Below are 114963 nucleotides of genomic sequence, written 5' to 3' on the forward strand. Positions count from 1 at the left end.
AGCCACAAACGAACCCGAGCCCGGACCCGAGTAGATCCGCGCCGAATTGAACTCCGGCGGAAACGCCCCAAAATCCAACATCTTTGACTCCTTAACCCGTCGCGGCCGCGTTGGCCGCCTCAGTCACCGCGTACGACCCGGAGCTGGTGCTCAGGGCATTGACAAACATTTCGTGGATCGCCGCCGTCGAAGCGCTGACGGCCTGGTACATCGGCGCGTGTGCAGCGAACTGCGTTGCCGTCAGTGCCGACACTTCGTCCGTGGCGGCCGGCACCGCCCCCGTCGGGGCCAACGCGGCGCCTGCCGAAGCCGCCGGCTGCGTGGTCACAAAGGACATCTAGATCCCTTCCCTTCCGTGGGCCCGGCAACATCGCGGGAATAACTTGTCAATGGGCTGGCGTTCATGTGGCTCTCCGTTATCCGGCCGATGGTGGGCGGGTCAACACGCTGTAGCGGAATCCGTATTTGTTGACGTAGCCGGCGGCGGCGCCGCGCCGACCCATGCCCCCCACCGGCATCCCCCGCAGCAGGCCATTGGCCGGCGAACCGTGCGTCCCTGACGCGGCGGCTTGGACGGGCGCGGCTTCCAGGTCGGATACCGTGGCCGGGCTGACCGCCGAGGTCAGCGTCGCCCAGTGCTGCGGAACCGAGAGCATCCCCACCCGGGCGGCCTGCCCGGCTCCCGCGGAGACTGCGCCCACGTTGCCCACGCCGCCGAGGTTGCTCAGACCCAGGCTGGCAAACTGCGGAGTCGGGTACCATGCACCACCGGCACCCGCCGTGCTACCACCGGGACCGAAGGTCAACTGCTGGGCGATCGACGACGCAAACTGCGCCATACCGTTCGAGAAGTAACCCAGACCGGTCATGCGCTTGAAGATCGTGTCGTACAAGGTGGGGTTCAACCCCAGAAAGTTGTTGGTCGGGGTCGGCAGCCCGGATTGCGTGACGTTCTGCAGTGCGTTCGTCAGCCAGGTGAACGGTCCCGGATCCGACGCATTCGTCGCCGCCGCGGGTGCCTGTGCCGCTTGAGTTGTGCTGAGCGACAAGGCTTGTGGCGACGCTAGCTGTGAGGTCGCGTTGGCGGTGGTCTGTGCGGTGTTGCCCGCCGGTTCGGCGACCGCCTGAGTGACCGCGGCGGCCTGGTTGGAACCCGCTTCCGGATTCGTGGTGTTGGGCGGCGCTGTGACCGGAGGCAGCACCGACGCGGTCGCCGACGATGCGGCGTAAGCGGTCATCGCGGCGGCGTCTTGTGCCCACATCTGCATGTACTGCGCCTCGGTGGCCGCGATCGCCGGGGTGTTCTGCCCGAAGAAGTTCGTCGCGACCAGGTTCGCCAGCAGCACTCGATTGGCCGCGATCACCGGTGGCGGCACCGTCATCGCGAACGCCGCCTCAAAAGCCGCCGCGGCGGCCCGGCCCTGCCCGGCCGTCTCCTCGGCCTGGGTGGCCATCGCGTGCAGCCAGCTTACGTACGGGGTGATCGCCGAAACCATCGACATCGATGCCGGTCCCACCCATGGCCCGCTGGCGAGCTCGGTGACCACCGAGCTGTAGCCGCTGGCCGCGACCCCCAATTCGGCCGCAATCTCGTCCCAGGCGGCGGCTGCGGCCATCATTGGGCCCGACCCCGGGCCCGCGTACATGCGACCGGAATTGATTTCGGGCGGTAACGCCGCGAAGTCAAACACCGTGTCCTCCTCAGTCGGCCGGAAACGCGATCTCGGCTGTCACATAGGAATCAGTGGTGGCCATGGTCACGGCCTTGTAGACAGCGCCACCGGGGGCCGCTGCGCCCACGGGAGTCACCAGCGGAGCGTTTTCGCCCCGCAACCCCGTCAGCCGGGCCGGCGTACGCATGTTGACCAGTCGGCTGTGTCCGCAAACGTGGTCTGCCACCGCGCTTCTCGGACGTCTGCTCAGTACCGGCATGCACCTTCCGCCTCGGCTAATCTCCCACTATCAGCAACCGAGCGACAGCTCGCGTGTGCCCGAACTGCCGCCCGGCACTGAGATTAGTTCGTTACGAGGCAAACACCGACACCCAAAGCCGCCTGTTCTTCAATGGCCAGCCACTGTTCATCCCGGGTCGGCGGGAGTTCATAATCGACCACGAATTGTTTACTAAGCGTTTGCTTTCCGCCCGCTGCGTAGCGCCGACTTGTGCCGTCACTCCTCGTCGAGAATCAACGCCATTTCGGGACAGGACGCGACACCTTCGCGGGTCAATTGCTCGTCCTCGGGCCGGACCTCATGCTCCGTGAGGATCGAATAGCCCGACTCGTCGATGGGGAAGAGATCTGGGTCGACGGCATAGCACTGGGCGTGGCCCACACATTTCGACTGTTCCAGACGAACCCTCACGAGGCCTCCTCCCTAGGCGGCCCGGCACGGCCGCCGGCGGCTTCGCAATCAGACGGGCTGGCAGTTCACGGGTCGGTATCCAGACTAGTCGGTCAGTAAAGTGTCGAGCATGTTCGCCAATGGCTTGCCCGGACCGGATACGCCCCGGACTGGGCTGGGCGGGCGGACCGTCTTCGGTTGGCGCGCATGCAATATTGATGTGCCGTCCCGTGTTGATATCGCGGTCCAACAGGTATCCGGAGACCGAAGCGAATGAGCGAAGGCCAACAGGGCTCGTTCTACCTACCCCGGCTTGATTTCGCGACGCTACCGATGACCGTTGACCGGGGCCTCGGGTGGAAGACACTGCGCGATGCCGGACCGGTCGTATTCATGAACGGCCATTACTACATAACCCGGCGCGAAGATGTGCTGGCCGCACTGCGTAACACCAAGGTCTTCTCGTCGACGGTGCTGCAGCCTCCCGGCCACCCATTGCCGGTGCTGCCATTGGCTTTTGATCCGCCGCAACACACCCGCTACCGCCAAATCCTGCAGCCGTACTTCAGCCCGCACGCATTGAGCAAGTCGCGGCCGGTGCTGGTGCGCCACGCCGGTGACATGATCGCGGCGCTGGCCGTTCGCGGCGAGTGCGAAGTGATGGCGGACTTCGCCAACCTGTACCCGTTCCAGGTGTTTATGGACCTCTACGGTCTGCCACTAGAAGATCGTGATCGTCTCATCGACTGGAAAGACGCCGTCGTCAACGACAAGCCGTTCATAACCCGGGCCGACATCGAGAAGTCCGAGCAGCTGCTGGCGTATTTGGCCGAAGCCATCGCCCAGCGCCGGCAGAACCCGGGTTCGGACATGTTGTCGCAAGTGATGACCGGCAAGGGTGACTTCACCGACGTCGAACTGCTGGGCATGAGTCACCTGCTGATCCTGGCCGGCCTGGACACGGTGACCGCGGCCATCGGATTCTCGTTGTACGAATTGGCGCGCCGACCGCAGCTGCGCAAGCAGCTGCGCGACAACCCGAAGCAGATCCGGGTTTTCATCGAGGAGATCGTCCGACTCGAACCGTCGGCGCCGGTGGCGCCACGGATAACGACGGAATTCGTGGAGGTCGGCGGCATGACGCTGCCGCCGGGCACCTCGGTGCGGCTGTGCATGGCAGCGGTCAACCGCGACGACAGCGACCCAATGTCCACCAACGAACTCAACATGGACGGAAAAGTCCACCGGCACTGGGGGTTTGGCGGCGGGCCGCACCGCTGCCTGGGTTCTCATCTGGCGCGCATCGAACTGACGGTGGTCGTCGCGGAATGGCTGACCCAAATTCCGGATTTCGAACTGCCCGAGGACTACTCCCCCGCGATCAATTACCCATCAAAGAGTTTCGCGCTCAAGGAGTTGCCGCTGCGCTGGGCCGCGATCTCGCGGTAACCCGGTCAGCCCAGCGCAACGGCACTGCCTTACTTGCGTAATTCGGTCGCCGCAACCTGAACGAACACACCGGTGTCCTCGGCCATCAGCAGGCCTCGACCACGGGGCAGTGGTCCGCCCTTCATCTTGCCGCGGATGAATCCCTCGTCGGGATCGGCGTCCATCACCAGCAGCGGTGCGTTCGCCTGCGCCAGTGCCCGCAGCATCGGGTCGCTGCCGGCCGAAGACCAGCCACCGAACGTGCGTGTGACGATCACGTGCAGGCCGACATCGGCGGCCCGGGTCACCCAGGGCGCGGCCTTGTGCAGCGGCGAGTCGAATCCCGCCGGCAGCTGCTGGATGTCGTCGACGATCAAGAAGATCTCCGGTCCGCTCCACCAGTTCCGCGACAGCAACTCCGCGGCGGACAAACCGGGCGGCGGCTCGCGCCCGGCCAGGACCGCGGCCAGTTCGCCCATCATCGCCTGCACACCATCGAGGTTGTAGGCGAACTTCTCCACGTAGTCGGAGCCAAGCGTGGTCAGGAGCTGACGACGCGGGTCCACAAGCCACACCTGGGCCGAAGGCTGCCCCGCCGGCGGTGGCGGCGCGCTGGTCGCCCCCGGCGCGTACAACCGCCCGATCTCGGACATGATCGTGGCCAGTGTCGTGGTACGCCCACATTCGCGACGGCCGGTCACCATCAGATGCGCGTTCTCGGCGAAATTGAGATAGACCGGTGAGAGATCCAATTCGGAGATGGCCCAAGCGATTCCGCCCGCGCCGACGCCCTGGCGGGTGTCGCGTGCCGCCAGCTCACGCAACTGCTCCACGCCGAACCGCGCCGGCAGCCGGCGTACCGGCGGCGCCTGACCGCTCGTGAGACGGCTGACGGCGTCGATGATGCTGTCGGATTCGAACACATGGTCAGGCGTGTTGGCCAGCGCGGGCCGAGCCACCAAGGTGTGCAGACCGGCCTGCGGGTCGGAGTCGAGTCGAACGTAGTTGACCGCGACCATGCCGCGGCCCGGCTTGACCGGAACGTCCTTGGCGAACCGGGAACGCACCAGTTTGGCGTCTTCCACGGCCGCGAGTCGCAGCTCGACCCGGGAGCCGAAACCGCTGCGCACCGGTGGCCGCAGCTCCGATTCCCGGTCGGCGGTGACCACCACGTGGACCCCGAATGAGGGACCCTGATTGATGATCAGGTTGACCTGCTCGATCAGCACCTCGTTCTCTTCGGCCAGCGCCCGGTAGTTGTCCACCACCAGGTAGACGTCGCCGAATCCATCGTTGGGGACGGAGCCCTGCTCGCCGCCGAACTTGCGGCGCCGGAAGACCTCCATCGAGGCGATTCCGTACTCGAGGAAGGTGCGCTTGCGGTCGCGGACCAGCGCCAGCAGCTCGGCCACGGTTCGGCGGACACCGTACGGGTCGGTCGGACCGGCCACCTCACCCACGTGCGGCAGCCGGGCGACCGTGGTCAGCGCGGTGCTGCTGTAGGCCAGGCAGTAGAACTGGACCTGCTCGGGAGTGTGGGTCAGGGCCGCCGAACAGATCAGGGTTTGCAGCGCGGTGGTTTTGCCGGATCCACCGGCACCAAGAATCAGCACGTTGGCACCGGGCCCCGACGTGTCGACCGTCCACGGCGGCTGGTCGTGCTTGAAGGGACGGTCGATGATCCCGATCGGGAAGACGAGATCCCGGGCGGTGCCATAGTCCTGCTGCCAGGGGTGGCCGAGGAACCGGTTCACCAGTTCGTCAATGGCGACGGGCTGGTTCAGCGGCGGCTGCCAAAGCCGGTAGGGCTCGAACTCGATCTTGCGCAGCTGATCGATGATGACCGTACCGACCTTGGGCGTCCGGATCCCTTCGGAGTCGTCGTCGACCCCCTCGACCCCGAGCATCTCGCCGTCGGCGGGGACGGCGGGAGGGGGGACGACGTCTGGTCCCCCGACGCTGACTTCCAGCGGGGTGAATGACGTGGTGAACAATTGCGGGCGGATGTAGTCGATGCTGTGCACCAGCGCCGGCGCCTCGTCTCCGTCGTCGGTGAGGCCGCGCGGAAAGTAGTCCCGCCACAGGAATTCGGCCTGGAACCGGGTGATGTCCTCCAGGCTGCGGCGGAAGTAGCCCAGACCGGCTTGAGCGGGCAGGTTCACCGCGTTCGGCACACCGGCCGCCTGCGCCGCACCCGCGGTACGCGCCTTGAGCACCAACCGATAACCCATGTTCTCCATGAGCTTTTCGGCACGGCTTTCGATGGTCTGCGACGCCATCATCAGGTGGATCCAGTACGCACGGCCCTGACGTCCGATCGAGTCGAGGACATCTACCGCGGTAGGCATGATGCGGAACCATTCATAGAACTCGTCGATCACGACCACGAGCATCGGCAGCGGTGCCATGTCCTGGCCTCGCGCCCGCATCCGGCTGCGAACCGAGTTGTATTCCTTGGCGTCGTCGACACCGGCGCTGTCGCAGATTGCCTTGCGACGGGCGATCTCGCCCCACAGCGCGTCCAGGAAGCGCTCCATCAACGCCTGGTCTTCTTCCAGGTCGGTGATGATCCGGGAGACATGTGGCACCCCGGCGAACGGCTTTACCGCCGATCCACCCTTGAGGTCGGCCAGCACGAACTGCAGCTCTTCGGGCGGGTGGCTGAGCATCAGCGATTCGATCACCGTCCGCACCAGGGTCGACTTACCCGAGCCCGTCGTACCCGACATCACGCCGTGCGGACCGTCACCGCCTTCGTCCAGCGACTTCATGTCCAAGAACAGCAGCTCGCCGTTGTCGGAGCGAACACCGAACGGCGCCCGCAACCGCGACCTGCCCATCGAGTCGTTGCGGCTACCCCACAGCGTCTCGAAGTCGATGTGGCCCGGATCGTCAATTCCGTAGTAGGACATGATGTCCCGCGCGCCGATGTGCGCCACCCGCTGGCCGATCTCCTCGTATGCCTCGGCAAGCCGCCAGCGCGCCATCTTCTGCGCGAATTCTTCGGCCTCGCCGGTGCCGATGTGGTCGGTGAGGGCGAAGAACCAGGGCTTCTCGTCGATGACCATCCAGGTGTCACGGTCGCGGGGCAGCGCCTCGATGACACCTTTCTCGTCGAACCGCAGCGTGCGCTCCGGGACCGCGGTCCACATCGCCGAGCCGGTGAGGTCGAAGAACGTCACCCCGTCGACGCCTTCGCCGCTGATCACGTATTCCCATTGCGGATCAACGACATCGGCGATGATCACGGTGTGCGGGGTGGGGGTCTGGGTCGACGAACTGGCGTGCCGGGGCGTGAAAGAGCCACGGCCGGCGAACAATTCGGCTTGCTCGGCGGCGAACTCGCGCACCGAGCTGTAGACCATCCGCGCGTTGCCCGCGGCGTCCTGGCGGCGCGGGTCACCGAAGTGCGGCAGCCACTTCACCCAGTCCCACTCGTCCAGGTTCGAACTGACCACGATCATGCGCATGTGGTCGGGCCCATGCGAGAACGCCAGCTGGCAGATGATGGCCCGCATCAGTCCCACCGCCTGCTCGCGATCTCCGGCCAGCGAGTACCAGGGCTCGACCAGCACCGAGATCATCTTCGGCAGGTTGTAGACGACGCTTTGATAGCGACCGAATTCCTGAAGTGCCTTGCCGGTCACCGGCTCGAGCTCGATGTCGGTCGGCATGTTCTGGGGCTCGCCCCAGGTCACCTCGGGACGCGTCATGCCGACGCCGACGCGGACCACGCCGAAGTTCAAATCCTTGCCGTCGGGCTTGCGTTCCCACATCCGCGACGATCCGACCGCGGCAGCCAGGGTGGTGGGCGCCGGGTGGAACCACCGGTAGTTGGCGTCCATGCTGTCGGCCGACTCGTGGGCGGTTTCCCGCAGCATGTCCAGCATCAGCATGAACTGGGCGCGCATCGAGTCCAGCTTGGGCCGGCTCATCTGCTGCTGGCCGCCGAACCGGCCGCCGAACATCATCATCGCGACGCCACCGATCATGAAGATCGGGAAAATGGCACCCGCGCCCCCGAACACATGCGAGCCGCTGGCGAACGTCATGCCGACCATGCCGATCAGCAGACCGACCACCAGGACGCCGACCACGACCAGCCACCAGGGCTTGCCTTCCGGCGGCGGGATGCTCAGCGGCGTCGGAAGGACGATGTTCTCCGGCTTGATTACCGGAGGCTTCTCCGGCGTCGGCCGTGCAAATCCACGTTTCACTTCGGTACCGCCAACTCTCCTGGGGACATATCCATCGGTAGCGTGTCGTGCTGCACCAGCGCATCCGCTCGCGACAACGTCGGTCCTTGCGGGAGCAGCCGCAGCGCCACCCACGGCGCCAACCCCGGTTTTGTCTTCAGGCCCAACGCTTCTCGTGCCTCGCGGGTGTCGTCGACGCCGAAGCGGGCACCCGCATCGGTGACCCACCACAGCGATTCGGTTGTCTTGGCGCCGGGGTCGTTGCCGGTGACGGCCACGAAGTTCGCATAATCGGGTCCGAAGAAGACCTGGTCCGCTTCGCGCCCCGTGGTGTCCGCCTTGACCAGCGACACCACCTTGCTGACGTCCTTCGAGGCCACCGGAATGGTCGCGCCGGAGATCACCTGGACGCGGGCGCGGTTTTCACCGGAGGTCTTCTGCCACCACCAGCAGGTCGCCGGGTTCTCGCGGATGTCCATCACATTCAGGGGCGCGTCCGGGTACGACGACAGATCCAGCTTATTGACCACCGGCATCTTCGCCAGTGCGGATGGTTCGACGGTAACCGGCTTGGTGTTGCCCGGTCCGGCGTTCTGCAGGATCTGGGCCACCAGCGGCGGCAGCGTCTGCACACCGTCGGCCAACACCAAGGAATACTGTTGCGGCCCACTGATTTGCGGGGTGACGATCACCGTGCCGATCGGGCCGGGCGCATTCGGGAACGACGCCCCGGCGCCGGCATTCTGGATCTGCGGCACCGTCAGTTCCGGACCCACCGGCAACGCGTCGTACAGGGCGCGGCTCATCGGCTTCGCCATGCTGACCTGCTCCGGGGTGAGGCCGAGCGGCAGCAGCACCGATCGGTTCGACCCGTCGATGCGCGAGCGGCGTCCGTCCCGGATCACCCAGGCGTCTCCGCCGTAGTTCAGCACCACCGCGTCCGACCCGGTCAGCACCCGCCGGTGGTTGCTCAGATCGGGGTTGCCGTCGATCACCGTCACCGTCACACCCGACGGTGCCCCGGCGCCGGTCGAGTTCGCCACGGTGTCGCACACCAGCCACGACGACGCGGCCGGGCTGGTCGGGTGGAAGCTCGACGGTGCGCCCGGGATGCCCACCATCGGACCGCGCGGCAGGGCGGCGATCTGGTTGGACTTGACCAGGTGCGGGTTATCGGGACGACCGGTGATGAGGCGGGCCGACGCCAAGTTCAGGGCCGGGTACAACTTCTCGCCGACGCGGACGTAGAGCGCGCCCGAGTCGCGGTCGGCGATGATCGGCGACTCGTTGATCTGGCCGGCCGGGCTGATGAAGGAATAGAGCAGCGCGCCCAGGCAGATCACCAGCGCGGCCGAGATCGATGCCACCACGGCCAGGTTCTGGCGCCGGCCGGGCTCGACCTCCATGCGGACGCGCCACCGGGTCAGCGCCATCGCGGTTCGCCGGGCAAGGAACTGGTAGCCGGTTACCTGGGTCCGCGTCGACAACCCGAGGCCGTACCCCGACCCGCGCTGCCCGCGACTCTCTTCCGCCACTTAATTCACTCCGGTCTGCCGATGTGTCTGGATATCGTCCTGATGAACTGATCCAGCGCGAATTACATGACAACGTTAAGGCACCTGCACGTACCTCGCCACGCGGCGCGAAAGCCGTTCGCTCCTACATCTGTTTATGCACCGAATCCGGCCGCCGCACACCATGCCGGGCCCGCCACGAGGGCGGCGGCGATCTGCGCCACTGAGCTGGCAGTTTCTTTCCCCCCGGGTGAGCGCACCGGATCCTTTTCGCCTCCTCGGAAGCATCGTAGTGGCCGCACGGCCTTTCGTCCTGTCGAGCGCAACGAGCCGTTGGCGAAGAGCAGACAGAAATGAATCCCAGGCCACCGCCCAGCAAAGATTGCGCCAACGCTCGCCGGGTCCGAATCGCCGGCCCACGAATCCTGGCAGCAAGATGGCGGTATGACTGAACTCGCGCCGTCGCTGATCGAGCTCGCCCGCAGATACGGCATCGCGACGGACTACGAGGACTGGACAGGCCGGCGGGTGCGGGTTTCCGATGCCACGTTGAAGGCCGTGTTGAGTTCGCTCGGCGTCGCGGCCGACACCGAGCAGGAGCGTAACGTCGCGCTGACCGCGAAGTTGCGGTCGCACTGGGCACGCCGGCTGCCGGCTACCATCGTCGGGCGTACCGGCGAGCCGATCCGGTTCTGGGCGCACGTCACCCACGGCGATCCCGCCGAGGTGTGGTTGCAGCTCGAAGACGGCACCGTGCGCACCGGCGTCGAACAGGTCGACAACTTCACCCCGCCCTTCGACTTGGACGGCCGCTGGGTCGGCGAGGCCAGCTTCCTGCTGCCCTCCGGCCTGCCGCTGGGCTATCACCGGGTACACCTGCGCTCCGGCGACGCCGAGGCCAGCACCGCGCTGATCGTGACGCCGGACTGGCTCGGGCTACCGGAGCGGCTCGGCGCCCGGCGCGCGTGGGGCCTGGCCGCCCAGCTTTACAGCGTGCGGTCACGACAGTCCTGGGGTGTCGGCGATCTGACCGACCTGACCGACCTGGCGGTGTGGTCGGCAGCGCGCCACGGTGCTGACTATCTTTTGGTCAATCCCTTGCACGCGGCGGCCCCGACCAAGCCGATGGAGCCTTCGCCGTACCTGCCGACATCGCGGCGCTTCGTCAACCCGCTTTATCTTCGCGTCGAGGCGATTCCCGAATTCGCTGACCTGGGCAAGCGCAGCCGGGTCCGCCGGCTGCGCTCCGAGGTTCAGCAGCTCGCGGGTCGTGTCGATGCCATCGACCGCGACAGCTCATGGGTGGCGAAGCGGGCGGCACTCAAGCTGCTGCACCAAGAACCGCGGTCGGCGGGACGGGAGCTGTCCTACGCCGCGTTCCGCGACCGGGAGGGCCGCGCGCTGGACGACTTCGCCACCTGGTGCGCGCTGGCCGAAAAGTATGGCACCGACTGGCATTGTTGGCCCGAGGCCCTACAGCACCCGGATGCGTCCGGGGTCGCGGACTTCGTCAAAAAGCATTCGGACACAGTCGATTTCCACCGTTGGCTGCAATGGCAACTCGACGAGCAACTTGCTGCGGCGCAGTCGCAGGCGATCCGGGCCGGTATGTCGTTGGGCATCATGCATGACCTGGCCGTCGGGGTGCATCCCAATGGCGCCGACGCCTGGGCGCTGCAGGACGTGATGGCGCTGGGCGTGACCGCGGGCGCGCCGCCGGACGAGTTCAATCAACTCGGCCAGGACTGGTCCCAGCCGCCGTGGCGCCCAGATCGGTTGGACGAGCACGAGTATCGGCCCTTTCGTGCGCTCATCCGTGCGGTGCTGCGGCATGCCGGTGGGGTGCGCATCGACCACATCATCGGGTTGTTCCGGCTCTGGTGGATCCCGCGAGGCAATCCACCCACCGAAGGCACTTACGTTCGGTACGACCACGAGGCCATGATCGGCATCGTCGCGCTGGAAGCGCACCGGGCCGGCGCGGTCATCGTCGGCGAGGATCTCGGCACGGTCGAGCCGTGGGTGCGTGACTATTTGTTGTTGCGGGGGTTGCTGGGCACCTCGATCCTCTGGTTCGAGTTGGACCGCGACGGTAACGGCGGCCCACTGCCGGCCGAGCGCTGGCGCGAATACTGCCTATCCTCGGTCACCACCCACGATCTGCCTCCCACCGCCGGCTATCTGGCGGGTGACCATGTGCGGCTACGCGATTCGCTGGATCTACTGACCCGTCCCGTTGAAGAGGAGCTCGAGTCCGACCGCACCGAGCTGGCGGCGTGGATGGCCGAGCTGCGCCGCGTCGGATTGCTCGAGGACGGCGACGAAGAACCCGAGCGGGTCGTGGTGGCCCTCTACCGCTACCTGGGCAGGACGCCGTCACGGTTGCTGGGCGTGGCGCTGACCGACGCCGTCGGTGACCGCCGAACCCAGAATCAGCCCGGCACCACCGACGAATACCCGAACTGGCGGGTGCCGCTGACCGGCCCCGACGGACGCGCGGTGCTGCTCGAGGACGTGTTCACCGATCGCCGCACCGCCACACTCGCCGAAGCCGTGCGTGGCGCGATCGCGCCCGTCGCCGCCGAAAGCGCGGCCCGCTAGTCGTCCCGGCTCGGGCCTTGTTAGCTTCGAAAACCATGAAGGTCTCAGTCGTGGCCCCGGTCGGCGACGGTGTCACCGCGGACCCCGACTGGATGGTGGCCTTCGCCCGTCACCTCGAAGCTTGCGGGTTCGAATCGATCGTCGCTGTCGAGCACACCGTGTTGCTCACCCGCTACGACAGTGTGTACCCCTACGACAATTCGGGACGCGTCGGCTTGGCGCCGGACTGCCCGATCCCGGATCCGCTTGACCTGCTTGCATTTCTGGCCGGACACACGACCCGTCTGGGGCTGGCCACCGGCGTGCTGGTCCTGCCCAACCACCACCCCGTGGTGCTGGCCAAGCGGGCCGCCACCGTCGACGCCCTGTCGGGCGGCAGACTTCGCTTGTGTGTGGGTGTGGGCTGGCTGAAGGAGGAGCTGGCCGCCTGCGATGTGGACTTCGAGAGCCGGGGTCGCCGAGCGGACGAGCAGCTGGCCGTGATGCGGGAATTGTGGGCGCAGAGACCTGAGGGGGCGTCCTTCACAGGCGAATTCTTCAAATTTGAGAACGTCATGTGCTACCCGAAACCGGCGGAGCGCCTTCAGATTCACATCGGCGGGCACAGCCGAGCCGCCGCACGCCGTGCAGGACGCCTTGGCGACGGCTTCCAGCCACTGGGGGTGAGCGGGCCCCGGCTCGCGTCGCTGATCGCACTCATGCGCGACGAGGCATCTTCGGCGGACCGGGATCCGACGGCGCTCGAGGTGTCACTGGGCCACTCGGTCACCAAGATCGATGCCGAGCGCGCGGCAACCCTTCTCGATCAGGGCGCCGACCGACTGGTGCTGGCCATGCCGCCAACCACCGATATCGAGCACGCGAAGGACCTGTTGTCGGCGTGTGCGCAACGGCTGTCCTTGACCTCATGACGCTTTCGCCCGAACAACGGGTCGCGCTGGGCGATCTGGTGCACCGGTACGCCGCCTACGTCGATGACCATGAATTCACCGCTGTCGCAGGGCTTTTCACTGCCGAGGCCGAGCTGGTGGTGCCGGCCCCGCCGGCCGATCTGCGGCCAACCCAGTCCCATCGCGGTCGGCAGTCCATCACCGCCGCGGTCGCCACCGTCGCCGCGGTCACCCGCACCGAGCACGCGATCATCGGCGAGGTGTACGACGCGGCCGCGCGTCCGGGTACCGCCCACGGGCGGATCGCGGCCATCGCGCACCACTGGAACGAGCGCGACGGCGAGTTGGTGGACGTGGCCTGGCACCTGCGCTACGACGACGAATATCTGTTGACCGACGCGGGCTGGCGGATCAGCCGCCGGGTGTTGACGGTCAACGCGATCGAGACCCGCCCGGTGCGTCGCCTGTTGCCTCGCGACACCACTTAGCCGCGACTGCCAGGAGTTTGTGACAAAATCCACAGCGATCGGCAAGGAACCGAGTTTGCGGCGGCATTCGGGCGATCTGGAGGCAGTTGCGGCCATGGCCATCCGCGCTTCGCCAAGTCCTGCCCGCTGGCAACTGTTGCCGGCGAACACTCGGCCAAATCGGGGTGCGCCACGGCCCTTTTTTCCAACCTTGTTTGGATTTATTCAGGTGTTTTCGTGTATTTTCGAGCCCGTGACGCAGGCCGAAAGCAAGCAGGTTGATCCGGAGGGGAATGGCTCAGTCTCGACGTTGGCGGTCGGCACGCCGCTGACGTCCGACCCGGACTACCGCAGCGAGATACACACCGCCGAAGACACCATCGACGTGGAGCATTACGGCGGCGGCTTCGATCTCACCAGGCGGGCTACCGCCCCGAAGCTGCGCGTGGGCCGGGACCGCTGGTTCAACCTGCTGTGGTTGATCCCCATCGGCTTTGCCGTGCTGATCGCCGGCATCGCGGTAGGCAAAGGCCTGCACAACGTGCCGGCGGTGCAGTCGTTCATCCACCGCTATCCCGGGTCGGACAGTGCCGGCATCCCCCCCGGCCTGCCGGCGTGGATCGGCTGGACGCACTTCTTCAACCTGTTCATGATGATGTTCATCATCAGGACGGGGATCCAGATTCTCTGCGACCATCCCCGGCTTTACTTCAGCCGCAACGCCACCCCCGGCAAGGACGAGTGGCTGCGGGTGGGACCGCCGGTCCCGGATGACGAACTGTGGACCGCCAACGCCGACACCGTCGCCCTGCCCCCGCAGCTGGGGTTGCCCGGCTTCCGGCACTCCATCGGGTTGGCCCGGTGGTGGCATCTGGGTGTCGACGTGTTGTGGCTGGTCAATGGGGCAGTCTTCTACGTGCTGTTGTTCGCCACCGGTCAATGGCGCCACATCGTGCCGATGAGCTGGGATGTCTTTCCCAACGCGGCGTCGGTGGCCATTCAGTACCTGTCGCTGGACTGGCCAACCGACAATGGCTGGGTCGCGTACAACGGCCTGCAGCTGTTGTCCTACTTCACCACCGTCTTCATCGCCGCCCCGGCCGCGCTGATCACCGGCCTCGGCATGTCGCCGGCGCTCTCACAGCGCGTGCACTGGCTGAGCAAACGCCTGAGCATTCAGCACGCGCGTTCCCTGCATTTCGTGGTGCTGGTGTACTTCCTCTTCTTCATCCTGGTGCACGTGACGATGGTTCTGACGACCGAGGCCCTGCGGAATCTCAACCACATGTTCGCCGCCCGCGACGACAACAGCTGGATCGGTTTCGGGATCTTCGCCGCGGCCATGGTGCTGACCGCGATCGCATGGGTTTGGGCCACCCCGTTCACCATCAAGCACCCCCGAGTCGTCCAGCGGGTCGGCTACGCCCTCGTGGGGCCGTTCCAGCGAGTGCTCGAGCGGCTCGACCCCAAGCCCGGCGCCTTCACCGAAAAGGACATCTCGCCGCACCACTGGCGCAATGGCCGCCTGCCCGAGACCGTCGAATACAAGGAACTCGAGCGTGACGACTTCAAGGACTGGCGGCTGAAGGTCTACGGGCTGGTCGAGCATCCGATGGAGTTCTCGCTCGAGGACTTGATGGCGCTGCCCTACCACGAGCAGATCAGTCAGCACTTCTGCATCCAGGCGTGGTCCGGCGTCGCCAAATGGGGTGGCGTACAGATGAAAACGATCATGGACATCGTCAAACCGCTGCCCGAGGCGAAATGGGCGGTCTTCTATTCGATGGGTTTGGGGGCGACGGGGGGCATCTACTACAACGCCCATCACATCGGCCAGATGGACCACCACATGACGATGCTGGCCTACAACATGAACGACCGGCAGCTCCCCTACATGCACGGCAGGCCGCTGCGGCTGCGCAACGAATTGCAGCACGGCTTCAAATTGGTGAAGTGGATCAAAGGCATCGAATTCGTCGCCGACTACCACGACATCGGCAGCGGTTATGGCGGCTACAGCGAAGACCACAAGTACTTCGGGCGCCACCAAACACTCTGAGCCGCGGCCGCACGCCACCTCCGCCAAGTCGTTTGTCCGAAAGGCGATTTGGGTAGCTCTGACACATCGGTGAAACGTATGTGACAGCGGAGGAGAGGCCCATGAGGCACAGTCCTCACGATCGGACCGCTGAACGGTCAAGGCATCAATCGGCAGCGGCAGCGCGAAAGCCCGGGCTCCTCGTGGTCGCGGTCGCCGCGCTCGCGTTCGCGGTCTGCGTGACCAATTTCGCCCTTGGCGAGGCCGGCGCGGGTGTTGTTTCCGCCATCATTTCCATGCTCGCGTTCGGGGCCGGCCTGTCCTGGCTTGCGATGGACGGCAGGCGAATCCGCGATGCCGAGCGGGGTTGGGTGCTTCGTCGACCGGTTCGATGACGCGGCAGGAACTATCGCAGGGCCGCGAGGTTGTTGACGGACTTCTGCACATCGGAGCGCAGCACCCTGGCGACCAATCCCCCGACCGGTCCACTGAGTAACCCGCCACCGAGATCGGCGGTGAGGTGAAACGTCGATCCGGGATGATCGTCGGTCACCGTCATGGCCACGGTGAGGCGAATACCGCCGCGTCCGCGTCCCTGCAGCTCAATCGCTTTGGGCTCATCGTATTTGGTGACCTTCCAGTGGATGACGTTGCGGAAGCCCTTGACCTTGACGCACGACGAGACACAGGTTCCCTTCTCGATCGTGTCGGGCACCGGCCCCCGCCATCCGGCGAAAATGGTCATCCACTCGCCGAACCGATCCAGGTCGGACGCCAACTTCCATGCGGCTTCCGGTTCCACCTGCGACGACACCGAGACATCCACGCGAGCCAAAATCTTCCTCCTGGCGATCAGAAACGCCGCCACCGGGCGCACCGGCGACACGCACAACCTTGGCTGGGTACCCCGACACCGTCGCGCGTATTCCTGGACGGGTCCACTCAGGGCCAGGCCTGCTCCAGCTGGTGGGAGACATCGATGATCTGCGCTGCCTGGGACGCAGGCGCGTCGATCTCGGCGGCGACATAGTGCGCGATGAATCTCCGGATCTCGCCGTCGACACCGGCCAGGATCCGCAGCACCTCGCCGCGAATGGACTTGGACGAGACATTGACGGTGATATCGGAAGGCCGCGGTTTGGCGACGTCGACGATCAGCAACAGCGGTTCGGCCGCGCGCGCGGTCGCGCGCAATTGAATGTCCCCGGAGACCACAAAACGCTGCTTGTCGAGCCACAGGTCGACCAGCAGGTCGATCGAGAGCGGGATGTGGATGACGAAGGTGATGCTGTCGCCCAGCCGACGCGTGACCCGGGGCTCCTGGATCTTGACGTTGGCACTGACTTTGGCGATTCGGCCGGGCCCCTGCGCAATCGGCTCCATGGCGAACTCGCTTCCGGCGATGTCGGCAAACGCGGCGGCTACCCGCTCCGGAGTGACCGCTATCTCGAAGAACCTGCGGCCAAACTCTTCGTAGGTGACATAATCGTGATTCGTCATAGGCTTATACCGTCTCATGTCGCCTGCCGGAACGGTCGCTGATCTGCCCGCGTCGCACGAATCCCGCGGCAGATCCCGTCTCCTCGGAGCAGCAAACCCGATCGATGCCCGGCGGGCGATCTGCGGCGATGCGGGGGCGGTGTGAAGCGCATCACAGGAGAGGCGCTTCGATTCGATGTGCCGGGCGGTCGCCTGCAAGGCTTGACGGTGGAGGTGTTTTCAGCTCATGCCCGAGGAAGTAACTGAACAAAGCGCGGGCCTGGCGGGGGTGCTCATCTGGCTCGGTGGCGGACATCGGCGCGAGCTGAGTGAGCGGCACGAACGGTCAACCCACGCCGTCGCCGGCGCGGTCGCGTTGTTGGGGGCGGTGCTGGCCTGGCTGATCGCGACCCTGGCGATCGGCGGGTCGGTTCGCTGGCCGCTGCCGGCCATCGTGCCGCTCACCCTCGTCTTCGGCCTGCTCGTCGGCGCCGTCACCCGCGGCACCATCCCGGGACCCGAACGGGGCCGCTCCGGTGTGGCGGGACGCGCCGCGGTGGCGGCGACGGTGGGCGTCGTCGTCGGTGAACTCGCGGCAATGGTCATTCTTTCCAGCTCGATCGACCATCGTCTCGACCAACGAGCGTTGCGCAACGCCGAATCGGTCCCCGCTGTCGCGCAGGCATCCGCGTCCCTGCAGCAATCCAGGACTGCCCGCTCCGAGCTCGACGGCGCGGTCGCGCAGGCCCGTGACCGCCAGGACAAGGCCCTGGTCGTCGCCCGCTGCGAGTACCACCCCACGCCTGGTTGCCCACAAACCCAAATCACCGGTGATCCCGGGGCCGGGCCGGAAACACGCACGGCCAACCAGCTTCTCGCCGATGCGCAGCACGAATTGGACACCGCGCTGGCGATGCGGGACAGCCGCGCGCCAGCCCTGGACGCCGCGATTTCGCGAGAGGAGCTAGCGCTGCGCGACGCGCGGGACGGTGTCGTGGCGGATGCGGGCCGCGGCCTGGGTGCACGCTGGGTCGCGTTGAACGACCTCACTTCCGCCGATGCCGGGGCAATGACCCTGCGGCTGGTGACGCTCGCGCTGTGCGTGCTGCTCTACCTGACGCCCCTGATCCTAAGTTTGTGGCGCGGTGAGACAACCCACGATCGCCGGGCCACTTCCCGCGCCGAGCGCGAACGCGCCGAACTCGACGCGGACACCGCCATCGCGCTCAAGCGCGCCGAGGTGCGCCGCGAGGCCGAAATCCTCTGGGCCGAGCACCAATTGACGCAGGCGCGACTCGCCGTCGAGGCGCAGATCGAGATCGACCGCGAGCGACAACGCCGCCGGGTTTCCGACGCTTTGGACGCTGCGGCGCACGCGCGGTCGCACCGAGCCCTCGAGCCGGACGACGATGACGTGTATCTGCCGATCGCCGCCGAAGCCGAGGCGGCCAGCCGGGCGATCACCCAACTGCCCGCCCCGGACGCGGCCGCAGGACCCGCCGTCGCCCAGAACCCCGATGTTCCGGAGAACCTGCCCGCTCCCCTGTCGCCGGCCGGCAAAGTCGAACCTCACGAGGAACAGAATGCCCCGTTGATCCCGTCGATCCCGGACGCCACCAAGGCGGCGGCCCGCTGGATTCGGCCGCTGGTACCGCCGTTCGTGGCGAAGGTGATCGACACGACCACTTCGCCACTGCGCAGCGCCCGCCAGGTGTTCGAAGGCATCCTCGAAGAAAGCGAAGAGATCACGTTCACGCTCAAGCGCACCCGCAAGGTGGCGGTCAACTCCGAGGCCTCGGACACCCAGCTGTCTGGGCAACCCCCGCACGCCGAAACCGATTCGCCACCAAGCGAGTTCGTCACCTCGTCGCGTCAAGAGCCCGGCCGTCGAGCACGCCGACAGGTGACGGGTCGCCATACCCAGTCGTCCTTGCCGCGCTGGTCCGGGGACGATGGGGGCCGGTTGTCGGTGGAATCCGCGGACGGCGGCCCTCGGCATGCGCTGACGAAGCGCGACGGGCCGCCCGAACTGGATGCGCCCGACGGCCCGCCTCAGCTGCCGCCGCCGAAATAGCTGCCGCCGTTCGAAATCGAACCGGGTCGATGGTGTTGTAGTTGGTGGCGGCCGGGTTTACCCCTCGAAAGCTCGGCCGCCCCAACGCCTTGGCGCACCCTCAGCAGGTCAGAGCGCGGGAGTTGAACAGTGACCCCCACTCGTCGCGGGCCGCAGACTGCGCGTCGACGAAGCTGGGGGTCTTCTCGCCGTCGCCCGCCAGGTGGACCAGTGCCCACGCCATGGCGAATACCGGTACTTTGTGCCGTATCGCGGCGCTGTGCAATTCGTCGAAAGCGGCGTCGGAAGGACACCGGCGAAGGCCGATGAGAATGCCCCGCGCGGTGTCGAGAATGCGACCGGAATTCGGGCCGCATGAAGTTTGGGCGGGGACCCAGTCCGTCGTCATGCTAAGTGATACCTCCTGCTGCGCCCTCGCGAAACCGCTACCCGAACAGCGGCAGGAATCCGTGCGCTTCGTCGCCGCCGCAATCCCAAAAAGGCGCCCTGTGCAATGATTTGCGGATCCTTTGAGTTATGCCAGTCTGTCACTGACATTGATACGCGGCTGTGACCGTTTCGGGATCTGCTGCTCATCAACGACTCCCGCAGCCCGACTGGCCCGTGTTGGACCTCGCAGCTGCCGAATTACCTTGCCAAAGCAAGTATTTCGTCGAAGCCACCGACCACGGCGTCATGGAAAACGTCGTAGTCGGGAATCGCAGCGGTGTCGATGTTCAAACCGACCCCACAAGTATCGACGTAGGTGAGCAGTGTGACATTGACTGCCGCACCGATGGTGGGGCCGAACGCGTATTGCGCGCATACCGCGGCACCGCCGAGGAACACCGGCACGGGGACGCCCGGCACATCGCTGGCCACGAAATCCACGTGGCGCAGCACCGAGCCGATGTACCACCGCGGAGCCAGGTTGAGTACCCCCGCGATCAATTGCGTGTATGGCAGCGATCTTTCCTTGCGTACCGCTGCGGTGCGCTGGCGTATCGCCTTGATCCGCTTGTCCGGATCGGGCTCGCCGACGGGAATGTCGAAGCGCATCAGCGTGATCCGGTTCCCGCCGATGTGGTCGTCTTTGGTCCGCAGACTGATCGGCATCGTGATGTGCAAGTCACCCACCGCCACGCCGTGTTTCTCGTGGTAGATGCGTAGGCCGCCCGCGACCCCGGCGACGAAGGCGTCGTTCAGCGCCCCACCGCAACGGTGCGCCGCTTCCCGAAGCGGCCGCTTCGGGATCTGGTGCACCCCGAGGCGACGGATCAGGCCGCGATCCGTCGTCAAGCATGACCCGGGTCGGTTTATCGGCCGGACGGTCCGGTAGACCGATGCCGCGGTGGTGGCCGCGGACCTGATGGTTGCGACGGGACGCCGAACGCCGTCGTACATGACCCGCGGCACCCGGGTGGCCATGCCCGTCAGGGCGGTGTTGAGCAAGCCGGTGTCGTAGCGCACGGCATCGCGGTAGCCGCTCAGCGGCGAGGACGCCGTGGCCTGTGGCTCGGGGGGCATGGGTTCAAGGGGGTAAATATGCTCCGAGAGATCGAACAGGTGCATTGCGATCTGGATTCCGCCGACCCCGTCGGTGAGCGCGTGATGAAATTTGCAGATCACGGCCGCTCCACCGTTTTCCAGACCGTCGATGAACGTGGTTTCCCATAACGCGCGTGCCCGATCGAAATCCTGCATCTCGGCCACTCGCGCCACTTCCAGCACGTCGTCGAGAGTTCCGGCGCCGGAAATGGTTTCCTTCCGCAGGTGGTAATCCAGCTCGAAATCCCGGTAATGCTCCCACCGCGGCGGAGCCGGCGGAGGTGACTGCACCACCCGCTGCCTGAACATGGGCAGTTTGCGGCTGATCAGGTCGAACCGCTTACGCACTTCGTCCCAGTCCGGAGTTCGGTCCAGGAGTACGACGCTGACCACGGTCGACCGCAGCCGAGGGTCACTCTCCATCGCCCAGGTGAACGCGTCGCTCGCGCGCATGAATGCAGCCATATCAGTGCTCCTTGCACTGAAGGTACGACAGCGCGCGCTCTAGGTCACCCGGTTACCGGCAGGTGATGACTTTGGTCCTCACAGATTGCGCCTTTCGTCGACTCCCGGCTCCCCGTTTTCGGGGGTCGCCCTACAGAATCGCTTCGCTCTCCTTCGCCTTGGCGATGTCGTCCCAGTCGATGTCGAGTTCCAGCAGGATCTCTTCGGTGTGCTGCCCATGCTCCGGGGCGCGTGCCGGCGCCGGTGGCGTCTCGTTGAATTGTACTGGTGCGGCAACGATCCGGTATTTCTCGCCGTGGTCGTCTACGTTGGTGACCACATATCCGTTGGGTTCGACTTGCGGGTCGTTGAGGGTTTCCCGCGGCGTCGCCAGTGCACCCCACACGCCCGGCTCGTCCTTGAGCACCGCCTGCCAATGTGCGAGGCCGTGGCGCGCGAAAGTATTCGCCAGCAGCTCGGTCGCCACTGTCGCATTGGCGATCAAGTTGCCCGATGGGACGAATCGTTCATCGTCGGCGAGTTCCGCCAGGCCGATGCGCCGGCAGAAGCCCGCCCAGAATTTGTCGGGCTGTAGGAACACCAGCTGGATCCATCTGCCATCTTTCGTCTTGTACCGGTTGACGAGCGGATTGATGGCCAGGCCGGGCGGTGCGCCCGGGATCCCCTCGATATCAAAGAAATCGGCGGCTGAAATCGACGGCGCTATCGACCACATCGCCTGCGCCAGCAGCGAAGAGTCGACAATGGCCGGTTCGCCGGTGCGTTCCCGGTGAAACAACGCGGCGCAAACCCCGCCGGCCAGCGTTGCCCCGCCCTGTAAGTCACCGAAGCCGGGCCCCTGGACCGCGGGCGTCTCACTGCCGAATGGCGTCAAGGTGTAGGCGACCCCACCGCGCGCAAGATACGTCGCGGCGTCGAATCCGCCGCGATCGCGATCGGGGCCCCGGACGCCCAGGCCGGTGCCGCGCGCGATGATGATCTTCGGATTGAACGAGCGGATCTCCTCGACGGTCAGTCGGGCCCGGTCGAGTGCGCCCGGTAGCCAATTGGTCAAGAACACATCCGCACTGGCCAACAGCCGCCCGAACAGCTCGCGACCCGTTTCCGACTTGATGTCGATGGCGATGCTGCGCTTGCCGCGGTTGCCCAGCTCGAGAATGAAGTCGGCATCCGGCCGGGCCGCTTGCCGGGTGAAGCCCCCGACCACCAACGCGCGGCCCGGATCGCCCGCGCTGACGCCCTCCACCTTGATGACGTCGGCACCCCAGTCCGACAGGGCGGCACCGGCAGAGGGCACATAGGTCCACGACGCCAATTCGACAACCCGCACACCGTTAAGCACTCCGCCGTGCACTCCGGACATCGCCATCTCCCTCGCCGCGCCCATTCCTTGCTATTTTAGATATTCTAGCTAGTCTTGGGCGTAGTGATAGCCCATCTGCAGGTCAGCGCAGGTTTCGTGGAAGAGATGCGATGGAGCCGACCGAAGGTCTCGTTTGCCCACCCGCCGCGATGGCCGCATGCAGCAATCCGGCGCGGAAGGCTCAGAACCGATTTATTTCCGCTGCAACATCGGGCTGCCGCAGCGAATGCCGTTGGGCCCCAATGGTCGTGATGTAGGCACACGGACGAAGGACGGGCGATGGGCAGGGTAACGGGCAAGGTGGCCGTGATCAGCGGCGCCGCGCGCGGTCAGGGCCGCTCGCACGCGCGAATGCTGGCCGCCGAGGGTGCGGACATCATCGCCGTAGACCTCTGCACGGACATCGACACCAATGAGTATCCGCTGGCCCGCGCCGAGGACTTGGACGAAACGGCGCGGCTGGTGGAAAAGGAGGGGCAGCGCGCGCACACCGCGATCGCCGATGTTCGCGACCGCGTCGCACTGTCCGCGGCCATCGACGAGGGCGTCGCCGAATTCGGCCACCTCGACGTCGTGATTGCCAACGCCGGCATCTGCCCACTCACCGCGGGCCTGCCACCGAAGGCTTTCGCCGACGCGGTGGACGTTGACCTCATCGGCGTGCTCAACCTGGTCCATGCCAGCCTCAAACACCTGGAGGCCGGCGCGTCGATCGTCGTGATCGGTTCCAACGCCGCCTTCATGTCGTCGATGAACACCACCGGCATCGACGGCGGCCCCGGCGGAGCGGGCTACGCCTTCGCGAAACTGGCTGCCGCGCACTACGTCAACGACTTTGCCCTGGCACTAGCCCCGTTCTCCATCCGGATGAACGCGGTGCATCCGACGAACGTCAACACCGACATGTTGCACAGCGCGCCGATGTACCGGGCCTTCCGGCCCGACCTGAAGGAGCCGACCCGCGAGGACGCCGAACCCATCTTCCCGTTCGTCCAGGCGATGCCTATCCCCTACGTCGAGCCCGAGGACATCAGCGAGGCGGTGCTGTTCCTCGCATCCGACGCCGCGCGATATATCACCGGTCAGCAACTCCGGGTCGACGGCGGCGGTTTTCTCAAGGTCAAGCCATGGTCGGGCGCGTGACGGCAGCGACACCAATCGGGTTGCACCACAACGGGACTACGCGATGACTGCCGACCGCTTGATGCAACGGCGCCTGTACGAACTCATGGTGCTGATGAAGGCAGCCGACGACCGGCTGTCCAAGGGCATCGGCACCGGCGAGTTCATGTGCGTGTACTGGCCGTCATGCGGTCAGGAGGCGATCGCGGCCGCGATGGGCGTCGCGCTGCGGCCCGAAGATCAGCTCGTGACCACCTACCGTGGACTGCACGACCTCATCGGCAACGGAGTGCCGCTCGAAGAGATCTACGGCGAGATGATGGGCCGAACGGTCGGTGCAAGCCGAGGCAAGGGCGGCACCATGCACATCGCCAAACGCGAGGCCGTCGTGATGCTTTCGACCGGCATCGTCGGCGCCGGTGAGCACGTCGAGGCGGGGACGCCGATTTATGTGATCGCGACGGAGAAGGCGGAACAGGAAATCGAAGCGCGAGCGTCCGGCACCGTCAGCTGGACGGGCCAGGTCGGGACCACCTACGTCATCGGAGCCGAAATCGGCGTCATCACGTCATAACGAGGAGAGGTAAACCCCATGGATCTCAACGAGACCCGCGAGAGAATCATCTACCAAAAAGACGGTCCCATCGCGAAAATCACGCTCAACTGGCCGGAGAAGGCCAATGCTCAGGACCAGAAACTGGCCGAGGAGGTCGACGCGGCGCTGCTGGACGCCGACCGCGACTACGACATCAAAGTGCTGGTCCTCAAGGCCAACGGGAAGGGCTTCTGCTCTGGACACGCCATCGGCAACAACGCCGTCGACTATCCGGCGTTTGTCGAAGGTGCCATGAAGATGGGTCACCCGTGGAAACCGCAGAGCGACCTGTTCGTCAAGCCGACACTGAATCTGTGGGAGTTCGCCAAGCCCACCATCGCGCAGGTGCACGGATACTGCGTCGGCGGCGGCACCCACATGGGTCTGACCACCGACATCGTGATCGCCTCCGAGGATGCCTATTTCTCCTACCCGCCGCTACAGGGCTTCGGCATGCCATCGGGCGAATGTTCGATCGAGCCATGGGTTTTCATGAACTGGCGGCGTGCCGCCTACTACTTGTTCCTCGCCGAGGTCATCGACGCCAAGAAAGCACTCGAGGTCGGTCTGGTCAACGAGGTCGTGCCGCGTGACCAACTCGACGACCGGGTCGACGCCATCGCCCGGCACATCGCCCAGGCTCCGATGACGACACTGCTGGCGACCAAGGCCAACCTGAAGCGGGCCTGGGAACTGATGGGCATGCGGGTGCACTGGCAGAGCTCCAATGACCTGGTTGCCCTTGCCTCGATCAGCAAGGACGTGCAAGAACTCATCCAGACCGTGTTCAAGGACAAGGTACTGCCCTCCGAGCAGGCCCGCCGGCAGGCCGCGGCAGCCGCCCAGACCGACGGCGCCGCAACGACTTAGGATCGCTGGTGAACATCGCCGATCACGCGATCACAGCCGCAGAGTCGCCGGCCCTGGTCACCGACGTCGGCACGATCTCGTTCGGCGACCTGTATGCACGCAGCCAACGGGTGGCCGCCGTATTGCACGACGCGGGACTGCGCCGCGGTGACGGTGTGGCGCTGGTCCTGCCGAACCGGCCCGAATTCTTCGAAATCACCTGGGGCGCACAGCTTTCTGGGCTCTACTACACCGCGGTCAACACCCATTTCATTCCGGACGAGGCCAGCTACGTCATCGACGACTCGGACGCCAAGGCCGTCTTCGTCGATGCCTCGATGCCCGAATTGGCCGCGCACATCCGCGACGTCAACGCGACATTGGTCGCCAATTTCTCGGTCGGCGGTCCCCTGCCGGGCTGGCTATCCTATGAAGACGAACTGGCGGCGGCGGGCGACGCCCCACCGCTGTCGGACGGATCAGAGATGCTCTATTCGTCCGGCACCACGGGACGGCCCAAGGCGGTGCGGCGACCTCTTCCCGCCGACGGCAACGGGTCCTGGGCGCAGTCGGTGCTCGAGATGGCGCTGGTTCATAAATACGGGATGAGCTCGTCGAGCGTGTACCTGTCCCCCGCGCCGCTGTATCACGCCGCGGGAGTGAACTACACCATGGCGGCCCACCGCGTGGGCGCCGCGTCGATCCTCGTGCGCAAGTTCGACGCCGAGGCGGTACTGCGTCTGATCGAGGCCCACCGCGTGACCCACGCGCAGTTCGTACCGACGATGTTCGTGCGCATGCTCAAGTTGCCGGCAGCGGTCCGGGAGAGCTACGACGTGTCCAGCTTGCGCTGCGTCATTCACGCGGCCGCACCGTGCCCGGTCGATGTCAAGCACCGGATGATGGAGTGGTTCGGACCCATCATTCACGAATACTACGGCGGTACCGAGGGATTCGCGGGGACCACGATCGGGCCGCAGGAGTGGCTCGCGCATCCCGGTTCGGTGGGGATTCCGATGTCAGCGGTGCACGTGATCGGTGAAGACGGGCGGGAACTTCCCGTCGGCGAGTCCGGCGAGCTCTATTTCGAGGGTGGGCCCGACTTCGAATACTTCAAGGATCCCGCCAAGACCGCATCGGTGTACAACGACCGCGGGTGGCGGTCGCTCGGCGACATGGGCTATGTCGACTCAGACGGGTTTTTGTATCTGACCGACCGGTCGACCTTCATGATCGTCTCCGGCGGGGTCAACATCTACCCGCAAGAGGTGGAGAACCTGCTCGTCATGCATCCGAAGCTGGTCGACGCGGCGGTATTCGGGATCCCCAACGACGAATTCGGCGAAGAGGTCAAGGCCGTCGTGCAGCCGGCCAACGGCGTGGTGGCCGGGCCCGAGCTCGAGACCGAACTCATTGAATACTGCCGGGCTCACCTGGCCGGTTATAAATGCCCGCGCACCGTCGAGTTCGACTCCCTGCCGCGCGACCCGAACGGAAAGCTGTACAAGAAACGCATCCGCGACCGCTACTGGCAAGGGCGAGTATCGCGGATCTTGTGATGTGACACGAGGGATGACGAGATGGCGGTAGGAATGGGCAACGAGATTTCCGACGCGCAAGCCCCGCGGCGGGCGGAGGTGAATTGGACGCCGCTAGCGGTGCCCTGGGCGGTCCAGACTGCCGACCGAATCCCTAAGCAGCGCTACTACGATCCGGAGTTCTATGCGCTGGAGGCTCAGATGTTCTGGCCGCGGGTGTGGCAGATGGCCTGCCGGCTCGAGGAGATTCCCAAACCCGGCGATTTCGTCGAATACGAAATCCTGGACCAGTCGGTCATCGTCGTCCGGGTAGACAATCGCAGCGTGCGGGCCTACCACAACGCCTGCCGCCATCGCGGCGTCAAACTGGTGGAAGGCCAAGGGAATCGGCGCACCTTCGTGTGCCCGTTTCACGGCTGGTGTTGGGGCATCGATGGTCGCAACACGTTCGTCCTGCGACCCGAAGCGTTCGCGGAAGAGAACCTGGCCGCCGATGACCTGGAGCTGGTGTCCGTGCGCTGTGAGCTTTGGGGCGGCTGCGCGTGGATCAACTTCGACGGCGACGCACCACCGTTGCGTGACTGGATGGAGCCGTTCGCGTCGATTTACGATGCGTGGCAGGTGGACTCGCTGCGTGTTGAGTGGTGGCAGTCGTGCCGGCTGCCGGTGAACTGGAAGTTGGCGACTGCGGCGTTCATGGAGGGCTACCACGTCCCGCAGACCCATCCTCAGCTGCTGCCGTCCGCGCAGACCGCCGAGCCCACCGCGGCGATACATCCGGTCGTCGCGAGCAGCCTGTACTTCATGCGCACGCTCGGCGACGGCATGGGCGGTATGACGCACGAGAACGACATCCGCATCGCCGAGGGCTTGCAGAACATCGAGTTGCCGGCCGATCCGGCCGCGGCGATGGCGCGGTGGCGCAGCGCCCTCAACGATGCCGTCGTCAACTGGCACCGTGCCCGCGGCAGTGGCATCCCAGATCTCAACGACCTGGTCCGCCGCGGGATAACCGATGCGATCGGATTCGCCTTCCCGCATCACTTCATCCTGCCGACGTATAGCAGTGCATCCTCGTATCGCATCCGACCGCTAGGGCCCGAGGAGACGCTGTTCGAGATCTGGTCTCTCACCCGGTATCCGGCGGATGCGTCGGCGGGCAAACCCATCCCTCCGCAGCCCATGGCGCCCGATGATCCGCGCTGGCCGCCAATCCCCGCCCAGGATTTCTCCAACCTGCCGAGACAGCAGAAAGGCCTGCACTCCAAGGGCTTTGAATTCATGCGGTTGTCGGACCAGATCGAAGGCCTGATCTCGAACTTCGAACGGGTCATCGACGGTTTCTTGGCCGGCTTACCGTACGCCACCCTGCTGCCCGCCATCCAGAAGACCAACACCACCATCGATGTACCGATCGCCGATCTCGGCTTCGGCTCGGAGGAGCCATGACTGTGCGGTGGGACCACTCGGCGGACCTGGTCATCGCGGGCAGCGGCGGGGGCGGCATGGTCGCCGGCCTGGCCGCACTGGACTGCGGGCTCGAGCCGCTGATCATCGAGAAACAGTCGCTGGTCGGCGGCTCGACGGGGCTTTCGGGCGGCATCATCTGGCTGCCGAACAACCCGTTGATGCGTGCCACCGGCATCGTGGACTCGCACGAGGACGGCCTGGCCTATCTCGCCGATGTGGTCGGCGATATCGGTGCGCCGTCTTCCCCCGAACGACGCGAGATGTTCCTGACCGCTGGCTTCGAGATGATCAACTTCCTCACCCGCAAGGGGGTCGAACTGATCCGGTGCGCGGGATGGAGCGACTACTACCCGAACCACAAGGGCGGCAACGCGTCCGGCCGCGCCGTCGAGGGAATCCCGTTTGACGCGGCGAAGCTCGGGACCTGGAGCGACAAGGTGCAGCCGCCACTGGCCAAGAACTACGGATATGTGGTGCTCACCAACGAGTTACGGTCGGTCCAGTATTTCAACCGCGCGCCGCGGGCCTTCGCCGTCGCGGCGCGGGTATTCCTGCGAACCGCGTCGGCGCGGGCCCGGCGACGTCAGATCCTTACCAACGGCGCATCGCTTATCGGGCAGATGCTCAAGGCGCTGATCGAGCTCAGCGACGGAAATCCCCCGCTGTGGACCGATGCCGCGATGGCCGATCTGGTCGTCGACGGCGGCCGAGTGGTCGGCGTTCGCATCGTTCGCGACGGGAGACCGTTGAATGTCCAGGCCCGCAAGGGAGTGCTGCTGGCCGCGGGCGGCTTTGGCCACAACAAGGAAATGCGCCGCCGGTACAGCGGTGACCAGCCCAACGAGGGGAAGTGGTCGATCGCCAACGCCGGCGACACCGGTGAGGTGCTCGAGGCGGCGATGCGGCTGGGCGCCAAGACCGACCTGCTGGACGAGGCTTGGTGGCTGCCTTCGGTTTTCATCGCCAACGGCGGCGCTGTCGCCGCCTCCCTCGGCTCCGGGCGCCAGCGACCGGGCGCCATCTATGTCGACTCGACCGGTCGAAGGTTCTGCAACGAGTCCAACTCCTACGTCGAAGTCGGCAAGGCCATGTATGCGAACAAGGCCGTACCGTGCTGGATGATCTTCGACGAAGGATATGTGCGCAGGTACGTCACCAGCGCCAATGTGTTGAAGCGCAACCAGCCGCTACCCCCCGAGCTGATCGAGTCCGGTGCCGTCAAGCGGGCGGCGACGATCCCCGACCTGGCCCGCGAGATCGACCTTCCCGCCGACGAACTGGCGAGCGCGGTGCATCGATTCAACCAATTCGCGGCCAAGGGCCTCGATCCCGACTTCGGCCGCGGTCAGTCGGCCTACAACGACTGCCTGGGCGACCCCGGGTACCGACCCAACGCCGCCATCGGCCCGCTCGACGCCGCACCGTACTACGCCACCAGGGTGCTCCCCGCCGATGTCGGAACATGTGGTGGCGTTGTCACCGATGAGCACGCCCAGGTTCTCGACGAACAGGATCGGGTGATCGAGGGCTTGTATGCGACCGGCAACACCACGGCGACGGTGATGGGGCGAACGTATCCGGGCGCCGGGGCGAGCATCGCCAGCTCCATGGTGTTCGGTTACGTCGCAGCGCGCCATGCGGCGGGACGCAAGATCGCAGGCGAGATGGCCCGCTAGGCGGGCACTGTCGAGCGTGAAAGGTGTTTCACGTTGGCGGGCAATCCTTCTCGTCGCGGTCGACGAATTCACGCGGCTTCATGCCCGACTGCATCAGCTCGGCCCGCCTCGCCTGCACATCGGACGCGGCACCAACCATGTTGGTCAGGATGTGGCTGACTTGAAGGTGCACCCGCATGCCCATCAATTCCCACGCGCGCTTCACGTTGTTCTTGACCGCCATCAATGTGGTCAGCGGAATTTGGGCGATCGTGCGCGCCATCTGCTCCACGGTGTCCTCGAGGGCGTCGCGTGGAACCACCCGGTTGAGCAGCCCCCACTCGAGGGCCTGCTGCGCGGACAGGGTCGGGGCCAGCAGCAGCCAGTCCATGGTGCGATGCCAGTTCATGAGCAGCCACGGCTCGATCATCGTGTGCCCGCCGGGTTCGCCGAGGCTTTGGGCAAGTGGCATCTGGAAATACGCGTCCTCGGAGGCGACACAGAAGTCGGTCAGCAAGCCGAGATAGATCCCGCCACCCACGCAATATCCATGGATTTGCGAGATGGTCGGCTTGGGGAATTCCCACAGATACAGCGTCGGCCACAAAAACAAATCAGCGGTGCCTTTGTAAAGGTCCTCGAACGTGTCCCCGAAGTCCGGATACGGGTTTTCGTCCGGGCCCCAGCGCGCGACATGGCCGCCGCAGAATCCCTTACCGTTCGCCTTGAGAATGACGACCTTGATGTCCTTGTCGCGGTCGGCCTCGTGCAGGCACTCGTCGACCTCGCTGACCAAGACGGCATCCTTGGTGTTGGCCTTGTCCACCCGGTTCAGAACGATCCGCGCAATCGGCGGTTCGCGCTCATAGATGACCGCGTTCAGGACACGCCGCTCCATCCTGGTGACACTACCGGACACCGCCATTCCCCGAATTCGCTTTTGCGGTTGCGCAATGGTGGCAGGAGGAGTGAAGTGTATGGAGGCGCCGGACCATTACGAATAGGGCTGCGATGACTACTCCGTCGGACCGAGCGGCACGGCTGGACCTGGTGGCCAGGCTGCAATCCTCCTATCCCGAACTCCCGGACGCTCCCACGCCGGATCTCATTGACCACGAACGCTTCAACGCCTACGTCAAGACTCCCCACGACGTCGGCGGCGAGCCGGACGCTCCCATCGAATTCGAGAACAAGCAGTATGAGATTTGGGAGCACAACACCTACGTCATGTGTGAGGTGCTCGGCTGGCGTGGGATCTGGTTGTCCGAGGAACGACGGCGGATGGGCAATGTGGACCTGGGCCGCACCATCTATCTCGGCCTTCCCTACTACGGACGGTGGTTGCTGGCGGTCGCGCGCGTCCTCGCCGAAAAACATCACATCGGCCTGAGCGAATTGGCCGAACGCATGTCCGAGGTCAAGGCCCGCTACGCGGGAGGCCTGCACGGAAAACCCTTGGAAGCCAGGCCCAAGTCCGAAGGCGACCCCGCCGCCGTCACTCGCAACCGGCACCACCGACACGCCGTCGGCAAGGGCGACCCACAGGTGTACGCCGGACAGGCCGGCCCGCCGAAGTTCAACGTCGGCGACAAGGTCGTGGTGCGCGAGCTGCCGGTGTTGCTCTACACCCGCACGCAGGAGTACGTGCGCGGGGCGACCGGCGAGATCGCGGTCGTTTCATACGAAAGCCCCGCCGCCGAGGATGAGACCTGGGACGGGGCGGATCAGCCACCCGAATGGTTCTACATCGTTCGCTTCAACCTCTCCGAGTTATGGCATGGCTACGCCGGACCGGACAACGACACATTGCAGACCGAGATCCCCGAACGATGGCTCGAATCAGCCGAATAGCGCCCGAAAGGACCTCCGCATGACCGCCCACGAGCACGAGCACGATCACGAGCGCACCGCCGCGCCCGTGGTGGACGAGATCACCGACTTCGAGGTTCTCGAGATCGCGCTTCGCGAATTGTGCATCGAGAAGGGCATTTTCACCGCAGAAGATCATCGCCGCTTCACCGAGTTCGCGGAGCAGATCGGCCCAACTCCCGCGGCGCGCCTGGTGGCTAAGGCTTGGCTCGATCCGGCTTTCAAGGACTTGGTGCGCGCCGATGCGCTCGCCGCCAGCAAGGAGGTCGGCGTCGACTGGCTGGAACCGACCGGTTTTGGAACCCCGAGTGACTTCACCGCCCTGCACGTGCTGGAAGACACCCCGACGCTGCATCACGTGATCGTCTGCACGCTGTGCTCGTGCTACCCGCGCCCGATTCTGGGCAATTCGCCGGAGTGGTATCGCACGCCCAACTATCGGCGCCGCATCGTGCGCTGGCCGCGCCAAGTGCTCGCGGAATTCGGCCTTATCCTCCCGGAAGACGTCGAGATCCGGGTGGAAGATTCCAACCAGAAGCATCGGTTCATGGTGATGCCCGTCCGTCCGGACGGAACGGAGGACTGGACCGAAGACCAACTCGTCGAAATCATCACGCGCGATTGTCTGATCGGCGTCGCATTACCCAAGCCGGGGGTGACCACCAACGCGGTCACCCAGACGCGTCGCGCCGTCCACCCCATAGCCGACTGATGCGAGGTCAAAGATGAGCGCCGCGAACCCACCGCACCCCACGCGTGACGCAGTCGTCGAGCCGCTGGCGAAAATCATTGCACGCAACCAGGTCTGGAGCCGCATGGCGGCTAAGTACGGTGTCGGTAACCCGGTACCACCGTGGAAGACGAGCCTGGACGGGCTCTGTGACGCGCTCGACGGCAGCGAGCGCGGCGCTGAGGTGCTCGGTTTCGCCGCCCGCCGTGGCGAAGAGGACGCCCTTTCGGCGACCATCTACGCCGACCTGCCGTATCCGGAGAATCGGTTGATGGCATTGGCCCACTCGCTCGTGGTGCGCGGCGTCATCGACGAAGCGGAACTCGAGGAGCGCCTGGCTGCGGTGCGGGCCCGGCTGCAAGCCTGAGCGCAGCGGCCGACTCGCAGCGATAAATAGGGTTGCCGACGCCGTTTTCCCGGATCGGCTTCCGATACGCTACGCTGGCAGCAACGTTGGCTTCACAACACTGCATGCCAACCCCGTCGTGGAACGCTTCCTCATCCCACTGGTGCCGACGAAGAACGTCGAACTCGTCACCAAGATGACCCGTGCATCCCGCACTAGCTTGTCTCGCGGCGATCGATTTTGCCATCCGGCAATCTCGCCACCTTCGTGCCGATGCCGCGCGACGTTTTCGTTTGCGGCATGGCGCCACCGATGCCTGAAAGGCACCGAAAAGTGACTACCAGCAACACCTTCGCCGAACTCGGCGTGCGCGCTCACCTGGTCGACGCGCTCGCTGAACGCGGCATTGCCCAACCATTTCCGATTCAGGTCAAGACCCTGCCCGACACCCTGGCCGGTCGGGACGTGCTCGGTCGCGGAAAGACCGGCAGCGGCAAGACCCTGGCCTTCTCGATCCCGCTCGTCAGCCGGCTGTCAGAGGGAAGCCGGCACCGATCGCGGCCCTCGGGCCTGGTGCTGGCGCCCACCCGGGAGCTGGCGACGCAGATCACAGCGACACTCGAGCCGCTGGCGACGGCCTGCGGCCTGCGGATCACCACAATCTTCGGCGGCGTCTCACAAAGCCGTCAGGTCGCTGCGCTGAAGTCCGGCGTCGACATCGTGGTGGCCTGTCCGGGCCGGCTCGAGGATTTGATGAAGCAGCGGTTGATCAGCCTGGATGCCGTCGAGATCACCGTCATCGACGAGGCCGATCACATGGCCGATCTCGGCTTCCTACCCGGCGTCACCCGAATCCTGGCCGCTACCCCGAACGGCGGCCAGCGGCTGCTGTTTTCGGCCACCCTGGACAACGGCGTCGACAAGCTCGTGCGGCGATTCCTCCGAAACGAGGTGCTGCACTCGGTCGACGAGGCCAACTCGCCGGTATCGGAGATGACCCATCACGTCTTCCACGTGGCCAATGCCGACGCCAAGAAAGAGGTGGTACACCGGCTCGCCTCCGGCACCGGTCGGCGGATTCTGTTCATGCGCACCAAGCACCAAGCGCGCAAGCTTGCCAGGCAGCTCACCGAAGCTGGTGTTCCGTCAGTTGACTTGCACGGCAACCTGTCTCAGCCCGCACGCGAGCGCAACCTTGCGATGTTCGCTTCGGGTGGCGCCCGGGTCCTGGTGGCGACCGATATCGCTGCGCGCGGCGTCCATGTCGACCAGGTCAAGCTCGTCGTGCACATCGACCCACCCAGTGAGCACAAGTCCTACCTGCACCGCTCGGGGCGCACGGCGCGGGCGGGAAGTGCAGGTGACGTCGTCACCGTGGTGCTGCCCGAGCAGCGCCGCGACACCCAGCTGCTGATGCGCAAGGCCGGCATCACGGTCGCCCCTCAGCAGGTGACCGCCACCTCCGAGGCGGTGCAAGCGCTCGTAGGCGAGGTAGCGCCCTACCGGGCTCCTGCACCCGCCGCGGCGCCGGCGCGCACGCCCGCGCAGCATCGCACCAACACCGGCGGCCAGCGGCGTCGCCGGACCGGCCGGTCGCCGAGGACCAATCCCACACCGACCGAATCGGCGATATCGCACCGTAGCGGTGCGCCTGGGCGCCGGCCGGAACGCCGCCGCGCGAGCCGTGCGCAAGGCGGTGCCGGCTAACCCACCGGCCGCTTCAGCGCCGGGCCAGCAGCCACGCCTGACCGTCGCCTTCGTCTGCGTCGATCAAGTCCAGGCCGGCGAAGGCGGCGGGCAATTCGCCGGCCGCGGCGCGGAAAGCGCCGGGACCGGGCCCGACCTCACTTAGTGCGGCGATCGCGAGCAGCCCACCCGGCGCCAGCCGCTCGATGATAGTCCGGTCGAGGCGCGGGTCCCGGAACTTACAGCAGACGACCACATCGACCGGCGTCCCTGCCGGTAGACCGCCATCGAAATCGACGACCGCGAAACGGCAGCGGTCGGCCACCGCCGCGCGCTGGGCCAATTCCCGCGCCTGGCCGATGGCCACCGGGGAGACGTCCAATCCGACCACCTGCAGACCGCGTGCGGCCAGCCATACCGAGCCGGTCCCTTGTCCGCAGGCGAGATCGAGAGCCCTGCCGGCCGTGGGAAACAGGTCCGCATGGCGCGCGAAAACGGAGGGCGGCCCAACCGAACTCAATGGTGGCGGCCCCTTCGCCGCGTACCGTTCGTCCCAGCGATGCCGGTCCGTTTCGCTCATGGGCGCCACTCTAGAACCCCTCCGAGCGCCCGCGGTCGGCCTTTTTCTAGACATCTGTCTGTAAGCGGCGACCTCGTTACGCGGCCGCTCGGAGCGTGGCGGCGAGACACGTTTCTACACTGGACGAGTGTCTAGAGACGCGTCGTTCCCGGCCGTTGGCGGTGAAGCGAGCGGCGCGGGCACGGCTCGCCGATCGGATCGTCGGCCCGGGCAGACCATTCGCAAGGTGCTCGATGCCGGGCTGGCGGAACTGCGGGAATCTTCGTACGCGAACCTCACGATGCGCGCGGTCGCGACTCGCGCCGGGGTATCGCCGGCTAGTGCCTACACCTACTTTCCGTCCAAGAGCGCGCTCGTCGCGGCGGTGTATCTGCGCTTTCTGCGCGACTTGCCGCTACATATCGATGTCAACGACACGACCAAGACCCGGGTCAGCGCCACGCTGCGCGACATGGCGGTCGTCGTCGCCGATGAGCCGGAGCTGACCGCCGCCTGCGGCGCCGCCTTGATGGCCGACGATCCGGCGGTCGCACCGCTGCGGGAGCAGATCGGCGAAGAGGTGGCCAAGAGGATCGGCGCCGCGCTGGGTCCGGGTTGGCCGCGAGCCGTGAAATCCACGCTGCAGATGACCTTCTCCGGCGCGCTGATGACCGCCCGGTTCGTCAGCTTCGCCGAGATCTCCGGACAGCTCGACGAGGCGGTCAACCTCATCCTGGGCGCATCGGTGGCGTGAAGGTTGCCGTACTGCGCCGAGCCTCGGATGCGCAAGGCTCGATCGCGTCAGGCGACCGGGCCGGATCCGGCTTCGAGCGCTTCGACAGCGGCCTCGACGTCGGCGAGGATCGTCGGCCCGTAATGATTCACCACCTGCCCCAGCGCGCGGGCTAGGTGCGGTGCGACGGCACCCACCGCGAGCACTTCCTCGGCCAGGACAATGCCTTTCACGACGTGGGCGGCGCTTACGTGGCCGGCGGGGGTGATCTCGTATCGCCAGTCGCCGATGAGGATCTGTTCGGGCTGCGACCGGAAAAAGCCCCGCCGCGCGGGAATCGTCGTCACTCCCGGAACGCCACCGAAAACCTTCAGTACCAGTGCAACTCCCCCGGGACCGGCCAATGCGCCCCCAACCGCCCGACTGACTCGCTCGGGATCGAAGCTCGCCATCAATCGCTCATGGGCAGCACGAACGACGGTGTCAGCCTTTGCGGTTCACCCCCACGGCGCACCGCCGTCCCGGCGACATAGAACTCGACCGTGTGATGTCCCCACGCATAATTCGAGATGGCAAAGTGCACCCCGACGACGCCGTTGCCGCCGTCGCGTTCCGCTTCAGTTTGCATGCGCGCCATCGCGAGTTCCCGAGCTTGGTAGCTGCCTTGGGTCCACTGCGGCATCTCCGCGTTGCGTCCCACTTGACCGAGGGTGCGCAAGAAGCCTTGCACGGCAATGTGAAACACACAGTTGCCCATCACGAAAGCGACCGGGGCGAACCCGGTCCGCAAGAGGGTCGTCAGATCCTGACCGGACAGGTGGCTGGTGAAGGCCTGTCCGTTGGGACGCCGATACGAGCCGGGCTTCTCCACGTACCGCACCGCAGTGCCCACGGCGATGAACTCGAGGTGCTCGCCCTCACCCTGGTGGCGCCATTCGAGGCGAAAGCCCACTACCCCGTCAGCACCCAGCGCGTCGGCCTCGGCCTGCATTCGTGACATCGCGTTCCAGCGGGCGCGGTAGGTCGCGTCGGTGAGCACGGGAAGTTCGGATTGTTGCCTGATCCCGGTGAACTGATAGCCCACGTGGTAGACCGAAACCCCCATCACCAGCTCGATGGGTTCGAATCCGGCCCCGTGCAGCAGAGCGAACTCATTGATCGACAGGTCGGACGTGAATACCTCACCCGCGTGGGAGAGTCGTTCGCTGGCGATCGGATCAAGCGGGTTCGGTTGCATCGTGGAAGACCCTCCTGCGGTTGGCCTGGATAGCGTAGGTCCCGCGAGCGCCACGCATACGCATAACGTGCGATTTTACCGGGAAGCTCGGTCGGCACCGACCGTCCGCGGCGCACCTCGTCATGACCTTGCGATCACCGGGCCGCCCGGCCTAGGACGCGGCCGGTCAATAGTTTGCCGGCGCCCCAGGGCGGTGCTTCACTGTGCTACAGATCAGGTGGTGAATGTCGGGCACCGACCACGGTCCGGCTGCGTGGTGATCGCGGTAGCGCATTAGTGCGGTGTTTGGTGGTCGAGGCGACCGACGAAACCGTCTGCCGCAACCGAGGATTCGACCTTCTTACAGCACGCGACAAATCGCCGGCGAGATGGATGCCGCGTAGCGGATCTCACCGTATCGAGCAAACGGACACCGGGTGATTGGGCGGAATGCCCCTTTGCACCGATCGGCGCGCCCGGCCCGCCGTCGCCGCCGCGGCCCGGGCGGGTAAGCGCCTCGACGGTTGCGCCCGCTGGAAATCGGTGGTTGCGTCTGCATCGTCGAGATCCATCGCAACCCAGCGAAATGTGTTTGCCACAGTGCCCGCCGTGACGTCCTTGGCCGCGGCGTGGACCGCAACGCCCCAGCTCGACTATGATATGGCGCGTCCACGACTGCCCTAACTCCCGGGCCCGCGGGCTTAGCTACCCCCCACTTGTACACCGCGGAAATTGTTCAGAATTCATATGAAGCTATTAACCTACGCGGTCGCCGGGCAGGGGGCAGGGGGGTATAGTCTGCAATGAAGTCCGTTATGGATGCGTCGCCGTTTAGCTCAAAGCGGTCCAGTCAGCCGCACGGCTACTGAGTTTGATATGGCTCCGGCGAATCAGCCCCAGTCAGTTCCTGCTCCTTCGTGCGTCGGCCAATCGACCGTCCGGCGGATCGATATGCAGTAGGGGCGAGAATTGCGTGTGACTGCAACCGCCCACTGCATACGACTCTAGGAGAGAGTCAGCATGCAAACTTGTTCTGCCGCAACCGTTTACCGGATTCATCGAGCGAACGTAGGGTGCGCCAGCCGATGACCACTGTAATTTCTGCAACGCGGCCAGCCCCACCACCCACCGCCAGGACGGACGATTCCTACGACGATGTCGTCGAAATGTTCTTGGTACTGCAGCAGTTGCCCGCCGAATCGAACGAGTACGCCCACCAGCGCGAACGCATCGTGTCACGATGCCTGCCGCTGGCAGATCACGTGGCCAGTCACTTCGCCCGTCGGGGCGAAGGCCTCGAGGACCTGATTCAGGTCGCGCGGCTGGGGCTGATGAACGCCGTCAACCGATTCGACCCCGCGAAAGGGCCGAGCTTCATCGGTTTCGCCGTGCCCACCATGATGGGCGAGGTCCGGCGTTACTTCCGCGACTACAGCTGGGGCATGCGCGTGCCGCGGCGGCTGCGCGAGCTGCACGTGCAGATCAGCAGGACGACCGCTGAACTGTCCCAGCAGCTCGGGCGCGCACCCACCGCGGGCGAGCTGTCCCAGGTGCTCGAGGTTCCGCGCGAGGAGATCGTCGAGTGCCTCGTCGCGGGCGACGCCTACCGGCTCGACTCCCTCGATGCGCCGCTCGGCGCGGACAGCTCCGGAACGCCCCGCTCGGTGGCCGACTCGGTCGGCGACATCGATCCACAGATCGAACACATCACCAACCGGGAAGCGCTGCGGGTCTTGGTTGCCACCCTCCCGCAGCGTGAACGCGAGGTCTTGCGCATGCGGTTCTTCGAATCCATGACCCAGAGCCAGATCGCGGAGCGGATCGGCGTGTCGCAGATGCAGGTGTCCCGCATCCTGGCGAACACGCTGAGCTCGCTGCGCGATCGTCTCGAGTAGGCACTGGTTCCCACTAGGCGCTGCGTGGCATATCCTGCCGCGCAGCCCTGTACTGTGCGACTGAAACGGGGCAACCCGAAGTTGTCGCCAGGAAGACCTGGAAGGGAGCTGGATTCGATGAGGATGTCGCGAACGGTGGCCGCAGGCGTCGCAGTGACGGCGGCACTGGCGGTGTCGGTGACCGGCTGCGGCAGCAACAAGTCGTCGAAGTCGGGTTCGGCCACCTCGGCAATCTCGACCACCAGCTCCGCGCCGGCGTCATCGGCGCCCGCGCAGCCCAACGGATACGCCAAGCTGCTCATCCAGCCCAGTGACATCAATGCCCCGGTCCCCTTCACCGCCGGGCCCCCGACCGACAATCCCAACGGCCAGCCGGGCGTGGCCACCACCTTCAAGGACGACGATGGTAGCCACGCGATCAAGGTGACCATCGCCGTTTATGACGATCCCGAGGATGCGACGAACGCGTTGAACACAGCGAAGGGTCAACAGGGCGGTGTAATCAAAGATCCCACGACGCAACCGTCGACCATTGGCAGTGGCGGAACGACGTTGATGGGCAATGCCCCGGACCGCAGCAAGGGGGTGGTGATCCTGCTCTTCACCGAGGGCAAGGCCTTTGCCACGCTGCAATTCGACGGGCCGAGCGACACGCTGGCCCCGCCGGACTTCGTCAACGATGTTGGCCAAAAGCAAGATGCGGCCATCAAGAAGGGACTCGGCGGCTAGGCGCTGCGCCACCGCTTCGGGGATGCCATGAACGTCATCAACGGCATGCCGGCCCATGCACTACTGCTGCATTTCGTGTTGGTGCTGGTGCCGCTAACCGCCCTGCTGGAAATCGTTTGCGGGCTCTGGCCGGCGGCCCGGCGCGGGCAGCTGATGTGGCTCACGCTGCTCCTGGCCGCGGCCACGATGGTATTGACACCCATCACCATCAACGCCGGCGGCTGGCTCTACGGCTTGCGAACGAATCCCAGCCCGATCCTGCGCGAGCACGCCGAGCGGGGCAGCCTGATGTCCTATTTCTCCGCCGCACTGCTGGCCGCCGCCGTCGTGCTGGTCGTGGTGGGACTGATCGAACGCCGATCCGGCAAGACCCGCGCCGCTACCCGGTTACTCGTCGCGATATTGGTGCTGGCGGTGGGAGTCTCGTCGATGGTCCAGATCTACCGCGTGGGCGACGCCGGTGCGAAATCGGTCTGGGGCACCGCGATTGCGCACCTGACGAACAACCATGCGGGTTGACTACGCCGCCCGCGGCAAAACCCTTCGATGCGTGGCCGCACGCTTGGCCGGAGTACCTGTTGCGCGCTAACCACATTCTGCGAATAGGGCGGTCGGCGTGAGAAGAAAGAGCCGAAACCGGCGCCCGCCGGCGAATTCCTGGGCGAGCCGATAATTCGGCCAGGACGCCAGCGCATCCTCCCACGCTTGGTCACGCTCCGCGCCACCCGGCAGTTGCACCGTCGCCGCGAACGGGTGGCCATGACGGCGCACGGTGACCCGTTGCACCGCTTTAAGATTCGCCGACCAGGACGGGTGGCGCGCGTGCCCCCTGTTGGATCCGACCGACAGCAGGCCCTCGTGGAACGGGACGCATTGCTGCCCACTCGAGTCCCGCCTTAGCGGGAAAAATAAATTGCTTGATTTAATCTGACGCTAGGTGTTCACTGAGGCGATGACTGCCGAGCGCGCCGCCCGCTCCGACCGGTCGACGGGCACCAGAGAGGCCATCTTGTCTGCTGCCGAGGTGCTTTTCGCCGAACGCGGGATGTACGCCGTGTCGAACCGGCAGATAAGCGAAGCGGCCGGACAGGGCAACAATGCCGCGGCGTGCTACCACTTCGGCACCAGAGTCGACCTGCTCCGCGCTATCGATAGCAAGCATCGCGAGCCTATCGAGGAGCTGCGTGCCCAGATGTTAGCCGCCATCGGCGATTCGGCCGAGCTACGAGACTGGGTCGGCGCGTTGGTGCGCCCGTTGACCGATCACCTGTCCGCGCTGGGCACCCCGACCTGGTACGCGCGGTTCGCCGCGCAGGCCATGGCCGATCCGACGTACCGCCATGTGGTCACCAAAGACGCGCTGGCGTCGCCGTTGCTGGTGCGGACGCTTGACGGCATCAACCGCTGCCTGCCGGAGCTGCCCAAGCGAGTGCGCGCCGAACGAATGGTGATGGTCCGCAACCTGCTCATGCACACGTGTGCGGAACACGAAGGCGCACTGGCGGAGCACGGACCGCGGTCGCGTTCGGCGTGGCCCGTCGCCGCCGAAGGCCTGATCGACGCGATCGTCGGTCTGTGGCGCGCGCCGGTCCACGTGGGGGCGGCCGGCGGCGAACCAGTACAAGCGACCGCGCAGGTTGACCACCGAGGAGCACGGTGACCGAAGGATCCACAGCCACCGATATCCCGGGGTTTCCGATGACGCGGGCGCCCGGCTGCCCGTTCGTATGTGCCAGATCGACGAGATCGGAATCGACAAGCTGATGTGGTCCTCCGATTACCCGCACAACGAAAGCACTTTCGGCTATTCGGAGAGGTCGCTCGCCGCGGTGGTCGACGCCGTCGGCCCCGACGATGCCGTTCGGGTTGTCGGCGACAATATCAGGAAGTTCCTGGGAATCTCCGCATGACGAACTCACTGACCGCCCACCCCTGCGCGCTCGACATCCCCGATGAGCCGGACTGGGCCCGCATGCGCACCGAGACCGCAGCGCGGCTGCGGTCCGCGATGGCCGAACACGGTGTCGACGCGCTGATCTTGCTGATGAACGGCTACGTCGGATACGCGACGGGCGCCAGCTGGCCGCTGCTGGACGCGGGCCTGTCACACGTGGAGCGCCCAGTCGCCGTCGTGCTCGCCGAGGACGTACATCCGCACCTGTTCATGCCGTTCCGCAGCGGGGCGTCGGCGGAGTATCCCGTGCCGGACGACCATCTGCATGGCCCCGCTTACCTCGAATCCGACTATGGTGTCCGTGATTTCGCGCGGACGCTGTCCGGTATCGTCCGGCCGGGAGCACACATCGCCGTCGACGAACTCACGGGTGCCATGCGGCGGGCGGCGGCCACGCTATTCCCCGCGGGGCCCCCGACGGATGCGGCGATCGTGCTCGGCGCCGCGCAATTGGTGAAGACCCGCGACGAGTTGTCGTGTCTGCGCACGGCGGCTCGCATCACCGAACAAGCGATCGTCGATGTGCAGCAGGCACTGAGGCCCGGCGTGCGACAGATCGATCTTTCGGCCACCTTCGTCCGGCGCGCGTTCGAACTCGGCGCCACCACCAACATGCTGGAGGCGATCTGGCAGGTGATGCCGATTTCGCGGGAGGAGGGGGTGTGGACGACGCACGGTGATCTCGCGCTGCCGCTGCTCCCGACCGCTCGGGAACTGGCCACCGGCGATGTGTTGTGGACCGATATCAGCATCACCTACCACGGCTACTGCTCAGACTTCGGGCGCACCTGGATTGTCGGCGAGTCACCCACCCCGAGACAGCAAGACCAATTCCGGCGGTGGCGCGCGATTTTGGACGCCACGCTCGCGGTCACCAAAGCCGGCGTGACCTCGGGTGACTTGGCGCGCGCGGCGATCGCGGCAAACGGCGGCCGCAAACCATGGCTGCCGCACTTGTACCTGGGCCACGGGATCGGTACCTACCCCGCCGAAGCTCCGATGATCGGAACGGATCTCGGCGAGGAGTTCGACGACAACTTCGTCTTTCCGCCCGGCATGGTTCTGGTGCTGGAACCCGTGGTGTGGGAGGACGGCACCGGAGGCTATCGCAGCGAGGAGATCGTGGTGATCACCGAAGAGGGCTACACACCGATTACCGACTACCCCTATACCCCCTATGGTGACTGAGGTCCTGCCCGACGCGCGCGCTTTGCGTTCGGGCCGTCGCGAACGGGCGCTGGTCCAGATGGAGCGGCACGGCCTCGACATCCTGGTGCTGGGCCGGCAGGCCAACATCCGTTACGTCACCGGCGCCCCGCAGCTGTGGATCGCCGGCACCCGGCCCTTCGGTCCGATGTGTGTGCTGGTGCGCGCCACCGGAGACATCTACCTCAACAGCACCGACGATGAGGGTGTTCCGGAGGAGATCGGTCGCGATCACCTGTATGGGCTGGCCTGGAACCCGATAACGCTCATCGACGTCCTGAAGAAGATCGACGGAGCCGAGTCGGCCCGGCGGGTCGGAACCGACGCGATCACACCGACTTTCGCCGCACTGTTACCCGACGCGTTTCCCAATGCCGAGCTGGTCGACGCCGAGCCTGCGATGCGTGCGGCGCGGCGCATCAAGACGGCCGATGAAATCGCGGCGATGGATCAGGCATTGCGTGTCGCCGAACACGGACTGGCCACCGCGCTGGGCGAATTGGCGCCGGGTGTTTCGGAGCGGACGCTGGCCGGGGTGATGATGGAGGCCATGGCCGCGGGTGGGGTGAGCACGCCCGCCACCCAGGACGCCGCGTGGGTGACGTCGCGAGAACAGCCGGGGCGGTGCGCTGCCGCGCACGAGGTCGGGTCGGGCGACCTCGTGGCCTTTGCCGCCGGCGCCCTGGCCAATGGCTACGTCGCCGAGGTCGGCCGAACCTGGCCGGCCGGTGCTAGCGTCACCGCCGAGGCCCGCGAGCTCTTCGAGCGCTCGGATCGGTTGTACGCCAGGATGCTTGCCGCCTGCCGGGCAGGCGCGGACACCCGCGATCTGCTTGCCGCGTATGACGCGGCGGGTGAACCGATCCCGGCCATGCCGGTCGCGCACGGCCTGGGCCTGGGGTTCGATCCGCCGGTAGTGTCCGAAGCGCTCTTGGCCGCAGGCGAACACAACCGACTCGACGCCGGGATGGTGTTGGCGCTCACCGCGTATGTGTGGCAGCAGGGCGTCGGCGCGGTGTTCCGTCGAGACACGGTGCATATCACCGACAATGGCGTCGAGGTACTGACCACCAGCCCGTCCTGGGCCCACTGAAATCACTTGTGCCACTGTGGCTTCACTGGCATCAGGGTGGCGCTTTTTGTCGGTAGGCTCCGCTAGCTTCGAGGTGTGAGCGTAGATCGGGAGGCCTTGGCGGCGGCTTTTGAGACCATCGATGCTGCCGTTGACGATCTGATCGCTTATGACTGTGACGCGCTGGCCACCCGCGAACAGTTGGCGATGCTGGAGCGCTGCGAGAAGGTGCGCCGCCGATTGCCGGCCATCGAGTATCCGCTCATCAATAACCTTGCCCGCCAGGCGACGCCGCAAGATCTCGGCGGTACGCTGCCGCATGCGATAGCAGAGGCGACGCTGATCAGCCGCGCCGAAGCGACCCGCCGCATCAAGGAGGCGCGGGATCTGGGCCCGCGCCATGGCCTTACCGGCGAACCCGTGGCACCGGCCCTGACCGCCACCGCGGCCGCCCAACGCCGCGGCACACTCGGCACCGGACAGGTCTCGGTGATCCGCAAGTTCTACCACCAGTTGCCCGGCTGGATAGATGCTGCCACCCGCGAGCACGCGGAGGCCAAACTCGCCACCGAAGGCACCCGGTATCGGCCCGAACAGCTTCACGAGCTGGCCACCATCTTGGCGGACTGCCTCAACCCCGACGGCAACTACAGTGACGAGGACCGCGCCCGCCAGCGCGGCCTGACCCTGGGCAACCAGCAAGCCGACGGCATGTCGCAGCTGCGCGGCTGGCTAACCCCCGAAGCGCGCGCCACCGTCGAAGCCGTCTTGGCCAAACTCGCCGCCCCCGGCATGTGCAATCCCAATGACGAAAGCCCCTGCGCGCAGGGATCTCCGAGTGAGGAGACCATCGAAAAGGATTCCCGCAGCGGTGCCCAACGCAACCACGACGCGCTCAACGCTGCGCTCAGAGGTCTACTCGCGTCGGGCGAGCTCGGGCAGCACAACGGCTTACCGACCTCGATCATCGTCACCACGACACTGGCCGAGTTGGAATCCACCGCGGGGCATGGATTGACGGGTGGGGGCACCCTCTTGCCGATGAGCGACGTGATCCGCCTGGCCCGGCACGCACATCACTATTTGGCGATCTTCGAGAAGGGCAAGGCACTGGCGCTGTATCACACCAAACGCCTGGCGTCACCGAGCCAGCGAATCGTCCTGTACGCGAAGGATCGTGGTTGTTCGGCCCCGGGCTGCACCACATCCGGCTACTACTGCGAGGTTCACCACGTCACCGACTGGTCCAGGTGCCACACCACCGACGTCAACGACCTCACTTTTGCCTGCGGCCCCCAGCACCGCCTCCTGCGACCCGGCGGCTGGACCACCCGCAAGAACGCCAGGGGTGACACCGAATGGCTGCCGCCCCCGCACCTGGACCGAGGAAGGCCACGCGTCAACCTGTTTCATCATCCAGAAAAGCTGCTGCACGACCGAGACGACGAGGGGCCTTAGGCGACACGCCCTTCCTCCCCCAGTGCCTCGTCAAGTAGGTCGCCCACCGGGTTTCGCTGCCACAGCAGCAGCAGGTTCGACAACATCTGCAGCGGCGCGCGCACGCGCTCGTCGTCCCTGATCCGCCGGTCCGTCCGGCTGGTCGGTGCGACATCGAATCGGTTGCGTATCAACGCCGGTACGTCTAGCAACCAGGCCACACCCATCACCGCGGCATACAACAACATGTGTCGGCGCAGTCTGTCCGGCTCCAGGCACGGACCACCATAGCTGTGAAATTCCGCGACGAACAGGTCCAGCAAGTCGTCGAGGTGGGCGTCCCACAATTCGGTTTCGGCGCCAGACATGGCCCCCCACAACGCCATACCCAGGTTCATCTGGCTGACGCATCCCCAGTCCATCAGGCCGCAGCGCAAAGTGCCATCGCCATCACGCCAGAACCACGCATTGTCGACATTGGCATTCCAGTGGCACAGCGCTACGTAGTCGGCGTCCGCGGCCAAAAGGTCCGCAACCGCATCCTCGGAGCGGGCCAATCGTGGCGCCTCATTGGCAAAATGCATCAGAAACTCGGACGAGCCCACGCCGGCGGGCACCAGGCCAGGATGGGTGCCGATGAATTCGATCAGCTGATTCACCCGTCGTTCCAATTTGTCCATGGACCGCGACGGTCGGTCGCCGACCGTCGCGGCCTGCACATCCAGCGGAAAGTGCGCCGTGCGTTCCGCGGGTAGCCGACCGGACCGGTGCGCGCCGGCAAGCCGTGCCAGCGCGGTCAGCAGCGCGCGGTAATGCTCCAGCGGCGCCGGCATCTCGTAATCGAGGCACTTGTGGTATTGGCGTTCGACCCCGTTGACACCGAAGGTGATTCGCTCGGTGATCAAAATCCCGGTGCCGCTATCCCTGTGATAGTCCGCGAATTGCGGGCTGGGCACTGCGATGGGGAATTGCGGCGCACGTGCCAACGAGGCGAACCGGACCTCGGACTCCATCTTGGTCTTGGCGCGATCGCGTACCGGATCGTCGAGATCACGGGAGAACTTGACGAACAGGTCGGTGTGCAGATCCGCTGCGGGCCGCTCGTATTCGATCGACAGCACAACCTTGCGTCCCGTGCTGCCACCGCTGATCTCTCGGAAGTCGCTGATCCGAGCGATGCTGTCCTTCCGCAGCACACCCGAGGCCCGAAACGCATCGGTCAGAAACGGCGCTCCCCCGCTGAAGAGCGCCGCGGGGTCTGCCGGGAACGGCAACCCGTAATGGTCGCCGATCACCCAGACTACGCCGCTACCAGGTCTGCTCGGCAGAGCGCACCAACATGTGATTGACCGCGACCCGGCGGTCACGCGTCACCATGAACAACACGGCATCCGCGATGTCGTCGGGCCGCAGCATGACCATGCCGGCGGTCTGTCGTTCGAACGCCTCGCGTGACGTTTCGGCGAGGTGGCTGAAGATTTCGGTGTCGACGGTTCCGGGGCCCACCACCCCGACCCGGACCCGCTTGCCGAGCACCTCTTGGCGAAGGCCCTCGCTGAAGGCGTTCACGCCGAACTTGGTCAGTGAGTACACCGCGGTGTTCGGCCGGGCCACCCAGCCGGCGGTGGAACTGATCGTGACAAGGTCGGCCACCCCGCGCGGCGAGTCGGCGGCCGCGTCGATCAGGTGGGGAAGCGCCGCGCGGGTGGCGTAAAGGACGCCCTGCACGTTCACGGACACCATCTGGTCCCAGTCCTGCAGCGACGCCTTGCTCGCGGGTGCCGATTGCATCAGGCCCGCGTTGTTCACCAGGATGTCCAGGCGCCCGAGCTCGGCAACGGTGCGCCGCACTGCGGCCGCCACCTGCTCGGCATCGGTCACGTCGGCGGCCACCGCCAGCGCTGTGCCACCGGCGGATTCGATCCGAGATTTCAGCGCGTCCAACCGGTCCGCCCGGCGCGCGAGCAGAGCCACCGCCGATCCCTGGGCCGCCAACGCTTGAGCCGTTGCCGCACCGATGCCGCTGCTGGCGCCGGTGACCAGGGCCGCAGTGCGCGCCAGTACCGTCATGTTCCGCCCATCGGTTGCTTGCCAAGTATCGCGTATAGAACGTAGTCGGTGTCTTCGCCCAGGTTTGGCGCGCCGCGCTCGATCCGGGCCGGGCAGCGGGCCATCCGCCAGGACGGCCCCAGCACCGGTCGCTGGCCTTCCCGGTGATCGGTGACGAATCGGTACAGCCCACGATCCCACAGCCGTTGATCGGCAACCACATCCAGCGATGAGGCGCTCTTGCCGGCCGGCACGCCGGCTGCGCGCAGCCGTTCCGCCAGCCGCTCGGCGTCCTGGTCTCGGGTGAGTCGGGCGAGGTCCGCGTCGAGGGCTTCGGCGTGGCGGTGCCGCGCGTCGGCGTTGGCGTAGCGGGGTTCGTCGGCCAGTGCCGCGGCGCCGAGTACCTCGCACAATCGTTGCCATTCGGCATCGTTCGCGACCGCTAGCGTGATCCACGCGCCGTCGGCACAGGGGTAGCAGCCGTGCGGGCACATGTCCGGGTGGGCATTGCCGCCCGGACCCAGAGGTCGCCCCGTCAGCGACTGCTCCAGCAGGCAGTCACCTATCATCGAGGAGAGCGTCTCCACGGCCGACACATCGACGAATTGTCCCGTGCCAGTGAGCTCCCGATGCAGCAGTGCCACCACGGCGGCGTATGCGGCGACCGCACCCACCGTCGAGTCGCCATAACGCATGCTGGTCCCCAGCGGGGCTCCACCGGGATAGCCGACCAGCGACGCCGGCCCGGCCAACGCGGCAAAGCATGGCGCATAGCCGGTTTGGTGACCCAGTGGCCCGTCGTTGCCCCACATCTTGATCGACACGGAGATGATGTCGGGTTTGATCTCGGTGAGCTGTTGATACCCAAGGCCTTGGCGTTCCATGGCGCCCGGCCGCAGGTTGTTGATGACGATGTCGCTGCGGGCGATTAGCTCGCGCAGCCGTGCCATGCCCTCTGTGGACTTGATATCGAGGTCCACGCTGAGGATTTCGGGATTGATGCTCAAGAAGTAGGGCGCGTGGTTGATGTCGGCGCCGCCGTAGGCGCGCATCTCCTCGGGGCTGTCGGCCGTCTCGACCTTGATGACCTCGGCACCCAGCATCGCCAGTAGCTTTCCGGCATACGGGCCGGCCCATACCTTGGTGAGCTCGACGATGCGCACGCCTTCCAGCGGCCCGCCCCGCGGGGTCTTGGGTGGCTTGTGTTGCGCCGACTTGACCGCCGGCCGTGGTCGGGGGGTGTCGATACTCCCCATGATCGGCAGTGTGTGCTCGCCGAGAATCGGTGCTGTACAGGTGATTCGCGCGGGCGAGGCGCTGAACGCGTATGGCACGGTCGGGTACGCCGCTTCACCGAGTACTGGATGGCGAACCCGTTGGAAGAAGCCGCGATGGCGATACTGTGGTGAGTGATGCAGATCCACAGCGTTATTCACGGGCACCAGCGGCACGCCGAACCGCTGGGCCCTTTCCGATGCCTGCTCTTTGGGCAGGCCGGCTACCCAGGCGGCAAAACCTCGCTGAAACGCGGTGACCTTCTCGGCGGTGACGGAGAACTCCAGCCAGTCGTCCTCGAACGCATCGAGCCATTCCGGATGGCCCATCAGGGTTTTGACCCCGGCCCAATGGGCCCCGCTGGTCACGTACAGGTAGACAAAGCCATCCGCGCAGGCGAAGAACGACGCCGGCCCGGCCTGATCGTAATCGTCGCGCGCACCGGCGGCGGGCACCTCGCCGGTGACAATGCGGCCCAGGATGCAATCGGCGCGTGAGACCAACACGGCCTGCCCGGAGACGTCGATGAACTCGCCCTGGCCGGTGTGCAGGCGCCCACACAGCGACGCCGCGACACAAAGTGCCGCCTCCAGCCCGGCCTCGTAGTCGCCCAGAAAGCGGCCCGGTCCCTGCAGCGGGGGCTTTGCGGGGTCAGGGTGGCTCGGAGTGTGGTACCCCCACCCGCTGGCGTGGAACACGTTGATGCTCCGCGCATTGTCGAATTCCGCGGCCACCCCTAGGCCGTACGGGGTGATGGAGCAGAACACCACGGACGGATGGATCCCGGCCCAGCCCGTGGACCGGCATTCGATGACCGCGTCGGCGGTGTCGATCAGCCGGTGTAGCCTCTCGACGTCGGCGGCCGAGCGGAGGTCCAGAGCGACGGAGCGTTTGTTGGTGTTGAGGTAGGCGAACAGTACGCTGCCTTCGCAGCCGTCGGCGAGGATGGGCGCCATGGCGCGCGTCGCGCTGCCGCCCTCCGGCGGCTCGATCTTGATGACCTCGGCGCCGAAGTCGGCAAGCAGCTTCCCGCAGTACTCCCCCGCGACGGATTCGGCTAACTCAACAACCCTGATACCCGTCAGCGCGGACACGCACGCCTCGCCAAAATTGTCAGGGCTTCGCGCGGCCGGAGCGGCTCAGGCGCCACTCCGGCGGGAAGTTCAAGTCGTTGTCCTTGACCACGTTGTTGAGGCCCTTGTTGAAAGTACCTTCGGTGAGGTCGACCTCTTCCGCATCGTTTTGGATCATCGGCAGCATGCCCTCGACCATGCCGGTGAGCAGGCTGCCGAAGTACTCGCCCTTGTGCTGCTTGTACAACTCGAGGAAGGTCTTCTGGACCGCGACCGTGTCGGTCGGACGCGACTTGGAGCAGGCCAGCGCGTACTTCTCGGTCTCCGCCTCCAGCTTGTCGCGTGGCACCACACTGTTGACGAAGCCGCAGTCGTACATCTCCTTCGCGCTGAACGGCCTTCCGGTGAACAGCATCTCGGAGAACTTGCGCAGGCCCATCGTCTCCGCCCACCACCACAGCCGCGGTCCCCAGCCCACGTAACGGAAGGCCGGGTGCCCGAACAGGGCGTCATCGGACGAGATCACCAGGTCGGCGTCGCCGGCCTGATAGAAGTGCCACCCGTAGCAGTAGCCCTTGGCCTCGATGATGCTGATCTTCCGAAGCTCCTGCAGCGGACGGTTTCCGGCCCGCGCCTTGGCGTAAAAGTCGGTCACTGTGGACAGGTAGCGGTACGAACCGCCCGGCGGGTACTTGACGTCGTCGTCGTTGATCGCGAGTTCGTGATGCAACGGCAAACCGGGGTTCTCCAGCATCGGACGCTGCTCGGGCAGATCGCCGCCGCTGCCGAAATCTTCTCCCTCACCCCGGATCACGACCACCTTGACCTCGTCGTCCACATTGCACTTGTGGATCAGGTCCGCGTAATTGTGCCGCATGCCCAGCGTGGTCGAGTTGAGCTCCTCCGGCCGGTTGAAGGTGATGTACGCGATCCGGTTCTTCTTATCCTTTTCGAACTTGATGTACTGCTCGGCTTCCTTCTTCAACTTTACGTAGTCATATTCGGGCATGGGCCTCTTCTTTCACTGGGAGTTAGTGCCTATTTGAGCAATGCGCCCGCATCGACTGGCAGCGAAACGCCGGTGATGTAACGAGATTCGTCAGAGGCGAGGAACAGGACGGCGTTGCTGATGTCGACGGCCTCCACCCACGGCACCGGCATCATGTGGGTCATTTGCGAGAACGGCGCGAAATCCTCCGGCCCCGGATTCTCCAGATCCGGTCGAAACAGCCGGAAGGTGATGTCATTCATGGTCATCGGCGTGTTGACCTGACTCGGGTGCACCGAGTTCACCCGGATGCTGTGCTGGCCCAGCTCCACCGCGAATGCCCGCATCAGGCCCAGGACACCGTGTTTGGCGGCGATGTAGTGGCCGGTGTAAGCCATGGCCTTGTGCGATCCGACCGAACCTGTCAGCACGATGGATCCACCCCGTCCACCGGCGAGGAGGTGGGGAACACCGGCTTTCACGGTGTGCCAGACGCCGGAAAGGTTTACATCGATCATGTCCTGCCAGATCTGCTCGCCGATCTTGTGCAGCTTGTTGCCAAAGGTGCCGATTCCCGCGTTGGCGACGATGATGTCGAGACGCCCGAGCTGTTCGACGCCGTTGTCGACGGCGGCCTTCAGCGCGTCGTAGTCGCGGACGTCCACCTGAGCGGTCACGATGCGCCGGTCGAGGTTCTTGACCAGATCCGCAGTCTCGGTGAGGTCTTCGGGCGTCGAGTGTGGGTACGCCAGGTTTTCGATCGGCCCGCAGACGTCGATCGCGATGATGTCGGCGCCCTCTTGCGCCAGGCGGACGGCGTGACTGCGGCCCTGACCGCGCGCGGCTCCGCTGATGAAAGCGACCTTGCCCTCGACTCGGCCGGTCATCACGACACCAGTGCCGGCATGCACTCCCAGCCCCGGACCGTGGAGGTAGGGCTGAGGACTGCGTTGGTCAGGTCGACCTCCCACTCGGGGAATCGCTTCAGAATCTCCTCCAGGGCGACGCGGCCTTCGAGGCGGGCCAGCGCCGACCCCAGGCAGAAGTGGGTTCCCATGCTGAAGGTGAGATGCGGTCGGACGCTGCGGTGAATGTTGAAATCGGCCGCGTCGGGGCCGAACTGGGCTTCGTCGCGGCACGCCGATCCGATAAGCATCATCATCACGCTGCCTTCGGGCACGGTTTGGTCGTGCACGGTGACGTCGCGGGTCACGTAACGCGAAACGTGCGGCGCCGGCGGCTCGTACCGCAGTAATTCCTCGATGGCCGCCGCGATGAGCGTCGGGTTCTCGACGAGGTCGCGGCGCTGATCGGGGTGCTCGGCGAGAACCTTTCCGGACCAACCGATCAGCCGGGTGGTCGTTTCGTTGCCGGCCCCGGCCACGACGTTGAGGTACACCAGGATCTCTTCGCGAGACAGCCGCCGGGTGGTGCCGGTTTCGTCCACGAATTCGACGTTGAGCAGCTCGGTCATGATGTCGTCGGACGGATGTCCGGCGCGCCAGTCGATGTACGCCTCGAACTGTTCACCCACCGATAGGCCATGCTCGGCAGCATCCATGGGCTTGCCGGCCTCGGTGCGCAGCTGCGCGTTGCCCCGGTCGCGGATGTATTCCTGGTCGTCTTCGGGGATGCCGAGCAGCATGCTGATGACCTTCATCGGCATCTGCGCACCGAGGTCGGTGACGAAGTCGAAGTGTCCGTTGCCCACCAGTGGATCCAGCAGCTGAGCGCAGAATTCGCGGATCATCGGTTCGAGCGCGGCGATCCGGCGTGGGGTGAACATCCGCGATAACAGTTTGCGATGCACATCGTGGATCGGCGGGTCTTCGAAGATCAACATGCCCGGCGGGATCTCGAGGTTGGCCTTGATCAGCTCCAGGATCGCCCCCCGCGCCGAGCTGTATGTCTCGTGGTCGACGAGCGCCTTGCTGACATCGGCGTAGCGGCTGAGCGCAAAAAAGTCGTATTCGGCGTTGTAGTAAACCGGTGCCTCGTCGCGCAATCGCGCGAACATGGGGTACGGGTCGGCAATCAGCCCGACATCGTATGGGTCGAAACGAACATGGCTATCGGTGCTCGCCGTCACGAAATCCCTCCTACCCCTGCAGTTTTAGCTGCCCACATGACCTGCACCAGGGCTAGCGCCGCCAGCGTCGCAGCGCTGGATTCGGTTGGGCAATTTATACACTCCGCTTAATTGCGTGGCTTTGATATCTGCGCAAGCTCCGCTGAAAACGGCGCATGAACGTGGACTTACTCTATTCTCGTAGAGAACCATACAGCGGGTGCCCTGACAAGAGCCATAGCCCGCGTGTCCCGGCGGGGCTCTCACCCGGACCCGGCCGCCCGGCGGCGCAACACTCGCAGTCCGCCGCTCTGTGTGAGCCGGCCCTTGGCCGAACGCTTCAAGATCCCGGCCGCGATCGCCGACAGGATTCCGTCGAGCTGTTCGGGACTGTCGACGATGCGGTCGCCGTGTGCGAACCGCTGCAGCAAGCCGTTGATGAACGTCAGCGTGACGTTGCTGAGGTCCTCGACGACGGCCGGATCCAGCTCGGCGCCGTGCGGCATGAGCTGTACGAGAATCTCCCGATGCAGTTTGGTGAACTCGTCGGTGGCCTGCTGCAGAATCGCGGCCAGCGCGGGATCGCGGGTGGCCTGCATCGTCAGCTCGTATCGGGCCCTCGTCCGGTACAACTGCGGATCGCTGCCGGACTGGATGACCACCTGCGACAGCCGTGAGGGTGCGCCGCCATCGGAACTGTCCGCGATGGCCTGTAGCTCAGCGAGGTCGAGCTCGGCCGAGCGTTCGGCCGCAGCCCGCAGCAACGCCGATCGCGTGCGGAAGTAGAACGAGGTCGTACCGTCCGGCACCCCGGCCTTGCGATCGACCTTCAGGTGGCTCAACCCCTTGGCCCCGTCATCGGCCAGCAACCTGATCGCCGCATCGCATAAATCGCGGCGGCGTTCGGCGGGGTTGGGCTTGCGTCGTTTATCCATGCCTCTCCTGCAACGCGACCCTACTCTATATTCGTAGTGTCGGTAAAGAGCGCAGCGCCGTGCGCGTCGGCGTACCGTGTGCGCGCAGGCCCGGCCCTTCCGGCGGCCCTCGCCGATGTCAGCAAACTCTACGGGCGGCGCTGAAAAGCACCAAAGAAATTGCGGTGCAGGAGTTCCCGTCGGAGGCGAAATCAATGATCCTGCGAGTAGAGTGCATTGGCGATGATTCACCGTCGTTTTAGCGCGCGCATCGCCGCCGCCTGGCTTGGGTCCGTCGGTCTGCTCGCCGCGGTGATGTGCGGCTGCCAGCAGGCGCATAAGACGGCGCCGCCCAGCTCGTCGTCCACCGCGCCGCCCAGCACGACCGCCCCGCCCCCGCCACCCCGGCCGGTTGTGAAGATCGCACCGCTGCCGGTTCGGCCGGTGACGAAGTCACAACCGACGACGCCCGCCGTGAAGTGCCCGGCCACGGATCCGAACGCTCCGGTGAAACCGGCCGACGTCCTCACCACCTGTGACATCGGGCGAACCACCGTCTATACGTTGGGCCCCGAGACCATGCAGCTCGGGCTCATTCAGGTGGAACCCCCGAAGTCGCTGACCGCGGACTATTACGAACTGACCGTCGTGCTGGATCCGCCGTCGGCCGCCGCCTGGACCGAATTCACGGGCGCGCATCTGCAAGACCACGTGGCCTTCATCCGCGACAACATGGTCCTGGAGGCGCCGATCATCGAACAACCGGCCACGACCGGTCGGATCGTGCTGACAACCCAAACAGCTGAGGGTGCAACGCATTTGGCCCAATTGGTCGGTCGCCCCGCATGACCGCCTCGGGGCGTACGGATCGCCTCGGTATCGGCATGCTCAGCGTATTCGGGATGCCCCCAATCGAATTGGTCAATCTCGCCGCGGACCTGGGATGCCGCTACGTGTCGGTGGCCGTGCAGGGGATGCCGCTGGTTCCGTTAGGCTATCCGCCCTTCTCCCTGAGGGACGACGCCGGTCTGCGCAAAGACCTGCTCGCCGCGATGGACCACCGGGGCGTGACCATCTCGCTGGGTGACGGGTTTCTCGTGCTGCCCGGCGCCGACGTCAGCGCACTGCGCGGCGACCTCGACGTGCTGGCCGAGCTCGGTGTCCCCCGGATCAACGTGGTCAGCCTGGACCCCGACCTGCCCCGAACGCTTGACCAGTTCGCTGCGCTGACCGAGCTTGCCGCCCAGCGCGATATCGATACGGTCGTCGAACCGGTGCCCGGCCTGACCATCGGCGACGTGAACTCGGCGCTGGCCGCCAAGCATTACGTGGGCCGCGACGAATTTCGGTTGTTGATCGACACCATGCACCTGGTGCGGTCGGGTTCCGGCGCCGCCGAGCTGGCCGCGATCGATGCCGATCAGATCGGCTACGCCCAGCTCAACGACACAACGCTGCGACCGCGAGTCGACAATTACGTAGACAATTACGTAGACAATTACATAAAGGAAGCCATGTTCGAACGCATGGTCCCCGGTGACGGTGAACTTCCGCTGCACGACCTGCTGTGGGCGCTGCCCGGCCACATCGTGCTCGAAATCGAAGTTCCCAGGCGCTCATTGGCACTGGCGGGGGTGAGTCCGATCGACCGCCTGCGTCCGTGTGTCGAGGCCGCACGCCGGTTGCTGTCGGAGGTTCAGCTCGGGTAGCGCAGCGGGAGGCCCGCGGCGCGGTAGATCGCATCGATGACGGTCATGTTGTCGACCGCGTCGCTCGGGGTTGTCTTGATCGGTTCGCCGCGCAGCACCGCCGCGGCGAAAGCATCCAGCTGATATGCGTAGGAGCTCCGGCGCCCGAACCGTTCCGCCCGTTTGCCCCGCCGCGACCGCACCGCGAGCCGATGGAAATAATGTGGTAGCACGGGATTCAGGATGCGCAGCTCCCCGTGTTCGCCGATCACCCGGGCGCTGATCTGCAGCAGCCGCGAAGACCACATCGAGCAGCGCACCCGACCGGTCTGGCCGGCCGGGAACCGCAAATCGGCGGTCATGGCTCGGTCGATCCGTGCATCACGCAGTTTGGCATGTGCCGAAACGACTTTTGGGATGGATCCACCGAACGTGCGAGCCATGTGCACCGGGTAGCAGCCGGCGTCCATCGTCGCACCGCCGGCAAGCCCGTAGTTATAGCGGATGTCGGAGAACTTCGGCAGCGGGAAACACAACGCGGCCTCCACGTGCTGCAGCACGCCCAGTTCGCCGGAGGAGATGATTTCCTCGGCGCGCAGCATCATCGGGTGATAGCGGTAATGGAAGGCCTCCATCACCACGCGATCCGAATCTGCTGCCAATTCGGCGATTTCGCGCGCCTCGGCCGCATTGGCGGTGAACGGCTTTTCGCACAGCACGTGTTTGCCCGCGGCCAGTGCGGCGCGGGTCCAACGTCCGTGTAGGCCGTTCGGCAACGGGTTGTAAACGGCGTCGATATCGGGGGCGGCGATCAGCGCCGCGTAATCGACGTGCACCGAAGCGATTCCGTGTTTCTCTGCGAACGCCCGCGCGCGCGCCGCGTCGCGGGCCGCCACCGCGGCCACGACGACCTCTGGGTTCTCCTTGGCGGGATTGATCAACGCCAGCGGTGCGATTCTGGCCGCCCCCAGAATCCCGATGCGTATCGCGGTGTCAGCCATCGCGCCCCTGCACTGAGCGTCGAGCGAATGCCGGTGCATGCTCAGGTCTGACCCCGACGCCGACGAAATACGCGGGCACGGCCGACAGCGAGGGCAGCCAGTGCAACACGCTCAGCAGCAGCGCGGGCGGTTTGGGATCCGCACCACGAAAGACCGGGCGTAGTAACACGGTCTGCAGCACTCGCTGAGCCGTCTGGGTCAGCGCGGCGGGCAGCCCGCGGCGACGACGGACCGCGGCCAGGTCGCGTTCGGTGACGCGGTGGCGCCGTAAGGGTTCGGCCAGCACGGTCGCGGCCGCGACGGCATCCTGGATGGCCAGGTTGATGCCGACTCCACCCAGTGGAGACATTGCGTGGGCGGCGTCGCCGATGCAGAGCAGTCCGTCGGTGTGCCAGCGACGCAACCGATTCACCCGCACGTCGAGGTGCTTGACGTCGTCCATGGACCGCAAGGCGGCGACCGACTGGGGCATGTCGGGCAAGAGCGCATCGAGGTCGCGCCGGAACGCATCGATGCCGCGTGCCCGCAGCTGGGCGTCGGTGCCCTTCGGGCCTATGTAGGCGATCTGGTTGTAGTGCTCGCGCGGGATCACCGCCAGCGCCTTGCCCGGCCCCACGCGGGGCAGGAAGGAATGATCCGCGTTGCCGTCGCGCGGTAGCTTGAACCACCACACGTCGAAGTTCGCCGGGTATTCGTGCGCGGTGAGCCCGGCCTCCTGGCGCACGATCGACCACCGGCCGTCACAGGCGACCGTCAATTCGGCCGTGAGCTCGCCGGGCCCGTCGAACCCGTCGTACCGCACCCCGGTGACGCGGTCGCGGTCGCGTAAGAGGCCGGTGACCTCGGTGCGCATGCGCAAGGTGAAACTCGGTTCGGCCTGGGCCGCCTCGGCAAGCAGGTTCAGCAGGTCCCACTGCGGCACCATGGCGATGTATCGGTGCGGCTGTCGGAGCCGCTCGAAGTCAAGGTAGGTCACCGATCGGCCGTCGGATTCCAAAGTGCCCCTGCGCAGTTTGCTGTACGGCAATTTCGCGAACCGCTCCCCCAGGCCGAGCTCGTCGAGCAGCTGCAGCGTCGTCGGATGCACCGTGTCGCCGCGGAAGTCACGTAGGAAGTCGCCGTGCTTTTCCAGCAGGGTGACCTCGATGCCCGCCCGGGCCAGCAACAGACCCAGGACCATGCCCGCCGGGCCGCCGCCGACGACGGCGCACGTCGTTGTCTCGACCATCAGCGCTCAAGCATAAGCGGCACCGGGATCCTCAGAGTTGAACGTCGTACACGGAGACGGGATCGAGGATCACGCCGGTTTCCTCGACGTAGCGGTCCCACAGGGTCAGCAGCTCGGCCAGCTTGTCGGGCCGTGACGCGGCCAGATCGTCGACCTCGCCGGGGTCGGAAGCCAGGTCGTAGAGCTGCCAGCTGTTCGGGCCGTAGGGTGCCGGCAGGTACAGCGCCTTCCAGTCGCCCTGTCGGATGGCACGGCGGCCGAACAGCTCCCAGCCGGTACCGGTGTCGGCGTCGTGCACGGTCTCGGCGGCGCCGGTCAGGTAATCCACCAGTGAGCGGCCGCGCAGGGGAGCCACCTCGCGGCCCCGGTAGGACGTGCCCGGGTGTGTGGTCCCGGCCAGCTCCAGCAGGCTCGGCGCGATGTCCATGACGGTGCAGAACGCGGTGCCGATCTGCTGTTGCCGGGCGAAGCCGGGCCAGGTGACGAAGCCGGTGACACGAATTCCGCCCTGGGTGGTGAACGCCTTGTGCAGGCGCGAGGGCGCGGTGGCGGCCTGCGCCCAGCGCGGGCCGTACCAGATGAACGACGTGGGCCGGCCGAGGTTGTCCAGGCTGTTGTCGCAATGCTTTTCGATTTGTGCGGCGATCTGCGGACCGCGCAGCGGCATCGCCTCCACGATCGCGCCCTCGGCGCCGTTGTCGGACATGAATATGACTACGGTGTTGTCGAGTTCGCCGCTGGCCGCGAGGTGATCGATCACCCGCCCGACGTTGTAGTCCATCCGGTCGACCATCCCGGCGTAGACCTCCATGCTGCGGGCCGACACCGCGCGCTGCCCGTCGGTCATGTCGGCCCACTCCGGTGCGCCGTCGGCCACCACCGGGTGTGCGACGACGTCGGGCGGGCACAGACCGAACCGCTTGAGCGCCGCCAGGCGCTCCTTTCGCAGCGCGTCCGGCCCGGCGTCGTAGCGGCCCCGATACTTGACGACGGATTCCTCAGGTGCATGCAGAGGCCAGTGCGGGGCCTGGAAGGGCAGATAGGCGAAGAAGGGCCGGTCGTCGTCGGGGGCACGCTCTTCGAAATACCGCAACAGTGTGTCGGTGTATGAGTCCGAGGAATAAAAGTCGTCGCCGACGGTGACGAATTGATCGTCTTCGGTGTAAAGCGTTGGCACGGGCGAGAATCCACGGGCAGCCGAGCCACCGTAATGGCTGGCGCCGGCTGGCAGCAGGGCGAACGAGCGCTCGAAACCGCGCGCCCACGGCGAGGTCTCGATCGTTGCGCCCAGGTGCCATTTTCCCGACATCAGCGTCAGATAGCCCGCGTCGCGCAACAATTCCGGCAAGGCGACGACCCGGTCGTTCAGGTAGCCCTCGTAGCCGGGCGCGCCGCGGAATTCCGGCGCCGCGACCTCGAGCATGGTGCCGATGCCGGCGATATGGTGGTCGGTCCCGGTCAGCAACATCGCCCTGGTCGGTGAGCAGGCCGGGGCCGAATGGAAATCGGTGAGCCGGAGTCCTGCGTGTGCCAGCCGATCGAGGTTGGGGGTCTCGATCTCGCCGCCGAACGCGCCGAGGTCGGAGAACCCGAGGTCGTCTGCAACGATCACGAGAAAGTTGGGACGCGTCACGCTCAAGCATCCTGCCAGGTCCGTCGCCAGGGCGGAACGCTGCCGCACCGGCTGGACGCCGATATGGTGAGGCGGGCAAGGTCAGCCGCGGACCAGCGAAAGGGCATCGAGATGTTGGCGCAGTTTGGAATGTCCGTTCCGCTGGTGGCGGCCCCGATGTCGGGTGGCCCGACCACGCCGGCCATGGTGTCCGCGGCCCACCGCGCGGGTGCCCTGGGATTGCTCGCGGCCGGATACAAAACCGTCGAGGCCATCGAGGGCGAGATCAAAGCCGTTCGCGCCGAAGGAGTCCCGTTCGGGGTCAACGTCTTCGCACCCAATCCGGTGCCGGTCGACCCGCAGCGTTACCGCGCCTACGCCGCAATCATCCAGGCCGAGGCCGACCAGTTCGGGCTGACGTTGCCACCCGAGCCCATCGAGGACGACGACAGATTCGACCAGAAGATCGCGCTGTTGCTCGACGACCCGGTTCCGATGGTGTCGTTCACGTTCGGCATCCCGTCGCGCGAGGTGATCGCCGCGCTGCAGCGCGCCAACAGTGTTGTGGTCCAGACGGTCACCACCGCCGAGGAGGCGGCGCAGGCCCACGGCGCCGGCGTCGACATGCTTGCCGTGCAAGCCGCCGCCGCCGGCGGCCACTCCGGCACCCTCTCGCCGCAGCGGCCCTTGACGCCGGTCCCGATCGTCGAGCTGGTGCGGCACGTCCTCGCGAAGGTACCCCTACCGGTGATGGCCACCGGCGGGCTGGCCACCCCGGCCGCAGTGGCCGAGGTGATCCGCGCGGGGGCGACCGCGGCCGCCGTGGGCACCGTGCTGCTGCGCGCCCTTGAGAGCGGCGCCTCTGCCACTCATCAGGCGGCCCTGGTCGATCCCGCCTATACCGAGACGGTGCTGACCCTGGCCTTCACCGGCCGGCCGGCCCGCGGGTTGCGCAACGCGTTCATCGATGCTCACGAAGCCGAGGCGCCGGCGGGCTATCCCGCCATCCATTACCTGACCAGCCCGCTGCGCAAGGCCGCCGCGGCGGCGGGTAGGCCGGACTACGTCCACCTGTGGGCGGGCACCGGATACCGGCACGCGACCGCCGAGCCCGCGTCCGACATTCTGAGTCGGCTGGCATCCGACCTGTGATCGGCCACTCAGAATGCGAAGCGGTTGAGTACGTCGTAGTGGCGACCGGCCGTCATCCACGTGAAGTGGTAGATCAGCCGCACCCCGGCCGATGGGATTCGCTTGTAGCCGGCGAGCACGGGTGTCTGCTCGAGGAATCGCAACCGGGGAGTCCAGGTCGCGATCTCGCGTGCGTCCGTAATGCCCCATTTGATGATCCCTCTGGTGAAGAACTTGGACAGCAGCGGTGCCAGGGCCGAGAGCGTGTCGAAATACATTTCGCCGCTGGCGAATCGGTCGGTCAGGCGCCCCAGCAGCCGCCGCACCTCCTGCTCGTGCAGGTACATCAGCAGGCCCTCGGCAACGATCAGGGTCGGACGTCCGGTGGGGGCTTGGTCGAGCCACTGCAGTTCGGTCACCGACGAGCCGATCATCCGGTGGCGCTCGGTGTCATCGTAGAGCCGACGCCGCAGTCCGATCACGCTCGGTTGATCGACGTCGAACCACAACGCCGTCGGCGGTACGGCGAGCCGGAAGGCGCGGCCGTCGAGCCCGCAACCCAGGTGCAGCACGACTGCATCCGGATGGCGGGCGAGGAAGTCGGCGCACCAGTCGTCGAGTTTTCTGGCCCGCAGCGTAACCAGGTATTGATTGGCCGACGGCCATGACGTCCGATGAATTCTCTTGAAGTCATAAGCGATCCGGTCTACCGCTTGCGCAGCCGGCTCATCCCCCAGAATCGGCCGCTCCGTGCGGCTTTCATGGGCCCGCAGATACAGGGTCACGAGGTTCGTCCACTCCACCGAACCCCAACGCACCGAACTGAAGTCGACTTTTCCCGTCGCCGTCATGGCCGGGGTCAGAACGCCTCGGGGTTCTGTTGCACCGCGGCGGGCACCGGGTGCTGATACAGGCGAGACGCGTTCTCCCAGCTGAACTTCCGGATGACGTCGGCCGGTAGATCGCCGATTTGCTCGTGAATGGCTTGTTGGGTGTGCGGCCACGTCGAGTCGCAATGCGGGTAGTCGGCTTCCAACATGATGTTGTCGACGCCTATCCGGTCGCGCTGGACGAATGAGGACTTGTCCTCAACCGCGCAGAACCAGAAGTTACGGGTCAGCACCTCCGCGGGCGTCAGCGGCTCACCGAGCGCGTGCCAGGTGCCGTACATCGCGTGGTAACTGAGCATGTGGTCGAGACGGTCGAGCAACCCCGCGACCCAACCGATTCCGCCCTCGGACAGGCAGATCTTGAGGTCGGGGAACCGGCTGGGCAGTCCGGAATACAACCAGTCGACCGCGGCGGAAATGGCGTAGGCGAAAAACAGCACACCCTGCACGTCCGGCGGCGCGTCCGCGGTGGTCGACGGTGAGGACCCCGACGAACCGATGTGCAGGTTCACCACGGTGCCGGTCTCGGCGCACGCGGCCATCAGCGGATCCCAATGGCCGGTGTGAATGCTGGGCAGCCCGAGCATCGCCGGGTTTTCGCTGAACGTGACGGCGTGAAAGCCGCGCTCGGCGTTCTCGTGGATCATCTTCGCGCCGAGTTCGGGGTCGAGCAGCCACGGCAGTTGGCAGGGAATGATCCGGTCGGGATACGACCCCGCCCAGACGTCGAAATGCCAGTCGTTCCACGCCCGCACCGAGGCCAGCGCCAGGTCGCGGTCGCTGGTCACCTGCTGCAACCGTTGGCCGGCGAAACCTGGCAGGAACGACGGGAAGTTCAGCGACGCGTAGATGCCGTTGAGGTCCATGTCTTTGACCCGCGCATGGATATCCCACGCCCCCCTGCGCATCTCGTCGAAGCGGACCGGCTCGAAACCGTATTCGGCCACCGGCCGTCCGACCACCGCGTTGAACCCGACGTTGGGCAGTTCCTTGCCGTCATAGACCCACGTCTGTCCCCCGCCGTCGGTCTCGACGACTTTCGGCGCCCGGTCCGCGAACCCGCGGGGCAGGCGGCCGCTGAAGGTGTCCGGGGGTTCGACGATGTGGTCGTCCACCGAGATCACCGTGTAGCGGCGCTTGGCCCGCGGCGGATCCGGCAAGAACGTGACCGAGCGCTCGGTGCCGGTCTTCGCCTTGGTGAAGTTCAGGTCGGTGGCCAGCTCGTCGATCGATTTCACTCGTCAATCTCCTTGCGGGGCAGCGTTATCGACGCATGACGCGACGCCTTTGATTGTGCGGCGGCGACGTCTGTCGGCGCGTCGCGGCCGCGGGTGCACACTCGCGGATGTGGTTCAGGTGAGTACATCGGCGTCGGCCTTGATGGTCATGCGCGCCGCCCCGGCCCAGTACACATCGGCGGCGCGTTCGATCAGCGACCGTTGCATGCCGGCCATGTCCGACCAATTCATGGTCACCGGATCCCTGCCCGTGAGCATGACGTCGTGGGCCAGCTTGCAGACTCGCTCGATGGATGCCGCGCGGTAGACGGCTTCGGGCAGGTTGCGGCCCGTCGCGATGACGCCGTGGTTGGCCAGGATCGTCAGGTTGGCCCCCCCGATCCGGGCGGCGAGTTCCGCGGCGCGTGCGGGGCTGTCGATCTCGCCATCGTAGGTCTCGACCAGGCGCAGGTCGTCGAGGAAGAGCGAACCGGTCTGGTGCACCAGTTCGGGCAGTCTGCCCAGCGCGGCGAGCACACAGACGTAGTACGGGTGGTTGTGGATCACCACTCGGGCGTCCTCGCGCACTCGGTGCAATTCGGTGTGAATATAGATGGCCGGGGTGACGTCCCAGCGCCCGCTCACCACATGCGCGTCGCTGTCGACCACGCAGATATCGGACGCGGTGATCTCCTGCCACCAGAGTCCCCACGGGTTGACGAACATGTCGGACTGCCCGTCGAGCTGCCAGGTGATGTGCCCGGCCATGTTCTCGGCGAAACCGATGCCGGCCAGGTGACGGAAGGCGATGGCCAGCGCCTGCTCGTTGGAGAGCTCGACGCCGATGGGGGGAACCACCGATGGCGCCCAGACTTCCACCCCGCCGCGGCGTGCATCAGGAGCGTTCATGACCAGCCTCCATTCTGGCTCCAATATCCTCGCGCAGCCGGCCTTTGGCTATCTTTCCGCCGGATGATCGGGGCAATTCGTCGAGAATGATGAGCCGCTCGGGGAGCAGTTCCTTGGAAACCCCCAGCGCCAGCAGGTGTTCGACGAGTCCGGGCAGGTCGACGGTGGCGGAGTCATTGAGTTCGGCGTACAGACAGACCTTTTCGCCGAACACCGGGTCGGGCATGGCTATCGCCGCCGCTATCGCGATGGCGGGATGTGTCATGACGGCGTCTTCAACCTGGCTGGCGCTGATGTTTTTCCCGCCGCGCACGATGAAATCGGACGTGCGCCCGGTGACGCGCAGATAGCCGTCGGCGTCGATTTCACAGATGTCGCCCATGCGCATCCATCCGTCGGGGGTGAACAGCTTGTCGTGGTCGGTGCCGCCAAGGTAACCGAGGCTGGTCGCCGGACCCCGGCACGCGGGCTGGCCGCGTCCCGTGGCGGTCACGTCGCGGTCGCCGTCGAACAATCGGACTTCCATTTCGGGGATTACGCGGCCGCCAGTGCGCAGCCGTCGCTCGGTCGAGTCGTCGACGGTGGTAGCGCTGAGCATCCCGGTCTCGTTGGAGCCGTAGAACTGCAGGATTTTGGCGCCGGTGAGTTCCTCGAACTCGGCCGCGGGCCGATACGGCAACGCCTCCCCGCCGGTGTAGACGACGCGCAGCGAACTGAAATCGTAGCCGCGGCTGGCCGGGTCGGCCATCAGCATGGTCAATTGCGTGCTGACGCAACATAATACGGTGACCCGGTGTTGGGCTATCGCCTCGCAGGTGGCTTTGGTGGTGAATCGGTCCAGAAGCACCGCGGTGGCGCCGAGATAGATCGGGGTGGTGTGGCTGGTCCACAGCCCGAATCCGAAGGGGGTGGGAATGACCGGCAGGAATACCTCGTCGTCCGTCAATCGCCCGTTGTCGACGGCCTTCTGGTGGAAGTAGTACCACCGGTTCTGAGTGTGCACGACGCACTTGGGCAGCCCGGTGGTCCCCGACGTCGAGTTGATCAGGAATACATCGTCGGGGCCGAGTGCACAGCCGGCCGCCAACGCCTTGGGCTCGGCGTCGACATCGAGGTAAAGTGTCGCCTCGTCACGGTTCAACACGATCGCGGGCACGCCCAGCTCGTCTGCCACTTCGGCGGCGGCGCTGCTGTGGGCCAGATCGCTGACCATCATTTTCGGCTGGGCGCTGCGCAGGATCGCCGACGCCTCGCGGGTGCCGGCGCGCGCACCGATGCCGACAGCCACCCCGCCGCAGCGTTCGATCGCCACGAACAGCACATGAATGGCGGCAGAGTCACGGTGCCACACCACCACCCGATCACCGCGGACGATGCCCACCCCGGCCAGGGCTTCGGCTAATCGCGTTGCCGCACGCTCGAAATCACGCCAGGTGAACACCGGCCCGGGGTAATCCAGGTAGGCGGGGCGATCCGGTGTCCGTTCGGCGTTGTGCCGCACCGCGTCCGAGAGCGTCGAATCGCACCACCAGCCGGCTGCACGAAACCGGGCGGAATCCTCGACGGTGAATGCCGGCGACCCCACGGTTTCCAGGCCACCGGCGCTCATCGCTAAAGGATAGGAGAGCCGCCGATTGGTCGAGGCTGGGGAGTCGGCGGGGCCGGTACCGCGTGCTGATTGTGGATGCTCGGGCTGCGCGGGTGCGGCGAAGGGCAGGTGATATTGCGAATGCACCCGCAATTGAGCCCGATGATGCAGCCGCCTCGCCCGAAGGGTTGCGCGGGCATGGCACCGCCGGGACCCGGGTCCGCAACCGATGAACTGACGGTGGCGGCCGCCGGCGCGGCGCCCGACGCGAGACCGGCCGTCAAGGCAAACGCGGCCACGCACCCGCACAGGGCGGCGCGTGCAATAGCCTTCCGGATCCCCATAAACACAACAGTAGTTCGGCGTCGGCGGACGTGTGGGCCAGCGACCGAGCTAGGAGCAAACTCTAAGCATCCTCACGTGTTTCTCGCAGCGCCACTCGCCCGGAAGCTGGAATGGACAGTGACGCAGCCGTTTTGCAGTTGGATCGTCATCGCCGGTCTTCATGCCGATGCGACCGCGCCCGGCGGCGCGCCATAGCCCGCGCTGCGACATAGGCGGCAGCGCTGATCGCGAACATCGCGGCCGTCAACAGCAGCCACCGACCAAGAAACGGATCCTGGGTTTGACCGGTTGCGGCCCGGTAGGTGGCGCCACCCTGCTTGACGATGCCGGGCAGAAAGACCAGCAGCGTCAGCCCCGCGCCCAGCGCGGGCACCCGGAGGTAATTGAGCGCCGGCACATCGGGTTCGGCGCGATCCGGGGGGCGCCGGGCACGACCGCGTGAAAGCAGGCGGTCGACGCAGGCATAGACGGGAAACAGCACCAGGTCGTGGGCGACGATGGCCGCGGCGAACCACACGATGATCGACTGCCACCAGACGTGCGGATTCCACAGCGTGACCGGTCTCATGACGGCGATGACGTAACCCAGCAATGCGAACCCGGCGAGCATCGTCAGCAGGTGCAGCGGGTGGGATCCGTAGATCCGTGCGAACGCGCTACGCATGTGCGGCCGCCCGAAAGGCGATGGCTGCCACCCATTTGGTGTTGTGCACGCCGGGCAGCGCGGGCACGATGATCCGCGCGGGGAAGCCGTGATCCGGGGACAGGTCGGCGCCGTTCACGCGCAGCGCCAGCAGCGCGTCCGGGTGCAGCACCTGGTTGCGTTGTAGCGTCGCGCTGGCGAAAGCACCGGAGCGTTCGAGCGACGACACCCGCGCGGAATCGGGTAGCGGCACGCCGGCCAGGCGGGCGAGGTCAGCCAGTCGCACGCCAGTCCACGTTTGGGTGGTCGACCAGCCTTCGACGCAGGCGATCGGCAGGACCGCCGTGTGCTGCGGCATCGCCAGCAGGGCCGCGCGGTCCAGCGTCACCGGGTGGGGGCCGCCGTCCAGGGCGAGCCGCCAGCGCTCGACCATGTCCAGGGCGGAGATGCCGGCCGCGGCCGCGGTCCTGTTGACCTGAAAGTCCTCGGGTCCGTCGCCGGGTCGGCGCCCGCGCGGCAGTAATAGGGCGGCGGGCCGGGCCCAACCACCGAGGGTCTGCCCCGCGGTGAGGAACGTCAGGAAAAGGGCGCCGCCACCGACCAGCGCCAGGGCGCCGCGGCGGCTCATTGTGGGCGGGCCGGGTTCGGCAGCGACGAGGCTGTCGGGCTGCCGCGGCTCGGCTTCGGTGGCGGCGCGCCCGGTGCGCAGCACGTCACGCAGCGACAGCGAGCGCAGGCCGGCCCACATGCGCCGGCCCTTGACCGCGACGTGCATGACGAAGCCGGTGAGGAATACCCATGCGCCGAGGTAGTGCGCGGTGTAGAAGCTGAACCCGAAGATGTAGTCGTACTGAATGTTCAGCACGCCGGTCACGATCTCGAACAGGATCCCGCCGACCAGCATCAGCAGCGAAATCCGTTCCAGCAGTTGGGCAATCGACCGAACCGGCGGGAACACGAAGAGCCTGGGGATCACCGACCACAGCTTGGCCAGCACCACCGGGATGAGGATGAGTCCGAGCCCGACATGGAGTCCTTGGGTCAGCCGGTACAGCCAGGGCGGATCGGTGGGCCAGTCGAATGTCGGCAGCTTGAGCCAGCCGACGTCGGCGGGGATCGCCTGGCCCAACCGCGGCCCGTAGGCGATGTAGGACAGCAGGCCGGTGACGATCACGATCGGCAGTGTCACCAACAGCACCGAACCGAACACCGACGTCAGCCACGGTCCCCGCAACGGGCTGCGCCATAACCGGTCGGGAAACCCGTGGGTTTTCTTTGCCGCATCTGGGTCGTCGGTAGCGGCTATGCCGGTCGTCTTTGTCGGCCTCATCCGCCCCCAAGCCGTGCTCCGCGAGCACGCCTGGCCGTGCCCGTCAACGATCATTCACGACGGAACGACGAAAAGGGTTCAGATCGAGGATCTGCACCGAGCGCGGGCCCTACGTGCCAGAACGGCGTCTGAGTCGTGCCTGGGCCCCACACTCGCAGCGGAGGCCGTCGCGTATCTCAGTCCTTGCCGCGTGGCGGCGGTTGTACCTCGACCCCGCTGGAGTCGTGTTCGGGACCCGCGGCAGGGTGTTCGGGCGGGACGCGGTCCCGGAATCGGGTGCCTTCGCTGGGACGTTCGGGGCCGGGCCGATGAACGTTGCCATGGTAGGGACCGGGCTTCGGCCGGGGCTTTCCACCGGGGAAGGCCAGGCGGAAGATGCTGCGGTGCACCGTCCCCCACTGCTTCGAGAAGCGGCCGGAGTTGTACGGCAACTCGTAGCGCTCGCAGATGTCTTTGACCTGTGGCGCGATCTCCGAGTATCGACTGCTCGGCATGTCGGGGTAGAGGTGGTGCTCGACCTGATAACCGAGATTTCCGCTGATGATGTGGAACAGAGGGCTGCCGTCGATGTTCGCGGCGCCCAGCAACTGGCGTACGTACCAACCGCCGCGCGTCTCGTTCTCGGTCTCTTCCTGTGTGAACGTGTAGGTCTGGTCCGGGAAGTGGCCACAGAAGATGATCGCGTGCGCCCACACGTTGCGGATGACGTTGGCGAGTGCATCGGCGGCCAGGGTGCGCAGGTACGTACTTTCGACGCCCGGCGCCACCTTGTCGAGGAACGTCGCTGCGGCATTGATGCGGCCGCTGTTCGACAGTTTGCGGAGCCTTCTGGCGAGGCGGGACCGCGGGGGCTGCTCGAGCCGCCCGCGCGACGCCAACTGGACGAGGGCGAACGCCCCGGCGCTGATCATGGGCCAGCCGAGGTAATCCTTGACGATCTGGGCCCGAGCTTTGACCCCGATGCCTTTCAGGTCCTTGCGGACTTCCGACCAAGGCTTCTCGCGCTTACGGATGGCGTCGATGTCCATGTCGTGGACGGCGACGCCCCACTCGAACAGCAGCGTGAGCAGTAGGTTGTAGAGCGGCTGGAACAGGAAGCGAGGCTCCCACTTCTGGTTTGGGTCGATCCGCATGATCTCGTAGCCGAGATCCTTGTCCTTGCCGAGGATGTTGGTGAACGTGTGGTGGATGTAGTTGTGGGAGTGCTTCCACGACTCGGCCGTCGACGCGGTGTCCCAGTCCCAAACCGACGAGTGAATGTCGGGGTCGTTCATCCAATCCCACTGACCGTGCATCACGTTGTGGCCGATTTCCATGTTTTCCAAGATCTTGGCCATGGAGAGGCAGGCGGTGCCGAGCAGCCAGGCCGTCTTCGAGCGCGATGCGAGTAACAGCACCCGACCGACCACCACGATCTGTCGCTGTGCCGAGATGACGTACTTGATGTAGCGCCGGTCGCGGTCGCCCAGGTCGGCGAACACCTCGTCGTGGATCGCGTCGAATTCCTTCGCGAGCTTTTCCAGCTCTTGTTCCCCGAAGCGGGAAAGCGGTGTTTCCCCAGCCCTCTTCACGGCAGTTGTCACGAGCCGCTCCTTTCGATCACAGTTCGAGTTCGACGTCGCCTTCGGCGGTGTTGATACAGATCCGCACGTCTTGCTCCGTCGGCTCGATTACGTCACCCGAGCGCAGGTCGCGCAGCTTGCCCGACTTCAGCGTGCCTACACAGGTGTGGCAGATTCCGATGCGGCAGCCGAACGCGAGATTGAGACCTGCCTTCTCGCCGGCCTCGAGAATCGACGTGCCGCCGTCACATTCGACTTCCTTTTCGCTGTCGAGGAAGCAGACGGTGCCACCTTCCCCGGCGTTGGCGTCGCCGCCGATCTTGGGCTGGAAGCGCTCGAAGTGCAGGCGCTCGCAATCCCCGTTCTGTTCCCAATGCTCGATCAGAGCATCGAGCATCTCACCGGGGCCCGAGCAGAACGCCTCGCGCTCGCGCCAGTCCGGGCACGCGTCATCGAGGTCCTCGGGGGTCAGCCGCCCCCGCTCGGAGGTAAGGCGCAGATCCAGCCTCATTCCCTCGTGGCGTTCCTCGAGCTCTTCCAAGGCGGAAAGGAACATCGCCTGCTCGCGGGTCCGCGCGGAATGAATGACCACCGCGTCGCGCAATTCGTCGCGATGGTCCAGGTCGCGCAGCATGCTGATGATCGGCGTGATGCCGCTTCCAGCGCTGATGAACAGCATCTTGTCCGGCAGGGGCTCCGGCAGTGTGAAAACACCCTCGATCTCGCCGAGCCGCACCAAGTCCCCCGGCTGAATCTTGTGCACGAGATACGGCGATACGACACCGCCGTCGACCCTCTTTGGTGTGACGCTGATCAGCCCGTCTTCAGGCCGGGGATCCGAAGTCAGCGAGTACGCGCGCCAGTGGTAGACACCGTCGATCACCACGCCGAGACGTACGTACTGACCGGGCTTGTGCCCGGGCCACTCGTATCCCGGACGAATCAGAACGCTGGCCGCTTCCGAGCCTTGCGCCTCGATGCCTTCGACCTTGCCGCGCAGCTCCCGGGTGGTCCACAGCGGGTTGATCATTTCGAGGTAGTCGTCGGGCTGCAGCGGACTGAACAGGCGCCGTATTGCTCGCAGGAACAACCGGCGTCCCCGGGGGACGCGGGGCTCGGCGCCGCGTTCAGCCATGGCGTCAGAGTACACAGTTGTGCACCGACTCTAAACGTCATTTTGAATGTTGTTGTCGCACAGCATTACACATGCGTTTAACTTGGGCACACCTAGATATCAGCCGTTCACTGGCCGCTGCGCGCTCGATTTACCACTGCTGCGATGGGTACCTGGGTGGTGCCCAGAACAACAGTCGCCCAAACGTTTGTTCAGGTGTTTTTGCGGGTCAGGCCGCGCAGCGGCCGATCGTCGCGGCGCCTAATGTCGGTGACTGTGCTGATCGGCTTCCTCCTCGCGCTGGGCTGCGCGCTTTGTTACGGGACGGCGACCGTGCTGCAAGCCGCCGGGACGCGATCCGTGGAGGCGGGCAGCGGGTCAGGCGTCGATGCGGTGCTGCTGTTACGAGCCGTCCGGCAGTCGCGCTATCTGGCCGGGGTAGGCCTCGACATCATCGGGTTTGCGCTGCAGGTCGCGGCCCTGCGGCTGGTGCCGATCTATGTGGTCGCGGCGGCGCTGGCCGCCTCGATCGCGGTCACCGGCGTGGTCGCCGCTTGGTTGCTGTCGGCGCGCTTGTCGTCGTCCGAATGGACGGCCGTCGGTGTCGTCTGCCTCAGCCTGGTCGTGCTCGCCCTCGCCGCCGGGCCGGGCCACTTCCGGCACGCCCCGGCCGGGCTGGGCTGGGCGCTGCTGGGCGTGGTGGCCGCAATGCTCGCCGGCGGCGCGGCCGCGGGACGTCTGCCCGACCGCGTCCGCGCACTCGCGCTTGGTCTGGGCGCCGGAACCGGATTCGGCGTGGTTGAGGTGGCCGTGCGCCTGATCGAGGAGATCGATCCCACCAAACGCTCCTTCTACACCAATCCCGCCCTCTACGCCGCCGCTGCGGGGGGCGCCGCGGGGTTCCTCTTGCTCACCTCCGCGTTGCATCGCGGATCGGTGACGACGGCCGTCGCCGGAATGGTGGTGGGTGAAACGCTGGCACCCGCCGTCGTCGGGGTGGTCTGGCTCGGCGACACCGCTCGCGACGGGCTTGGTTGGCTGGTGATCGTTGGGTTCGCCGTCGCCGTGTCCGGAACTCTGGTGCTGGCCCGGTTTGGCGAAGCGCCCCAACCCGACCCAGCCGAGGAAGCGGGCTCAGGACGCCGCTAGCTCATGATCCGAGGGTGGACGCCGCACGGCCCAGCGCCGTGTCGCCCACGGGCGCGTAGCCGGTGCCACGCGCCGGTCGCGTCCACAGTAGGCCGTCCTGTGCGGTGACACCCGCGGCGATCAGCGCACGCTTGAGGATCTTGTTCGTCGCGGTCGCGGGCAGCCGATCGTTGATGCGCACGTAACGCGGCCACGCTTTCGGCGATAGGTCGGCCTGCGCGGCAAGGAATTTCTCGAAATCACCCGGGCTCAGGCTTGCGCCGGGCCGCAGCACCAGGGCGGCCATCACCTGATCGCCCACCCGCTCGTCGGGGACGGCATAGACGGCGACCTGGCTGATTCCGGGCAACCGCGCCAGAATGCGCTCGATCGGGGCGGCCGCCAGGTTCTCCCCGTCGACCCGCATCCAGTCGGCGGTACGACCGGCGAGATAGATCCAGCCGTCCACGTCGCGGTAGGCCAGATCACCCGACCAGTACATCCCGTGCCGCATCCGCTCGGCGGTGGCCCCCGGATCGTTGTAGTAGCCGGCGAAGGGCCCCGCGCCCTGGGTGTTGACCAGCTCACCGACCGCGCAGTCGAAGTTGGTCAGCGCACCGTGCGCGTCGAACCGCGCGGCCTCGCACTCCCGCAGCGTGGTCGAGTTGTAGATGCTCACCCCGGGATACGGCTTGCCGATGGATCCGGGCGGGGTGCCGTCTTCGCGCACCACGATGACCGCGAACTCACTGGAGCCGAAGCTGTCGATGACCCGGCACCCGAATCGCCTTGAGAATTCCGCGATATCACGATCTGTGGCCTCGTTGCCGAACGCCACACGCAGCGTGTTCTCGGCGTCGTCGGGACGTTCGGGGGTGGACAGGATCAATGCCAGCGGCTTACCGACATAGTTCAGGTAGGTCACCCGGTAGCGGCGGACATCGTCGAGAAAACGGGACGGCGAAAACCGCGCAGGCACCATGGTGGCCCCGCAGCCGACGGCGACCGCCCACCCGGCGGCCACACCGTTGGAGTGGAAGAGCGGCATCGAGAGGTAGCAGACGTCGTCGGCGGTGACATCGTATTGGTAGATCAGGCTGGCACCGCACATGATCGCCATGCCATGGGCGAACCGGACCACCTTCGGGTCGCCGCTGGTGCCGGAGGTGAAGATCATCATCAGGGTGTCGGCGGATGCCACCTCGCGGACGGGGACCAGCGGCGGCGCGGCGGCGACGGCTTCGGCGTAGCGTCCGCCGGTCACATCGAGCACCTCAATACCCTTGAGGTCCAACCCTTCCAGCAGCTCAAGATGCTCGGCGTCGACGAGCAGCATCTGACAGTCGGATCGCCGGATGTCGGTCAGCAATCCGGCGCCGCGTCGCGTGGTGTTGAGCCCGCACAACACGTACCCGCCGAGCGCCGCGGCGGCCATGGCCCGCAACATCGCCGGCGAGTTATCCAGCAGGGCACCGACGTGCGGTGGTCGTCCCGGGTCCGCGAGCGCGATGAGCGCCGCGGCCTCCGCCTCGGCCTCGACGAGGTGCTCCCGCCAGGTCCAGGTCGCCTCGCCGTAGGCCACGGCCGGGGTGTCGTCGCAGCGACGCTGCCGCAATAGCTGTTGAACGGTCTCCTGCACGCGTTCACTTCCCCTTCGACGTCGTCATCGGGTGGTCAGCACCAGCCCCGCATAGTCGTTGCGTGCTACTTCGTCGCAGTGGCGCCGGTAGGTGCCGAAGCCGCCGAGGTAGGGCATGAAGACCCGCTTCTTGCCCTCGATGTTGGCGCCCAGGTACCAGGAGGACGCGGCCTTGGGGAACAGCGTCCGCTCGGCGGCCTGGGCTACGTGCTCGGTCCAGCCCAACGCGGCGTCGCGGCGTGGCTCGACCTCGCTCACCCCTCGCTGTCGCGCAGTTCGCACCAGCTCGATGACCCAGTCCACCTGAACCTCGGCGTGCAACACCATGTTGGCCAGTACCGACGGGCTGCCCGGCCCGCTGATGGTGAACAGGTTGGGCAGCCCCGGCACCATCAGGCCGAGGAAGGTCACCGGGCCCTCGGCCCAGGCGTCGCACAGTCGTTGTCCCCCTGGGCCTTTGGGATCGATTCGGGTCAACGCCCCGGTCATGGCGTCGAAGCCGGTCGCGAAGATCAGCACATCGCAGGGATATGTCGTCGCGCCGGTTCGTACGCCGTCGGCGGTGATCTCCTCGATGGGCTCGCGGCGCAGGTTGACCAGCCGGACATTCTCGCGGTTGAACATGGCGTAGTAGCCGTCGTCGGTGCAGATCCGTTTGGTTCCTATCGGGTGATCGACCGGAATGAGATCCCTTGCGACGACGGGATCGGCGACGATCTCCCGGATGCGCTCCTCGGCGAAGGTCCTGGCGATGTCGTTGGCGGACAGGTCGCTGGTCTGGTCCGGGAACGTCTTGGCGAACAGGACCCCGCCTTCGCGCCAGCGCTTCCACAGCGCCTCCGACCGTTCGTGAGCGTCGGTGTCGAGGGCGTTCTTGTGGTAGGTGCCGTGCGGCGTGCCCGCCGCGGCGTAGGCGGAGGTCCGGCGACGCTCGGGGTACCGCTTTTGGATTACTCGCTGCTCCTCGACCGACCATGGGCGGTTGGGCATCGGGATGGTGTAATTCGCGGACCGCTGGAAGACCACCAGGTGATCGGCGTTTGCGGCGATGATCGGCGCCACCTGGATGCCGGAGGATCCCGTGCCGATCAAGCCCACCCGCTTGCCGCGCAGCTCGGGATCTTCGCGGGGCCAGGCGGCGGTGAAATACACCTCACCCGAAAATTCCTCGGCGCCTGGGATATTCGGCCGGTTCAGCGCCGAAAGACAACCGGTTGCACACAACAGGAATTGTGCGGCGAACGACTGGTTGTTCGCGGTGTCGACACGCCAGCGGCCTCGCTCGAACGTGGCGCCGACGGCGTCGACGCCGAATCGATAGTGGCGCCGCAGATCGAAGCGGTCGGCGACGTGGCGCAGGTAGGCCAGGATCTCCGGCTGGGCGGCGAAGCGTTCGGTCCACTGCCAGCTCCGTTGCAGTTCCGCGTCGAAAGAGTAGGAATAGTCCACACTTTCGACGTCGCAGCGAGCGCCCGGGTAGCGGTTCCAGTACCAGGTGCCCCCCACGTCGGGCGCGGCCTCGATCGCGGTCACCGACAGGCCCATCGAGGCGGCCCGGTGCACAGCGTAGAGCCCGGCGAATCCGGCGCCGATGATGATGACGTCGCTGACTTCGGTCACGACACCGCGCTCCGGTCCGCCGGATACAGCAGCTCGCGCAAGTCGGCACAGACCAGATGTTGTGCCGACGCCGCCGGCGGAAACGCTTGCATCGTCATGAAGCCGTGAAACAACCCGGGAAAGTCCCGGTGCACGACGGGCACTCCCGCGTGACGCAATCGGTGCGCGTAGTCGCAGCCCTCGCTGTGCAGGGGATCAAGACCGGCCGTCACTATCACCGCCGGTGGCAGGCCCGCATGGGTGTGCGCGCGAGCCGGGGCGACCAAATAGGCGGGGTTGAAAACCGTTTGTGTACCCAGGTATTGGTGCCAGTACCATTGCATCGCGGCGCGGGTGTTGAAGTACCCGGTGGCGTAGCGGTGATAACTGTCGGTATCGAACGTCGGATCGACCGCCGGGTAGATCAACAGCTGCCCCGCCGGTGGCGTGACGCCGCGGTCGCGGCAGAGAATGGCGGTGACGGCGGCCAGGTTGCCGCCGGCGCTATCCCCGGCAATGGCGATGCGCACCGGGTCGATGCCCATGTCCGCGGCGTGCGCGACCGTCCAGTCGAACACCGCGAAGGCGTCGAGCGCCGCGGCCGGGGCGGGATGCTCGGGGGCCAGACGGTAGTCAACCGAGATCACGACGGCTTGGGTGCCCCGGGCCAGAGCTCGGCAGAATCCGTCGTGAGATTCGATGTCACAGAAGACGAATCCGCCCCCGTGGTAGAACACGATCGCGGCACGGTCCTGCGTCGGCGCACCATGTGGCTGGTAGATGCGCACCGGCACCGACCCGTCAGGGCTCGGAACCACGCGGTCGGTGGCGCTGCGGACGTCGTCGAGGTTGTTGACCGGCATGCGCCGCTCGGCCACCGCTGCGCGCGCCTGCGGACCGGTCATGTTCTCGACGCGCGGGAATCCGGCGTTCAACTGGTCGAGCATCGCCTGCACTACGCCGTTCAGCGGATCGTCCATGTGCACCTCCGACCTCGTCGTCCAAGGTCATGCGGGCCGATATTTCAGGAGGGTGATGCCCTCTTCAGGCAGATCGTAGAACACCGGCTTCACCCGCATGCCGATCCGGATGTCGTCCGGCTCGACGTCCACCAGCTCGGTGCTGAATTTCGGTCCGGCATCCCACCGCACCACCGCGAGCAGCTGCGGCAGCGCGTCCTGCCACGGCGGGCCGGTTGGCCGGCGCGCGATAGTGAAGGTGTACAGCGTTGCGGCGCCGTCGATTTCGCGCCATTCCAGGTCGTCGGCCAGCGTGCCCGGGGCCAGCGTGCGCGGATAGAACACGTAACGCTGCGAGGACGGCGAGTACTGCACCAGGATCCGGTGCTGCACCAGGGCGTCCCAAAACGGCCGCGAGACCGGTGTGGGCTCGGGTACCGGATGGCTCATGCCTAGTCCCCCCGCATCAGCAGCGCGACCTGTTCACTCATGATGCCGCCGTTGCCGGTCACGAACGCCGTGTGGCAGTCGGGCACCTGCGCGTCGCCGGCCCGACCCATGATCTGGCGTGCACCGTCGACCACATGGTGCATGCCGCCGGCCATGCCCGCCTGGCCGAAGGACAATTGGCCCCCTGCGGTGTTGAGCGGGAAGTCGCCGCGGTAGGTCAGGTCGTGCTCGCCGACCCACGACATGCCTTCGCCTGTCGCGCAGAATCCGGCGTCCTCGAGGCTCATCAGCACCGTGATGGTGTAGCAATCGTAGATCGACGCGATGTCGACGTCGGACCGATGCAGCCCGGCCATGGCGAACGCCCGATCGGCGGCGCGCGCGATCGGGGTCGACAGCAGATCCTCGGCGTAGGTCGGGGTCTTGAATGCGATGTGTTCGCCGAAGCCCTTGATCCACACCGGGCGGTTGCGGCCGCGGCGGGCGATGTCGGCGTTGGCGATGAGCACGCCCGCTCCCCCGTGCACGCGCAGCACCGTCTCCAGCAAGTGGATCGGGTCCGCGATCATCGGGCTGCCCAGGACGTCCTTCACCGTGATGGGGCTGCCGTGAAACACCGCGCCGGGATGCGCACACGCGTTCGTGCGTTGGTCGACGGCGATCTTGGCGAGCGCGGCGGGGTCGTAACCGAATTCCGCCGCGTAGCGCTGGGCGATCTGCGCGTAGGGCGCGTTCTGACCGACATTGCCGTATGGGATCTCGAATTCGGCTTGCGGCGAGCCATAGTTGTTCGAAGACGCCCCATACCAATTCGGGCCGGGCGGGGGTCGCCGCCCGGACTGGGGCACCGAGGCCGATCCGGGCACGACGGCGAGCGCCGCGTCGCAGACGCCGAGTTCGACGGCCGCCGCCGCACGCCAGATCATTCCGGCGGCGGTGGCTCCGCCGAGATCGACTCGCTCACCGAAATCCAATGCCATACCCAGGTATTCGCATAGGGTGGCCGGTGCGAACATGGCCGACTCGGCAACGCCGTGGGTCAGCAGGCCGTTGATGCAGCGGGGACCGACTCCGGCGTCCTCGATGACCATCTTCGCCAGCGCCGCGTACTGATCCAGGGTGAACAGCGGTGCGCGGGTGGGGCGCCGCTCGGCGGGCAACTCCGCGATGCCGACGATGGCCGCCTCGCCGCGCAACCCGGTCACGGCTGGCCCGCCCGCGTCGGCAGCTCGACGGTCGCCGTCCCCGGCATCAGGATCGTGTCGCCACGCCGGCCGGCGATGACGAGGTCGACCAACCCGGCGCCCATGTCGCTCAGCCGTTTACCGGTGACCTCGCCGCCGAAACTGAGCGCCTCGCCGGGATACGCCACCGCCCGGTTCTGCACCGAGAACGACACCAGCCGCCCTCGCCCGCCGATCCAGTCGCCGAGCGCTCGGGCCAGCAGCGCCGCCTGAAGCGGGCCCTGAACCAAGACGTTGTCGTAGCCTTCGTTCTCGCGTGCCCACTCTTTGTCGTAGTGAATCCGGTGACCGTTGTACGTGGCGGCGCTGAAGAAGAACATCTGGGTTTCGTCGACGGTGACGGTCAGCGGGGGAACGCGCTCGCCGACGGCGATGTCTTCGAAAAAGGGTTGGGGGCCGGTCATGTCGCACTACTAGGGACGGGCGATCATCGACGTCGACGCTTCGGCCAGCAGGTCCCGATGCTGGTTGCGGTACACCGTGTGCCAAGTGACGAGAACGAATGGGCCGGAGCGGCCCCGCTTTTCGACGATCGAGGAGATGGTTCGGACCATATCGATCTCGTCGCGGTGGTACGCGGGCAGGTGAAACGTGAAGCTCTCCCCGCCGGCCATCCGTTTGGGGGCTCGCGGAAACGCCAGGCTGCCCGAGACCGCTCCGGACGATCCGTCGGGACGCAACGACTCGAGCGCCGATACACCGAGGATCGCGTACTGCAGAAACAGTGGCGGGCAGATGATGTCGCGATATCCGTTGGCCCGGGCATAATCCGGATCGAAATACAGCGGGTTGTGGTCGCCGACCGCGGCCGCCCAGCGTTGCCAATCGCGGCTGTTCAACTCCCCGGTCGCCGACGCCGCTACGGTGCCGATGCGCGACGCCGATCCCGCGTCGATCAGACTATCCTCGCTCAACGGCGCTCCCCTTCGTCTGTCTCGTCGTGCCGGCTGTGTGTAAGCCAGCCGGCGGCGACATCGGCTCCGCCGCCGAGAGTCGAACCGAGCCGTGCCCGCTCGCTCCACAGATGCAGGTCGGTCTCGGTGACATAGCCCATGCCACCGTGCAGTTGATGGGCGTCCAGCGTGATCAGGCGCGCGGCGGTGGCCGCGTGCATGCGCGCGATGGCCGTCTCCCTGGTCGCCACGCGGCCCCGGCCCAGCCAGAACACGGCGGCGTGCGCGGCCAATCGCGCGGCCGCCAAGGCGATGTGCATGTTGGCGATCAGGTGTTGGGCGGCCTGGAACGACGCGATGGGCCGGCCGAATTGATGACGCAGCTTGGTGTAGTCGACGCTGCGGTCCAGCACGGCCTGGCCGACGCCGACCAGGTCGAGTGATCCCAGCGCGACGGCGGTGTTCGCCACCCGGCGCAGCGCGCGTGCGGTGACGCCATCGAGCACCGCGTCGGCGACGACGTCGTCGAAGTGCAGCGTGAATGCGCGGAGCCCACCGGCCATGTCGAGCGGTTCCACACTGGCATTGCGGATGTCGACGACGAAGGCCATGGGCCGCTCGTCCGTCGTGGCGGACGCCACGATGAGGTCGGCGACGTCGGCATCGAGGACATAGTCCGCGGTTCCGTTGAGCCGCCATTGTTTTGCGGCGCGATCGGCGTGCGGCCCGGGGGCGACGAGGGCGGTGTCGCGCACGTTGAAGAGTGCGGTGGTGGCCCGCGCCTTACCGGACGCGAGCGACGGGAGCCAGCGGGCCTTGACGGCCGGCGAGCCGAGCTCGTCGATGGCCAGTGTGGCCTGAACGCTGCTGTGCACCGTCGTCGGGCACAGCGCGCGGCCGGCTTCGGTGTAGAAGACGGCGAGGTCGTCGACGGAGCCGCCGGCCCCGCCGTACTCCTCGCTGACGGCCAGGCCGAAGACGCCCGCATCGGCCAGCGCCTTCCACAGTGCCGGCGTGTGGCGGTTTGCGCCGGGTTCGTTGAGGGCGCGCACCAGACCGATCGGGTTCTCGGCGGCCAGCAGGGCGCGCAAGGCCGAGGCGAACTCGCGCTGTTCGGCGGTGGGGATCGTCTTCATCTGCGGAGTGCGGGTCTGACGTCAGCGTCCATAGGACGGCATTCCGTGGCCGCGCTGCGCGATGATGTCGCGCAGCACCTCGTTGGTCCCACCGCCGAAGCGCATCAGCGGGGCGGCCCGGTAGAGCCGCTCGAATTTGCCTGCCAATGGGGCCTGTTCGCTGCCATGCGCCAACAGGCCGTCGGGCCCGAGGAGGTCGAGAGCCAGGTCGGCGATGCGCTGACGCAGCTCGCTGGTGAAAACCTTCTCCACGCTGACCTCGACGGTGGGTATGACGCCGGAGTCCAGGATGGACGCCGCCTCGTAGCCCATCAGCACGGCCACCGCGACGTCTGCCTCGGCCTGCGCCAGTCGCCGACGAAGCGACGGATCGTCGGCGGGTACGGTCCCGTCGCGCCGGGGGCGATGCACCAGCTCGTGCAACTCCTCGACGGCGCGGCGCAGGTCTCCGGCGTTGGTCAGTGCCCCGCGTTCGAGATCGAGCGCACCCGTGATGTAGGTCCAGCCGCGGTTGACCTCGCCGACCAGGTTGGTGACCGGCACCCGCACGTCACGGAAGTGCACCTCGTTGGTGCGATAGCCCGACCACGCGTACAGCGGGCGTATTTCGACGCCCGAGCGGTCGATCGGCACGATGATGACCGAAATGCCGCGATGCCGGGCACCACTCGGATCGGTACGGACGCAGAGCCATTCGTGCGTGGCGCGCTGGGCGCCGCTGTTCCAGATCTTGGTGCCGTTGATCACCCATTCATCGCCGTCCCGCGTGGCGCTGGTGCGCAGGCTGGCCAGGTCGGTTCCTGCATCTGGCTCGGAATAGCCTACCGCGCAGATCATTTCGCCCTTGGCGATGAGGGGCAGCCAGTCGGTCTTGTTGCGCTCGGTGCCATGCCGCATGATCATCGGCGCCACCGATGTCACCGTCAGGTCGGGACCGGGCACGCCCCAATATTCGAATTCGCTCATCAGCAGATGCAGGTGCATGGCGCCGAGGCCAAGTCCGCCGTACTCGCGCGGCCAGTTCAGCCCGAACCAGCCCTTGGCCCCGATCTTGCGGCGAAACCGGGCGACTTCGCCGTCGGGAACCTCCAAGTCGTGCTCAGCGAGCTCGACACGCAATTCCGGGGTGACGTTGTCGTGCAGAAATTCCCGAACCTCGGTGAGCCAGGCGCGCTGCCCAGCGTCGAGTTCGAAATCCATTCCGGCGCCTTTGCCTTTCCACATGCTTTTCACCGAGCGTCGCCAGCGTAACGCCACAGGGAGATGGCACCGGCGATTTCGAGGCTGCGTCATGCGCGGGCGCCACAGGCGGGCGCTCGTGCTGTAACTACGCTGTCAAACTCCGGTTAAAACACGTCGACGCTCTCGCGGTGATTCCAGTGGGCTGCGACGATTGTCAGATCGGCTGGTCGACGGGGACCAGGCATTCTGCTGAGCCCCAGGGAGAAGTCATGCCCACTGTTGAGATGCGCCTGCGCGAAGATCTGCGCAACTACGCCGTCGAATTGCGGCAACTGGCGTACACGCTGCCGTTAGGCGTAGGCGAGCACGATCTGCTGCAACTGTCCGACCGCATGCGTGCCGCGGCCGAGCAGGTGCTCCGCAAGCGCGCCTGACAGCGTCAGCCGCCGCGCAGGCGGATCTTCCAGCGCACGAAGCCGAGGTAGACGGCGCTGATGACGAACAGCATGCCGACGTCGAACCACCACGTCGCCGGGGTGTGCTGCCAATGCGAGTCCTTCGGGGTGAGCGGACCGGGCACCAGCTTGGTCAAATCGGCGGTCGAGGCCGATGCGGCGAATCCCCATCGCGCCGGGGTTGCCCAGGACATCTGGTCGAGACCGATGCGCGCCGTAACCGGAATCATCCCCCCGGAGAACACCAGTTGCGACATGACCGCGACCACCAGCAACGGCATGATCTGCTCGTTGGACTTGGCGACGGCCGATAAGGCCAGCCCCAGCATTGCCGAAGCCACACACGTCAGCGCGACGTCGGCGAACAGCTCGAGACCCGGCTTGCCCAGCGCCACGGCCCCCTGGGTCGGGGCTCCCTTGCCGAGCACCGCAATGATGCTGACGATCGCCGACTGGACGATCGCGAAGACCGTGTACACGCAAACCTTGGCCAACAGGTAGGCCGAGGTGGACAATCCGACCGCCTGTTCGCGCAGGAAGATCGCGCGCTCACCGATGAGGTCGCGGATGGTCAGGGCGGTGCCCATGAACACCGCGCCGACGTTGAGCAGCACCAGGATCTGCCCGGGCTCATTGGGCGCGGCGCCCATCGGGTTCGGGATCCCGAAGCCGACATCGCCGGGCACCGACATGGACAGCGACCCCATGATGAACGGCAACAGCGCGAGAAAGACGAAGTAGCCGCGGTCAGAGACGATCAGCCGCATCTGGCGCCGGGCGATAGTCGAGAACTGCCGCACCAGGCTGGTGTGCGACGGATCGCCCAGCTCGGCGGGTTTCTCGGCGGGCGGCGGAGCGGGCGGCGGGCCCGTTCGGGCCAGGTAGCGCGCACGGGACCCGTCGGGATCGTTCGCGACGGTGCTGAAGATGTCGGCCCAGTTGGTGGTGCCCATGGCGGGACCGATTTGGTTGGGCGGCCCGTAGAAGGCCGTTTTGCCACCGGGCCCCAGCAGCAACACCTGGTCGCAGACGTCCAGGTAGGTCAGCGAGTGGGTGACCACCAGCACCACACGACCGGCGTCGGCGAGCTGCCGCAGCATGGTCATCACCTGCCGATCGAGCGCCGGGTCCAGGCCTGAGGTCGGCTCGTCGAGGATCAGCAGCGACGGGCCGGTGAGCAGTTCGAGCGCCACCGACGCTCGCTTGCGCTGTCCGCCGGACAGCTTGTCCACCCTAGTGCGGAGGTGCTGGGTCATCTCGAGTTCCTCGAGCACCCGAGCCACCACCTGGGCGCGGTCGTCCTTCGTGGTGTCGGGCGGCAGCCGCAGCTCCGCGGCGTACAACAACGCCTGCTGCACGGTCAGCTGCCCGTGCACCACGTCGTCCTGCGGCACCATCCCGATTCTGCTGCGCAACGAGGCGTATTCGCCATGGATGTTGTGGCCCTCGAACGACACGGTCCCCGTCGTCGGGTGCGTGTATCCGGCGATCAGTCGCGCGAAGGTCGACTTGCCAGCGCCGGAAGGCCCGATGATCGCCGTCAGCGTGCCGGGCAGGGCGGTCAGCGAGATGTTGTCCAGCAGTGTTTTGTTGTTCTCGATCGTCCAGGTCACCCCGCGCACATCGAGGCCGCCGCTGCGCGTCGCCGTCGCGGTCTGGTCGCGGCGGGCCAGGTCGCCACCGTGGAAGATCAGGTCGATGTTGCCGATGGTGACCACGTCGCCGTCGTGCAATACGGCCGAATCGACCCGGACGCCGTTGACGAAGGTGCCGTTGATGCTGCGGTTGTCGTGGATCTCGGTGCCGGTGGGCGTCGGAATCAGGGTGGCGTGGTGGCGCGATGCCAGCACCTCGGGGATGACGATGTCGTTGTCGTTGGCGCGCCCGATCCTGATGGCGCCCGGTCCGTCCGGACCGGCCTTGCCCGGCCGCAGGATCTTCATCATCGATGTCGCGATGATCGACGCGTCGCCGCCGATGCGGCCCGTCTGCGGCGCCGGTCCCGCAGCGGTCGGCGGCGCCGCCTGCGTCTGCGGCGACCGGTAAATCTGCGGCGCAGGCTGCGATTCGCTCGGTAGACCGCTGGTCGGGAATCGGGGCTGCGGCTCGGACGGTTGGCTTGCCGTGGCTCCCCCGGCCGGCTGCGCGCTGGCGGGAGGCTGGACGGAATGCCGGAACGACGCCGGCTGCTGGGTCTGGCCGGCATGCTGGCTGGCCGACGACCGGCTCTGCGGCGCGCGTGCCGGCGGTTCGCTGGGATTGCTGACAATCGGTATCGACGTCGTCAGCGGGGGCCGCCCGGCCGAGCCCCGGTGGCGGCCCACCTCGAAGGTGAGCGCCGGACCGTCCGGATTGCCGACGTTGACCCGCAGCCCATCCTGGATGTCGACGACTGGGACGCGGCGGTTGTGGACATAAAGGCCGTTGAGGCTGCCGTTGTCGACGGCGATCCATCGACCCTGGTCGTATCGCACTATCAGATGAGTTCGGGAGATCAGGGGGTGGGCTACTCGCATGTCGGCGCGAAGGTCACGCCCGATCACTACATCGTTGCCCGGCGCGAAGGTGCGTTCGGCCCCCTGGTACCGCACGGTCAGCGCGGGCGGGGCTGGTGAGGTCATCAGGACCAACTGTAACGGCAGCGGGGCGGCTTATGCGCGACGTGCTTGGCCGGGCTCTGTGTCGTACCATCGCCGACTGGAATCAGCGGAGGGCGCCGACTAGAAGGCCGCCCGGCAAGGAAGGCCAGCTGGGTAACGAATTACATTGTAGTACAATTACTTTCGCCGTTTTCAACCGGCAACCGCGGCGTTGCGCAGACTGCGCAGGCTCGGAACTTTGGCGCGAGCGGCGGTGACGTCCTTGACGAAATCACCCAGGTATTTGATCGCTCGCCTGCCCTCGGGCAAAACGTCGGCGGCCAAGGGGAAGTCGTGGATCTGCCCCTCCCACAGATGCAGATCACAGTGGATCCCGCTGGCTTCCAAACGCTTCGCCATCAGCTCGGCGTCGACGAGCAGCAACTCGTCCGAGCTGGCGTGGATGGTGACCGGCGGCAACGAGGACAGATCGGCATCCACCGGGGAGGCGACCGCGTAATCGCCCTGGCCTTCCACAACCTGTGCCTTGCTGAGGAATTCGGCGAACCGGGAGAACGCCCGGCGGGTGAACATCGAGCACTTGCGCGCGTTGCGGTGCTTGAGTTTGCGTACCGGATCCGTGTCGGTGAACGGTGAGACGGTCGCGACTCCCGCCGGTTCCATGATGCCGTCCTGGATCGCCAAGAGCGTGGTCATGAACGCCAGATACCCGCCGGCGGAGTCGCCGGCCACGACAACCTGGTCTCCGTCGAAGCCGCGATCCTGCAACCACCGCAAGCCACTGATGCCGTCGTCGATGGCATCGGTGATCTGGTGCGCGGGCAACTTCCGGTACGCGACGGTGAGCACGGTGGCGTCAGCAGCCTTCGACAAGCGAGTCACCATGGAGCGATGGGTGTTGAGGCCGCAGGTCAGGAACGCGCCGCCATGCAAATACAGGATTGTCCGCTCCCCCGATACGCCGGGCGCACGAACCCATTCGGCAGCACAGTTCTCTAGTCGCACCCGTTCGATTTGTGCCCGTGGCCCGACTTGCGGCACCAATCCCGCGACACCATCGAGGTATTCGAACGGCCAGCGCAGGTTCGGCGTCATGGCCCATGCGCGGACGGTGTTTTTCACGATCAAGCGGCTGGCGAGCCCTACGGCAACCGACTGCGGGCTATGGCGGTGATGGACGCGCCGCGTCATCGCCACGCTCGGCAATACATGTGTCGGTTCGGCTGTGCTCACCATCGGTTTCAACCTCCTAAGTGGCGACCGAATACCCGCCGCCGCGGGGGGCTAACTGGAAATGAACGGCCCACAAATGTCAGGTACATCACTGTTTGTTGCGCGAAGAGATGGGTACCACTGACTCGTTTGTCTTGAGGTTCCCGCGCGGGCGCAATCGGGCCTAACCGGCTGTTGCCGAGGCCGCCTAATGGCCCAAGATATGAGCGATGACACACGCGAAGCCTTCCGATCCGCTGCTGGCCGACCGGGTGACGGTCGTCACGGGCGGTGCGGGAGGCATCGGGGCTGCGACAGCACGCCTGTTCGCCGAACACGGGGCCCGCGTGGTCATCGCCGATATCGACGCCGACCTCGCCGGCGCGACGGCAGCCTCGATCACCGAATCCGGTGGTTCGGCCTCAGCCGTCGTCACCGACGTTCGAGACCCCGACCAGGTCGCCCGCTTGGCCCGGACGGTGATCGAGCGGTTCGATCGAGTGGACGTGCTGGTCAACAACGTGGGCCATTGGTTGCGCCACCCCGGAAATTTCGTCGACACCGACCCGCAGCAGTGGGACGAGCTCTACCGGATCAATTTGCACCATGTCTTCCTGCTGACCCACGCGTTCCTGCCGGCCATGGTCGAGCGCCAGGCTGGTGCGATCGTGAACGTCTCGTCCGTCGAGGGGCTGCGGGGGTATCCGGAGGACCCGGTGTATGCCGCCTTCAAATCCGCTGTCAACTCGTTCACGCGCAGCCTCGCGGTCCAGTTGGGCATCCACGGGATAAGGGTCAACGCAATCGCGCCCGATGTCACCGAATCCCTGCAAGTTCCCTATTCGCAATGGCTTTCGGACCAAGAACAGGCGCAATGGCCGCAATGGGTTCCGGTGGGGCGGATGGGCCTGCCCGAGGACCAGGCCAGAGTCATCCTGTTTTTGGCCTCCGATCTTTCCGGGTTCGTCACCGGCCACGTCATTCCCACCGACGGCGGTACCGGGGCCGCCGGTGGATGGTTCCGCTCGACCCGCCGACCGGACCGCCAGTGGACAAACCGGCCCATCGCCCCCTGATCAGACATCACCGAAGCCGCGTTCCGCCCGGGCCCGGGCCCAGACCCGCGAAAGCGTTGCGGGAATGAGGGTTTCGCCGGATTAGCTCAGGTTAGCCCAGGAAGTTGTCGCGGGCCCGAACCGGGCTTGATGGTCGATGATCGTTACCGCGATCCCGTTGAGCACCCCGTTGCCGGAGGGCTCATCGACAAACGTAGGCGGAGCACCGCCCTCAGTGATCCGGGGCGGTGGCTTTCGTTCGGGGTCGCGGCAAAAACGGTGGCCCGGCCACCCCTGTGACCGGGCCACCATCGGTTCCCGCTACTGCTCGGCTTTCTGGCGAGCTTCGTTGACTTCGGCGGCTTTGCGGGCGCTTTCGGCCTCGGCCTCTTTCTGGGCCGCCTCGCGCTGCGCGTCAGCCTTGTCCTGCTGGGCTTGACCCTCACGTTGCAGATCGTCACGCCCGGCAACTGCGCCGGCGACTTCCTTGACCTTGCCCTTGACTCCCTCGACAACGCCCTCAACGGCTTCCGCGGGACCACTCTTGTCCGACATGCTCCTCCCTCCGTATTGCGGACGACGCCCGTGTCGTGCGCTCGCCCCCTTGATGCCCAACCGGTGAATTTTCGAAACACGGCCGGTGAGTGGCCTTCGCCACCCACGGCGGCATGTTGCCGAAATGCCATACGCTGGTGGGCCGAGGAGTCGGCGGCGCGAGGAGTCGTGACGGTGGAGATGTGGGAACTGGTCGCCCGCGAGCGAATCCGGGACACTTTGGCGCGATACAACTGGTCGGGTGACGCCGGGCGGCTCGAAGGCCTCGCGGAGACGTTCTGCGCAGACGGCATCCTCGAAATACGCGATTCTGAGCCGCTGTGCGGACGTCGAGACATCGCGGCTTTCTTGGGCGGTGTCACCGGAAAGATCGCCGTGGCTGCCGATGTGAAACCGATTGTGCGCCATAACATCGCGAGCGTGTTGTTCACTGAGGTAGCGCCCGGTCAGGCCCGGGTCGACTCGTACTTCACCGTTCTCACCCACATCGGGCTCGACCACTACGGCCGCTACCGCGACATCCTCGTACCCGAGGGTGACACCTGGCTGATCAGGCACCGCAAGGTTTCGACGGACTGGGCGGCGCCAGACTCGGCGATGGCCCGCGAGCCCTCCGGGAAGCAGCGATAATCGCGGCGCAGTGACACGTCAAACCTGTTGTTCGAGTTGATATTCGGCGTTATTGAGCCAACCGAAGCGGGACGGATCATGTCCGCATCCAACACCGACCGTTCCTGGCGTACCTGCCGGTTCGGTCGATCACCGCTACCAGCCCGTCGGCCACGGCCCCCACCGGGCGAGAGCGGCGTGGCGATTTCGTTAAATCTCCCGACGGAATGTTTGCCGAATCGGCCTCAGCGGCTACAGATAAGAGTCACACAAAAAGATGGCGGCCGCCTGATCGTACGTCCCCTCAGGAGCTTCGAAGTGACCGCCGGTCACGTGACCAGCGGTCATGGCCGCCCAAAAGAGACGAGCAAGCATGCAACGACTCAGTGGATTAGACGCGTTCTTCTTATACCTGGAATCCCCAACGCAGCTTTTGAACGTTTGCTGTGTCCTGGAACTGGATCCCGCGACGATGCCCGGGGGCTACACGTTCGATCGCTTCCATGAGGCGCTCTCGGTGCGGCTGGACGCCGTGCCCGAATTCCGCCTCAAGCTGGCCGACAATCAATTCAACTTCGACCATCCGGTGTGGGTGGACGACGAGCGTTTCGATTTGGCTCGCCACCTTCACCGCGTCGCGCTGCCCGCGCCGGGCGGGCTGAAAGAATTAGCCGACCTGTGCGGCCACGTCGCCGGGCTTGCGCTGGATCGGGATCGTCCGCTGTGGGAAATGTGGGTGATCGAGGGCCTGCACGGCACCGACGCGCTGGCCGTCGTCCTCAAGGTCCATCACGCGGTGATCGACGGCGTCGGCGGAGCCAACCTGCTCGCGCAGTTATGCAGCGCCGTGCCCGACGCTGCGCCACCGAAACCGGCCGAGCGCACCGGCGCCGCGAATCCGCTAGAGATCGCCGCCACCGGGCTCATCGGCGCGGCACTGCGGCCGTGGCGCCTGGCCAAAGTCGTGCCTTCGACGGCGCTGACCCTGGCGCAAACGGTGCTGCGTGCCCGCGGCGGGCAGACGATGGCGGCTCCGTTCGCCGCTCCCCCGACGGCATTCAACGGCTCGTTCACCCGACGCCGCAACGTCGCCCTGACGAGCATGGACCTCGATGACGTGAAGACCGTTAAGCGCCGGTTCGGGGTGACCGTCAACGACGTGGTGATGGCGGTGTGTGCTGGGGCACTGCGGCTGTACTTGCAGGACCGCGACGCGCTGTCCGACGTCCCCCTGGTCGCCAGCGTGCCGGTATCCGTCCGCGACCAGTCGACTCGGGCGGGCCGCAACCAGATGACCTGGATGCTCTGCCGGCTCGAGACTCACATCGACGACCCAGTGGAACGGCTGGCCAGCATCGCAGCCGGAAACGCCGCGGCCAAGAAGCACTCCGCGGCGATGGGCCCGACCCTGCTGCACGACTGGACACAAGTGGCAGGACAGACCGTGTTCGGCGCGGCCAAAAAACTGCTGCCACGCATCCCTTTGCCTGAGCGGCCGCCACACAATCTGGTCATGTCCAACGTGGCGGGCCCACAGGAGCAGCTGTACTTCCTAGGTTGCCGGCTCGACGCGATGTATCCGCTCGGCCCGATCATCGCCGGCGCCGCGCTCAACATCACCGTGATGTCGCTCAACGGCCGACTCGGCGTCGGCATCATCTCCTGCCCGGACCTCGTTCCCGACCTGTGGGATCTCGCCGACGCGTTCCCCGTCGCTCTCAAAGAGCTGTTGAATTGCGGTGAGCCCGCCGCCCAGCGTCCACTCTGATCGACCCGGTCAGCGGAACCCAGTCCCCTCCCGCCGCTGCGGCATGGCAGGGTGACATCCGTGGCAGACACTTCTGAAGCGACGTCCCTCACAGCGCAAGATCTGCGGGAAATCAGCACCGAGAAGGGCGCCTTGCGCTACTACGACAGTGGTGGGCCGCAGGGCGGCCCGACGCTACTTTTTCTGCACGGTTCCGGTCCCGGGGTCACGGGCTGGCGCAACTTCCGCGGCGTGCTGCCCGCATTCGCCGTCCACTATCGGTGCCTGATCCTGGAATTTCCCGGTTTCGGGGTCAGCGACGACTTCGGTGGCCATCCGATGGTCACCGCGTTCGGCACGGTATCGCCCTTCCTGGACGCGCTGGGCGTCGACAAGGTGCACATCGTCGGGAACTCGATGGGCGGCGGCGTGGGGATCAACTTCGCAACCCACAATCCGGAACGGGTCGGTCGGTTGGTGACCATTGGCGGCATCGGCACCAACATCTTCAGTCCCAGTCCCAGCGAAGGCATTCGGCTCCTACAGGAGTTCGTCGAGGACCCCACGCGGCAACGCCTGGTCGACTGGCTCAAATCGATGGTCTACGACCAGGCGCTGGTCACCGAGCAGCTGATCGAGGAACGCTGGCAGTTGGCCACCGACCCGGCAACCCTGGCCGCGGCGCGACGGATGTATGGCAAGGCCGCGTTCGCCGGAATGAACGCCGCACTGAGCGCCTCCGACCGGCCACTGCCATGGGCGACCATGCACAAGCTCACCGCTCCCACCCTGCTGACGTGGGGCCGCGACGACAGGGTGAGTCCACCGGACATGGCGCTGATCCCGATGCGCACCATCCCCAACGCGGAGCTGCACATCTTCCCCAACTCGGGACACTGGGCCATGATCGAGGCCAAGGACGCGTTCGAAAGCACCGTGCTGGCGTTCCTTTCGCGCAATTAGACGGCGATCGCAAGCGCCGCGAAGCCGGGCGAAGCGCGTCGCCGCCATCAACCTCATTGCTGTCCCGCAAGGCCTTTCGTCAGCAGGGCGAGGGCCTCCGGGTCGCCGTTGAGCACGCGGCTGGTGCGGATGGTGATCTGCCAATGGTCGTCGATGCGCCGCAGCGCGAAATGATGTGCGGTGGCCCGCCACACCCGGTAGCCGTCACCGTCTCGCACGAGCACCAGGGATTCGCATACCGCCACCGCGTCGTCGCCGTCGACGGTGACTACACACGGCCCGAGGAAGTGCGAGCAGCCTTTGGCCACCAACTTCTGGTGCGCCGGCGAAGTGATCATCGTGTGCACGGCGGCGCGGCCCTCCATGCGCCAGCCGTCGACGTCATACACGCCGTCGGTCGCCCACAAGCTCGCGGCGGCGTCGGCATCGCCGGCATCGACCGCGGGGCCGTATGAAGCGATCAATCGTGCGATGTCGCGCTCGTCCTCGAGCCGGCGCAACCTGGCCAGCACCCCGTCGTCGGCGGTCATGGTGTTCTCCTCATCGCTGCGTGGCCCCGGCGTCGACCGGCAAGTCCGCCGCCGTGATGTACCGCGCTTCATCGGAGGCCAAGAACAGTGCGGCGTTGGCGACATCGAGCGGGTCGATCCACGGCACCGCAAGCATATTCATCGGGCGGGCCGCCTCGGCGAATTCCGTACGAGTCGGTGGTCGGCTTAGGTCGGGCCGAAAGGCACTGCTGACGATGTCGTTGTGGATCATGGGTGTGTCGACGTTCGTCGGGCTGACGCAGTTGACCCGAACATGATACGGCGCAAGCTCATTGGCGAGGCTGCGCATCAGGCCGAGCACGCCGTGCTTGGCGGCGGTGTAATGTGCGACGCCGACCAGTCCACGGCGCCCCGCGATGGAACTCGTCAGGATCATCGCACCCGCCGCGCGCGTGATGAGGTGCGGCGCAGCGGCGCGGCAGGTATGCCACACCCCGGTGAGATTGACGTCCAGCATGGTGCGCCAGGTGTTTTCGTCCAGGTCGACCGCCATACCACGGGAGGTGATGCCGGCGGTTGCGCACACCACGTCCAGGCCGTTGAAACGCTGCACGCCGCGATCGGTTGCGGCCTGCACCCCGGAGAGGTCACGCACGTCGACGATTTCGGTGTGCACCCGCCCGCCCGCGTCGCTCACCAGCGACGCGGTGGTGTCAAGGTCGGCCGGGGTGCTGTGCGGAATGACCACCGTGTCGACCGGGCCGCACACATCGAGCGCCACGATGTCAGCGCCCTCCTGCGCGAACCGCACCGCTTGCGCACGACCGATCCCCCGCGCCGCACCGGTGATCAGGGCCACCTTGTTTTGCAGCCGTCCGGTCATGTCGTCTTCTGGGTCAGACCGGCATCCACCACGAGCTGGGTGCCGGTGATGTACCGAGCCGCATCCGAGGCCAAGAACAGCACGGCGTTGGCGATGTCGACGGGCTCGACCCACGGCACCGGGAGCAGGTTGCGTGCCCGCAGCACCTCGGCGGCGTCGGCCGCGGTCGGGTTGTCCAGGTCCGGCCGCAACCGTCGAAAAGTGGCCTCGTTCAGCACCATTGGGGTGGCCACCGGCCCGGGGTGCACGGTGTTCACCCTGATGCCGCGCGGCCCGAGCTCGTTGGCCAGGGTGCGCGCCAGTCCCACCACCGCGTGCTTGCTGGCGGTGTAGTGCCCGGTGTTGGGCAGGCCGCGAAGCCCACTGGTGGAGCTGATGATAACGACCGAGCCACCGCAGTCGCCTTCCCGACCGAACATGTGCGGCACGCTCGCCCGGATCGTGTGCCAGACGCCGGTGAGGTTGATGTCGAGCGTGCGCTGCCACACCTGGGGGTCGAGTTCCCAGGACGGGGCGCCGGGCAGGTGGACTCCGGCGTTGGCGACCACGACGTCGAGACTGCCCAACTCGGCCACCCCCGCGTCGATGGCAGCCGTCACCGCCGCGAGGTCGCTGACGTCGGTCAAACCGGTCACACACCGTCGACCGCGGTCCTCGACTCCCCTTGCGGTGTCACGCAACTCGGCGGCCGCGCTTTGGGCGTCGAGCGCGATCACGTCGGCACCCTCGTCGGCGAACCGCTCACAGTGCACCCGTCCGGTGCCTTTGGCGGCGCCGGTGACCACCACTACCTTGTTCAGCAATTTCGTCATTGTTGGATTAGATCGAAGCCGCGGTAGCCGGCGCCGGCGACCTCGGCGCAAATATCGTTGTAGGTGGCGAAGCCGCCCGTGAACAGCATGAAGCCACGCGGCTTGCCCGGCACGTTCGCGCCCATGTACCAGGAGTTCGCCTTGGTGAACAGCGTCGCCTCGGCCAGGCGGGCGCATTCGGCGCCCCAGCCGTCGACGCTGTCCACGTTCGCCTCCAACGCGGCGTAACCGTAATGGTCGAGGTAAGCGATGGCGTCGGCGATCCAGTTCACCTGAGCTTCAGCGTGCAGCACCATGTTCGCTAGCACGGCGGGCGCGCCCGGACCCGAAATCAAGAACAGGTTGGGGAAGCCGTCCACCGCCAGGCCCAGATATGTGCGGGGCCCGTGCGCCCAGTCGTCACGCAGGGCGGTGTCGTGGCGTCCGATGATATCGATTTTGCCAAGCGCACCGGTCATAGCGTCGAAACCCGTTGCCAGCACGATCATGTCGACGTCGTAGTGCGAATCGGTGGTGTTAATGCCGGTGGCGTCGACGGATTCGATCGGGGTGGCGCGGACGCTGATCAATGACACGTCCGCGCGGTTGAAAGTCTGAAAGTAATTGCTGTCAGTGCAGATTCGCTTGGTACCGATAGGGTGGTCGGTGGGGATCAGCAGGTCAGCTACGGCCGGATCATCGATGACGGCCCGGATCTTCTCCTCGTAGAACCTGCGGGCCTCCTCGTTGGCCTCCAGATCGGTCATCTGGTCGGGGAACGTCTTGGAGAACAGCACCCCGCCGAGCTGCCAGCGCTTTTCGAAGGCCGCACGACGCTCCTCGGCGCTGAACTGCATCGTCGGCTTTGGGGCGGTGATGTGCGGTGAGCCACCCCCGCTGCGCCACGACAGCGCACGTCGCTGGGCGTAGCCGGCCTTGATCTCGTCCAGCTCATCGGCCGTCAAGGGCTGGTTGCCTGCTGGGACGCTGTAGTTGGGGGTGCGCTGGAAGACATAGAGATGAGCGGCGCGCTCGGCGATGATCGGAATGGATTGGATGCCCGACGATCCGGTACCTATGACGGCCACCCGCTTGCCGGTGAAGTCGACGGGCTCGTGCGGCCAGTGTGCGGTGTGGTAGATCTCGCCGGAAAAGGTGTCCAGGCCGGCGAAGTCCGGGGTCAGTGCGGCCGACAGCGGACCGGTCGCCATGAGACAGAACCGGGCCGAAAACTCTTGGCCCGCTTCGGTGGTGATCGTCCAGCGCAGGGTCGCCTCGTCGAGTCGTGCCGAGACCACGCGGGTGCGCAGTGCGATGTCGCGGCGCAGATCGAGCTTGTCCGCGACCCAGTTCAAATACGCCAGGATCTCGGCCTGGGTGGCATACCGTTCGGTCCAGTCCCACTCCTGTTGCAGTTCGTCGGAGAACGAATAGCAATAGTCGACGCTCTCGACGTCGCAGCGGGCACCCGGATACCGGTTGTGGTACCAGGTGCCGCCGAGCTCTGGCGCCGCTTCGACCACCCGCACCGAGAGGCCCTGACCACGCAGCTTGTGCAACGCGTACAGGCCGGCGAATCCCGCGCCGACCACGACGACATCCAGGGGCTGTCGGCCGGCATCATTCACAAGCAGTGACCGTAGGCCCTTGCGCGTGTTGGACCGCCGTCCCTCCCGGTCACCGGACGGTTCGCGCGAGACTTCCCGGCCACCGGGCGCGTAGGCCCGCCGCTCGGCCCTGATGGCCGACCATCGACCGATGCCGGAAATCGCACGTGTCGACGTCGAGCTGGACGGCTAACGGCATCGTTTGCCCTGGCCGCACGGGCAGACACTGGTGGAGACGCTGCTGGACGCGGGAATCGCGGTGCCGCATTCGTGCCGGGGGGCCGCTGTGGTTACTGCGTGGCGACCGTGCTCACCGGGCGGGTCGACATGGCCCCGTGCGAGGTGTTGGACGCGGCGGATCTCGAGGACGGCCTGATACTCGCCTGCCAGGCCAGGGCGGCAGGGGACGATGTGCACGTCGAATTTTGATTCCGTGTCCGTTCATCGGGATGTCCTTTGGGACCGACCGCGACTGCGGTAGACCATTACTAAGCCCACACACGTAAGGACAACGATATGAGCGACCGGGTACTCGACCGGGTAGTGGCCATGGCCGACCAGTTGCGCGACCAAGCCGCGGAAGCCGAACGCATCGGCCGGCTCACCGACGACACCGTCAAGCTGATGAAAGGCGCCGGCCTGATCCGGCTGTTGCAGACCAAGCAGTACCAGGGCTTCGAGGTCCATCCCCGCGAGTTCGCCGAGACGACGATGGCCACCGCGGCATTGGATCCGGCGGCCGGCTGGATCGTCGGCGTCGTGGGCGTGCACCCCTATCAGTTGGCTTACGCCGACCCGAAGGTGGCCGCCGAAATCTGGGCCGACGACGTCGACACCTGGATGGCGTCCCCGTATGCGCCGCAGGGTGTGGCCAAGCCCGTCGACGGCGGCTACCTCTTCAACGGCCGCTGGCAGTTCAGTTCGGGCACCGACCATTGCGACTGGATCATCCTGGGCGCCATGCTCGGCGACGAAAAGGGCATCCCGTTGATGCCGCCGCAGATGCTGCACATGATCCTGCCGCGCAAGGACTACGAAATCGTCGACGACTCGTGGAATGTGGTGGGGCTGAGGGGAACCGGCTCCAAGGATGTCATCGTCGAAGACGCATTCGTGCCGAATTACCGGACGATGGACGCGACCAAGGTAATGGACGGTACCGCTCAGCGCGAGGCCGGCATGACCGAGCCGCTGTACCTGATGCCGTGGTCGACGATGTTCCCGCTGGGCATTTCCGCGGCGACCATCGGCATCGCCGAGGGGGCGCTGGCCGCGCATCTGGACTATCAGCGCGAGCGCGTCGGTGCTACCGGAACCGCGATCAAGGATGACCCCTACGTCATGCATGCGATCGGCGAGGCTGCCGCCGACATCAACGCTGCCCGCCAGGAGTTGCTGGCCAACGCCGACCGCATCTACGACATGGTCGCGGCCGGCAAGGAGGTGTCGTTCGCCGACCGGGCGGCCGGGCGCCGGACACAGGTGCGCGCGGTGTGGCGCGCGGTGTCGGCGGTCGACGAGATCTTCGCCCGCTCGGGCGGCAACGCGGCGCGAATGGACAAGCCGCTGCAGCGGTATTGGCGTGACGTGCACGTCGGACAGATGCATGCCATTCATGTCCCCGGCACGACCTATCACGCGGCGGCGCTGAGTTCGATCGGCATCGACCCGCCCGAGGGCCCGCTGCGGGCCCTGATCTGAGCAGGAGACCCATCCGTGAGCGATCTGAAAAGCCTGGGCTACATCACCATTTCGACCAATGACATCGACCGCTGGCGGCAGTTCGCCTTCAGCGTGCTGGGTTTCGCCGAGGGTAGGGGCCCCGACGAGTCCGCGCTTTACCTGCGCATGGACGAGCGGGCGGCCCGGCTCATCGTGGTGCCCGGTGAGACCGACCGGGTGCTGACCGTCGGCTGGGAAGTGCGCGACCACCCGGCGCTGCAGCGAGTGCAAGCCTCCCTCGACGGTGCCGGTGTGGCGTACAAACAGCTGTCCGCCGATGAGGCCGAGGCGCGCCGCGTCGAAGAAGTGATCACGTTCGAGGATCCCGCCGGCACGACGCTGGAGGTATTCCACGGCGCGGTGCTCGACCACAGCCCGGTCGTCACGCCGTTCGGCGCGAAGTTCGTGACCGGCGACCAGGGCATGGGCCACGTGGTGGTACCGGCCATCGACGCAGGCGGCCTGTTCGATTTCTACACCGAGGTCCTGGGCTTCCGCGCCCGCGGCGCGTTCCGGGTGCCGCTGCCGAAAGAGTTTGGCCCGGTGCGGGTTCGGTTCCTGGGCATCAATGAGCGCCACCACAGCCTGGCGATCGTCCCGGCCGCGCACCAGCGCGATCCGCGCCTGGTGCACATCATGGTGGAGGTCGATACTCTCGACGCCGTGGGGCAGGCGCTCGACCGGGTCAACGTCGAGGGATTCCAGTTGTCGTCGACCCTTGGGCGCCACACCAACGACAAGATGGTGTCGTTTTACGTCCGCGCACCTGGCGACTGGGACATCGAGTTCGGCACCGACGGGATGCGGGTCGACGAAACCTATTACACCGCAGAAGAAATCACGGCCGACAGTTACTGGGGTCACCAGTGGGTCGGCGAGATGCCCGCGGCGATGCGGCTGTGACGCCCGAATCGGACGTAACGCCGGTCACCGCGTCGTCGATCACCTCATGGGATGACGAGGCCGACGTCGTCATCGCGGGCTACGGTATCGCCGGCGCGGCGGCGGCGGTGGAAGCCGCCCGCTCCGGCGCTGAGGTATTGGTGCTGGAGCGCACCGGCTCGTGGGGCGGTGCGGCGTCTATGGCCGGTGGTTTCATCTATCTCGGTGGCGGCACCGCGATCCAAACAGCTTGTGGCTTCAGCGATTCCGTCGATAACATGGCGGCGTTCCTCAACGTCGCGATGGGCCCCGGCGCCGACGAGAACAGGATCGCCGATTACTGCGCCGGCAGCGTCGCGCACTTCGAGTGGCTGGTCGGCTGCGGTGTCCCGTTCAAGGCGGAGTTCTTCTCCGAGCCCGGCTGGGAGCCGATGGGCGATCAGGGGCTGATGTACAGCGGCGGCGAGAATTCCTTTCCGTTCAATACCATTGCCTCGCCCGCGCCGCGCGGGCACGTCCCGCAGATGCAGAACAAGAAGCAGGGCGAAGCCAGCGCCGGCTACATGCTGATGAAGCCCCTGGTCGAAACCGCGACCGCAGCCGGCGTGCGGGCGTGCTACGACGTGCGGGTGCAGCGGCTGATCACCGAATCCGACGGCCGGGTGGTCGGCATCCGCGCCCGCCGGTACGGCACCGAGATGAGTGTTCGAGCGCGCACCGGAGTGGTCCTCGCGACCGGCAGCTTCGCCTACAACGACGCGATGGTCCAGCGCTTCGCGCCGCGGATCGCCGGCCGGCCGGCCGCGTCGATCGAGCAGCACGACGGGCAGGCGATCCGGATGGCGCAGGCGCTGGGCGCCGACCTGGCCCACATGGACGCCACCGAGGTGGCGATCTTCATCGATCCCCAGCAGCTGGTACGCGGCATCCTGGTCAACGGCCGCGGTCAGCGCTACGTCGCCGAGGACACCTACCCCGGCCGGATCGGGCAGCTCACGCTGTATCAGCAGGACAACGTCGCCTATCTGATCATCGACGGCGATGCGCAGGAGGAGGCGATGGCCTCGTGGTCGCCGAAGTTCATGCTGCGCCCGGCGACCTGGGTGGCCGACACGGTCGCCGACCTGGAACGCGATATGGGGCTGCCGATCGGATCGCTGCAGGCGACCGTTGCCGCGTACAACGAGGGCGCCGCGCGCGGCGAGGATCCGCTGCTGCACAAGAAGCCGGAGTGGATCAAGCCGATCGGCTCCCCCGTCGGCGCCGTCGACCTGCGGGAGAACACCGGCGGGTTCACCCTGGGTGGGCTGGCCACCACGCTGGACGCCGAGGTGCTGCACGTCAGCGGCGCGCCCATTCCGGGACTCTTCGCCGCCGGCCGCTGCACCGCCGGCCTGGCCGCGTGGGGCTACGCCAGCGGAGTCTCGCTGGGTGACGGCAGCTTCTACGGCCGCCGCGCCGGCCGCTCCGCGGCCAAGGGCTGACCGCACTCAGTGTCTTGAGCGGGTTGACGGCTTTGAGACTGTGCCTCCTGGGCCGGATTCGCGCCCACATTTCAGTCGCCGGTGCGCACTCGGCAGACCTTCCGTCCGTCCTCGCCGTTCGCGTGTCGTGTGACAGCGGCCACAGCGGTATGGTACAAACAGATATTCCTAATAGGAATATGACAGCCAGATAGCTCTAGCTGGGAGGGCCGGATGACAGAGACCGCAGAATCAGTCGCGCCGACGGCGGTCATCGACCGCATCTCGATGGTCCTGGACGCATTCGACGGACCCGGGCGCCTGACGCTGGCCCAGATCGTCCGGCGTACCGGCCTGCCGCGTTCGTCGGCGCACCGAATGCTCGAGCGCCTGGTGCAGCTGCGCTGGCTGCGCCGCAGCGGCCGTGACTACGAGCTGGGCATGCGCCTCGTCGAATTGGGCTCGCTAGCCGTGCATCAGGACCGCCTAGTGCGCGCCGCGGGCCCCTTGCTGGGCGAATTGCACCGCGCCACAGGGCTCGTCGCGCACCTTGCGGTTCTGGACGGGCCGGACGTCGTGTACCTCGACAAGGTCGGCGACTCGCCGCTGGCGCCCATACCCACCCGAGTGGGCAGCCGTCAGCCCGCGCACTGCACCGCCGTCGGCAAGGCGATCCTGGCCTACCGCGACGAGGATGCCCCGGTGGACCTGCGAATCCGCAAGACGAAGTACTCGATCGCCACCGGCTCACAGCTGGCCGTCGAATTGTCCCGGGTGCGCGCGCACGGCGTCGCCTTCGAACGTGAGGAATCGCTGCTCGGATTCGGTTGCGTGGCGGCCCCGATCGGCGGGCCGGGAGAGGGCGAGGAAGTCGTCGCCGCGGTGTCGGTATGCGGTCCGATGAACCGGATGAAGTTCGATCAGCGATTGGTCGCTCCGGTCCGGATGACGGCGATGGGCATCTGGCGGCACGCCGAGGGCGGCCCACAACGCGTCGCCCCGACTCTGCAGCCATTGCGTCCGCTGCGGCCCGCGTTGCAGTACGCGTGAAGCAAGCCCCATGGTCGCCGGCAGCGTATGGGTGATAGACCGTGTCGTCACCCGGCCGGGTTGCGCGCGGCGGTTCGTCGACGCATACCTGGCCGAGTACGCCCCGGGTGCCCGGGACCGGGGCATGACGCTACGCGACATCTTGGTCAGCCCGCCGATCTGGTTCGAAGACCGGGTTAACACCGTCACCATCACGTGGACACTGCCTGACGTTCAAGCCTGGTGGGAGATGACATGGATGGGCCGGCCTGATCCGGCGCTGAGCGAATGGTGGTCGCAAATCGGCGAATTGGTGCAGGAGCGATCTCGATCGTTCGCCGCGGCCGCGGCCGACGTCGACGGCCTGTGTGATGTTTAGCGTCACGAGATTGCTTGACGTCGTCAAGTCAGATCGAGACCGGCTACTCGACGAGTTGCGTTGCGCCGCAACCCAGACAGGATCACCGCGCTGGGTGGTCGAGCCGACTCTGCCCGGGACTCGCAACGGCGGCGATATCCTCGTGCACCTGCGATTCCACTCCCGGGCCGATTGGAGCTGTGGCGCAGCCGGATTCACTGCATTGTTGACCGACCCCGCGATGCTCCGGGTCAACGGGGCCGACTATTCCGGTGCACCCCAGCGCTGCGCCGAAAATTCAGGCACCGTGTACCGGACGTTGCTCCTGCGGGTGGTGCCCGACGCCCCGGCGGCCTCTGTCGATCAATTCGAGCACGAGCTGTCAATGATGCCCCGCCACGTGCCGGCGATCCGCGCATGGCAACTGAGCCGGGTATCCGAGGCCACCGGTGCTACGGCGTGGACCCATGTGTTCGAGCAGGAGTTCGCCGACCTCGAAGGGTTGATGGGTCCGTACCTGATGCACCCGATCCACTGGGCGGTGGTGGACCGGTGGTTCGATCCCGAAACTACCGAGGTGATCGTTCGTGATCGCGTGTGCCACAGCTTCTGCGCCACCGCCGGCCCGGTGATCAGTTAGATGCCTGTGGGCAGGACGTTCGGATTGGCTGTCTGCGGCGGCTTCAGCGGTGGCAACAGCTCCAAGCCGTCTAGGCTGTGCACCGGCAACTGCTGTGCCCAGGGGTAGTGCAGGCTGAACGCGACCAGCCCGGTGCGCTCGACGGCGGGCAAATGACACATCGCCAGCACTGTTTCGGCTAAGTACTCCACCGGTTCGGTCGGGAAGGTCACCGGAATCAGCTCCGCAGCACCGGGTGTCTTGACCGCCGACGATGGGCCAACGCAGTTGACCGCAATGTTCGCGTCGAGCAGTTCGGCTGCTGCGCCTTGCGTGAAACGGTGCAGCGCAGCTTTAACCGACGCGTAGATCACGTCACCTGAGGTCTTGTTGTAGTCACGGTACGGCCGCACCGGAGGCAGCCCGGTCACCGACCCGATGTTGACGATCCAGCCCCCACCTTGCCTACGCATGTGTGGAACGGCAGCTTTCGTCAAGACGAAAGGTGTCCGCAGGTAATGCTCGACGGTCCGGTCAAACGTCTCCAGGCTCATGTCCTCGATGACCGAATAGTCGGCGAAACCGGCGTTGTTGACCAAGATGTCGATGCGGCCGGTGTGCTCGAGCACTGCGTCGATCAACCGGCGGCGCTGCTGGGCATCCTCGAGGTCGGCCGCGAGGCCAAACGCGTGACCACCCGAGCTTTGAATCAGGGCGACGGTCTCCCCGATGGTGCCCGGCAGCCTATGACTCGTGCCGCTCCGGGTCGACGCGGAAGGTTGGTGCGACCTGGCTGTGACGGCTACCGTCGCACCCTCAGCGGCCAAGCGCCGCGCAATTGCTTGACCGATGCCCCGGCTACTTCCCGTTACCAAAGCTGTTTTACCCGAGAGTAATTGAGTCATCGGAACTCGAAATGCTCTTCGATCGGCGCACGGTGCTGATGCCAAAGGTCGACCAGCCGGTAGGGGGTCGCCACCACGACACGGCCCGACCCTGAGCGGTAGTAGGTGTGTGCATTCGGCGTGTGACACCACACCGTGCCCGCCATCGTCTGGTCGATCTGGGCCACGTAGTCGGTGTAAGCCTGGCGGGTGACCTCCATCGTTGTCGCGCCACGCAGCGCCATCAGTTGCAAGCATTCCATGATGTAATGCGCCATCACTTCCATCGAGAAGTTCGCGCCCGCACCGTGGCCGGGACTGTAGTTCGGCGCCGAATTGATGAACAGATTCGGGAAGCCGGGCACTGTGCCACCCCGGTACGCGCGGGGGCTCTGACCCCATTCGTCGGAGAGCGTACGTCCGCCGCGGCCGCGAACGTCGATCGTGGATAAAAAGTCGAGGTGGTAACCGGTGGCGTAGATGATGATGTCAAGGTCGATCTGCCGGCCATCCTGCGTCACGATGCCTTCGGCGTTTACCGCGGCCGGTTCGCTGGCTTCCACGTCCACGTGGTCGCGCGTCAGCGCCGCGTAATACCCCCCCGGATCCCGAATGATCCGCTTGCCGTAGGGCGCGAAATCCGGAGTGACTTTCCTGGCCAGTTCGGTTCCGGCACCGAAGGTCTCGTTGATGTAGTCCATGCACATCCGCAACAGCACGTCGTTGGCGGGTGAGATCGACAAGTGCGATTTCGACCACTCCGGGTCCTGCAGGATGACGGGATAGTTGTTGTCCGCCGTCCCCCAATACGACTTCAGCCGGTTCCACTTCGCGTAAAACGGTAGGTGCCGGCCCAGATAGCGGCGGTGTTCGGGAACGTCATCGGTCGCCCTTTTGCGCGGCGCCACCCAGTGTGGTTGCCGCTGAAACACAGTCAGATGCTCGACGTCCTCGACACATGCGTCGACGATCTGTACCGCCGTACAGCCGGCGCCGATGATCGCCACCCGCTTGCCGGCAAGGTCCAGCGCCGGATCCCACTGCGCGGAGTGAATGCTGATGCCTGCGAAGGTGTTCCGACCCGGAAGATCAGGCCATCGTGGACGATTCAGGTAACCCGCCGCGGTGATCACGACGCGCGCGTAGGTGACGTCGAGTTCGCCGTCGCGACCAACGCTACGGATCTGCCACTGCTCGCGATCCTCGTCCCACCACAGGGCTTCGACCTCGGTGCCGAATCGGGTGTGCTCACGCAGGCCATATTTGTCGGCCACCGCAACAAGGTAGTTCTGATACTCCGCGCCTTGCGGATAGTAGCTCGTCCAATCCGGGTTCACCTCACGCGACAACGAGTAGTACGCCGATGGCGTGTCGACTCCGATACCCGGGTAGGTCGTGGTCAGCCAGGTACCACCGACTTCGTCATTGCGATCGAAGATCTGGTAGCCGACCCCAGCGTCAGCCGCGGCGAGTGCGGCGATGATACCGGCGAGGCCCGCACCGATAATCGCCACGTTCGTTGTCTCGGGAATCGCCACCGTGCGCGGCAGCGCTGGTTGGGAGGGATGAAAACCGCCCTGCTCGAGCAACAATGGAACAAATTCGCCGTCGACTTCGCATCCCAGTGCCAGCGGTAGCAGCCGCCCGAAGAGTTGGGGGTCGTCAGCGGGAATCTCCGCTGCCTCGCGGGGCGACCGCAGCGCAGCCATCACCGCCTCGACCAGTTCTGCTGCGGTGGCAGGATCGGTGACGCCGGCCCGTTCCGGAGGGTCGGGCACGTGCGTGATCTTCGCCCCGAACCGGTCGACCACACAAGCGTCACCAGTCAGCTGCGCCAACACCGCGACGAGTACCCCTGGATCTGCCTTCAGCAGGTTGACCCGGAGTTCACCGGGATCCAGCGGAGCGCCAGAACTCATGGCACCGAGTATGGAGTCGCTCCCCCGCCGCGCGGGGGTCCCCGTCTACTGAGTGGGAGGTTGGGCAGACAGTGTTCCACTGACCGGACATCAATCAGACACCCGCGGGCCACAGCGTGTTGACTACCTGCCATGAGCAACGAGGTCACGCTATCCGAACTGCACGACTTCATCGCGGGCTTCTGGTACCACTACGACGAGGCCCACTACGATGACTTGGCGCGCCGCTGCGCGCAGGACGTGCACTACGTGACCCGAAGCGACTCAGGCGCAAGTCCTTTCGAGGAATTGATGTCGCCCGATTTGAATGGTCGTGACGAGGTGGTGAAGTGGCTTGCCGACCATCGCGATCAGAGTCCCTACCCGTTGCGCCACCACGCCACCAACCTGCACCGCACGAGCACCAATGGTGAGATCACGTACGCGCGCTTCTACATCTTCGTCAACCAGATCGCAAACTTCGTCCCGTTCGCGGTCTCGACAGGCATCGCCACTGTGGGCGTAAGGCGCGGCGCCAAGGGGCTTGAGTTCACTGAGATGGACATCGTGCTCGACACCACGAACTCGGTGCAGCTTTCCGAGCTCGCCCCAAAGAGTGCTGCCGGTCGGTGACCGCTCGCGAAAAATTCTCCGGCGGCGTCGCCGTCATCACCGGAGCAGGCGGTGGTATCGGCGCGGGAATGGCGCGCCACGCCAGCCGGTTGGGCATGACGGTCGTGCTCGCCGACGTCGATGCGGACGCCGTGGCGGCGTTACGGAGCGAACTCGCCGCAGCGGGAACCGATGCGGTCGACGTCGTCTGCGACGTGCGCGACCCGGACGCCCTGCAAGGGCTCGCGGAACGCACCTACCGGGAAGTCGGGCCGGTGCGGTTGCTGGTGAACAACGCGGGAGTCGAACAGTTCGGGTATTTGTGGGACACGCCCATCGCCAACTGGAGGCGCGTCGTCGATGTCAACATCAGCGGAGTTTTCTACGGGGTGCGGGCATTTCTGCCCAAGATGATGGCCACCGACGAGCAGGTCTGGGTATGGAACCTATCGTCGGTCGGCGGCGTGGTGGCAATTCCATTGCAAGCGCCCTACATCACGAGCAAGCACGCCGTTCTCGCCATGACCGAATGTCTGTACCTCGACGTCCAATCGGCCGGACACGATCACCACATCCACGTGCAGGCCGTGCTGCCAGGTGCGGTGGTATCCAACATCTTTGAATCCGCCGGTGGAGTCGAGGCCAGTGATGCCCTCGACACCGTGAATGCCAATGCCGCCGAGGCGCAACGCGCGGCCATGCTGCAAATCAAGGACCGGGCCATGGATCCGCTGGCCGCCGCCGAGACCGTATTCGAGCAGGCCGCGCAGGGTCGCTTCTACCTGCTCACCCAGCCGGACTATGTCGGGGCGGCGATGACCGAACGCGCGAACGTCCTTGCCACCCAGCATCCCCCGTCACGCCGATGAGTCCGCAGATCGCCAGGGTCAGGCTGGATGCCGACGCCGCCGCACGGATCGCGTCGTTCGGCGACGTCCCACCGATGCGCCAGCGGGGGTTGGCCGCGGTGCGCACTGCTATCGAGGCTGCGCCGCTCCCCCGGGACATGCCCGAGATGGCCAGCGTCACCGACCTTGTCATACCCGGGCCGGCTGACCCGATTCCCGTCAAAATCTATCGCCCCACCTGCGATGCCATGGGACCCGTCCTTGTCTTCTTCCACGGCGGTGGACTTGTCATGGGATCCAATCACTCGTTCGAGCCGCTCGCGCGAGCGCTGGCGGCCACCGCGCAAGCCGCCGTCGTAGCGGTCGATTACCGGCTGGCCCCCGAATTCGCGCCGCCCGCTCAATTCGAGGACGCCTACGCCGCAACCGAATGGGTATCGCGGCATGCGCAGGAATTGGGCGTCGACGGTGCCCGACTCGCGGTCGTCGGCGACAGCGCGGGTGGTTCGCTTGCGGCGGCGGTTGCGCTGGCCGCCCGCCAGCGCGGTGGCCCGGCCATTTGCGCGCAGGTGCTGTTGTATCCCGGACTGGATCGCGATATGGACACCGCGTCGATCACCGCGCTCGCCGACGCACCAATGCTGAGCCGCGACGACATCGAATACTTGCATGCACTCGCCTATGGCGACGCCGGCCCGCCCCAGGATCCCTACCTGATTCCGGCGTGCGCGACCGACCTGACCGGACTGCCGGCGGCGATCGTGGTGACAGCGGAAGCCGACCCGATCCGAGATTGGGGTGAGCAGTACGCGGCGCGGCTGCGCGACGCGGCTGTGCAGACAACCGTGACGCGCTATCCCGGGATGTGCCACGGCTTTCTGATGCGGTCTGACGCAACGGCGCGCGGCCGGCTGGCCATCGCGGAGATCGGTGCGCTGCTGCGCGCGAAGTTCGCTCACCCGTTGCCGGTCCAGCAGTTCCATCAGAACAACAGTCAACGCAGTGCAGAAGGAGACAGCTGATGCTCACCAACGATCGACGGATGGAGCTTTCCGATGTGTTGCGGCCTGCCGCCCCGCCTCGGGAGATCGACGAGGTGTACACCGACGACCAAATCGGGCGGCTGTTCGACGTCGTGCGTAGCGCAGGCCCGTGGAGGCTGATCATCGCGCAACATTTCGCGTCGCCTGACGAATTGATCGCGACGATGAGCGGAGCCTTTCCCGAGGGATTCACACCGTCGCTGGACCTCTTCCTCACTCCGACCTTCCGCGGCTACCTCGCCAACTATGGCGCCGTGCTCTACCCGCAACTGCACGACTGCTTCTACAACGCGAAATTCCTGCAGATGGCCAAGACCTACTGGCGCGCCGAATACGCCAAACCCCAGCTGATGCTGTTCAACATCAACGGACCGTGCGCGAACCGCGATCCGGGGCATCTGGATTCGCCCAGCTTCCGCGGTGTGCGACACGAGAACGCGCCGACGTGGCTCACCAGCGTGATGGGTAAGTCCGGCCTGTTCGGCGAATACCTGATAAAGATGGCGCAGGTGATTACTTGGTTTTCTCTCGATCGCGGGAGCGGATTCACCTACTGGCCCGACGGTCCGCTTCGGGAACCGAGGCGCGTCCTACCACCTGTCTACAACCGTGGCGTCGTTGTGCAGAACGAGATGATGGTGCACCGCGGCGAGGCGAATGGTCCTCTTGATCAACAGATTCCGAAAGGATTGGGATTCGACACCGTGTTCGCCGGTGACCCGGAGGACCGCGACCAGTGGCTGCTGAGAAACGGTGATGCGATCATCGCACGCCACCATACCGACGAACTGCGGTTCCTCGTGCATTGGTCGGCCGAGGTGTTCTCCGACTTCGACGAACTGAAAAAGAACATGGACGGTTCCGACGACCTGACGATCGACCGAGCCATCGACATCATGGTCGATGACGTCAACGGTCGCGGGATCAAGCTCGACATTCCCAGTGAGCCGCTGCACGATCCGGCTTTCATCGGTGCGCTCAACGCCGCCTATGACCTGGGCGGGCCATCCATCTATCCCGACGAGGCGCCGCTGAGCGCCTTCCAATTGGCGTGACGAAAAGAACCGCACCATGCAGCGTTTCGCGCGGCGGTGCTGATGCCTGACACGCTTCGCGAACGACTGACGCAGTCGGTGCGACGACTAATCGACGTAACCATTCGCAGCGAGGCCGACGACGCGACCGTGGCACACGCCCTGGCTCTGGTCGACCAAACCGTCGAGTTGTTGAGCACCCAGCTCATGGCAGGGTCGTTCGGTGCGCACACGAACCCTGACGGCAAAACCGTCGTTGCGGGCAACGTGGCCATCGGGCTGCACAACCCGATCGCTCCGCCACTGGTCGTCCAGCAAGACGCGGACGGCGGCGTACATGCCGATGTGCACCTCGGCGCCGCCTACGAGGGACCGCCCGGTTGTGTACACGGAGGCATGTGCGCTCTAATCCTGGACCATGTTCTGGGCGCGACGGCACATCAGCCCGGTAAGCCGGCTTACACGGGCACCATCACGGTGCGCTATCTGCGCCCCACGCGGTTGGGGACACTTCGAGCCGAGGCCCGGGTGGAGCGGATCGACGGCATTAAGACGTATGCGACCGGCCATCTCAGCAACGCCGACGGGGTGACGGTGGAAGCCGAGGGCGTTTTCATCACACCACGGGAATACCTCGGATTGGGCGGGTCACAACGTGTACAGGAATCGTGAAATATGCTGTCAATCATGCGATCTCGTTTACAACGGTCGCCGCGTGACACCGCACCCGCCGATAAGATCAACCCGGCGCGTTTGCCGGCAGGTCGACACGCGGGGTTACAACTACCGATAATCGGCAAGCACGATCACGATATGCGGCAAAATCGAGACAGGACAGCCGAGGCGTCGGGCGCGGTTACCCGATTCGGTTTCGGCGCGACCACCCACTCCAGGGAGCCCGTCAGACATGGTTGCCCGCCTGCTCGTCACTTTGGGGGCGATATCCGCCGCGCTGCTGGCGGCGGCACCGACGGCCCATGCCGACACGATTGACCAGAAATTCCTTGCGGCGCTGGAGGCCCAGGGCATCGTCGACCGATCTTCGGCCGTACACGCGATCGAAGCTGCTCGCTACGTCTGCGCTCGGCTCGACGCCGGCGAAACGGCCCTGCAGGTGATGCAAGATGTGTTGGCTAGCAGCAGTTTACCCGAGTTTCATACCGGCTTCTTCGTCGCCCAGAGCATCTACTCCTACTGCCCGCGGCATAAGGATGAGATCCCGCGCGGATAGTTCATAGCGCCCGGGTTAAGCGCCCGGGTTTAGCATTGCCTACCGTCGGTCTCGTCCACGACGGATAAGTCTCCGCAGCGTACCGCTTCCAGGATCGACGCACTCAGCGCGGAACACACGACGAAGACCCCCCGGCTCCCCGGTGTGGCAATCATCCGCGCGTCGGCGCGCTCGATACACCGCGCCGTCGCGTCGGCGTTCCACTGCACGCTGGTCTGATTCCAGCTGCTCTTGCGGGCCAACACCCGCGCACCACAAATTCGGCACGCTACCGGCGCCATCGGCATCTCGTCGAGCCGATTATCCTCTCGCACCGACGATTCCAGCGTCGTCACGCCTGGGCCGCCATGTTGGCCTCGACCTCTTTCATCCATGCCTCATAGGGACGGGTGGTGTCGAGTTCGAACTCGAAGCGGTCCACCATATCCGGCTGGATATCGGCCACGTCGACGTAGAACTGCTGATACCAGCGACGCAGTTGGTAGACTGGACCGTCCTCCTCGACCAACAGCGGGTTGTCGATGCGCGCCTTGTGTCGCCAGATCTCCACGTCCTGCTCGAACCCGATTTTGACGTAGTCACCCAGGGTGATGGCAGTCTCCATGGCCTGGTCATCGGGCAGCGCGTCGGACTTCTTGACAATGATCCCATATTGCAGCACAAAGGAATTCGAGTCGATGGGATAGTGACAATTGATGAGGATCGTGTTGGCGTCGCCGTGCTCGTAGTGATAGGTCAGGTCGTCGATCATGAACGATGGGCCGTAGTACGACGCCACCGACGTCGTACCCAACATCTGTGAACCGACGCTCCCGCCCATGTCGGGTCGGCTTCCACCATTCATGTACTGCGTCGCCACGTGCCCCTCGAAGATGTTCTTGAAGTATGTGGGCAGCGAGCCATGGATGTAGAAAAAGTGCGCCATGTCCACAACGTTGTCGATGATTTCGCGGCAGTTGCTGTTGACGACGGTCGTATACCAGTGCCAGTCAGTCCACTGGTCGCTGGTGGCGCCCTCGATGCGCGGGATCTTCACCTCCGGCGCCGGCGGTTTGCGCTCCGGGTCGTTCCACACGAACAGCATGCCGTCCTGCTCCAGGGTGGTCCAAGCTTGCGTGCGGGCAAGCCGGGGCGTCCGCCGCGCATAGGGCACCTGCTTGCAGCGTCCGTCGCCGCCCCAGCGCCAGTCGTGGAACGGGCAGGCGATCTCGTTGCCCTTGACCTCGCCCTGGGACAGGTCTCCGCCCATGTGCCGGCAGTATCCGTCGAGCACGTTGATTTTCCCGTCGCCGCTGCGGAAGACGACGAGCTTCTGCCCGAAGGCGTTGATCGTGTGGGGTTTGCCGTCGCCGAAATCCCTGGTCAGCCCCAGGCAGTGCCAGCCTCGGGCGAACCGCGTGGGCGCGGCCTGCGCTTCAATGAACCGAATTTCGTCGGCCTCCGTCTGCGACGTCATGAGCCTGATTTAACTCCCCCGGGCCGGGCCGCGGGACCCCCTTGTTCCACTGATCAGGACGGACCTTCCCGCGTCGCGCCGGCGGCGCTTACCGTGAGGTACGTGACGACGCACAGCGCGACGATTCCCGCCGGGCTCCCGGTGGCCGATGCATGCGTTGACCTGCTCGTCGTCGGCTCCGGCACCGGTATGGCCGCCGCGCTGGCCGCCCACGAATCGGGGCTGTCGGTGCTGATCGTGGAGAAGTCGTCGTATGTGGGCGGCTCGACCGCCCGGTCAGGCGGCGCGCTGTGGCTGCCGGCCAGCCCGGTGCTGGCCGAGGCGGGGGCCGGTGACACCGCGGAACGTGCCGGCACCTATCTGGACGCGGTCGTCTGCGGATCGGCGCCGCCGCGGCGGTCGGCGGGGTTTGTTCACAACGTGTCGGCGACGGTGGACATGCTGCGCCGGACGACGCCGCTGCGGCTGTTTTGGGCACGCGACTATTCCGACTATCACCCCGAGGAGCCGGGCGGCAGCGCTGCCGGGCGCACGTGTGAGTGCCGTCCCTTCGACACCTCGCTGCTCGGCAGGTACCGCACCCGGCTGGAGCCCGGCCTAATGGAGGTCACCGTCCCGATGCCGACGACGGGCGCCGACTACCGGTGGATGAATCTGGTCGCCCGGATGCCGCGCAAGGGACTTCCCGTCTACGGCAAACGCCTGGCGCAGGGCGTGGCCGGCCGCGTGGTGGGCAGGCGGTACGCCGCGGGCGGCCAGGGCCTGATGGCCGGGCTGTTCACCGGGGTGCTGCGTGCCGGCATCCCGGTGTGGACCGGCACCACGCTCGCGCGCCTCACCGGCGATGACGACCGTGTGACGGGCGCCGTCGTGGAGCAGGGCGGCCGCGAGGTGACGATCACCGCGCGGCGAGGCGTGGTGCTGGCCACCGGGGGTTTCGACCACCACATGGACATGCGGTGGAAATTCCAGTCGGAATCGTTGGGCGCCAACCTGAGTCTGGGCGCTGCCACCAACACCGGCGACGGTATCCGCGCGGGCCAGGATTTCGGTGCCGACATCGATCTGATGGATCAGGCGTGGTGGTTTCCCGCCATCGCGCCGCTACCCGGCAGGGCACCGACGGTGATGCTCGCCGAGCGGTCGCTGCCGGGTTGTCTGATCGTGGATCAGAACGGGCACCGGTTCGCCAACGAAGCGGCGGATTACATGTCCTTCGGGCAGCGGTTGATCGAACTGGAGCGCGCCGGCAGCCCGGTCGAGACGATGTGGATCGTCTTCGACCAGCAGTACCGCAACAGTTACGTCTTTGGCGCCGAGCTATTTCCGCGGATGCGGATTCCCCAGGCGTGGTATGACGCCGGGATCGCGGTGCGGGCCGACGACCTCACCGATCTGGGCGCGCGGATCGGCGTCGGAGTGTCGGAGTTCTTCGCGACGATGACACGCTTCAATCGAAATGCCGCTGCCGGTGCGGATCCCGACTTCGGCCGGGGTCGCAGCGCCTACGATCGCTATTACGGTGACCCGACGATCAAGCCGAACCCCAACCTGCGCCCATTGGTCAAAGGTCCGTTCTACGCGGTGCAGATGGTGCTGTCCGATCTGGGCACCTGCGGTGGCCTGAAGACCGACGAGCGGGCGCGGGTGCTGCGCGAAGACGGCGGGGCGATCACCGGGCTGTATGCGATCGGCAATACCGCCGCCAATGCGTTCGGGACGACATATCCGGGCGCGGGCGCAACGATCGCCCAGGGGCTGGTGTACGGCTACGTCGCCGCCCGGGATGCGGCGGGTTAGCGGCGATCGCGCTTGGCCTCGACCTGCTTTTCGACCTCGCGCCAATACCCTGGCGTCGGCCGCGGTTTGCCGAGACCACCCTTGGCGGCCTGCTGCAGGACGGCGTCGGCCTCGTCGATCTCTTTCATCAGCTCCAGGGCGAATTCGCGCTCGGCGGCGTAGTATTTGGCCGCCCAGCGCAACGCGAGCACCGAGTACGCCCAGGCGGGCTCCGCCTCGGCTCCCTCGGCGTCCTCAACGGCCTTACGGTGCCTGGATTCGGCGTAGGCCACGTGCTCTTGCAGTAATTCCTTGAGCCGACTCGGGTTACTGAGGTGGCCGAACGTAACCCGCAGCAGCACAGAGTGTTTGAGCACCGGCGGGTCTACCGGCGCATAGTTGGTCCACTCGGTGATGGCGTCCATGCCCGCCGGGGTGATCTTGTAGAGCCGACGGCTGCGGGTGCCCTCATCGCGTTCGACACGCGACGTCACCAGCCCCAGCGACTCCAGCTTCTTCAACTCGGTGTAGATCTGGCTGTAGGAGGGGCTCCAATAGTAGAGGTCGACGCTCCAGTCGATCCACTTTTTGAGGTCGTAACCTGAGACTTCCTCTTCGTAGGACATCATGCCCAGCAGCGCCCAACTGGTGGCGGCAAGGGCCGCGTTGGTCAGATTCTGGTCGGCAGGGTCCGTTCCGGAGTCCATGTCGCCAGGTTAACAACACCGCACCTTAGATTGGAGGACATGGACCGCTGGCTGGGACGCCCGTGAAATTCGCCTTTCCCGTTCCGCACCTGCTGCGCCTCAAGGCGATTACGCAGCCGTGGGAGGCCGCCGTCACCGGCCCCGACCAACGACGCATGGTGCAATGCGCCGACCGGTGGGGCTACGACATGATCGCGGTGCCCGAACATCTCGTCATCCCCACCGATCACGTCGAGTTGTCCGGGCCACACTATCTACACTCGACGACTGCGCAGGCCTTCATCGCCGGCGCCACCGAGCGGGTGGCCATCAACTCCTGCGTCACCGTCTTGCCGTTGCAGCATCCCATCGTGTTGGCCAAAGCGCTGGCGACCGCCGACTGGATGAGCGGGGGCCGGATGATGGTGACGTTCGGAGTGGGGTGGCTGGCCCGCGAGTTCGAGTTGCTTTCAGTGCCCTTCGATGAACGGGGCCGCATCGCCGACGAGTATCTGGCGGCCATCGTCGAATTGTGGACCAGTGACACACCGCGATTCGAGGGCCAGTATGTGTCATTCGCGGACATCGTCTTCGAGCCGAAACCCATTCAAAAGCCCCATCTTCCGATCTGGGTCGGTGGTGACGCGGACGCCGCCCTGCGCAGGGCGGCCACCTTCGGCTCCGGGTGGTGGCCGTTTCTCACCCCGCCCGAACAGATCGCGCGCAAACTCGACTACATAAAGTCCCAACCCGCCTATGACGGCCGGCAATTCGAGGTGATGCACGGGCTGGGCACCAACCGGGTCGGCGAAGGACACGTCGCCCGCCGCACGACCGATCGGCCGGGCATGAGCGCCACACAGATCATCGACCGGTTGAATTATCTGGCCGAGCAGGGCGTGACCGTAACCGCGGTCCCCGTTCCCGCCGTGGGCGGCGTGGACGAATACCTCGATTACGCGCAGTGGGTGATCGAAGAGATCAAACCCCAGGTGTCCTAGCGGATCCGCAACCCGCGTTCGCGCACCCAATACACCGCGGCGATACTGCCGGCGATCCACACGCACACGGCGATGGCGAGGTGCACAAAGCCTTTCGTTTCGCGCCCGAACACCGGCCAGATCAGCGCGGGCGCCTGCTTCCACAACACCCGGTGCTCCACACCGTTCATCGGATCGGCCACGTAATACAGCGCATAGGGCAGAGTCAGGGCCAGCACCCAACTGCGGGTGCGGCTCAGATCGCCGCGCTGGCGCCAGCGCCGGATCAGCGGCTCGGCACTGACGGGATGCAGCACCGAGATGAAGTTGCCGACACCCAGCCAGGACACGATGGGCACCGCGACCGTGGGTATCGTAATTCCCAGCCGCCCTGGGGTTTCCAGCCACAGTGTCAACGCGACCGCGGCGGCCAGGGTGGGCAGGCCGACGATCACGAGCAGGGCGAGGTTCTTGATCACCAGGATTCGCCAGAAAGGCACCCCGTCCGATAAACCCTGGACGATGCGGTAGTGGTCGGCGCCCAGAAAGTTGGTGGTGGTGACATCGGCCAGGACCCACGAGGAGAAGTAGGTGCCCACCAGGATCACCCAATCGTGGTGACGGCCGAGAGTCAGCGGCTGCACCAGCAACCAGCCGGCGGCGAAGATGACGTTGGCCACCACACCCATCAGCCAGGTGCGCGGCGCGGTGAACGACCACCGGATCTCGGCGATAACTGCCGAAATCATGTCCTTCTCGAAATCCTTGGCGGCGCGCCGGGCCGCGGCGGGTCGAGGCGCCGATGCACGCGCCGCGGCGCGCAGCACGGCGCTCAACCGCGGACGCGCCGCAGCCTCCGGCTTCCCCAGCCGCATTGGGCTACCGATTCTGCGCGAGACGATCAACTGATGTTGCCTCCCTCGCTCTCGGATCGGTCGCCGGCTCGCGCGACAGCTATGCAGGGCAGGATAACGACATGGACCGTAAGCGTGTCGTCGTCGCCGGGCTCGGGGACACCGGCGTCCTCGCGGCGATCCGGCTGTCCCGGCATGCCGACGTCGTCGGGATCTCGGCCAAACCCGCGCTGGTGAGCGGACAGGAACTCGGCGTCCGGCTCTCGCGTCCGCACGACTGGGCCCGCGACTACTGGATCCCGTTCGACCGGTTCCGCCGCCTCGACGGCGTGCGCACCGTGCAGGCCACGCTGACCGGAGTGGATCTGGCCGCCCGAACCGTCTTCGGCCGAACCGAAAACGGCGCGGCCGTCACCGAGGACTACGACGCGTTGATCATCTCAACCGGGGTCAGCAACGGCTTTTGGCGCCAGCCGACGGTGCAGTCGGCCGCCGAGATCGGCGCGGGACTGCGCTTCGCGCACGACCGGCTTGCCGCCGCCAAGTCGGTGGTCGTCGTGGGCGGCGGGGCGGCGGCGGTGAGCAGCGCCCTCAACATGGCAACCACCTGGCCGGGCAAGCGGGTCGACCTGTACTTCCCCGGCGAGTCCGCTCTCGAGGGGCACCATCCACGAATATGGCAGCGCATTCGCGGCCGGCTGACCCAGCTGGGGGTCGGCGTGCATCCGGGACATCGCGCGGTGGTGGCCGACGGCTTCGCGGGCGATGAACTGACCAGCGGACCGGTCCACTGGAGCACCGGGCAACTCCCGACCAGCGCCGACGCCGTGCTGTGGGCGATCGGGCGGGTGCGGCCCAACACGGGCTGGCTGCCGGCGGATCTGCTCGATGAGCGGGGGTTCGTGCGCGTGACCCGAGAGCTGCGCGTGCCCGGCCACCGAGCTGTGTTCGCAGTCGGCGACGTCGCGGCGACCGACCCGTTGCGCAGCTCTGCCCGTAACCGCGGCGACGCACTGGTGGCGCGCAACGTCCGCGCCGACTTCGCCGGACGGCCGCTGCGGACGTACCGGGCACCGGCGCGGCGGTGGGGTTCGCTGGTGGGTATACAGCCCAACGGGCTAGAGGTCTTCCTGCCCACCGGGCATGCTTTCCGCTTCCCATCCTGGTCGGTCGAGCGCGTGGTGATGCCGTGGATCGTGCGTTGGGGCATGTACCGGGGGGTGCGCCGAAACAACCCGCTCGGTTAAGGAGCCGGCCGACGGCGTCAGGCGCTGTTGAGCAGCAGCATGAGCCCGTAATCCATGTGGATTTGTTGGTGGCAATGCAGCAGCGAAAGGCCGGGTTGATCGGCGACGAAATCGATCTCCATGCTTTGGTAGCCGCCGAGCATCGCGACGTCCTTGCGCACGCCGGCAGTCGGTGTCCCCGCGAACCGGGTGATCTCGAAACTGTGCCGGTGCAGATGCATCGGATGCAGGTCGTCGCTGGCATTACGCAGACGCAACCGGTAGCGCCTACCACGCTCTATGTTCAGCACGGGTTTGTTGGTGCCCATCACAAAAGGCGCACCGTTGATCGTCCAGACGTTGAAACCGTCGTCGGCGGCGTTGCGTTTCTCGATCAACATGTCGATGACGTGATCGGGTGGTGCAGCGCCCTTCTGCTGGCCGAACAGCCGGTAATCCCACCGGAACGACGGCGGCGGCGCCCATCGCGCATCCCCACTGCGCCCGGCATATTCGACAACCACACCCAATCCGCGCCCGCGGTCGTCGTCGGACAAATCGCCCAACACCCAAACACCCGGATTCGTCATGTCGACTATTGCCGAGATCCGTTCGCCCGCACCGAGCCATAACACCGGCACCACCGTCCGCGTGGGTACCGCGTTGCCGTCCAGCGCCACCACGTCAAAGGTGTGGCCGGGCAGGGCCAAACTTCGAGTTTCAGTGGCGCTGCCGTTGAGAACGTGCAGCAGCACCCGTTGACCGGCTTGCACGCGGATGGGATCGCCGTGGCCGAGCATGCGTCCGTTGATGGCGAACGCACCGTAATTCACCTCGTTGCCGGGCGACTCACCTCGGTGCAGCGAAGCGGCCATCGACGACTCGCCCCTGTCCTTCAGATCTTCGTCCTGTTCACCGGCCAGAAAATCGGTGGCCATGTCACCCCCGCGGCTCAACGTGGGCTCAAACTCCTTGAGCGTCAGGAAGACTTCTTTATCGTAAGCACCGGCGTTTTGGGCCGCCTCGATGTAGACCGGGCCCACCAGCCCGCTGTACTGCCCCCGGGACAGATCGGCGCGCGGCACGACGTGGGTGTGATAGAAGCGGAAGCCGGCCGGACCGGGGACGAAAGAAATTCTCCGCATGCCATGTGCGGGTATGTCGGGGGTTCCCTCTTCGGCGGCGCCGTCGACATCGGCACCCAGGTGCTGACCATGCCAATGCAATTGTTCTGGCAAATCCGTGTCGTTGAAGACGTCGACCCAAGTACGCCGACCCTCCTTGAAGCGCAACAGCGGACCGGGAAATTGACCGTTGTAGGTCAGGGTCGACACGATCCGGTCCGGGGCCAATTCGACCTTCCCCGAGCCGATCCGCAGCGTGTAATCCGCCTTGCCGCTGGGCGGACCCGCCGGCGGGGGATGCGAACAACCGGCCCCCCAGAGGGCGGTGACGCTCCCCGTTGCGCCCGCCAGGGCGAGGCCAGCGCG

At 66.0% G+C, this 114963-nt stretch carries 106 protein-coding genes and 3 pseudogenes (1 of these 109 only partly in view); 51 read left to right on the top strand and 58 right to left on the bottom strand.

The genetic code is table 11. The features are described 5' to 3' along the window. Positions 1-91: 91 nt before the first annotated feature. The 4 genes from A5686_RS26545 to A5686_RS10005 all read right to left on the bottom strand — a co-directional run bounded on the left by A5686_RS26545 (position 92) and on the right by A5686_RS10005 (position 2364). Positions 92-337 (bottom strand): PE family protein, encoded by a 246-nt coding sequence (locus A5686_RS26545; protein WP_082947572.1) that lies wholly within the window; start codon positions 335-337, stop codon positions 92-94. Between the two features lie 79 nt (positions 338-416). Continuing rightward, positions 417-1691, bottom strand: coding sequence for a PPE family protein (locus A5686_RS10000; RefSeq protein WP_067933656.1), 1275 nt, complete (start codon positions 1689-1691; stop codon positions 417-419). A gap of 10 nt (positions 1692-1701) precedes the next feature. Continuing rightward, the gene (locus A5686_RS27160) at positions 1702-1899 is read right to left on the bottom strand and encodes a hypothetical protein (protein WP_156750026.1); all 198 of its coding nucleotides are present in this window, start codon (positions 1897-1899) and stop codon (positions 1702-1704) included. A 270-nt stretch (positions 1900-2169) separates the two neighbouring features. Continuing rightward, positions 2170-2364, bottom strand: a complete 195-nt coding sequence (locus tag A5686_RS10005; RefSeq protein ID WP_067933658.1) for a ferredoxin — start codon at positions 2362-2364, stop codon at positions 2170-2172. Positions 2365-2616: 252 nt separating this feature from the next. Between A5686_RS10005 and A5686_RS10010 the strand changes: the two genes are divergently transcribed. After that, on the top strand, positions 2617-3792 hold the full coding sequence (locus A5686_RS10010) for a cytochrome P450 (RefSeq protein ID WP_067933660.1): 1176 nt from the start codon (positions 2617-2619) through the stop codon (positions 3790-3792). Positions 3793-3821: 29 nt separating this feature from the next. Here A5686_RS10010 and eccCa read toward each other — a convergent pair whose 3' ends face one another. Both eccCa and eccB read right to left on the bottom strand, forming a co-directional pair. After that, positions 3822-7988, bottom strand: a complete 4167-nt coding sequence (gene eccCa / locus A5686_RS10015; protein WP_067933662.1) for a type VII secretion protein EccCa — start codon at positions 7986-7988, stop codon at positions 3822-3824. Continuing rightward, complete coding sequence (gene eccB, locus A5686_RS10020; protein WP_067933664.1) at positions 7985-9502, bottom strand: type VII secretion protein EccB; 1518 nt, start codon at positions 9500-9502, stop codon at positions 7985-7987. The genes eccCa and eccB overlap by 4 nt, the downstream gene beginning before the upstream one ends. A gap of 423 nt (positions 9503-9925) precedes the next feature. Here eccB and malQ point away from each other — a divergent pair, with 423 nt between their 5' ends. The 5 genes from malQ (at position 9926) to A5686_RS10045 (ending at position 15872) form a co-directional block, all read left to right on the top strand. Continuing rightward, entirely contained in the window at positions 9926-12082 is a 2157-nt protein-coding gene (gene malQ, locus A5686_RS10025) for a 4-alpha-glucanotransferase (protein WP_067933666.1), read from the top strand. Positions 12083-12117: 35 nt separating this feature from the next. Continuing rightward, positions 12118-12993 (top strand): LLM class F420-dependent oxidoreductase, encoded by an 876-nt coding sequence (locus A5686_RS10030; protein WP_067933667.1) that lies wholly within the window; start codon positions 12118-12120, stop codon positions 12991-12993. Beyond that, complete coding sequence (locus A5686_RS10035; RefSeq protein WP_067933670.1) at positions 12990-13460, top strand: nuclear transport factor 2 family protein; 471 nt, start codon at positions 12990-12992, stop codon at positions 13458-13460. The genes A5686_RS10030 and A5686_RS10035 overlap by 4 nt, the downstream gene beginning before the upstream one ends. Positions 13461-13668: 208 nt before the next feature. Then, on the top strand, positions 13669-15498 hold the full coding sequence (locus tag A5686_RS10040) for a molybdopterin-dependent oxidoreductase (protein WP_369829693.1): 1830 nt from the start codon (positions 13669-13671) through the stop codon (positions 15496-15498). 101 nt (positions 15499-15599) lie between these two features. Next, positions 15600-15872, top strand: a complete 273-nt coding sequence (locus tag A5686_RS10045) for a hypothetical protein (protein WP_067933671.1) — start codon at positions 15600-15602, stop codon at positions 15870-15872. An 11-nt stretch (positions 15873-15883) separates the two neighbouring features. On the opposite strand, the gene A5686_RS10050 is transcribed toward A5686_RS10045, so the two are convergent. Beyond that, a complete protein-coding gene (locus tag A5686_RS10050; protein ID WP_082947580.1) occupies positions 15884-16312 on the bottom strand; it encodes an SRPBCC family protein in 429 nt (142 codons plus the stop codon). Between the two features lie 107 nt (positions 16313-16419). Further along, a complete protein-coding gene (locus tag A5686_RS10055) occupies positions 16420-16977 on the bottom strand; it encodes a hypothetical protein (protein ID WP_067933675.1) in 558 nt (185 codons plus the stop codon). Positions 16978-17203: 226 nt separating this feature from the next. On the opposite strand from A5686_RS10055, the gene A5686_RS10060 reads away from it, so the two are divergent. Then, positions 17204-19030: a DUF4407 domain-containing protein gene (locus A5686_RS10060; RefSeq protein WP_067933677.1), complete on the top strand. Its 1827-nt coding sequence runs from the start codon at positions 17204-17206 to the stop codon at positions 19028-19030. A 100-nt stretch (positions 19031-19130) separates the two neighbouring features. Here the strand turns inward: A5686_RS10060 and A5686_RS10065 are convergent, their stop codons facing one another. The 3 genes from A5686_RS10065 to A5686_RS10075 form a co-directional block, all read right to left on the bottom strand. After that, entirely contained in the window at positions 19131-19418 is a 288-nt protein-coding gene (locus A5686_RS10065; protein WP_067933679.1) for an ANTAR domain-containing protein, read from the bottom strand. A 239-nt stretch (positions 19419-19657) separates the two neighbouring features. Further along, a complete protein-coding gene (locus A5686_RS10070; protein ID WP_067933682.1) occupies positions 19658-21022 on the bottom strand; it encodes a wax ester/triacylglycerol synthase domain-containing protein in 1365 nt (454 codons plus the stop codon). 130 nt (positions 21023-21152) lie between these two features. Continuing rightward, positions 21153-22391 carry a CaiB/BaiF CoA-transferase family protein gene (locus A5686_RS10075; RefSeq protein ID WP_067933839.1) on the bottom strand — a complete coding sequence of 413 codons (1239 nt, stop codon included), beginning with the start codon at positions 22389-22391 and terminating at the stop codon, positions 21153-21155. A 273-nt stretch (positions 22392-22664) separates the two neighbouring features. On the opposite strand from A5686_RS10075, the gene A5686_RS10080 reads away from it, so the two are divergent. The 6 genes from A5686_RS10080 to A5686_RS10105 all read left to right on the top strand — a co-directional run bounded on the left by A5686_RS10080 (position 22665) and on the right by A5686_RS10105 (position 29635). Beyond that, entirely contained in the window at positions 22665-23528 is an 864-nt protein-coding gene (locus A5686_RS10080) for a mycofactocin-coupled SDR family oxidoreductase (RefSeq protein ID WP_067933684.1), read from the top strand. Positions 23529-23622: 94 nt separating this feature from the next. Further along, on the top strand, positions 23623-24081 hold the full coding sequence (locus tag A5686_RS10085; protein WP_369829695.1) for a thiamine pyrophosphate-dependent enzyme: 459 nt from the start codon (positions 23623-23625) through the stop codon (positions 24079-24081). A gap of 18 nt (positions 24082-24099) precedes the next feature. Beyond that, positions 24100-24972 carry an enoyl-CoA hydratase-related protein gene (locus A5686_RS10090; RefSeq protein WP_067933686.1) on the top strand — a complete coding sequence of 291 codons (873 nt, stop codon included), beginning with the start codon at positions 24100-24102 and terminating at the stop codon, positions 24970-24972. A gap of 8 nt (positions 24973-24980) precedes the next feature. After that, positions 24981-26510 (top strand): acyl-CoA synthetase, encoded by a 1530-nt coding sequence (locus A5686_RS10095; protein ID WP_067933688.1) that lies wholly within the window; start codon positions 24981-24983, stop codon positions 26508-26510. Between the two features lie 78 nt (positions 26511-26588). Beyond that, the gene (locus tag A5686_RS10100; protein ID WP_082947581.1) at positions 26589-27938 is read left to right on the top strand and encodes an SRPBCC family protein; all 1350 of its coding nucleotides are present in this window, start codon (positions 26589-26591) and stop codon (positions 27936-27938) included. Further along, entirely contained in the window at positions 27935-29635 is a 1701-nt protein-coding gene (locus A5686_RS10105; RefSeq protein WP_067933692.1) for an FAD-binding protein, read from the top strand. The genes A5686_RS10100 and A5686_RS10105 overlap by 4 nt, the downstream gene beginning before the upstream one ends. 28 nt (positions 29636-29663) lie before the next feature. Here A5686_RS10105 and A5686_RS10110 read toward each other — a convergent pair whose 3' ends face one another. Beyond that, positions 29664-30512, bottom strand: a complete 849-nt coding sequence (locus A5686_RS10110) for an enoyl-CoA hydratase-related protein (protein ID WP_067933695.1) — start codon at positions 30510-30512, stop codon at positions 29664-29666. A gap of 113 nt (positions 30513-30625) precedes the next feature. Between A5686_RS10110 and A5686_RS10115 the strand changes: the two genes are divergently transcribed. The 4 genes from A5686_RS10115 (at position 30626) to A5686_RS10130 (ending at position 34266) form a co-directional block, all read left to right on the top strand. Then, complete coding sequence (locus tag A5686_RS10115; RefSeq protein ID WP_067933697.1) at positions 30626-31465, top strand: SH3-like domain-containing protein; 840 nt, start codon at positions 30626-30628, stop codon at positions 31463-31465. 19 nt (positions 31466-31484) lie between these two features. Further along, positions 31485-32195 (top strand): thiocyanate hydrolase subunit gamma, encoded by a 711-nt coding sequence (scnC, locus tag A5686_RS10120; protein ID WP_067933699.1) that lies wholly within the window; start codon positions 31485-31487, stop codon positions 32193-32195. 13 nt (positions 32196-32208) lie between these two features. Continuing rightward, on the top strand, positions 32209-32580 hold the full coding sequence (locus A5686_RS10125) for a thiocyanate hydrolase (RefSeq protein ID WP_067933701.1): 372 nt from the start codon (positions 32209-32211) through the stop codon (positions 32578-32580). A 312-nt stretch (positions 32581-32892) separates the two neighbouring features. Next, positions 32893-34266 (top strand): DEAD/DEAH box helicase, encoded by a 1374-nt coding sequence (locus A5686_RS10130; RefSeq protein WP_067933841.1) that lies wholly within the window; start codon positions 32893-32895, stop codon positions 34264-34266. Between the two features lie 13 nt (positions 34267-34279). Here A5686_RS10130 and A5686_RS10135 read toward each other — a convergent pair whose 3' ends face one another. Beyond that, entirely contained in the window at positions 34280-34825 is a 546-nt protein-coding gene (locus A5686_RS10135; protein WP_067933703.1) for a bifunctional 2-polyprenyl-6-hydroxyphenol methylase/3-demethylubiquinol 3-O-methyltransferase UbiG, read from the bottom strand. A gap of 127 nt (positions 34826-34952) precedes the next feature. Here A5686_RS10135 and A5686_RS10140 point away from each other — a divergent pair, with 127 nt between their 5' ends. Continuing rightward, positions 34953-35558 (top strand): TetR/AcrR family transcriptional regulator, encoded by a 606-nt coding sequence (locus A5686_RS10140; protein WP_067933705.1) that lies wholly within the window; start codon positions 34953-34955, stop codon positions 35556-35558. 47 nt (positions 35559-35605) lie between these two features. On the opposite strand, the gene A5686_RS10145 is transcribed toward A5686_RS10140, so the two are convergent. Further along, positions 35606-35989: a DUF5073 family protein gene (locus A5686_RS10145; protein ID WP_067933707.1), complete on the bottom strand. Its 384-nt coding sequence runs from the start codon at positions 35987-35989 to the stop codon at positions 35606-35608. Further along, positions 35989-36774, bottom strand: a complete 786-nt coding sequence (locus tag A5686_RS10150; protein ID WP_067933709.1) for a heavy metal-binding domain-containing protein — start codon at positions 36772-36774, stop codon at positions 35989-35991. Before A5686_RS10150 ends, A5686_RS10145 begins: the two co-directional genes overlap by 1 nt. 1064 nt (positions 36775-37838) lie before the next feature. On the opposite strand from A5686_RS10150, the gene A5686_RS10155 reads away from it, so the two are divergent. From A5686_RS10155 to A5686_RS10165, 3 genes are all read left to right on the top strand, one after another. Continuing rightward, positions 37839-38648 carry a SigB/SigF/SigG family RNA polymerase sigma factor gene (locus A5686_RS10155; RefSeq protein ID WP_067933711.1) on the top strand — a complete coding sequence of 270 codons (810 nt, stop codon included), beginning with the start codon at positions 37839-37841 and terminating at the stop codon, positions 38646-38648. Positions 38649-38765: 117 nt separating this feature from the next. Beyond that, positions 38766-39377: a hypothetical protein gene (locus A5686_RS10160; RefSeq protein ID WP_067933713.1), complete on the top strand. Its 612-nt coding sequence runs from the start codon at positions 38766-38768 to the stop codon at positions 39375-39377. Positions 39378-39404: 27 nt separating this feature from the next. Continuing rightward, positions 39405-39896 (top strand): DUF2231 domain-containing protein, encoded by a 492-nt coding sequence (locus tag A5686_RS10165; protein ID WP_067933715.1) that lies wholly within the window; start codon positions 39405-39407, stop codon positions 39894-39896. A gap of 66 nt (positions 39897-39962) precedes the next feature. On the opposite strand, the pseudogene A5686_RS10170 reads toward A5686_RS10165, so the two are convergent. After that, positions 39963-40265: pseudogene (locus tag A5686_RS10170) on the bottom strand (nitroreductase family deazaflavin-dependent oxidoreductase); the annotation flags it as partial. 49 nt (positions 40266-40314) lie between these two features. On the opposite strand from A5686_RS10170, the gene A5686_RS10175 reads away from it, so the two are divergent. The 5 genes and pseudogenes from A5686_RS10175 to A5686_RS10195 all read left to right on the top strand — a co-directional run bounded on the left by A5686_RS10175 (position 40315) and on the right by A5686_RS10195 (position 45067). Continuing rightward, on the top strand, positions 40315-41037 hold the full coding sequence (locus A5686_RS10175) for a TetR/AcrR family transcriptional regulator (RefSeq protein ID WP_067933717.1): 723 nt from the start codon (positions 40315-40317) through the stop codon (positions 41035-41037). 73 nt (positions 41038-41110) lie between these two features. Beyond that, a pseudogene (locus A5686_RS10180) lies at positions 41111-41287 on the top strand (amidohydrolase family protein); the annotation flags it as partial. Beyond that, positions 41284-42519: a Xaa-Pro peptidase family protein gene (locus tag A5686_RS10185; RefSeq protein WP_067933721.1), complete on the top strand. Its 1236-nt coding sequence runs from the start codon at positions 41284-41286 to the stop codon at positions 42517-42519. The pseudogene A5686_RS10180 and the gene A5686_RS10185, both read left to right, overlap by 4 nt. Beyond that, entirely contained in the window at positions 42509-43630 is a 1122-nt protein-coding gene (locus A5686_RS10190) for a Xaa-Pro peptidase family protein (protein ID WP_067933842.1), read from the top strand. Before A5686_RS10185 ends, A5686_RS10190 begins: the two co-directional genes overlap by 11 nt. 75 nt (positions 43631-43705) lie before the next feature. Beyond that, positions 43706-45067, top strand: coding sequence for an HNH endonuclease signature motif containing protein (locus A5686_RS10195; RefSeq protein WP_067933723.1), 1362 nt, complete (start codon positions 43706-43708; stop codon positions 45065-45067). On the opposite strand, the gene A5686_RS10200 is transcribed toward A5686_RS10195, so the two are convergent. The 8 genes from A5686_RS10200 to A5686_RS27915 all read right to left on the bottom strand — a co-directional run bounded on the left by A5686_RS10200 (position 45064) and on the right by A5686_RS27915 (position 53904). Then, complete coding sequence (locus A5686_RS10200) at positions 45064-46341, bottom strand: hypothetical protein (RefSeq protein WP_067933725.1); 1278 nt, start codon at positions 46339-46341, stop codon at positions 45064-45066. The two genes, A5686_RS10195 and A5686_RS10200, sit on opposite strands and share 4 nt — an antisense overlap. 13 nt (positions 46342-46354) lie before the next feature. Beyond that, the gene (locus tag A5686_RS10205) at positions 46355-47116 is read right to left on the bottom strand and encodes an SDR family NAD(P)-dependent oxidoreductase (protein WP_067933727.1); all 762 of its coding nucleotides are present in this window, start codon (positions 47114-47116) and stop codon (positions 46355-46357) included. Beyond that, entirely contained in the window at positions 47113-49464 is a 2352-nt protein-coding gene (locus A5686_RS10210; protein WP_067933729.1) for a CaiB/BaiF CoA-transferase family protein, read from the bottom strand. The genes A5686_RS10205 and A5686_RS10210 overlap by 4 nt, the downstream gene beginning before the upstream one ends. A 19-nt stretch (positions 49465-49483) precedes the next feature. After that, positions 49484-50452, bottom strand: coding sequence for an enoyl-CoA hydratase/isomerase family protein (locus tag A5686_RS10215; protein WP_067933731.1), 969 nt, complete (start codon positions 50450-50452; stop codon positions 49484-49486). A 29-nt stretch (positions 50453-50481) separates the two neighbouring features. Further along, positions 50482-51318: a mycofactocin-coupled SDR family oxidoreductase gene (locus tag A5686_RS10220; RefSeq protein ID WP_067933733.1), complete on the bottom strand. Its 837-nt coding sequence runs from the start codon at positions 51316-51318 to the stop codon at positions 50482-50484. Beyond that, positions 51318-52520, bottom strand: a complete 1203-nt coding sequence (locus A5686_RS10225) for a cytochrome P450 (protein ID WP_067933735.1) — start codon at positions 52518-52520, stop codon at positions 51318-51320. Before A5686_RS10225 ends, A5686_RS10220 begins: the two co-directional genes overlap by 1 nt. A gap of 242 nt (positions 52521-52762) precedes the next feature. Continuing rightward, positions 52763-53434 carry a TetR/AcrR family transcriptional regulator gene (locus tag A5686_RS10230; RefSeq protein WP_067933737.1) on the bottom strand — a complete coding sequence of 224 codons (672 nt, stop codon included), beginning with the start codon at positions 53432-53434 and terminating at the stop codon, positions 52763-52765. A gap of 227 nt (positions 53435-53661) precedes the next feature. Then, positions 53662-53904: a hypothetical protein gene (locus tag A5686_RS27915; protein WP_231986339.1), complete on the bottom strand. Its 243-nt coding sequence runs from the start codon at positions 53902-53904 to the stop codon at positions 53662-53664. Between the two features lie 16 nt (positions 53905-53920). On the opposite strand from A5686_RS27915, the gene A5686_RS27920 reads away from it, so the two are divergent. Both A5686_RS27920 and A5686_RS10240 read left to right on the top strand, forming a co-directional pair. Continuing rightward, complete coding sequence (locus A5686_RS27920; protein ID WP_231986340.1) at positions 53921-54262, top strand: preprotein translocase subunit SecD; 342 nt, start codon at positions 53921-53923, stop codon at positions 54260-54262. After that, positions 54259-55122 carry a sugar phosphate isomerase/epimerase gene (locus A5686_RS10240; RefSeq protein WP_067933740.1) on the top strand — a complete coding sequence of 288 codons (864 nt, stop codon included), beginning with the start codon at positions 54259-54261 and terminating at the stop codon, positions 55120-55122. The genes A5686_RS27920 and A5686_RS10240 overlap by 4 nt, the downstream gene beginning before the upstream one ends. Here A5686_RS10240 and A5686_RS10245 read toward each other — a convergent pair. From A5686_RS10245 to A5686_RS10255, 3 genes are read right to left on the bottom strand one after another with little or no spacing between them, the layout of a single operon-like run. Beyond that, positions 55110-56102 carry a Gfo/Idh/MocA family protein gene (locus tag A5686_RS10245; protein WP_067933742.1) on the bottom strand — a complete coding sequence of 331 codons (993 nt, stop codon included), beginning with the start codon at positions 56100-56102 and terminating at the stop codon, positions 55110-55112. The genes A5686_RS10240 and A5686_RS10245 overlap by 13 nt on opposite strands. Next, positions 56095-57330: an FAD-dependent oxidoreductase gene (locus tag A5686_RS10250; RefSeq protein WP_067933743.1), complete on the bottom strand. Its 1236-nt coding sequence runs from the start codon at positions 57328-57330 to the stop codon at positions 56095-56097. The genes A5686_RS10245 and A5686_RS10250 overlap by 8 nt, the downstream gene beginning before the upstream one ends. Positions 57331-57361: 31 nt before the next feature. Further along, positions 57362-58963 carry an arylsulfatase gene (locus A5686_RS10255; protein WP_067933844.1) on the bottom strand — a complete coding sequence of 534 codons (1602 nt, stop codon included), beginning with the start codon at positions 58961-58963 and terminating at the stop codon, positions 57362-57364. Positions 58964-59074: 111 nt separating this feature from the next. Between A5686_RS10255 and A5686_RS10260 the strand changes: the two genes are divergently transcribed. Then, on the top strand, positions 59075-60094 hold the full coding sequence (locus tag A5686_RS10260; RefSeq protein ID WP_067933745.1) for a nitronate monooxygenase: 1020 nt from the start codon (positions 59075-59077) through the stop codon (positions 60092-60094). 8 nt (positions 60095-60102) lie between these two features. Here the strand turns inward: A5686_RS10260 and A5686_RS10265 are convergent, their stop codons facing one another. The 8 genes from A5686_RS10265 to A5686_RS10300 form a co-directional block, all read right to left on the bottom strand. After that, positions 60103-60924: a class I SAM-dependent methyltransferase gene (locus tag A5686_RS10265; protein WP_067933747.1), complete on the bottom strand. Its 822-nt coding sequence runs from the start codon at positions 60922-60924 to the stop codon at positions 60103-60105. Positions 60925-60932: 8 nt separating this feature from the next. Beyond that, on the bottom strand, positions 60933-62201 hold the full coding sequence (locus tag A5686_RS10270; protein ID WP_067933748.1) for an amidohydrolase family protein: 1269 nt from the start codon (positions 62199-62201) through the stop codon (positions 60933-60935). Between the two features lie 114 nt (positions 62202-62315). Beyond that, positions 62316-63089, bottom strand: a complete 774-nt coding sequence (locus A5686_RS10275) for a class II aldolase/adducin family protein (RefSeq protein WP_067933749.1) — start codon at positions 63087-63089, stop codon at positions 62316-62318. Further along, the gene (locus tag A5686_RS10280; RefSeq protein WP_067933751.1) at positions 63076-64698 is read right to left on the bottom strand and encodes a class I adenylate-forming enzyme family protein; all 1623 of its coding nucleotides are present in this window, start codon (positions 64696-64698) and stop codon (positions 63076-63078) included. Before A5686_RS10280 ends, A5686_RS10275 begins: the two co-directional genes overlap by 14 nt. Positions 64699-65167: 469 nt before the next feature. Continuing rightward, positions 65168-65686 carry a hypothetical protein gene (locus A5686_RS10285; RefSeq protein ID WP_067933753.1) on the bottom strand — a complete coding sequence of 173 codons (519 nt, stop codon included), beginning with the start codon at positions 65684-65686 and terminating at the stop codon, positions 65168-65170. After that, a complete protein-coding gene (locus tag A5686_RS10290; protein WP_082947583.1) occupies positions 65679-66995 on the bottom strand; it encodes a molybdopterin-dependent oxidoreductase in 1317 nt (438 codons plus the stop codon). The genes A5686_RS10285 and A5686_RS10290 overlap by 8 nt, the downstream gene beginning before the upstream one ends. A gap of 176 nt (positions 66996-67171) precedes the next feature. Further along, a complete protein-coding gene (locus A5686_RS10295; RefSeq protein ID WP_369829696.1) occupies positions 67172-68566 on the bottom strand; it encodes a fatty acid desaturase in 1395 nt (464 codons plus the stop codon). Between the two features lie 28 nt (positions 68567-68594). Then, positions 68595-69692: a ferredoxin reductase gene (locus tag A5686_RS10300; protein WP_067933756.1), complete on the bottom strand. Its 1098-nt coding sequence runs from the start codon at positions 69690-69692 to the stop codon at positions 68595-68597. A 243-nt stretch (positions 69693-69935) separates the two neighbouring features. Between A5686_RS10300 and A5686_RS10305 the strand changes: the two genes are divergently transcribed. Then, complete coding sequence (locus A5686_RS10305) at positions 69936-70820, top strand: DMT family transporter (protein ID WP_067933757.1); 885 nt, start codon at positions 69936-69938, stop codon at positions 70818-70820. A 1-nt stretch (position 70821) separates the two neighbouring features. Here A5686_RS10305 and fadD1 read toward each other — a convergent pair whose 3' ends face one another. Genes fadD1 through A5686_RS10350 form a run of 9 tightly spaced genes read right to left on the bottom strand, consistent with a single transcriptional unit; the run spans position 70822 to position 79919 of the window. Next, positions 70822-72438 (bottom strand): fatty-acid--CoA ligase FadD1, encoded by a 1617-nt coding sequence (fadD1, locus tag A5686_RS10310; RefSeq protein WP_067933759.1) that lies wholly within the window; start codon positions 72436-72438, stop codon positions 70822-70824. A 24-nt stretch (positions 72439-72462) separates the two neighbouring features. Then, positions 72463-74058: an NAD(P)/FAD-dependent oxidoreductase gene (locus A5686_RS10315; protein ID WP_067933760.1), complete on the bottom strand. Its 1596-nt coding sequence runs from the start codon at positions 74056-74058 to the stop codon at positions 72463-72465. Further along, complete coding sequence (locus A5686_RS10320) at positions 74055-75017, bottom strand: alpha/beta hydrolase (protein ID WP_067933847.1); 963 nt, start codon at positions 75015-75017, stop codon at positions 74055-74057. Before A5686_RS10320 ends, A5686_RS10315 begins: the two co-directional genes overlap by 4 nt. 27 nt (positions 75018-75044) lie before the next feature. After that, the gene (locus A5686_RS10325; RefSeq protein ID WP_067933762.1) at positions 75045-75446 is read right to left on the bottom strand and encodes a Zn-ribbon domain-containing OB-fold protein; all 402 of its coding nucleotides are present in this window, start codon (positions 75444-75446) and stop codon (positions 75045-75047) included. Positions 75447-75448: 2 nt separating this feature from the next. After that, positions 75449-76651, bottom strand: coding sequence for a thiolase family protein (locus tag A5686_RS10330; RefSeq protein WP_067933763.1), 1203 nt, complete (start codon positions 76649-76651; stop codon positions 75449-75451). Further along, a complete protein-coding gene (locus tag A5686_RS10335; protein ID WP_067933765.1) occupies positions 76648-77094 on the bottom strand; it encodes a MaoC/PaaZ C-terminal domain-containing protein in 447 nt (148 codons plus the stop codon). The genes A5686_RS10330 and A5686_RS10335 overlap by 4 nt, the downstream gene beginning before the upstream one ends. A gap of 9 nt (positions 77095-77103) precedes the next feature. Then, the gene (locus tag A5686_RS10340) at positions 77104-77604 is read right to left on the bottom strand and encodes a MaoC family dehydratase N-terminal domain-containing protein (protein ID WP_067933767.1); all 501 of its coding nucleotides are present in this window, start codon (positions 77602-77604) and stop codon (positions 77104-77106) included. After that, positions 77601-78719, bottom strand: a complete 1119-nt coding sequence (locus A5686_RS10345; RefSeq protein WP_067933769.1) for an acyl-CoA dehydrogenase family protein — start codon at positions 78717-78719, stop codon at positions 77601-77603. The genes A5686_RS10340 and A5686_RS10345 overlap by 4 nt, the downstream gene beginning before the upstream one ends. Positions 78720-78740: 21 nt before the next feature. Further along, entirely contained in the window at positions 78741-79919 is a 1179-nt protein-coding gene (locus A5686_RS10350) for an acyl-CoA dehydrogenase family protein (protein ID WP_067933849.1), read from the bottom strand. Positions 79920-80170: 251 nt separating this feature from the next. Here A5686_RS10350 and A5686_RS27595 point away from each other — a divergent pair, with 251 nt between their 5' ends. Next, positions 80171-80335: a hypothetical protein gene (locus A5686_RS27595; RefSeq protein ID WP_197520541.1), complete on the top strand. Its 165-nt coding sequence runs from the start codon at positions 80171-80173 to the stop codon at positions 80333-80335. 5 nt (positions 80336-80340) lie between these two features. Here the strand turns inward: A5686_RS27595 and A5686_RS10355 are convergent, their stop codons facing one another. Together A5686_RS10355 and A5686_RS10360 are read right to left on the bottom strand one after the other, a co-directional pair. Then, a complete protein-coding gene (locus A5686_RS10355; RefSeq protein WP_082947575.1) occupies positions 80341-82977 on the bottom strand; it encodes an ATP-binding cassette domain-containing protein in 2637 nt (878 codons plus the stop codon). 171 nt (positions 82978-83148) lie between these two features. Further along, entirely contained in the window at positions 83149-84192 is a 1044-nt protein-coding gene (locus A5686_RS10360; protein WP_082947576.1) for an alpha/beta hydrolase, read from the bottom strand. Between the two features lie 206 nt (positions 84193-84398). Between A5686_RS10360 and A5686_RS10365 the strand changes: the two genes are divergently transcribed. After that, positions 84399-85244, top strand: a complete 846-nt coding sequence (locus A5686_RS10365; protein ID WP_067933770.1) for an SDR family NAD(P)-dependent oxidoreductase — start codon at positions 84399-84401, stop codon at positions 85242-85244. Positions 85245-85544: 300 nt separating this feature from the next. On the opposite strand, the gene A5686_RS10370 is transcribed toward A5686_RS10365, so the two are convergent. After that, positions 85545-85778, bottom strand: a complete 234-nt coding sequence (locus tag A5686_RS10370; RefSeq protein WP_067933772.1) for a CsbD family protein — start codon at positions 85776-85778, stop codon at positions 85545-85547. Positions 85779-85952: 174 nt separating this feature from the next. Between A5686_RS10370 and A5686_RS10375 the strand changes: the two genes are divergently transcribed. The 3 genes from A5686_RS10375 to A5686_RS10385 all read left to right on the top strand — a co-directional run bounded on the left by A5686_RS10375 (position 85953) and on the right by A5686_RS10385 (position 89097). Further along, positions 85953-86408: a nuclear transport factor 2 family protein gene (locus tag A5686_RS10375; protein WP_067933854.1), complete on the top strand. Its 456-nt coding sequence runs from the start codon at positions 85953-85955 to the stop codon at positions 86406-86408. 352 nt (positions 86409-86760) lie between these two features. Next, a complete protein-coding gene (locus tag A5686_RS10380) occupies positions 86761-88155 on the top strand; it encodes a wax ester/triacylglycerol synthase family O-acyltransferase (RefSeq protein ID WP_067933774.1) in 1395 nt (464 codons plus the stop codon). 60 nt (positions 88156-88215) lie between these two features. Next, positions 88216-89097: an alpha/beta fold hydrolase gene (locus A5686_RS10385; protein WP_067933775.1), complete on the top strand. Its 882-nt coding sequence runs from the start codon at positions 88216-88218 to the stop codon at positions 89095-89097. Between the two features lie 53 nt (positions 89098-89150). Here the strand turns inward: A5686_RS10385 and A5686_RS10390 are convergent, their stop codons facing one another. Genes A5686_RS10390 through A5686_RS10405 form a run of 4 tightly spaced genes read right to left on the bottom strand, consistent with a single transcriptional unit; the run spans position 89151 to position 92890 of the window. Further along, a complete protein-coding gene (locus tag A5686_RS10390) occupies positions 89151-89627 on the bottom strand; it encodes a nuclear transport factor 2 family protein (RefSeq protein ID WP_067933777.1) in 477 nt (158 codons plus the stop codon). 10 nt (positions 89628-89637) lie between these two features. Next, entirely contained in the window at positions 89638-90471 is an 834-nt protein-coding gene (locus A5686_RS10395; RefSeq protein WP_067933779.1) for a mycofactocin-coupled SDR family oxidoreductase, read from the bottom strand. Next, on the bottom strand, positions 90468-91283 hold the full coding sequence (locus A5686_RS10400) for a mycofactocin-coupled SDR family oxidoreductase (RefSeq protein ID WP_067933781.1): 816 nt from the start codon (positions 91281-91283) through the stop codon (positions 90468-90470). Before A5686_RS10400 ends, A5686_RS10395 begins: the two co-directional genes overlap by 4 nt. Next, positions 91280-92890 carry an NAD(P)/FAD-dependent oxidoreductase gene (locus A5686_RS10405; RefSeq protein ID WP_067933783.1) on the bottom strand — a complete coding sequence of 537 codons (1611 nt, stop codon included), beginning with the start codon at positions 92888-92890 and terminating at the stop codon, positions 91280-91282. Before A5686_RS10405 ends, A5686_RS10400 begins: the two co-directional genes overlap by 4 nt. Positions 92891-93071: 181 nt before the next feature. On the opposite strand from A5686_RS10405, the pseudogene A5686_RS10410 reads away from it, so the two are divergent. The 7 genes and pseudogenes from A5686_RS10410 (at position 93072) to A5686_RS10440 (ending at position 98963) form a co-directional block, all read left to right on the top strand. After that, positions 93072-93298: pseudogene (locus A5686_RS10410) on the top strand (2Fe-2S iron-sulfur cluster-binding protein). Between the two features lie 87 nt (positions 93299-93385). Beyond that, complete coding sequence (locus tag A5686_RS10415) at positions 93386-94570, top strand: acyl-CoA dehydrogenase family protein (protein WP_067933785.1); 1185 nt, start codon at positions 93386-93388, stop codon at positions 94568-94570. A gap of 15 nt (positions 94571-94585) precedes the next feature. After that, entirely contained in the window at positions 94586-95494 is a 909-nt protein-coding gene (bphC, locus tag A5686_RS10420) for a biphenyl-2,3-diol 1,2-dioxygenase (protein WP_067933787.1), read from the top strand. Then, positions 95491-96957 carry an FAD-dependent oxidoreductase gene (locus tag A5686_RS10425; RefSeq protein ID WP_156750027.1) on the top strand — a complete coding sequence of 489 codons (1467 nt, stop codon included), beginning with the start codon at positions 95491-95493 and terminating at the stop codon, positions 96955-96957. The genes bphC and A5686_RS10425 overlap by 4 nt, the downstream gene beginning before the upstream one ends. A gap of 213 nt (positions 96958-97170) precedes the next feature. Continuing rightward, complete coding sequence (locus A5686_RS10430) at positions 97171-97986, top strand: IclR family transcriptional regulator (protein WP_067933792.1); 816 nt, start codon at positions 97171-97173, stop codon at positions 97984-97986. A gap of 10 nt (positions 97987-97996) precedes the next feature. Further along, on the top strand, positions 97997-98344 hold the full coding sequence (locus A5686_RS10435) for a hypothetical protein (RefSeq protein ID WP_067933794.1): 348 nt from the start codon (positions 97997-97999) through the stop codon (positions 98342-98344). Continuing rightward, entirely contained in the window at positions 98337-98963 is a 627-nt protein-coding gene (locus A5686_RS10440) for a Dabb family protein (protein WP_067933795.1), read from the top strand. Before A5686_RS10435 ends, A5686_RS10440 begins: the two co-directional genes overlap by 8 nt. Here the strand turns inward: A5686_RS10440 and A5686_RS10445 are convergent. Both A5686_RS10445 and A5686_RS10450 read right to left on the bottom strand, forming a co-directional pair. Next, the gene (locus A5686_RS10445) at positions 98960-99847 is read right to left on the bottom strand and encodes an SDR family NAD(P)-dependent oxidoreductase (protein WP_067933797.1); all 888 of its coding nucleotides are present in this window, start codon (positions 99845-99847) and stop codon (positions 98960-98962) included. The genes A5686_RS10440 and A5686_RS10445 overlap by 4 nt on opposite strands. Beyond that, entirely contained in the window at positions 99844-101745 is a 1902-nt protein-coding gene (locus tag A5686_RS10450) for an NAD(P)/FAD-dependent oxidoreductase (RefSeq protein WP_067933799.1), read from the bottom strand. The genes A5686_RS10445 and A5686_RS10450 overlap by 4 nt, the downstream gene beginning before the upstream one ends. Positions 101746-101877: 132 nt before the next feature. Between A5686_RS10450 and A5686_RS10455 the strand changes: the two genes are divergently transcribed. The 6 genes from A5686_RS10455 (at position 101878) to A5686_RS10480 (ending at position 106492) form a co-directional block, all read left to right on the top strand. Then, positions 101878-102357, top strand: coding sequence for a nuclear transport factor 2 family protein (locus A5686_RS10455; protein ID WP_067933801.1), 480 nt, complete (start codon positions 101878-101880; stop codon positions 102355-102357). Next, positions 102354-103205, top strand: a complete 852-nt coding sequence (locus A5686_RS10460; RefSeq protein WP_067933802.1) for an SDR family NAD(P)-dependent oxidoreductase — start codon at positions 102354-102356, stop codon at positions 103203-103205. Before A5686_RS10455 ends, A5686_RS10460 begins: the two co-directional genes overlap by 4 nt. Beyond that, a complete protein-coding gene (locus A5686_RS10465; RefSeq protein ID WP_067933803.1) occupies positions 103202-104206 on the top strand; it encodes an alpha/beta hydrolase in 1005 nt (334 codons plus the stop codon). Before A5686_RS10460 ends, A5686_RS10465 begins: the two co-directional genes overlap by 4 nt. Then, entirely contained in the window at positions 104206-105282 is a 1077-nt protein-coding gene (locus tag A5686_RS10470) for a hypothetical protein (protein ID WP_067933805.1), read from the top strand. Before A5686_RS10465 ends, A5686_RS10470 begins: the two co-directional genes overlap by 1 nt. A 42-nt stretch (positions 105283-105324) precedes the next feature. Then, positions 105325-105933, top strand: coding sequence for a PaaI family thioesterase (locus A5686_RS10475; protein ID WP_067933856.1), 609 nt, complete (start codon positions 105325-105327; stop codon positions 105931-105933). Between the two features lie 235 nt (positions 105934-106168). After that, positions 106169-106492, top strand: a complete 324-nt coding sequence (locus A5686_RS10480; protein ID WP_067933807.1) for a DUF732 domain-containing protein — start codon at positions 106169-106171, stop codon at positions 106490-106492. Positions 106493-106521: 29 nt separating this feature from the next. Here the strand turns inward: A5686_RS10480 and A5686_RS10485 are convergent, their stop codons facing one another. Continuing rightward, positions 106522-106779: a ferredoxin gene (locus tag A5686_RS10485; protein WP_231986344.1), complete on the bottom strand. Its 258-nt coding sequence runs from the start codon at positions 106777-106779 to the stop codon at positions 106522-106524. A gap of 44 nt (positions 106780-106823) precedes the next feature. Continuing rightward, on the bottom strand, positions 106824-107948 hold the full coding sequence (locus tag A5686_RS10490; protein WP_067933810.1) for a Rieske 2Fe-2S domain-containing protein: 1125 nt from the start codon (positions 107946-107948) through the stop codon (positions 106824-106826). Positions 107949-108050: 102 nt separating this feature from the next. On the opposite strand from A5686_RS10490, the gene A5686_RS10495 reads away from it, so the two are divergent. Then, the gene (locus tag A5686_RS10495) at positions 108051-109748 is read left to right on the top strand and encodes a 3-ketosteroid-delta-1-dehydrogenase (RefSeq protein WP_082947578.1); all 1698 of its coding nucleotides are present in this window, start codon (positions 108051-108053) and stop codon (positions 109746-109748) included. Here A5686_RS10495 and A5686_RS10500 read toward each other — a convergent pair. Further along, positions 109745-110434, bottom strand: a complete 690-nt coding sequence (locus tag A5686_RS10500; protein ID WP_067933812.1) for a PadR family transcriptional regulator — start codon at positions 110432-110434, stop codon at positions 109745-109747. The genes A5686_RS10495 and A5686_RS10500 overlap by 4 nt on opposite strands. A 62-nt stretch (positions 110435-110496) precedes the next feature. Between A5686_RS10500 and A5686_RS10505 the strand changes: the two genes are divergently transcribed. Then, on the top strand, positions 110497-111414 hold the full coding sequence (locus A5686_RS10505) for a TIGR03619 family F420-dependent LLM class oxidoreductase (RefSeq protein ID WP_067933813.1): 918 nt from the start codon (positions 110497-110499) through the stop codon (positions 111412-111414). Here A5686_RS10505 and A5686_RS10510 read toward each other — a convergent pair. Continuing rightward, positions 111411-112298, bottom strand: a complete 888-nt coding sequence (locus tag A5686_RS10510) for a hypothetical protein (RefSeq protein WP_369829694.1) — start codon at positions 112296-112298, stop codon at positions 111411-111413. The genes A5686_RS10505 and A5686_RS10510 overlap by 4 nt on opposite strands. Positions 112299-112369: 71 nt before the next feature. Between A5686_RS10510 and A5686_RS10515 the strand changes: the two genes are divergently transcribed. Continuing rightward, positions 112370-113494, top strand: a complete 1125-nt coding sequence (locus A5686_RS10515) for an FAD-dependent oxidoreductase (RefSeq protein ID WP_067933815.1) — start codon at positions 112370-112372, stop codon at positions 113492-113494. Between the two features lie 17 nt (positions 113495-113511). Here the strand turns inward: A5686_RS10515 and A5686_RS10520 are convergent, their stop codons facing one another. Beyond that, positions 113512-114963: the 3' portion of a multicopper oxidase family protein gene (locus A5686_RS10520; protein WP_067933816.1), read on the bottom strand. The gene runs 30 nt beyond the window's last position; only the last 1452 of its 1482 coding nucleotides appear in the window; its start codon lies beyond the right edge, outside the window; the stop codon is at positions 113512-113514.

This window comes from Mycobacterium sp. E2479, assembly GCF_001667925.1.
In the GTDB taxonomy this organism is placed as follows: domain Bacteria; phylum Actinomycetota; class Actinomycetes; order Mycobacteriales; family Mycobacteriaceae; genus Mycobacterium.

Coding starts and splice junctions, on each gene's coding strand:
- A5686_RS26545 (WP_082947572.1), bottom strand. CDS start 337: ATGTCCTTTGTGACCACGCAGCCGGCGGCTTCGGCAGGCGCCGCGTTG.
- A5686_RS10010 (WP_067933660.1), top strand. CDS start 2,617: ATGAGCGAAGGCCAACAGGGCTCGTTCTACCTACCCCGGCTTGATTTC.
- malQ (WP_067933666.1), top strand. CDS start 9,926: ATGACTGAACTCGCGCCGTCGCTGATCGAGCTCGCCCGCAGATACGGC.
- A5686_RS10030 (WP_067933667.1), top strand. CDS start 12,118: ATGAAGGTCTCAGTCGTGGCCCCGGTCGGCGACGGTGTCACCGCGGAC.
- A5686_RS10035 (WP_067933670.1), top strand. CDS start 12,990: ATGACGCTTTCGCCCGAACAACGGGTCGCGCTGGGCGATCTGGTGCAC.
- A5686_RS10045 (WP_067933671.1), top strand. CDS start 15,600: ATGAGGCACAGTCCTCACGATCGGACCGCTGAACGGTCAAGGCATCAA.
- A5686_RS10055 (WP_067933675.1), bottom strand. CDS start 16,977: ATGACGAATCACGATTATGTCACCTACGAAGAGTTTGGCCGCAGGTTC.
- A5686_RS10060 (WP_067933677.1), top strand. CDS start 17,204: ATGCCCGAGGAAGTAACTGAACAAAGCGCGGGCCTGGCGGGGGTGCTC.
- A5686_RS10065 (WP_067933679.1), bottom strand. CDS start 19,418: ATGACGACGGACTGGGTCCCCGCCCAAACTTCATGCGGCCCGAATTCC.
- A5686_RS10070 (WP_067933682.1), bottom strand. CDS start 21,022: ATGGCTGCATTCATGCGCGCGAGCGACGCGTTCACCTGGGCGATGGAG.
- A5686_RS10075 (WP_067933839.1), bottom strand. CDS start 22,391: ATGGCGATGTCCGGAGTGCACGGCGGAGTGCTTAACGGTGTGCGGGTT.
- A5686_RS10080 (WP_067933684.1), top strand. CDS start 22,665: ATGGGCAGGGTAACGGGCAAGGTGGCCGTGATCAGCGGCGCCGCGCGC.
- A5686_RS10085 (WP_369829695.1), top strand. CDS start 23,623: ATGAAGGCAGCCGACGACCGGCTGTCCAAGGGCATCGGCACCGGCGAG.
- A5686_RS10090 (WP_067933686.1), top strand. CDS start 24,100: ATGGATCTCAACGAGACCCGCGAGAGAATCATCTACCAAAAAGACGGT.
- A5686_RS10105 (WP_067933692.1), top strand. CDS start 27,935: ATGACTGTGCGGTGGGACCACTCGGCGGACCTGGTCATCGCGGGCAGC.
- A5686_RS10110 (WP_067933695.1), bottom strand. CDS start 30,512: ATGGAGCGGCGTGTCCTGAACGCGGTCATCTATGAGCGCGAACCGCCG.
- A5686_RS10115 (WP_067933697.1), top strand. CDS start 30,626: ATGACTACTCCGTCGGACCGAGCGGCACGGCTGGACCTGGTGGCCAGG.
- scnC (WP_067933699.1), top strand. CDS start 31,485: ATGACCGCCCACGAGCACGAGCACGATCACGAGCGCACCGCCGCGCCC.
- A5686_RS10125 (WP_067933701.1), top strand. CDS start 32,209: ATGAGCGCCGCGAACCCACCGCACCCCACGCGTGACGCAGTCGTCGAG.
- A5686_RS10135 (WP_067933703.1), bottom strand. CDS start 34,825: ATGAGCGAAACGGACCGGCATCGCTGGGACGAACGGTACGCGGCGAAG.
- A5686_RS10145 (WP_067933707.1), bottom strand. CDS start 35,989: ATGGCGAGCTTCGATCCCGAGCGAGTCAGTCGGGCGGTTGGGGGCGCA.
- A5686_RS10150 (WP_067933709.1), bottom strand. CDS start 36,774: ATGCAACCGAACCCGCTTGATCCGATCGCCAGCGAACGACTCTCCCAC.
- A5686_RS10155 (WP_067933711.1), top strand. CDS start 37,839: ATGACCACTGTAATTTCTGCAACGCGGCCAGCCCCACCACCCACCGCC.
- A5686_RS10160 (WP_067933713.1), top strand. CDS start 38,766: ATGAGGATGTCGCGAACGGTGGCCGCAGGCGTCGCAGTGACGGCGGCA.
- A5686_RS10165 (WP_067933715.1), top strand. CDS start 39,405: ATGAACGTCATCAACGGCATGCCGGCCCATGCACTACTGCTGCATTTC.
- A5686_RS10185 (WP_067933721.1), top strand. CDS start 41,284: ATGACGAACTCACTGACCGCCCACCCCTGCGCGCTCGACATCCCCGAT.
- A5686_RS10190 (WP_067933842.1), top strand. CDS start 42,509: ATGGTGACTGAGGTCCTGCCCGACGCGCGCGCTTTGCGTTCGGGCCGT.
- A5686_RS10205 (WP_067933727.1), bottom strand. CDS start 47,116: ATGACGGTACTGGCGCGCACTGCGGCCCTGGTCACCGGCGCCAGCAGC.
- A5686_RS10215 (WP_067933731.1), bottom strand. CDS start 50,452: ATGCCCGAATATGACTACGTAAAGTTGAAGAAGGAAGCCGAGCAGTAC.
- A5686_RS10220 (WP_067933733.1), bottom strand. CDS start 51,318: ATGACCGGCCGAGTCGAGGGCAAGGTCGCTTTCATCAGCGGAGCCGCG.
- A5686_RS10230 (WP_067933737.1), bottom strand. CDS start 53,434: ATGGATAAACGACGCAAGCCCAACCCCGCCGAACGCCGCCGCGATTTA.
- A5686_RS10240 (WP_067933740.1), top strand. CDS start 54,259: ATGACCGCCTCGGGGCGTACGGATCGCCTCGGTATCGGCATGCTCAGC.
- A5686_RS10245 (WP_067933742.1), bottom strand. CDS start 56,102: ATGGCTGACACCGCGATACGCATCGGGATTCTGGGGGCGGCCAGAATC.
- A5686_RS10250 (WP_067933743.1), bottom strand. CDS start 57,330: ATGGTCGAGACAACGACGTGCGCCGTCGTCGGCGGCGGCCCGGCGGGC.
- A5686_RS10260 (WP_067933745.1), top strand. CDS start 59,075: ATGTTGGCGCAGTTTGGAATGTCCGTTCCGCTGGTGGCGGCCCCGATG.
- A5686_RS10265 (WP_067933747.1), bottom strand. CDS start 60,924: ATGACGGCGACGGGAAAAGTCGACTTCAGTTCGGTGCGTTGGGGTTCG.
- A5686_RS10275 (WP_067933749.1), bottom strand. CDS start 63,089: ATGAACGCTCCTGATGCACGCCGCGGCGGGGTGGAAGTCTGGGCGCCA.
- A5686_RS10280 (WP_067933751.1), bottom strand. CDS start 64,698: ATGAGCGCCGGTGGCCTGGAAACCGTGGGGTCGCCGGCATTCACCGTC.
- A5686_RS10285 (WP_067933753.1), bottom strand. CDS start 65,686: ATGCGTAGCGCGTTCGCACGGATCTACGGATCCCACCCGCTGCACCTG.
- A5686_RS10290 (WP_082947583.1), bottom strand. CDS start 66,995: ATGAGGCCGACAAAGACGACCGGCATAGCCGCTACCGACGACCCAGAT.
- A5686_RS10300 (WP_067933756.1), bottom strand. CDS start 69,692: ATGGCTGAACGCGGCGCCGAGCCCCGCGTCCCCCGGGGACGCCGGTTG.
- A5686_RS10305 (WP_067933757.1), top strand. CDS start 69,936: ATGTCGGTGACTGTGCTGATCGGCTTCCTCCTCGCGCTGGGCTGCGCG.
- A5686_RS10320 (WP_067933847.1), bottom strand. CDS start 75,017: ATGGACGATCCGCTGAACGGCGTAGTGCAGGCGATGCTCGACCAGTTG.
- A5686_RS10325 (WP_067933762.1), bottom strand. CDS start 75,446: ATGAGCCATCCGGTACCCGAGCCCACACCGGTCTCGCGGCCGTTTTGG.
- A5686_RS10335 (WP_067933765.1), bottom strand. CDS start 77,094: ATGACCGGCCCCCAACCCTTTTTCGAAGACATCGCCGTCGGCGAGCGC.
- A5686_RS10345 (WP_067933769.1), bottom strand. CDS start 78,719: ATGAAGACGATCCCCACCGCCGAACAGCGCGAGTTCGCCTCGGCCTTG.
- A5686_RS10350 (WP_067933849.1), bottom strand. CDS start 79,919: ATGGATTTCGAACTCGACGCTGGGCAGCGCGCCTGGCTCACCGAGGTT.
- A5686_RS27595 (WP_197520541.1), top strand. CDS start 80,171: ATGCCCACTGTTGAGATGCGCCTGCGCGAAGATCTGCGCAACTACGCC.
- A5686_RS10355 (WP_082947575.1), bottom strand. CDS start 82,977: ATGACCTCACCAGCCCCGCCCGCGCTGACCGTGCGGTACCAGGGGGCC.
- A5686_RS10360 (WP_082947576.1), bottom strand. CDS start 84,192: ATGGTGAGCACAGCCGAACCGACACATGTATTGCCGAGCGTGGCGATG.
- A5686_RS10365 (WP_067933770.1), top strand. CDS start 84,399: ATGACACACGCGAAGCCTTCCGATCCGCTGCTGGCCGACCGGGTGACG.
- A5686_RS10370 (WP_067933772.1), bottom strand. CDS start 85,778: ATGTCGGACAAGAGTGGTCCCGCGGAAGCCGTTGAGGGCGTTGTCGAG.
- A5686_RS10380 (WP_067933774.1), top strand. CDS start 86,761: ATGCAACGACTCAGTGGATTAGACGCGTTCTTCTTATACCTGGAATCC.
- A5686_RS10390 (WP_067933777.1), bottom strand. CDS start 89,627: ATGACCGCCGACGACGGGGTGCTGGCCAGGTTGCGCCGGCTCGAGGAC.
- A5686_RS10395 (WP_067933779.1), bottom strand. CDS start 90,471: ATGACCGGACGGCTGCAAAACAAGGTGGCCCTGATCACCGGTGCGGCG.
- A5686_RS10400 (WP_067933781.1), bottom strand. CDS start 91,283: ATGACGAAATTGCTGAACAAGGTAGTGGTGGTCACCGGCGCCGCCAAA.
- A5686_RS10415 (WP_067933785.1), top strand. CDS start 93,386: ATGAGCGACCGGGTACTCGACCGGGTAGTGGCCATGGCCGACCAGTTG.
- A5686_RS10430 (WP_067933792.1), top strand. CDS start 97,171: ATGACAGAGACCGCAGAATCAGTCGCGCCGACGGCGGTCATCGACCGC.
- A5686_RS10435 (WP_067933794.1), top strand. CDS start 97,997: ATGGTCGCCGGCAGCGTATGGGTGATAGACCGTGTCGTCACCCGGCCG.
- A5686_RS10440 (WP_067933795.1), top strand. CDS start 98,337: ATGTTTAGCGTCACGAGATTGCTTGACGTCGTCAAGTCAGATCGAGAC.
- A5686_RS10445 (WP_067933797.1), bottom strand. CDS start 99,847: ATGACTCAATTACTCTCGGGTAAAACAGCTTTGGTAACGGGAAGTAGC.
- A5686_RS10450 (WP_067933799.1), bottom strand. CDS start 101,745: ATGAGTTCTGGCGCTCCGCTGGATCCCGGTGAACTCCGGGTCAACCTG.
- A5686_RS10455 (WP_067933801.1), top strand. CDS start 101,878: ATGAGCAACGAGGTCACGCTATCCGAACTGCACGACTTCATCGCGGGC.
- A5686_RS10465 (WP_067933803.1), top strand. CDS start 103,202: ATGAGTCCGCAGATCGCCAGGGTCAGGCTGGATGCCGACGCCGCCGCA.
- A5686_RS10470 (WP_067933805.1), top strand. CDS start 104,206: ATGCTCACCAACGATCGACGGATGGAGCTTTCCGATGTGTTGCGGCCT.
- A5686_RS10475 (WP_067933856.1), top strand. CDS start 105,325: ATGCCTGACACGCTTCGCGAACGACTGACGCAGTCGGTGCGACGACTA.
- A5686_RS10480 (WP_067933807.1), top strand. CDS start 106,169: ATGGTTGCCCGCCTGCTCGTCACTTTGGGGGCGATATCCGCCGCGCTG.
- A5686_RS10485 (WP_231986344.1), bottom strand. CDS start 106,779: ATGCCGATGGCGCCGGTAGCGTGCCGAATTTGTGGTGCGCGGGTGTTG.
- A5686_RS10490 (WP_067933810.1), bottom strand. CDS start 107,948: ATGACGTCGCAGACGGAGGCCGACGAAATTCGGTTCATTGAAGCGCAG.
- A5686_RS10500 (WP_067933812.1), bottom strand. CDS start 110,434: ATGGACTCCGGAACGGACCCTGCCGACCAGAATCTGACCAACGCGGCC.
- A5686_RS10515 (WP_067933815.1), top strand. CDS start 112,370: ATGGACCGTAAGCGTGTCGTCGTCGCCGGGCTCGGGGACACCGGCGTC.